Consider the following 113,523-nt stretch of genomic DNA (forward strand, 5'->3'; position numbering starts at 1 on the left):
TATTTATTTATTTATTTATTAATAACCAGATTCTACTTCAACGCTGTTTACAAAAAATTCCACTTCAACTTTTACAACTTTTGAAGTTGAAGATTTATATTCCCTTTGCTTAATCCCCCATGGTAACATACTACAGATTCAATATCTAAATTTAAATACTTCTTCAAAGACTGCTGTGCTTCCTTAATATTTATAGTTGTTGGGGCGTGAATTCCTCCTAACATCCCATTCACGCTATACATAGAGTCTCCTGCAATAAGAATTTTACTTTGTTTCAAATATAAACTGATATGACCCGGAGTATGCCCTGGAGTATGAAGAATTAGTATTCCACCGCAATACGGAAGTTCTTGCCCGTCAATCACAGTATCACTCACGTTTCCTTTTGGTGGGTTCTCTATATTTCCATCTTTCAATAAAGGTAAATCCCCTTCAATATATGGCTTATCTAGTTCGTGCGCATAAACTTTAATATTATTTCCACAGCGATGCAACAACTCCGGAAGACTACCTATATGATCTATATCCTGATGCGTCAAAATCACAACTTTTAACTTATCAAATGATACTCCAACCTTTTCCATCTCTACTTGTATATCTTCAATTTGTCCTGGGAAACCCGTATCTATTAATACTGCCATTTCATCATCCCATAAAAGAATGGGGTGAATAACAAATTCTTGAAATTCAAGTTGTAACATGTCTACCCCTTTAGCAATCTCCATACAGCTATTCTCCTTTATACTGAAGTTTGAAAATATGTGAGAGTAAACTGAAAATATAAAGCATCGCTATCTTATACTATGTTTTGTCATCCCAATAGAGAATGCCTCAAACCCTATAGATTCATAGTAAGATTGCAATTTTTCCACACACATAAGTTGTGGAATAACCTTCTTTTGTTCACAGTGCTGGATTAATCGTTCTACTATTTCTTTCCCAATACCAATGGACTGATATTCTGGTAATACACACACGCCACAAATAATGCCTGTTATTACTCCATCGGATATAACACGCCCCATACCAATTAATTGTTGCTCTTTAAATGCATATATTGCATACCAACTTTGTTTACACATTTGTTCCAATTCATTAACCGTTAATTTCAGAGAATTCCATCCTAAAGATTCGTACAAGGCTACTAATCCATTAAAATCTGTAGGATGTTCACTTGTGTAGCGTATACTATTTTCCATGTAAATACTCCCTATTCTCTGGCTTGTTTATATTTCATAAAATTCCCTTTACACAAATCTGATCGACGTAAAAATAACTAGAACAAACTTCAATAAGAAAGATAGAATTCCTTCTTTTATCAGACTGTAGACAAACTATTTTCGGAGAGTTCAGATGCTAAAAAATAGTTTGTCTCTTGCTTTATAGCAAATTTATCCAACAACATTTATACGTAGTGCTTTCTATGCTACAATTTACTATAAGTGAGAAAGGAAGGTGTCTTATGAAAATATTCGTTTATGTTGCAAGTGCATTTAGCAAAGATCATAAAGGCGGAAATAAGGCAGGAGTGGTATTTATTGAGAATACATTGACCACTACTCAAAAAATGGCAATAGCCAAACAACTAGGCTATGCGGAAACCGCATTTATATCAGAATCTGAAATTGCTGATTATAAATTTGAGTATTTTACACCAAAAGAAGAAGTTGATTTATGTGGTCATGCCACAATTGGCTCTTTCACGATACTGATGCATTTAAATAAACTTTTCAGGAATCGCTATACGATTGAAACGAACAGCGGCGTTCTTACTATTACCATAAAAGATGACATCATATTCATGGAACAAAACAAACCGATATTCTATGATGTTGTATCTCCAAACGAGTTCATCGACTGTTTTGACATTAAAGCTATAGACAATACATACCCAATTCAAATTGTCTCCACGGGCTTAAAAGATATTTTAATTCCTATAAAAAGCGAAACACAATTACATACACTGCAACCTAATTTTGAAAAAATTAAAGAAATTAGCAAGTATTATAATGTTGTCGGGATGCATCTATATACTTTTAATGACAATCGAATTATATGCAGAAATTTTGCTCCACTATACGACATCAATGAAGAAGCAGCGACTGGAACTTCAAATGGTGCATTAGCTTGCTATCTCTATGAACAGCACAACTTGCAAAAAGAAGTCTATGTATTTGAACAAGGTTATTCTTTACACTCGCCTTCCGAAATATTAGTTAAATTAGCAATCAATAGCAAGAATGAAATAGAAAAAGTTTATGTTGGCGGCAAAGGCTATTACTGTGAAACTAAGTGTTTAAATGTAGAAAATATTGAGTGAAAATAAAAAAACACCGAATAAAAAGGTTGAGAAAATAAATTCATAAAAAAGGTTATCTCAAGTGAGATAACCTTTTTTATATAAGACTCTCATTATATTATTAACCAAAAATTATACAACTACATACGATAAGCACAAACAAAACTAATAAGCCATTTGAGAAATAACCAGGAGAATACTACCCCTTTATTAAATTATGTAAAAAGATTTTATCATAAAATTATTTACAACATAATAACTGAAAAAGACATTGTATTCATTAGTTATATATGTTTAGTAATATTTTATTTTCGGTCATATTCTCCTTATCTAAAACCACTTCTCGTCCCCCTCATAATTCAGTTCACATCACTTCGAAAAATCGATTATTAGTAAATATTTATTTACTATAATAAGTAATTTAAATTGATTTATAGTTAATTTAGTAATAAAATAATGACTAAACTCATAAAGGAATCAAAAACAATGACCCAAAATGAATTATTAAACGAATACATGAATTTATTATTAAATATGTCAGGTACTTTTAAATTACTATCGGAGAAATCCTCTGAATTTACACATTTAGAGCAACACGTAGTAGAGTATATCGCCCAGCAAAAGGTGCCTGTAAATTTAAAAATGATTGCTAGTTATTTAAACATCCCTAAACAACAATTAAGTGTAACAGTACGTAACTTAGAACAAAACGGATACATTGTAAAAAAGCAAGATACGGTAGACAAAAGAGCTATATTAATCTCTCTGACAGAAAAAGCTGAAAAGGTACATTATGAGAGATGGAAACAAATATATAATAATTTCACTCATAATCTTGAAAAACTAAGTGAAGAAGATCAACGAGATTTAACTTACGGACTATATAAAACAAATACAATGCTCTCAAAAATGTTAAATAACGACTAAATATATTGTTTATGATTAAACGGAGGATATTTCATGGTTAAAGAATTAGATTTACAATCCGTACAAGGTACGATGCTTATTCCACTATGGGGAAGAGCATATGGCAGTGAGAAAAATAAGGGTATTTTAGATGATACAGAAGCAATTCGGATTATTAAAGAATGTGATTTTGACTTCTCAACAATAGCCAATACATTTGGTGAATACGGCTGTATTACTTACATTACCCGTGCACGAAAAATTGACGATACGATAAAACAATTTATAACAAAACACCCGAATGCTACTATTGTAAATATCGGTTCCGGACTAGACACTACGTTTTCAAGAATCGATAACGGTACAATACATTGGTACAACCTTGATTTGCCCGATGCAATCTCTTTTCGCAAAACTTTAATTGAAGATACACCTAGAAATATTAGCATCGCTAAATCATTTTTTGATACTTCTTGGTTTGACGATATAAAATATGATCCAAACGACGGTATTCTTTTTATATCAGCAGGTGTGTTTTATTACTTTAAAGAAGAAAATTTAAAAGAGATTATAGTCGCTATATCAAAGCGCTTCCCTGGAGGAGAGCTATATTTTGATGCGGAATCAAAGTTCGCACTGAATCTTTCGAATGCTACTGTAAAGAAATCCGGTAATAACGGTGCTATGATGTATTTTTACGTAAACAATCCAAAATCAATAGAAAAATGGTCTTCTAACATAAAAGTATTGAGCTGTTCCCCTTTCTTTAAAGATATACCTACAAATAAGGATTGGGATGGTAGTACGCGTATTATGATGCGAATTGTAAACTTAATAAGGATGTTGAAGTTTGTTCATTTGCAATTTGATAAGTAAAATATCAAAAACATATATATTCATCCTATCAAAAAAAGACCTCAATTTTATGAGGTCTTCTATACTTTACTTCCAACTGCACGAATTACTTACTATTCAATTGTATCCAATAGTTCTACATCAATATCTTCACAATCTTTCCAACTATAGAATTTCTCAATATGCCATTTACCTTTCAACCTTTTATATCCTTTATATTCAATCCATTCATGTAAACTTGAATACACGTTCGTTATTTTATAATTTGGTCCTTTATAATTCAAAGCTGCATACTTTTGTGATGGTACTATCAAAGTTGACATATCACTAGGAATATCTTCAAACTCTTTAGCCTCAACACATATCCAATATTCATCATCTTCTTCTCGGCTTTCTACAAAGAATGCACCAATTTGTTGCGATGGATTTGTCATTTGTTTAATTTCACCTTGACGCTCACTTAAAAGTAATGATGCTTTTGAATTTCATTTGCGTATTGATCCCCTTCACATTGAACGTGAAATCCAACTAACTTTAATTCATCCAGATTTTTAACTATTACATTTAGCAGCGTTTTTTTGTCAAGTTTTTTCTCCCCTTACTATTTGAATTTTGTGTTCACTTCCAAATTAATATTATTAAATTCCTATAGATTAATAATAAGAAATAATCTACGCTATTTTAACATTTTTATTTTTCATAACAAACTTCGTAAATAAGAAACGCACAAGCGGTCCCATAATAATTAATTGCAATGGATACGCCATCATGAAGTTTTTAATGAAAACTGAGAAATAAATTGAAACAAATGAATCTCCTTGTAGTCCACCATGTAAATACATCATAGCCATACCGAAAAATGACATAAAGAACACCATTCCGATTACCATAGCTGTTGCCATCGCAATGATAATATTTATTTTCTTCGATTTATCAAACGGTAACAAGAATACAATTTTTTTCGCACAAGGTCCAACGATACATATTTCAATTAATAGCGCAATAATAAAGCCAATTAATAGTTCTAATGCAATCTCTTTAATATAAATTGGTCCTCCTGTTTCATTCATTAGTAAATTGTAAAACGTCATTACGATAACCATTCCAAGGCACATCATCATGCCAAATTGGAGGTTTTCCTTTCTTGTGGTTGACAAATTTCATCATCCTTTCTCTTTGAGTCTTTGTCATTATATCGACATTGGAAACCCCTTCGTAAGTGAACATTTTGTGAACAAATTTAAAACGTTTTCATGTATTTTCTTTACTTTCAACTCAAATTCTCACTTTTATTTATAAAGGTTTTATATATTTCAATGTTGAATTACTAAATTTAACATTGCATTACATTATTACTAGGAGGATAACCATGAATGAAGCAGAATTTTACGCATATCACATCGTTACAAGGAAAAAAATGAAGATCGGACAAATCATTCATTTTGATAAAAATCAGACTAATACTTTATATAGCTTCTTTTTTGAAAGAGAACAATTAAATGCTAGTGGTGAAGATGGGATACAAATTTTAAATAATCACTATAAAAATGACGAATTACATATAAATAATGAAAATGCTAAAGTAGTTATGAGTTATATGGATCAAACAGTTAGAGCAGTTAGAGAAACAATTGTAGAAATGGTTAGACTACAAGAATTCCCTGAATACCCTTCCAGATTATCTTGTTTATACGCTGCTAAAAGCTATGAAGATGCTTTAAAATGGAAAGCATTATTTGATTCTTACAATCGAGAAGTTTTACAGATTGTTAAACTACGAATAATCGGAAGCTCTTTTGAAGGTGACGGGAATCTTTTACCGAAAGAAGATGGTATTCCTTTTTCTCAAAAAATTGAACAAGCTAGAGAATATTGGAAAGGATCTATTAGAAATGAACTTCCTGAGCTACTGATTAATGGAGAAATTGAAGTGGTGGAAATTATTGATGACTTTTCCTCCATTCATATTTAATTTCTAACTAAATCATATAGGATGGAGATTACAATGAAGAAAAAAGTGTACTTCAATCATGATGGCGGCGTAGATGATTTAATTTCACTATTTTTATTACTTCAAATGGAAAACATTGAACTTACTGGTGTATCTGTTATCCCAGCAGATTGCTATTTAGAACCAGCAATATCTGCAAGTCGTAAAATTATCGATCGCTTCGGCAAAGATAATATTGCAGTAGCAGCGTCAAACTCTCGTGGGAAAAATCCGTTTCCGAAAGATTGGCGGATGCATGCATTTTATGTAGATGCTTTACCAATTTTAAATGAGTCTGGAAAAGTTGTAACACCCATGGCGGCAAAGCCTGCACATCACCATTTAATAGAAACGCTTCTACAAACGGAAGGAAAAACAACTTTATTATTTACCGGGCCCCTAACTGACCTTGCTCGTGCATTATATGAAGCTCCCATCATCGAAGATAAAATTGAACGTCTCGTTTGGATGGGTGGTACATTTCTTACAGCAGGCAATGTGCATGAACCAGAGCATGATGGAACAGCTGAGTGGAATTCGTTTTGGGACCCTGAAGCAGTAGCTCGTGTATGGGATGCAAAAATTAAAATCGACTTAGTGACACTAGAAAGTACAAACCAAGTTCCGTTAACTATAAACATACGTGAACAGTGGGCAAAAGAACGAAAGTATATTGGTATGGATTTCCTTGGTCAATGCTATGCAATGGTTCCCCCTCTCGTTCACTTCTCAACGAACTCTACTTACTATTTATGGGATGTACTAACTACTGCGTTTGTCGGAAACGCTAACCTTGCAAAAACTCAAACGATTAATAGTATCGTTCATACATATGGACCAAACCAAGGACGGACAGAGAAAACTGCTGATGGACGACCTGTAAATGTAGTATATGATGTAAACCGCAATGGATTTTTTAACTATATAACTGAATTAGCAAAGAAAGCTTCTATTTGAACCACTATCTATACGAAAAATAAATAGCATGAAATCACGTCAGACGATGAACCCCATATTTAGAATTTGATTGAAACTATATATTTAACTATTGAAAAGAGTATTGAATTAAATTTCAATACTCTTTTTGTGCAATTTAATTATATTTGATTAATGTATTTGTCTTACAGATTATTCATTTCATAACCATTTACAAAAAACGTTATTGTTTCTATTTCATCTTCATTTAATTCTCTATTTACGTCTCGTTTATACGCTGCCTTTATGTTCTCTTCATCACCTTTATGAATTTCTGTATAAGTTCCTACTGTTTTTAACAAATGCATTTCTTGTAAAAACTCATCCCTACTTATAGCTGTCCCATGAGAAAGAATATAAGTTTCAGCATCAAATGCCTCCAACTCTTCTATTAATTTAAACATTCGTTTCGTCGTATAGTTCCACTTCGAAGAAAAGATATCTGCATATATACAGTCTCCTAAAAATAATATCTTTTCTTCTTTCACGTAAATAACAACTGAATCATGTGCATGATCCCCGCCGACATGTTTTAATACGCATGTCACTTCCCCAAGGTCTAATTCAATTTGATCCTGGAACGTTAAGGTGGGAGGAATAATTTTAATATTTCGCGCTTTTTCTTCAAACTCTTTCTTGATGCAATCCGCACAAAATTCAATTTCTGTACCCTCTTTTACACGTGTGTCCAAAGCTTCATCTGTCCATTCATAAGAAACAAGTGTACTCATCTCTTTTTTCGTTTCAGAATGTGCAATAGACAATGCATCTTGTAGTACAGGCAATCCAAAAATATGATCCCAATGCCAATGGGTTAGTGCTACGAAATCAGGATTTGATACATTTTGTTCTTTTAACATTTCTAAAAATAATTGTGCATGTTCTTCTGAATTCCCTGCATCGATCATTAAAGTTTTTTCTTTTCCAACAACCATTCCTAATATAGGTCTATCTGTTTCAGAAACTGGTGTCATATACCAAAATGAGTTTCCTATTTTTTTAATTTGTTGCATAACCAATTCCCCTTTTCATTTTCTCACTTAAATTTAATATATAAATTATAACGAATCACTACTTTTTTCTCTATACTCAAACACAATTACTTGGACTAATCTAACTTTCCTTTTCGTAAGCTAAAAATAAGGGAATAGAATCGGAGTGTGATACTATGGAACGTTTATGGATCCCAATGATTGTAACATTTTTTTCGTTCGGTGGATTACTATTAGGAGGTGCTGTTGGAGTAGCAACACGCCAACTCATTGAAGAAAAGATGCATCGTTTATACGCATTATGTGGCGGAATTTTACTTGGGCTTTTATCACTTGAAATTATTCCTGAAACATTTTCAAGCTACGAAATGATTGGGCCTATACTTGGTATAGCCATCGGTATTTTAGTTATGAGCTTATTAGATAACTATTGTCATCATCCAATGATACATAAAAAAGATCAACAAGCATGGCAAACCTTCCTTTTTCTCTCTTTCGCTATATTTATTCATAATATACCAAGTGGATTTGCGTTAGGTACAGCTTTTATAAATCATAATGACTCTGCCATTCCGTTTTTAATAGCAATTGTCGTTCACCATATTCCAGAAGGATTAGCTTTAATTATTCCATTTCTTTTTACAAAACATAAATATATTTCCTTTTTATTAACGACTTTATTACTTTCTCTTATTCTCGGTACTGGCACAGTTTTTGGCATTTTGATGGAAGGAAAAGCTCTTCACCTGCAAGGACTCATTATGGGAAGTGCTATTGGTTCACTTGGATATGTCACAATTCATGAAATGCTTTGGAAAGCTAAGAAACAGCTCTCTTTCCTTACATTTCTAATGTGGGCAACTAGTGGTTTTTTACTAATAACATTGTTCACTTTATTCGCTGGTCATCATTAAAGTTGCTAAAGTGAAAATTTTGTGCCTCCCACACTGATTCTTAGATCACAAATAACCAGATAAATTTTCTTATTTGTATATTTTTCCTTTTTATCCAAAACATAATGTTATCTACCTATTATAAGGAGGAACAATTATGTTTGGAAAAACAGCCGGTGAAGCATTAGTTGATTTATTAATTGACTGGGGAGTAGAACACATATATGGTATGCCTGGAGATTCCATCAATTCTATCATTGAAGCTTTAAGAAAAAAACAAGATAAAATTAAATTCATTCAAGTTCGCCACGAAGAAGCTGGTGCATTAGCAGCGGCTGCCTATGCGAAATTAACAGGAAAACTTGGCGTTTGTATGGCAATTGCAGGACCTGGTGCCATTCATTTATTAAATGGTTTATATGATGCAAAACTCGATAAAGCCCCTGTTCTAGCAATTTCAGGTCAAGTAGAAACCGATTTACTTGGAACGGACTTTTTCCAAGAAGTAAATTTAGAAAGAATGTTTGATGATGTTGCGGTTTATAACCAACGTATTATGTCAGCAGAGCAACTACCTGCTGTAGTGAATCAAGCGATTCGAATGGCATATACGAAAAAAGGGGTCTCTGTTCTTACTATTCCAGATGATGTCCCAAAATTCGAAGTAAAAAATGGTGCCCGTGTTACAAACACTTCTTTTACTTTGCCTGAGTTATTTCCACAAAAAGAAGACTTAGAGACGGCGAAACTCGCAATAAATGAAGCGAAAAAGCCTGTGATTTTAGCTGGAAAAGGAACAAAACATGCGAGAGAATCTTTACTTGCATTGGCAGAACATATTGGTGCTCCAATCGTACTTACATTACCTGCTAAAGGAATTATTCCTGATGAGCATCCTCTTTGTATCGGTGGATTAGGATTAATCGGAACGAAACCTTCTTATGAAGCAATGAAACATGCAGATACTTTAATTATGGTTGGTACTTCTTATCCGTTCACTGGTTTCTTACCTGAAAAAGCAAAAACAATTCATATCGATACAGATCCTGCCCAAATCGGGAAACGTTATGCGACAGATATTGGTTTAGCTGGTGATGCTGATAAAACATTACGATGGTTAATTGAAAATGTTGAAACACACACAGACCATTCCTTCTTAGAACATTATCAAGAAATGATGAAAAAGTGGGAAGAAAAATTACACGATCAAGAAGAAGATTCTTCTATTCCAATTAAACCACAACGTGTTATGCACGCTCTGCAGCAAGTAGCACATGATGACGCAATTTTATCAGTCGATGTCGGAAATGTAACAGTATGGACTGCAAGGCACTTCCGTATGACAAACCAGCAATTTGTCATTTCTAGCTGGCTCGCAACACTTGGTTGCGGTTTACCTGGTGCTCTTGCTGGAAAAATTGCATTCCCCGATAAACAAGTATTTGCGGTTTGTGGTGATGGCGGATTCGGAATGACAATGAATGATTTCGTAACAGCTGTAAAATATAAACTACCAATCGTTGTCGTTGTATTAAACAATAATAAAATTGCGATGATTAAATTTGAACAAGAAGTTATGGGTAATATCGAATTCGAAACAGATTTAACGAACCCAGATTTCGCAAAATATGCAGAGGCGTGTGGCGGTATTGGATACCGTGTTGAGAATTTAGACGAACTACTTCCCGCTTTCGAAAATGCAGTAAAACAAAATAAACCATGTATTATTGATGTAGTTGTAGATGCTAACGAAGCACCAATGCCAGCAAAAATCACATTTGGTCAAGCCGCTGGTTATACGAAGCATATGATAAAAGAATTATTTGAAGAAGGTAAGATTGATTTACCACCACTTTAAGCGAAAAAAGATAGCTGAAAACGATTTGTCTTCAGCTATCTTTCTTTATTTTTGTATCTCCCTATAAAAAGAAAAGTCATTCATAGTTGGTTGTACTTGTTTCTCTACTTGTAATTCTTTGCTCTCCCTCTCTGTCCTTCTCGCATTTCCTAGCTTAATCGCATCTTGCATACTATTACTAATAAGATTTCCCGCTAAAATTGTCATACTATAAAAAGCAATCGGTATAAGTACAATCCATGTATGAGTAGTTAAGTGCCGGAAGTTTTGACCAATTAGGCCGGTCCATTCTTTTGTTACACTATCTGGATCCATTCCACTGAAGGTTATTGTTCCACCAAAGAATAACTGCAACAAACCAAGATGTAAAAGAAGTAATAAAGTGCTCACAAATTGTTGAGCTACTAATAAAAGAAATGATGGTAACATATGAGGCCATATATGGCGCTTCAACCTCTGCCACTTACTCCCGCCAAGCACAGTGGCTGCCAACATAAATTCTTCTTTCTTAATTCGTTTAACTTCTTGCGCTACATACAACATAACTGTTGGTACAGCAAGACATGTAAGAACTATAATTTGAAATGTCACCCGCAAATACAACGGCACAACTTCCGCTCCACTATCAAACGTTAAAACTTCATTTAACATAAAATAAGAAATCATAACCATTGGTACGATACTGAATGGATCAAAAAAGGATGAGATAACTGGGAATGATCGTTTACCATACATACCAAAAAGTAAACCAATCCCCCCTCCAACTATAACTCGTAAAGTCGCTATAATTATACTCGCTCCAACTGTCCATTTCGCACCTTCTATTATTAATTGAACAAGGTCGCGGCCTTTCGTATCACTTCCGAACCAAAATTTACTTGATGGCGAAAATGGAGCTGCCTCTAGTTCTCCTTTCTCGTTATACATCATCGTGAGTTCACGAATATTCCCATCAAAAAACACCGTATATCCAATACTAACAATCATTAATACACTCAAAAAAGTAATACCTATCCAAAATCTCACATCTCTTTTTACAACTTGCCACATGTTACACACGCTCCCTTATAACATTTTGTAAAAGCGTATGTAATATACGAAATAGTATAAAAAGCGGAACGTATAATATAACTAGACTCACTGTAAATATTTCTAATTTAGAATTTTCTTTTACAAAAACAAACATTCCATATGTATTAAAAATCCATTCGATAATATATAAATTGGATAGCATAAATAAAATATTTGTTTTCGCATAATAAATTGTCGTCAATAAAACATTCCTTGAAACGTGATGTGTCAAAATATGCCGTAAGCTTAGCCCCTTACTTTTAGCAAACAAACTATAATCTTTTTCTAATTCCTCTTTAAACCGTAATAACAAAAGCTTAATAAACAATAATGTTGTTGGTATTGTAAGACATATAATCGGTAACAAACGTACCCTTTCTTCCCCTAATCCAGCCAGTTTGACCGGCATAAATCCTGTTTTTTGAAAAATAATTACGACAAGAAGTTGTGATAATAAGATAAGTAGTATATCTGGTATACTCTCAAGCGTAAGAAAAATCCCGTTCCACATTTTCTGTTTCATATGAGAACGCTGCAATACCCAAACAACAAGTACATACGCTATAAGCAAAGATAGTAAAAAAGCTGATAGAAATACAATCATCGTTTCACTATAATGAATCCATATTTGTGGAAATAATTTCCTCGAGTCTCGAAATCCAAATGTAATTTCCCATGGTCGGAGTAACTTTCCTCCAATAAACACAATCGTGTTCCAAAAACCGATTAAATCAATTTGCAATCCCTTAAATAATCGAGGGAGCGCACCTAAACAGATTATACATAAAATTGCAGCTAATAATTGTAAACAAGTAATCCAACACCACTTAGCAGTTCGCATGAACATAACTATTACCCCTTACCATTCGATAGAATATCTAGAAACAAAAAGAGCTAAATATGTCACATCTCTTTAGCTACAACATGTACTCGCTTTTGCCCACTAGGTAAAATAGCTTGGTATAAACACGTAACAAAAAATAATAAACCAAATAAAATAATATACAAAGTATCCGCCTCAATCCATTTCGGGAATAACATAGCTATCGCTCCAAGAGATAACAATTGAAACCCTGTCGTTAATGGACTTAGCAAACTTTGAACACGCCCCATAAACGATTCTTCTACGATCTCATACATCCATCCTGATATTGCAACATTAATAAACGGTAAAAAGAATGTCGCTAAAGCGATACATACATAAAAAGACCATACGTAATTTACAAAGTAACACATACCAAAGAAGACTCCTGAGCCTGCCATACCAAAAACTATAATAGATTTTGGCGCATATTTCTTACCTATACTCGTTGCTACTATGCTTCCAATTAGTAATGAAATCCCTCCAACTACACCGCCCACCATTGCTAAACTTTCATACGTTTCTGGAGCTAGTTTGTATTTTAATATGTAAGTAGTGGATACACTTAAAACACCATTTAATAATCCAAATACGATAAATCCTAAAAGTAATTTTTTTAAAGTTTCATTTTGGTATATATACCTAATCCCTTCTTTAAACTCTGTTATTAACATCTTCAAATTAACTTCTTTCCATTTTGTTCTACCATTTGGTAAACGAACTTTTTCTGGAATGGAGATTGTTTGAATCAAAATACCACTCATAATAAAAGTGAGCGTATTTACTAAAATGCTCCCGTAAATTCCAAAAGTCCAGTACACCATCGTTGCAATTCCTACACCAAACAAAGCATACAAACTATTTACCATTTGATTAATACCCGCTGCTGCGCCGTATTGGTCTGATTCAACTACTCCCTGTATCATCGATTGTTCTGCTGGAGAGAAAAATTGTATACACGCATTTTCCAAAAATAAAAATATAAAGACAAGTATAATCATCCCGTAATAAAGCGAAATTAGGATTCCAATATTACAAAGCGAACAACATATATTACTTACTGTACATATACGCTGTCTATCAAACCGATCCACTACTGTCCCTACCAATAGAAAAAAGATTAGTGCAGGTAACGCAATCATAATTTGCGTCGTTGTTGCGTAAACTGGTTGTTTTCCGTATTGATCTAACAAGTAAAACATTAAAGAAATTCCAGCAATCATAGAACCGAGTCGCTCTAAAATATTTGCTAGAAAAAAACGTGCATACACTTTGTTGCGAAATAACTGTAGCATTGCTTTCATACTTCGTATCCTTTCTCTCGACAAAATAGTATTATTTTAGTCATTTCTTGGAAGTTATATTATATTTTTCGACCATTATCCAATCTTTTCCTTCTTTATAAAAAACATAAAAAAAGAGCCCTTATTCTCAACACAAGGACTCTTTTCATAAACTATTTAGCTACCTCTTCTTTCGGCATTACCATACCTTTATAAAGTTGAACAGTTATCCAGTAATAAATGAAATAAATGACTAAGAAAATTCCTATTGGCACCCACACTTTCACAAACGGGTCAACTAATATAAAGCTAAATAAGTTAAGCCCTACTAAAACGTGAGAAATGCCAATGATCGCTGGGAAGATAAATAAATATGAAATTTCTTTATATATACTTTTCGTTAACATACTGCGTCTCACACCAATTTTTCGTAACATTTCATAACGGCGTACGTCGCGAGAAGCACCTGTTAATATTTTGAACATAAGTGAACTTGCCATCATTGCTAAAAAGGCAATTCCGAGGAAAAATCCCATAAACATTGTTCCGCTCATGAAGCTGTTCATAAACTGATAAATTGTCATTTTCGTAAATAAGTCTACCTTTTCACCTGTTGCTTTTTCAATTTGTGCTTTTTGTCTCTTGTCTATTTCGATCAATAACGGTTTATATTTTTTCATATCATCTACTTTTGCTAATGTTACAGTGTGTTCTGTTCCTTGAATTCCTTTATAATGCTCTTCGTCTGCAATTCTTACTGGTTTTCCGCTAAATTGATTATGCGTAATTTGTATCTCTCTTACAACTGCGTCTTCCCAATCCTTTGGCATACGAGGGAATTTTGCTAATTCAGGAGCCTCTAAAGCTGAATATACAGGTTCAGTTAAAGGTTCAGTCACACGTTTACGAACAGGCTCTTTTAACGTTTTTGTATCAAAATGGTCTGAAACAAGTGGTGGTTTCGCAGTTAAGTCGTTACGTAAATAATAAACCGCTTCTCCATCTACTTTATATTTGTACTTGCTTTCTTCAACAATTTCCATTTCTTTTAAGGCAGCTTTGTCTTGATCATTCGGATCATGAATTACAACATCATATACACGAGAAAAGTCTGTCATAATACCTACATTTTTTTGGAACGCCATACCTGCCGTCATCGCACCTGCGCCTAATGCAATTAACATAGCTACAGTACCTAATACTCTCGATAAACTATTTACTCGAAAGCGTAGCTGTGCATATGTAAAACTATTTAAGCCCGTTTCATTTCGTTTTTTATTCCCCTTAATTTTCATCACAAAAAATGGGAGTAATGAACTAAAGATAAAATATGTTCCAAGTGTTGTAACGATGGTTGCTATAATAAAACCTAATTCAGCATATATTTTTACATTGATCATAAAATAGTACCCTGTACTTACTAGTAATACACCAAGTACTGTCATTATAATAATGCGAGTTTTACTTTTCTTTACTTCATCTAGTGTTTCATCTTCACGAATTAACTCTAGTTCAGTTTTACGTAACAATCGGACACTGTTCATTAAGCCAGTAATGAAAAATAGTATTAAGAAGAAAATAGCTGTAACTAAAATTGCTGGTGTGTATACAGATGCATAACTACCTTTTGCTGAAATTTCCATTCCATTCATTAAAAAGTTTCCTGCTACACTTGCAAGTAACATCCCTACTAAAATACCGATAATAATACTGACAATACCCATACCGAATGTTTCAATAAATAATAACTGTGCTACTTTTTTCTTTTTTGCACCAAGCATCATGTACATACCGAGTTCTTTTCTTCTTAACGTGAGTAAGAAAGAGTTGGCATATATAATATAAAATACAGTAATGAAAGATAATAGTATTGCACCTACCCAAAAGACGAGTCTAATACTACTAATTAGGCTATTATCTTTCGTAAATTCACTATTCATCGCCATTGTTTGGAACATGTAGAAAATACTAATACTAATAACGAGACCAATAAGTAAAACCATATAATCTTTTAACATCTTTTTCATACTATGACGTGATAATTTAAATAACATAGTTTCGCCCCCTATTTAGACTCAGCAGCTGAGCCCATATGAGCGAGCACACCTAAAATGTCTTGATAGAAATTCTCTCTAGTGCCTTGACGATTTAATTCTTTATAAAGAAGACCATCTTGAATAAATAAAATACGTTCACAATAACTGGCACTAAATGCATCGTGTGTAACCATTAAAATACTTACATTGTGATTTTCATGTAAATCTTGCATCGCTTCTAATAAGCTTTTTGCATTTTTACTATCAAGCGCTCCTGTCGGTTCATCCGCTAATACGATTGCTGGATTATGTACTAAAGCTCGAGCTGCCGCTGTTCTTTGCTTTTGTCCTCCAGAAACAGCAGTTGGATATTTTGTTAAAATTTCAGTAATCCCTAATTTCTTCGCAACCTCATTCACCTTTCCAGTAATCTCACTTGAAGGTACGCCTTGCAAAGAAAGTGGTAAAGCGATATTTTCATAAATTGATAAGTTTTCTAGTAAGTTAAAATCTTGAAAAATGAACCCTAATTTTTGAGATCGAAAATCTGATAAGGCATTCCCCTTCATTGAAGTAATATTTGTGCCAGCTATTGTCACACTGCCACCTGTCGCTTGATCCAGTGTACTAATCACATTAAGTAGTGTCGTTTTTCCAGACCCAGAAGGACCCATGATCCCGACAAATTCTCCTTCTTTAATACTTAACGATACGCCTCTTAATGCTTTTGACTGATTCTCATTTCTTTTCCCATACGTTTTTTCTACACTTTCTACAGTAACTACATTTGTTGACATCTCTTTCACTCCATCCCTTTTGTATAAAATTAATTTCTCACATATTTCTTATTATTTTGTCATGTAAATTCTTAAGAATTTTTTAATTATTCATCCAATAAGAGTTACACCCTTAACATGAACCTATTTCCTACTTCATATTCTCATTTTTCTACAACTCGTTCCCTCGATTTCGCTTACATTTACCTTACATTTTTGTAAGATAAAAAAGAAAACACACTAATTTCTAATAGTGTGTTTTCTTTACAATCAATATTTTCTATTCTTTATTTCTTCTTCAATACTTGCCACAAATACATCTAGCGCAACAACTTCTGACTTCTCTTCTCCATATTTACGTACATTTACAGCTCCGTTTTCCATTTCCTTATCCCCAATAACAAGAACATACGGTACTTTTTGCATTTGTGCTTCTCTTATTTTATATCCTAATTTTTCATCTCGTGCATCCTCTTCAACACGAACTCCAGCTTGTGCTAATTTATGTGCAATCTCATTGGCATATTGTTCATGTACTGCATTTGAAACTGGAATTACTTTCACTTGAACTGGTGCCACCCATGCTGGGAACGCACCTCCAAAGTGCTCAATTAATATTGCTAAGAAACGATCTAAAGATCCTAAAACTGCTCTATGAATGACAACTGGTCTTTTCTTTTCATTCTTCTCATCTATATAATTCAAATCAAATTTCTCTGGCATTTGGAAATCAAGCTGGATTGTTCCGCACTGATGACTTCTATTTAAAGCATCTTTAATATGGAAATCAATTTTCGGTCCGTAAAATGCACCGTCACCTTCATTTAGTCTATATTTATAATTTAGCGATTGTAATACATTTTCTAATGCTGCTTCTGCTTGCTCCCATAATTTATCGTCACCCATTGAATCTTCTGGACGAGTAGAAAGCTCTACTTCATATTCGAATCCAAAAGTTTTATATACGTAATCAATTTGCTCCATTACGGATTTGATTTCATCTTCAATTTGTTTTGGAGTTACAAATAAATGTGCATCATCTTGGCAGAAAGTACGTACTCTTAATAATCCGTTTAACGCACCACTAAATTCATGGCGATGTACTTGACCAAATTCACACATACGAATCGGTAATTCGCGATAAGAATGCAATTTATTTTTAAACATAAGCATGTGCCCTGGGCAGTTCATCGGTTTTAATGCAAAACTTTTATTATCTACTTCTGAGAAATACATATTATCTTTATAATGTCCCCAGTGCCCTGATCTCTCCCATACTTCTTGGTTCATCATGAATGGAGTGCGTACTTCTTGGTAATTGTACTCTTTTTGAATTTCTCTTAAAAATGCTTCTAATTCATTACGAATCATTTGTCCTTTCGGTAAATAAAACGGCATTCCCGGAGCCTCTTCAGAAAACATAAATAACTCAAGCTCACTGCCTAACTTACGATGATTTCTTTTTGCTGCTTCTTCAACGAAATGTAAATACTCTTCTAATTCTTTCTGAGAAGAGTATGCAACACCATATATGCGCTGAAGCACTTGGTTATTACTATCACCTCGCCAATATGCACCAGAAACGTGAGTTAATTGAAATGCTTTCAAATAACCTGTAGATGGTAAATGTGGCCCTCTGCATAAATCTACAAATTCACCTTGCTTATATAGTGTTACACTTTCCGCATCAGGAATCGCTTCTAAAAGTTCTAATTTCAAACTATCATCTATTTCTTGAAACAGTTTAGCTGCTTCTTCTCGAGAAACCTCAACTCGTTCTATCTTTATATTTTCATTTATAATCTTTTTCATTTCTTTCTCGATTTTTCGCAAGTCTTCTACGTTTACACTACTTGGAAGATCCATATCATAATAAAATCCATTTTCAATAACAGGCCCTACCCCAAGATTTATATCACCATACAACCTTTTTACAGCTTGCGCTAAAATATGTGCCGCGGAATGTCTTGCAATTTCTACACCTTCATTTGAATCTATAGTAATGATTTCAACTTCCGCATTTTCTTCTATATTTCGGCGTAAATCATATAACTGATGATTTACTTTCCCCGCGACCGCTTTCTTTTTCAAACTACTGCTAATGGATGCCGCAATTTCTTCTAAAGTAACTCCATTTACAAATTCTTTCACGCTATCATCTGGAAATTTAATTTCAATCATTTGTTCTTTCATTTTTCATCTCTCCATTTCATAATAAAAAGCACACTCATCCCTAATATAGGGACGAGCGTGCTTTTACCCGTGGTTCCACCCAGATTCCCATCACAATATGCAATGGCTTCTTTTACGGTAACGTCGTTTACACGGCACTAGATACTTGATTTCCCCAGTGCAGCTCTAAGGTGGTAAGTTATTTTTCTGCGTTAGGAAGTTCTCAGCTTTCCTTCCTTCTCTGTATAACCGGGTAAAATAACTCGTGTCCTTTTCTTCGCTTATTATGAAATTGCATGCAAAAAAGCATATTCATCCCTAAAATAGGGACGAATATGCTTATATCCGTGGTTCCACCCAGATTCCCATCACAAAAAAACATAATGGCTTCTTTTGCGATAACGTCGCATACACGGCACTAGATACTTCATTTCCCTAGTGCAGCTCTAAGGTGGTAAGTTATTCTTCTGCGTTAGGAAGTTCTCAGCTTTCCTTCCTTCTCTGTATAACCGGGTAAAATAACTCGTGTCCTTTTCTTTGCTTTTGTAAAACATCCATTTATTGTTATTTACTATATCTTATTCATTTTACTATTGCAAGTGTTTAAAAAAGTTTTTTTATTAAATAAAAAAAGAAACCAAAAATAGATTTTTGGTTTCTCCCTTCTCAATTTTACCAATCTTGTGGTTCGTAATTTAAGTCTGAAAATAGACGTCGTTTCTCTTTCTTCGATAAATCTCTCCACTGTCCAACAGGTAAATTATTCAATTCGATATTCATAATTCTCGTACGTTTTAACGTGTATACTTGATAACCTAAAGCTTCACACATACGGCGAATTTGGCGATTTAACCCTTGTGTTAAAATAATTTTAAATTCATATTTTGATAACTGTGTAATCTCACATGGAAGCGTTTTTGTTCCTAAAATTTTAACACCTGCTGCCATTTGCTCTAGAAAATCAGGCGTAATCGGCTTATCTACTGAAACGATATATTCTTTCTCATGTTTGTTTTCAGCACGTAAAATTTCATTAACGATATCACCATCATTCGTTAACAAAATTAAACCGTCTGAGTCTTTATCTAGACGTCCTATGTGACTAATTCGTAAAGGATGATTCACTAAATCGATAATATTACCTTTTACAGCTTTTTCACTCGTACATGTAATACCTACTGGTTTATTTAAAGCGATATATACGTGATCTCGAGCAATTCGCAGCTGCTCTCCATTTACTCGTACATCATCACCTGGATTGACTTGGTCACCAATTTTTGCAACCTTACCGTTAATAATTACTCTTCTCTCATTAATTAGTTTATCCGCTCCACGTCGAGACGCTTTTCCAGCTTCACTAATAAATTTATTGATACGCAAATTAGGCACATCCTTTTCTAAACAAAATTTCAAGCTCACACTGCTTCTACCGTACAATACAAAAGGGTAAGCCTTCTATTATAACTTAAATATATTAACATGAAAGGGTATATAACGTCTTCTATTAATTTCTTGTTTATAAGAAAACATCTAGAATATACATTCATTTATGCACTTTTTCCGTACTTAATATACAAACCATTCTTTCTTACATACAGCTTGTTTTCCTCTTACCTCTTCTATATCTTCATGAATATTAGCTAATTTATATAAATCTGGGAAAATCTCTTCCACATAATGTTGATGCGCTATTTCATCTTTCCAATACGTTAACACTATGTAACGATTTTCATTTTTTAAAGACTTCCCAACTACTCCACCTAACATTCCTTTTGCTTTTTCCATACCTTTATTCCAAATTGTTTCTTGCTTATGTAAAAAATGCTTTTCCTTTTCCACCTTTACATCACATACAGCAACTCTTACGAATGCCCCCTCTATTACAACGTCTTTCAAATGCGAATCAGTTATATCATACAACGTTTGAAATAATTCAATTTCACATGAAAGAAACGTATCCTCTTGATTACTATTTAAATAAATTGTATCGTGAGCACCATTCATAAATGATTGATATGCACTTCTATCTTCCCATAAAGTAAATACACAAGCCTCATCTTCATTCCATCCACCAAATTGTCCATGAAAACCATCTAGATGCTGTATATCACGCCATTTTTCTTGCGCACTGGAAAACAATTCTTTTTTCTCTTCTTCCACCTTACAGTAGATTGTTTTTAGTAACATTTTTAATTCCCCCTTATGATTCGATCCATTTCCCACTCGCCATACTTTCTATTTTTCCATATACACAAACGTTAATTTTTTTGTTATCAACTCCATTACTTACTCGAAATTTGATGACCTCCGTAAATGTTGCAAGTTGATTACCGGAATACTTACCGGGTAAAAATACATCTAAAATATAAAAATTAAAATCTCTTGCTTTCTTATCCTGCTTATAGTTTGCATAATATAATTATGTATTACCGGTTATCTATATCATCAAAAACATACTATTTTATTCTATACGCATAATAATTTTAATTCAAACAATTCAGAATTAAAAACTAAAAAAGATAGGAAGTAAACAATCCTACAATATCATCTACTCCCTATCTTTTTTATCATCAATTATTTTTCAAATATAGAATACGTAATTTCTCCTGGATAATGTAATACAGTTACCTTCCGCTCCCCTTTTTTAAAACTAACAGTATGCCCGTTTTCCCCTAAGTTCTCCCATCCATTTGCTTTTGTAATAGGTATTACACTTATATATTGATAATCCTCTTCCTTATCATCGTTAATATGTAGTGCTGACATTGGCACTGGAAAATCTTTAATTTTAGATTCTTTATTCATAAATATGAATGCAATTAAGCCAACTAATAACATAGCCATTGAAATATTTGAAACTAGTTTTCTTCTATTCATTTTCACTAAAAACCCTCTTTTCTCACATATAACTTTCATCATTTTACTAATTTTAATTATTTGTGTATAGAAAATATACAATTCAAATCATTTCTAACCTATTTTCTCTACTTAAAACAACATTATTGTTATATATTATAATTATAAGTTTTTAAATTTTGGAGGCGTTACACATTGCAAAAATTACTTTTTACTAAATGGACAGTTGTTATTTCTATTTTCATCATTTTCGGTACAATTTTCTACGTTACTAATGTTAAAAATAACAACGAAAAAGCAACTGTAGAAACAGTGGATACAAAAATTTTCAAAACTAAATTACAACCTAAAATCAATGAATTAACTACTAATTATAATGACATCATCGAAAAAGATTGGTTGCCTGCCTGGGAAGAGATTAACACGAATGGAGATTCGGTCGATAGAAACAAACTATTAGTTACAATGAATGCTGTTTCCAAGCAGTATGAAACAATTATGAACGAAATAGACACGCTAAAAATTGAAGAAAACATAACAGATATACATATACAAAAACAACTAATCCAATTCACAACCCAGTTTAAATCTGCATCAAATTTCATGAAAAATGCAGCAAATTTGATTATAGATGGAGCAAATAACTCTACTCCAACCAATGAAACTATTGAAAAAATAAAACATGCTTTAGGACTTGCGGATCAACATATTGTCATCGCTTTATCTACTTTAGATGAAGTTGAAGATAAATTAGGACTTGTAAAAAAATAAAACTGTTTACTATTTTAAAATAAAAAATGATTGCAATTCACAATTTGTATGTCTATAATGTTTTTATTGATTTACAAACAATATGTTTATAAATTTTATAATTCGGATGAACCATTCAGGAGAAGGTCTATTGATCTACCGACGGGGCAAAAAGTTGTTATACCAACTTTGAAACTCTCAGGTCTTGGTTACAAGTAGAACTGCATGGGGACGAATCTCTGGAGAGACTCCCTCTCGCTTTTATATAGCGCGGAGGAAAACGAGCACCGAAGGAGCAAATCCGCTACTTTAGCGGATAATCTCTCAGGTAAAAGGACAGAGACAAGCGAAAGAAAAAGCCGATTTGTATCGGTTTATTTTTCTATCCCTTGTTTCTCCAGAGACCATTTCATTTACTTGAAGTGGTTTTTATTTTTTCTAAAAAAGGAGAATAAAGATGGAGACAGTAAGTAAAGTATTAGAACAAATGAATCAATACGTGTGGGGATTACCAACTTTGTTGCTACTCGTTGGAACTGGTATCATTCTCACAGTGCGTTTAAAAGGTTTACAGTTTAGTAAACTATTATACGCTCACAAACTAGCATTTAAAAAATCAGAAGATAACTCTTCTTCTGGAGATATTAGTCACTTCCAAGCACTCATGACAGCTATGGCCGCAACGATCGGTATGGGAAATATCGCGGGTGTTGCAACCGCTGTTACTATAGGTGGCCCTGGTGCAATTTTTTGGATGTGGATTACCGCATTGTTCGGTATGGCAACAAAGTATGCCGAGGCAATACTTGCAGTGAAATACCGTGTTAGTAATGAAAATGGTGAATATTCAGGTGGGCCAATGTATTATTTAGAACGTGGTTTAGGTAAGAAATGGCTTGCAGTATTATTCGCTATATTCGGTACAACTGCTTCTTTCGGTATTGGTAACATGGTGCAATCTAACTCAGTTGCAGAGGCAATGCGAATTAATTTTTCTTTCCCCCCTGCTTTAACTGGTATACTAATGTCATTTTTAATCGCAATTGTTATATTAGGCGGTGTAAAAAAAATCGGGAAAGTGACAGGATATATCGTTCCTATTAAAGCTTTCTTTTATATAATTGCTGGCCTTATTATTATTTTCTATCACTATGATCAAATTCCAGCGGCATTTTCACTTATTTTTTCTGGTGCATTTAATGGTACGGCAGCTGCTGGTGGTTTTATTGGTGCAACAGTTGCATCAGCTATTCAAATTGGAATGGCGCGTGGTGTATTTGCGAACGAAGCTGGTTTAGGGAGTGCTCCTATCGCTGCCGCTGCAGCAAAAACAGATTCACCTGCAAAACAAGCACTAGTATCTATGACTGGTACTTTCCTAGATACATTTATCGTATGTACAATTACAGGACTTGTATTAATTACAACAGGTGCATGGAAATCAGGAAAGACTGGTGTTGAAGCTACTACACTAGCATTTCAATCAGTATTCGGTACTGCTGGTAGTATGATTCTTGGTATCGCTATAATTTTATTTGCCTACTCTACTATTTTAGGCTGGTCGTATTATGGCGAGAAATGTGTAGCTTATTTGTTTGGGCAAGGTGCCGTACGTTATTATAAAGCAATCTTTATCGCCATGATTGCAATTGGTGCCAATTTAAAACTCGGTATCGTATGGACATTCGCTGATATTGCAAATGGACTTATGGCGATTCCAAACTTAATCGGTCTAATCGGATTAAGTAGTATCGTTGTCGCTGAAACAAATCGTTTTTTACAGGCAGAGAAATTGAAAGAAAGTAATAAAAATCAAGCAAGTTAATCTATCAAAAAAGGAATGACTCATACATGATGAGCATTCCTTTTTTCATCCTCTCTTTTACTCAGTTACTATCATTAAAATTATATTTATATCAATGTTTACTCCTTTTTATTCCTCCAAAAGTTTTTCACATAAATGTCATAAATCGTATGGTCTAACTATATAGTTGAAAAGGAATGCGACATTAAAGTGTCGCTGAAAAACTCATCCAAGAAAAGGGAGGAAAAATCTTTTGAAAAACAAAATCATTGTTTTCCTATCAGTTTTATCATTTATCATTGGTGGTTTCTTCTTTAACACGAATACTTCAAGCGCTGAAACATCATCTACTGATTACGTTCCTAACCAATTAATCGTTAAGTTCAAGCAAAATGCATCTTTAAGTAATGTGCAATCTTTTCATAAATCTGTCGGAGCTAATGTCTTATCTAAAGATGATAAATTAGGTTTTGAAGTCGTTCAATTTTCAAAAGGTACTGTAAAAGAAAAAATAAAGAGTTATAAAAATAATCCAGATGTAGAATATGCAGAACCGAATTATTACGTTCACGCCTTTTGGACTCCAAACGACCCATATTTTAACAATCAATACGGATTACAAAAAATTCAAGCCCCGCAAGCTTGGGATAGTCAAAGAAGCGACTCTGGTGTAAAAGTGGCTATTATTGATACAGGAGTTCAAGGGTCACATCCTGATTTAGCTTCTAAAGTTATTTACGGACATGATTATGTTGATAATGACAATATCTCTGATGATGGCAATGGACACGGTACGCACTGTGCTGGAATTACTGGGGCACTTACGAATAATGGTGTCGGAATAGCTGGTGTTGCACCACAAGCATCGATTTATGCTGTTCGTGTATTAGATAGTCAAGGAAGTGGTACTCTTGATGCTGTTGCCCAAGGCATTAGAGAAGCTGCAGATTCAGGCGCAAAAGTAATTAGTTTAAGTTTAGGTGCCCCAAATGGTGGTACTGCATTACAACAAGCTGTACAATATGCTTGGAATAAAGGCTCTGTTATTGTTGCAGCTGCTGGAAATGCTGGAAATACAAAAGCTAATTACCCTGCCTATTACAACGAAGTGATTGCAGTCGCTTCTACAGATCAATCAGATAAGAAATCTTCATTTTCTACTTATGGTAGCTGGGTAGATGTTGCGGCTCCAGGCTCAAATATATATTCCACTTATAAAGGAAGCACGTATCAATCATTAAGTGGTACATCTATGGCAACACCTCACGTTGCAGGAGTTGCTGCGCTTTTAGCAAATCAAGGTTATAGCAATACACAAATCCGCCAAATTATCGAGTCAACTTCTGATAAAATTAGCGGTACAGGTACGTACTGGAAAAACGGTAGAGTCAACGCATATAAGGCTGTACAATACGCTAAGCAATTACAAGAAAATAAAGCTTCTTAAGAAAACTTTAATCAGTCGATCTACCATGAATGCGGGATAAAATAGAAGGAGAGACTTCTATAATTAAAGCCTCTCCTTCTTACAAACTATATTACTCTCCCTGCTTTTTAACCATATGTAAATACAGTACAAAATCCATCATTGTCGACGAATGACCAAGTTGACGGATCATCGCTGTTATATTTCCTCTATGATATGTACCATGATTTACGACATGTTGTACTAACTCTAAAATTGAAGTTTCTAATGCCTCTGCATATGGGTTCTCAATAACAAATACAGCATTCACGTCTTGTATTGTAATTAAAAAGTCTTTATATTGATTTGCCATGTTTTCAAACATTTTTTCTAATTCATGTAACGATTTAGTTTCAATTTGTTTTCGTAAATTTTCTCGGTCTTGTATTGCTTCATTCATACTTTTACCATGCAATATGTGTAACCACACTTGATCTGTAATATAAATATGCACAAAAGTATCCTTAATGGATGGGAATACACTCTGTATCTGCTCATTAAAAATTGTCTCATAGTTTGGTAACTCTTTTAATCGATTGAATAATCTAGTATTAGCCCAAGCATGGTAATCAAACTGTTTTAATATATAATCTTTCAATTTATATTACCTCCCTATTGTATGAAACGAATAATTTGTTTCTTCGTTTCCGATTCTCTATCAACCTTTGCAATCCCTTTTTCTTTCATTTCATGTTTATTTATCGTTTTATATTTTACATACGTATGAAATTCCGTTTGAAATGGAAATGGTGTAATCCGAATTGTTTCCTCGTCCACCCATTCAGCTTGAATAAGTTTCTCATCCTTACTATTAAACATTTCTGTTCCTTCAAAACCATCTTTAAATAAATCAATTTCATCTTTCTTTTTTACACCAGGCTTATTCATACATACGTATAAAGAAAGTTCATCACAAAACTTTAATAATCTATAATGTTTATCAAACATCGCAAACTGTTCCTTTGTTAACGTTTTCAAAATTCTTTTTTGTCGTTCTAATTCATGTTTATAAAATGACATCATCTCTTCATCTTCCTCGTTTAGTGGAAATGATAAAAAATGTTTACTGCAAAGTAATGCCCCATATGGATTAGAATCTTCAATTTCATTCAAACCAATCGTGTAAAAAACAAAACGTAATGAGCTTGGACAATCCATAAATGTATATGGAATATTTTTAGCATCATTTAAAATTGGTACTTTATCAAGCTCTATCCACCCTCTGTCATGCTCGTATATTGCATCAATTGTCTCTTTTAAGTATGTTTTATCTTCAAAAAAGTCTTCTTTTATATGCTTTGCAATCTCTCCAGCTAAAAAACCATGATCATGTTGACGAATTAATATACTTTCCTTCTCATTTTTTTCACGATAAATCATTCGTATACTCCCCCTCATCCTCATACTAAAGCTTTTTATATGCATCGATTCTTAATTAATCCCTAAATAATAGAAGGGATTCAGTCTCTTGCAACGAAATTAACATAACTATATAGCATTCTTTCTAATCAGAGTGATAGCTTTATCTTTACTATCCATTATACTAAAACATTCATTCCAAAAACTTATTTATGAGGTGAAAACATGAACAAAACGGAATTAATTAAAAACGTGGCACAAACAGCTGATATTTCTCAAAAAGACGCTTCTGCAGCTGTACAATCCGTATTTGACACAATTGCTAATGCATTACAATCTGGAGATAAAGTTCAACTAATCGGCTTTGGAACTTTTGAAGTGCGTGAAAGATCTGCTCGTACAGGTCGTAACCCACAAACTGGAGAAGAAATTCAGATTGCGGCTGGTAAAGTTCCTGCATTTAAAGCAGGTAAAGAATTAAAAGAAGCTGTTAAATAAACAAGAAACCAGCCATTGTATAGGCTGGTTTTTGTTTATTTGTTATTTAAGCAATTCCTTTATATTCTCTGCATGATACACTTCACAAATATAAAATATACATTTGCAATCTCTTACAATTTGATATTTTCTAGTTGGATACACATTCGCTGTAACAGAACATCCATCAAACAATTCGATAATATTTCCAGATGGCTGATATCCTTCATATAATACGTTTCTTCTTACTTCCATCTTTTCTATAAGCTTTTCAACAGGAATATTTCCACTCTCTAATTCACCATTTATTGTGTCCGGTAAAAACGAAGTGTCCGCAAAAATTAGATTTTCAGATAACACCTTACCTTTATAACTAACATTAGATATACGGTAAAGAAATGTTCCATTTTTATCAAAGAAATTCTTTGCTTCTTTTGGAATGTACTGTCTATCAAGTACCTCTTGTTCGAGAACATCAAACTGAACTGTATCATTCAAAAGTTTTTCTAAAGCAAGAATAGATGATGTATTTCCAGAAAATAAAATATTTTTAATTGCTTGTACATTATAAGTTAATTCGCTTTTTCTATTTTCCGCCACTAACATGAGGAACACCTCTTCTATAAAATTTTTTATTTAAGATGTAAAAGTGCCATCGCGTCTAATTGCGTAATTTCAGTCACTTCCTTACTGAATATTGCAACAGAAGCCATATAATCTAAGGTAGGCCTTACATCTTCCATCATTGTATTATCTACTAACTCTTTCCTATCCTTAAAAACTAACAATCTTGGAGCATTATTTGGAGCTGATACTGTAATATTCACCGGTGGAATCAATAGCCCTTCACCTGTCGCTTTCAGCACCGCTTCTTTTCGAGTCCAATATGTCAAAAATCCTTCTATTTTATATTCATCGGGTAATTTCATAACTTGTGCTATTTCAATGTCTGTTAATACGCCCTCTGCCATTTTCATAACGTCTACATTTGGATTCATTTGTTCTACATCTATGCCAACAGGTGCAGATTTTGTAAATGCAACGACAACCCACTCACCTGAATGTGAAACGGATAATTGTGGCATACCTTCTGGTAATTGTGGTCTACCGTGTTGCAATTTACATACTGAGCACATTCGATCGATCGGTACTAGAACTGGTGACATAGAAAGTATCTTGCTGAGAACTAATCTACTAATTACGCAGCCTATTATAAAACGAGCACGATCTGCCGAATGATGATACGAATTTGCTTTCTCTCGCTCTATATCATTTAGTAAATTGTAATGCCATGATTGTAAATCTGAAATTCTTGCCCACCATATTTGACAATCATTCTCATTCAAAGTTGGAATAGAATCTACAACTTTACTTTCTATCATGTAAACTCTCCTTTATTCAACGAATATCAATTTCCATTTAAAAAGCATACGTATATTGTTATTCATTGACGAGTGCTTTCTCTTTTTTTGATACAGATAATGTTTTTGCTTTCTTCTTTGACATTACCTCTTTATCGGAAATACGTAAAGAAAATAGTAGTGCTATGAGTAAAAATATTGCTGATCCAATTAATGCTGCTTGATATGGTAAAAACTCAGATTGAGCATGATTACTTCCAAAACCAGCCAGTATACTAGCTAAAACAGCTACTCCTATTGCTGAACCTAATCGGTTTTGCACATTGAATATAGTAGTTGCTCTCCCCATAGAAGGCGGCGTAATATTGTTAAATGCAGAAAATTGAACCGCTCCAACTGATTGACCTAAGAAAATCCCTATGCCAAATAATAATGCCCGAATTTGCCATGGATTCGTATCATGATTTACAAAACTTAATAAAACAAAGATAACCGCCGTACAAATTAATCCAATAGAAATTACCTTTCGAGCTCCTAATTTCTTATATGACCATGGCACAATTTGTGAAGAAATCATTAATCCAATCGCCTCTGGAAATGTCGTAAGACCTGATTCCAGCGCGGAAACTCCTATCACATTTTGATACATAAGTGGAAAAACAAATAACATTCCTAGTAAACCAGCTGATGAAAATAATGAAATAAGGCTCATTTTTCTAAAGACTGGTTCTTTTAATAAGCGTAAATCTAACATCGGTTGCTTTACTTTCAGTTCTACGATTATGAACAATGTAATGAATACAACCCCAGCTATCCCAGTACTCATAATTTCTGGAGAAATCCATCCTTTTGACGGTCCCTGACTGAGTGCATATATGAGCATCGCAAATCCTGGTGCTGATAAAATAAAGCCAAGAGAATCAAAGCGACCCGCTGATTTTTCAACATGCTCTGCTAAAAATAGAAGTCCAAATAGCAATGCCACGATACCAAACGGTAGATTAATATAAAATGCCCAACGCCAAGACATTTGATCTACAAAGAAGCCACCGATGATAGGACCAATTGCTGGTGCAACAGCTATTGGAAGTACAATAAACCGAGAAATTTTCGGTCTTTCCTCTGGTGAAAATGTTCGGAATAACATCGCCATTCCGACCGGTGTTAACAGTCCTCCACCAGCACCTTGAATGATACGAAAAATATTCAATGAAGTAATATCGTTAGCCATTCCGCATAAAGCAGAGGCAATTGTAAATACGAAAAGAGCAATTAAAAATACTCTTTTCGTACCAAATCGATCTCCTAACCAACCAGAAATCGGAAGGAAAACAGCTAAGCTAACTAAATACCCAACATTAACCGTCCCCATTGCAGATGAATGTACTTGTAGTTCTTTACTTATCGTTTGCAGTGCTACATTCACAATCGTTGCATCCATCGCAGCCATAAACATCGCTGTTATATAAACGATACTTACAACTACTTTTGGATTTAGTTTTGCTTTCATTATCGTTTTCCTGCTAATGTTTTTTCGCGAACTTGATTACTTTTTGGATTCAAATCTTTCCAGTTATATTCAACATATTCTAAGCAGCTCTTCCTACTAGCTTCTTCATATACGACATTCCAGCCAATAGGTACATCGAGAAAAGCAGGCCAGAGAGAATACTGGCCCTCCTCATTTATTAATACTTTATATTTGTAATTATCATTTTCGAACGGATTCGTCATACTCTACTTACCCCTTTCTTATTCTGCAAATATTTCGCTAGCACTTGTCCAATTTCCGTAAGTGGACCTGGCTGGCATAAATCTTTATGTCTACAATCAATGTCATGCTGTACGATTTCCCCGTCTAAATAATGCAGCCACGTATTTGGAGAAATAGGATCAAACCAGTCTGGTATAACAGTAGACCTAAAGAATAAAATATCTCCGTTATAAACTTTCGGTACATATTTTCCTAACAACCCTACTGAATTTACATATGTTTCTTTCAAGTTCAATATAGTCTCTTCTTCAAGACTTGCTAATGCACTTCCATCTTTACGAAGGATTTCAACTGCACTTTCCATAGTAAGTGGTTTTCCATCCATGTTATCTGGATCATACCCACCTAAAGCGAGTAATGCGATTAACGCTTCCTCTTCAGTAGGCGCTTCCGTATTTGGTAAGAAGTGTCCAGGATAAGAATCAAGCATAACGAGTAATTCTACTTCTTCCCCTTCATTTTGTAGTTGCGCCGCCATTGCATGCACAACATTTCCTCCAAGCGACCAACCGAGTAAACGATATGGTCCGTAAGGCTGTACTTCACGAACGTGTTTCAAGTAATCCGCCGCCATCTCCTCTAAGCTTTTTGGAAGTTCTTCATTTTTAGCGATACCACGCGCCTGTACACCGTAGATTGGATAATCTGTGCCTAAAGATTTCATAAGTCCTGCATAGCACCAACTTAATCCACCTGCTGGATGTACACAAAATAGTGGTAATTGGTCTCCGCTTGCTCGTAATGGAAGCAACACATCCAGTGCACTTTGGCCATTCCCCATTTCAAGTCTTTCAGCTAATCCCGCAACAGTAGGTGCTGCAAATAAAGTACCAATATTTAGTTCCACTCCAAGCGCATCTTTAATGCGGCTCATAAGCTGCACTGCAAGAAGTGAATGGCCACCAAGATCAAAGAATCCGTCATCAATTCCAATTTGAGGCACACTTAACACTTCTGTAAACAAGTCACATAACATTTCTTCTTGCGGTGTTCTTGGACCACGACTAGAAGATGATGCGATAAATTCTGGAGCTGGCAATGCCTTTCTATCTAATTTTCCGTTTGGAGTTAAAGGCAACTCATTTACTACTACAAAAGCGTATGGAACCATATAATCTGGTAAACTACCACTAGCAAACTGACGCATTTCATTCGTATCAATCACTTCATTATTTGATGCAACAATATAAGAAACTAACCGTTTATCCCCTGGCTGATCTTCCCGTACAATAACAGCTACTTGCTCAACTTCAGGGTGCTTCATTATTACCGCTTCTATTTCTCCTAATTCAATTCGGAATCCACGAATTTTTATTTGGTGATCTGCACGCCCTATATAATCTAGCGTCCCATCTTTACGCCAGCGAGCTAAGTCTCCTGTACGATACATTCTTGTACCTGGCTTACCAAATGGATCTGCTATAAACCGTTCTGCAGTTAAGCCTGCTCTTCCTAAATACCCACGCGCAAGCCCTGCACCTGCAACATACATTTCTCCAACTACTCCAGGTGGCACTGGTTGTAAATAGTTGTCTAATACGTATACTTTAAGATCCGGTATACTGCACCCAATTAAACTATTTGCTCGTAAAGAGACGATAGTTTCATCTAATTCAATATAACTAACATGTACTGTCGTCTCGGTAATACCGTACATATTAATAAGCTTTGGTGCGTTATGAGGATGTCGACTATACCAATCTTCTAAGCGACTTAGCTCAAGTGCTTCTCCTCCAAAAACAACATATCGTAAAGATAATTTTTGACCAATCTCTTCATTTTCACGATCTGCTTGCATCAATTGATAGAAAGCTGATGGAGTTTGGTTTAAAACCGTAACCTTTTCTTTAACAAGAAGCTGTAAAAATTCTTTGGGCGAGCGACTTACAGTATGTGGTACTACGACTAAACGCCCTCCATATAATAAAGGTCCCCAAATTTCCCAAACCGAGAAATCAAAAGCATATGAATGGAACATCGTCCAAACATCGTTCCCATCAAACTGGAACCAATGATCAGTTGCTCCTAAAAGTCTTACTACATTTTGATGAGGTATCATAACGCCTTTCGGTCTACCAGTTGAGCCTGACGTATAAATAACATACGCAATATGTGAAGGCAACAACTGCTTCATTCGCTCCATTTCATCAATATTATCTTCACTATATTTCTCTAGTTCTTTTATTACTTTCACATCATCAACTAAAATTTTCAGTTCCTCATCGCATTCAATTTCCACATTTGAATTTGTTAAAACATATGATGGTTTCGCATCGTGGAGCATAAATAAAATACGATCTGACGGATAATCTGGATCTAACGGAAGATAACCTGCTCCCGCTTTAAGAACCGCAAGTAAACTTACAACCATATTTAAAGATCTTGGCATTGCTAAAGCAACGAGTTGATCAGGACCTACTCCTTTTGCTATTAGCAATCGAGCTATTTTATTCGCTTTTTTATTCAACTCTTCATAAGTTAACTTTTCATCTTCAAAGACGACAGCAATAGAATTTGGATTTATATGAGCCTGCTTTTCAAATAATTGTGGTAATGTCATTTCTGGTACAATTTGAAAACCACCGTTCCACTTTTCTAACACTGTATTTTTCTCTGCCAAAGTTAATATTTCTAATCTGCCAATTGATTGATCCGGATTTGTCGTTGCATCATCCAATAACAAAATGAATCGTTCTATTAGTTTTTGAACCGTTTCGCGTTTATATAAATCGGTACTAAACTCTAGTAATCCATGTAAGCCGTTTGGAGTACCATCAACTCCATTACTTTCACTAATTTCAAATGTTAAATCAAATTTTGCAGAACCTACACTTTGAATTTCAAGGTTTGCTTCTAAATCCGGTACATGAAACGTTGCTTCTGGTGTATTTTGAAAAGCTAACATAACTTGAAACAACGGGTGACTGTTTCGAGTTCGTACTGGATTTAACACTTCGACAAGCCTTTCAAATGGAACATCTTGATTTTCATAAGCCGCAAGATTTACCTGCTTCACTCTGTTTAATAATTCTTTAAAACTTGGATCTCCTGAAGTATTTGTACGTAACACTAATGTATTTACAAATAAACCAACAATATCTGAAAGTACATCATCATTTCTTCCAGCAATCGGACTTCCAATTGGTATATCAGTACCTGCACCTAATCTTGTAAATAGTGCACTAAGTCCTGCTTGCAGCACCATAAACAAACTAACTCCATTTTTACGTGCAAGCTCTACTAACTTACTATGCATACCTTCATCTATATGAAAATGAATTGTTTCCCCCTGGTAACTCGTTTCAATTGGACGCTGGAAATCTGTAGGTAACTCTATTTGGTCTGGTAAACCTTTAAGTTCTTCCTTCCAAAAATCTAATTGTGTTGAAATAAGACTCTCTGGTGTCGTTTCATCACCTAGCAATTGCTGTTGCCACAGTGCATAATCTGCGTATTGAACTGGAAGTGTCTCCAGCTGAACTCTATCACCTTGACATCGTGCTTTATACGCTGCTGTAAAATCTCTCGTTAACGGTTGTAATGACCAACCATCTCCTACAATATGATGTAATAGAATTAGTAATACATGTTCGTTTTCACTCACTGTAAAAAGTTGCAAACGAACTGCCGGCTCAATATCGAGGTTAAAACTATATCTTACCGCCTCTGAAAGTACACTTTCTAATTCATCTTTACATGTTTTTGTTATAATCATTTCTAGATTTAAGTTTTCCTTATCTAAAATTTTCTGATAGGAACTACCTAATACGTTAGGGAAAATTGTTCTAAGTGTTTCATGCTTCTCAACTACATCATAAAAAGCACCTTGTAATGCTTCCTCATTCAATATTCCATTCATACGGATGACTAGCGGAATATTATAAGTAGGACTTGGACCTTCTAAACAATTTAAGAACCATAACCTGCGCTGTGCAAATGAAAGTGGAACTTCACTTGGTCTACTTGCTTTCTGAATAGCTGGTCTTGCGCTTCTTGCATGATCCAATTGTTTCGCTAATTCGGCAACTGTTGGTGATTCAAATAGTTTCCCGATTCCTAATTCCATACTTAATGTTTCACGAATTCTTGCCATTAAACGAGATGCAAGAAGTGAATGCCCACCCATTTCAAAGAAATTATCATCAATGTTAATTCGCGAAACACCCAGTACTTCTGCAAATAAATCACATAATATTTCTTCTTTCGGATTTCTAGCAACTCTCTCATTGTTCATTCCATTAAAATCAGGAGCAGGTAATTTCTTTCTATCAACTTTACCATTTGGCGTTAATGGTAATTCTTCTAACACAACAAATGCCGATGGTACCATATAATTCGCTAAACTTTCTGAAACATAAGAACGAATTTCTGAAAGATTAATCGGTTCCTTCTCTCCTGCAACGATATACGCAATGATGCGTTTATCATTTGGACGATCTTCTCGTACCATTACTACCGCTTGTTGAATGTTTTCATGTCGTTGTAATACCGTTTCAATTTCAGCTAATTCAATTCGGAATCCACGAATTTTAATTTGATGATCTGCGCGACTCACGTACTCTAACGCACCATCACTACGCCATTTCACAAGATCGCCTGTACGGTACATGCGCTTCCCTGATTCTCCATAAGGATTTGCAACAAACCGTTCAGCTGTTAACTCAGGTCTTCCTAAATATCCGCTTGCAAGTCCTTCCCCTGCAATATATAATTCACCAATAACTCCAGGTGGCACTGGTTGTAACCCCGCATCCAATACATACACTTCTGTATTGCAAATTGGCTTTCCAATAGGAGGTATACCATTTTCACCTTCATCAATATCCATGAAAGTAGACCAAATCGTCGTTTCAGTTGGTCCATATAAATTCGTTATTGAACAACCTAATTCTTTCAACTTACTTGCTAAATGTGCTGGAAGAGCTTCACCACCAACAAGTATGTTTAGCCCTTGTAGCCTCTCTGGATAATCCGTTACTAACGCCTGCCATAGCGTCGGTGTAGCTTGCATAATTGTTGCTCTTTCTTTTTGTAAAAGTGTCGTTAGCGCAGAAGGTTCTTGAATTACCTCTTTTTGTGCAATTGTTAAACTTGCACCACTAATAAGCGGTAAATAAATTTCCAGAGCAGAAATATCAAACGCAAACGTTGTAACTGCTAATAAATGATCGTTTTTATTTAACGAAAACTTTTGTTGCATAGCCATTAAAAAGTTACTTAAACCTCTCATAGGAACAATTACACCTTTTGGATTTCCTGTTGATCCTGAAGTATATATTGTATAGGCTGGGTTTAAAAGTGATACATCATCCTTAAACGCTATATTCATATGAGGATATGTATGTAACGCTACTTTCGTTTCTTCGTTATCTAACACAATTTTTTTCATATCATTTTCTATAACTAACTTAGATAAAACAGATGAATGTGTGATGATACAAACTGGTTTTGCATCATTTACTATATAATTAACTCTTTCTGCTGGGTATTCTGGATCTATCGGTACATACGCTGCACCTGCTTTTAAGACCGCTAGCATACCAACTACCATTTCTATTGATCTCGGAAATACTAAAGCTATAAACTGATTTGGTCGTATTCCTTCTTCTACTAAATGGTGTGCCAGTTCATTCGCTCGTTCATTCAGCTCTTTATACGTAAGTTTTTTCCCGTTAGAAGTAACCGCTATTTTATTTGGAGTTTTTTGTACTTGTCTTTCAAATAATAAAGGTAGACTGATTAACTCATCTTCTTCCTTCGTTTCATTCCATTCCAATAAAACTTTATGATTTTCTTCAGGAAGAGTGCTGTTTATTTTTCCAATCGACTCGTTTTTCCCGTAATTATTTACTACTAATTCTAATAGATTCATAAATCTTTCTTTATGCAATGCTAGTTCCGCGCCATTATACACTTCAGGATTCGCATCAAAATGAATCATTAGCTCATTTTGATCAAAACGTTTATATACATTTATCGATAAATCATCGACAGGTCCTGCTGATAAGTTATGCGTAATACCACGATTTCCAGCAAAATTAAGTCCGTAATCAAAAGGCATAACATTCACTAACGGTCCAAACAACCTTTGATTTTCCCCTAGTAACTTTAAGTCTCTTCTTAATTCCTCATGACGGTATTTATGATGGCGACGTACATCTCGGATTTCTTTAGAAACTTGCTGCAATAATTCCGCAAGAGTTATATTTGGAGTTACTGTAATACGAAGTGGAACTAAATTCATTACCATACTTGGTGTATGAATAGATACAGAACCTAGACGTCCCATCATCGGTAAACCTAAAACAATATCATTTTCACCTGTTAATTTATGCATATAAATACTTGTTACAGCGACAATGAATTCCGGCCAACTTGTTAACGAAATATTGATATCTTCTAGTAAAGTTTTCGTGCTAGAACTAGATAAATAAGCTGTTTCTCGTGAAAATCCATTTGATGTTCTCGGTGCTCGTTCTGCCAAACTTACAACTTCTGGGGCATCCGCAAACTTTTCTAACCAAAAAGTACGATTTTCCTGAAATTGTTTAGACTCACGATACTCAATATCTTCTTGCACGACTTTTGCAAGAGAACCAAATGGCTTTTGACTCTTGTTTGTTTCTTCTATAAGTGATGTATACTCATTCGCTACCTTTTGGCTAAGAAGTGAAAATCCATAGCCATCCATCACAATGTGATGGATGCGCTGATACCAAAAGAAACGATTATTTTCAACTTGAATAAGTGCTTCAGTAAATAATATATCTTTTTTCAAATTGACTGGTATAGATAAATCATTTTTCATCCATACTTTAGCAGCTTCTTCAGGGTTTTCTTCTTTACGAACGTCAATAAAATGCATATGAAACTGTGATTCTTCAACAACTTGCCATGGGCCAATTTCATCCTCTTCGAAGCGAACGTGAAGTGCCTCTGCTTCCATTACAACTTTACGTACAGCTAATTCAAAAATGTCTTGATGAATATTTCCATTTATTTCTACATATTCCCCAGTATTATATATCGGATTAAGCGGATCTAATTGTTGCGCAAACCACATACCAGACTGCGCAGATGATAACGAATGACGAATCTTTTGACTGTTAGGCATTCTTTACTACCCCTTTATTATGTAGTCTATTTGTTACAGCACATGTGCTGTTTGTGAAGATAGTAAACTGTACCAACCTGCAACAGTTGGACGTTCTGCTAAATCTGCAAAAGTGATTTCTTTCCCTTCACGACGCCACTTCTCTACTAAACTCATAATTCTGACCGAATCAAGCCCTCTATTTAATAAGTCCTCATCAATATCAATACTTTCTACTGGCTCACGAAGTAGTTGTGCAACTAGTTTATGCACTTCCTGTATAGTGATTCCTTCACTCTCATCACCTTTTACACTTTGTAAATCTTTTAACAGTAGGTTTGTTGATGTCGTTACTGCACATCTATTAGATGCATACTCCAATGCTTGTTTATGATGCTCTAATGAAAAATCAGCAACTGCATCTGCTACAAAGAACGGCTCTATACCATCCATAAATGCTTCACAAGCTGTTAAAAGGCAGCCAATATGCGCATAAATACCACAAATAATGAGTTGATCTCTTCCTTGTTCATTTAACATTTCTAATAGATTTGTCTTTTTAAATGCACTATATCTCCATTTCGTTAGGAATATATCATCTTCATCAGGAGTAAGTTCATCCACAATTCTCTTTTTATCTGGTCCAGCAGGAATACCGTCACCCCAAAAGTCTTGTAATAACCCTCGTTGTTCTAACGTTTGTCCACCAGGTTGCGCTGTATAAACAACTGGGATACCAAGTTCCTTACATTTTTCTCTTATCACCTTAATATTTGAAATAAGTTCTACTTTTGGTGATTCTTTATCGCTATATGCATCAAGAAAATATTCTTGCATGTCATGAATTAAAAGTACTGCACGTTTCGGATCTGGTGTCCAATTCACTTTATTTTTTGGTAGTTCTGATTCAATTGGCATTTTGTATACTGAAATAGATGGGATAGCCATCTAATCACTTCCTTCCGGTTTTTATTATTGTTTTACTGTAATAAGTTTTTCTGCAATGACTTTACGTAACTCTTTTTTGCTTACTTTTCCAACACCTGTTTGCGGGAATGATTCAATAAATTCAATTCGATCTGGAACTTTATAAGCCGCTATACCACGTTCTCTTAAAAACATTTTTAATTCACTTACAGTTGGAACTTGTCCGCGAGCTATAACAAAAGCACAAGTGCGTTCACCTAAATAATCGTCAGGCATAGATACAATTGCTACGTCATGGACCGCATCGTGTGCTAATAAATGATTTTCAACTTCTTCCGCAGCAACTTTCTCACCACCACGATTAATTTGATCTTTATCTCTTCCTTCTACAATGATGTATCCTTGTTCATTTACTTTTACAAGATCACCTGTGCGATAAAATCCATCCTTTGTAAATGACCGTTCATTATGCTCTTCTGCTTTATAATAACCACGAATTGTATATGGACCTCGTGTTAATAAACTACCTACTTCACCAGGTTTTACATCGTTATTATTTTCATCAACAACTCGTACTTCATCGAATGCAGACATTGGTCTACCTTGCGTATGAATAATTATTTCTTCCGGATCATCTAATCTTGTATAGTTCACTAATCCTTCTGCCATACCGAATACTTGCTGTAACGTACATCCAAATGTAGGGCGAATACGTTTTGCAACTTCAGCACTAAACTTAGCACCACCTACTTGAATAACTTCTAGGCTTGATAAATCGTCATTACGAGAAGATGCAGCATCAAGCCATATCATTGCTAATGGCGGAACGAGAGCGGTAATCGTAACTTTTTCTTTTTCTATAAGTGCAAATGCCTCATCTGGACTCCCTCCAGTTGCCAACACTACTTTTCCACCCGCATAGAAAGTTCCAAATGTACCTGGGGAACTCATCGGGTAATTGTGTGCTACTGGAAGAACTGCCATATAGACACTTTCTGTATTCAAATTACAAATTTCAGCGCTAACACGTAAACTATAAATATAGTCATCATGTGTTCTAGGAATTAATTTAGAAAGTCCTGTTGTTCCTCCTGATAATTGGAGAAACGCAACATCACTTGGCTGAACGTCTGGTAATGGAACGGGATCCATATAAAGTTCATTTATACTCACAAATTCTTCTTCTTCCCCCACTACGATTACATGTTGTAAAGTAGGCACCTTTTCTTTTACTTCTCTTGCTAGTTTTCTGTAATCAAAGCCTAGAGCCTTATCTGAAATAACGTAAGCGCTCGCCTCGCCAAACTCACAAAAATAACTAATTTCACTGCTTCGATGTGAAGGCAGTGCAAAAACAGGAAGCGCTCCAATTCGAAATAGTGCAAAGCATATTTCGAAAAACTCTATAACGTTAGGTAACTGAATTACAACTCGGGCCTCTTTCTTTATTCCTAAATTCAGTAAACCTGAAGCTAAACGATCTACCTTTTTATCAAGTTCACTATACGTTATATGCGTATCACCGCTTACAACAGCAATTTGATCTCCATGTTTTTCAGCACGCTCTCTTAACACTCCACCAAATGTTTCACCAAGCCAGCATCCTTCTTCTCGATAACGATCTGCAAATTCTTTTGGCCATTCCGTATAACCTACTAGCATTCTTTCTTCCCCCTATTTTTCATTAAGTGAAATATCTCTTAATCCTAAAGCTTTTAGCATTGTTTGGAACTTAGCTGATGTTTCTGCTAACTCATCTTCTGGTTTTGACTCAGCAACAACTCCAGCTCCTGCATATAAACGAAGTGTATTTTCTTGCACTTCAGCACAACGAATTGTAACAATCCATTCTCCATCTCCATTTAAATCGCTCCATCCTAGCATTCCTGTAAAGAATTCACGGTCAAATGGCTCAATTTTTTGAATAGCCTCTCTCGCTTCTTCCATCGGCGTTCCGCAAACTGCTGGCGTAGGATGAAGAGCAATCGCTAATTGTAAAGAAGAAGTATTTGGATCTTTAAGTTCACCTTTCACTTCTGTAGACAAATGCCACATTGCTTCACTATGAATAACTGATGGTTTTTCTGGTACATGTAACGTATGACAGTACGGACGGAGCGCAGCGGCAACCGCCTCCACTACTACTGCATGTTCATGTAAATCTTTTGGAGAAGAAAGTAATTCCTCTGCTCTTCTTTTATCTTCTACTGGATCCTCGCTACGTGGCCTTGAACCAGCCAACGGATTAGAAATTACTTGCATACCATTACGTGAAACAAGTAATTCAGGGCTTGCTCCAATTAACGTCTTACTTTTCTCATTTCCATCTTTCGGTAAATTTACAGCGAATGTATAACCATGCTTATTATGTTCTGCTAATTCTCGCAGAAGTTTTTGCTTATCAATCTTTTCGGAAGATTTAACATCTAACGATCTAGATAGAACGATTTTCTTTAAATCACCGTCCTGTATTTTTTTAATTCCTTGCTTCACACCATTCATATAAACTTCAGGGTCTGGTACTGGCGTCATTTCAAATGTTACGTTCTCATTTGTTTCAAGCTGATTTGTTGTATCCAATTGTAAACGCTCAGAAATTCTACTATATTCTGGTACCATAAGTTGAACTTCTTTTCTACGATCAAATGGCAAAGCACCCACAACGATAGGATTTGGATTTCCAGCTTGTTTCGCATTACTTAATGTCGCTTGCACAAGCTCTGGGAAATTTTCAATTTCACGATGCTTTACTGTAGTAAACTCTCCTTCTGCTAATATAGTTCGAGTTGGTGAAGCAAAAAAGAATGAAGATTCAGTCTTATAATCTTCTAAAAGTTTTTCTGACAATTCCTTTACAGCTATATGTTCATTCATAATATAATAACCTCCTGAATTTTTATTAAACTCCTAACGTAGCACCGCCATCGACACATAAATTGTGCATTGTAATATGACTTGCTCTATCTGAGGCTAAAAATAACACTGCTTCAGCAACTTCTGAAGGTTGTGCAATTTTTTGTAATGGAATTCCGAGTCTATATGTATGTTGAGAACCAGCAATTATATTTTTAGCTCCATTCTCATCAGCCCATAGTAATCTTTGCATCTCAGTTTCAGTAGAACCTGGAGAAACTAAGTTGCAGCGTATATTGTATGCCGCAAGCTCTAGTCCTAAACATTTCATAAACATCGTCGTTGCAGCCTTTGACGCAGCATACGCAGCCATCTCCATTCTCGGCGTATTTGCCGCATTTGAACCGACTGTCACAATTGCCCCTGATTTTCTTAACATCATATTTTTACTTACCGCTCGGGACATATTGAAAACCCCTGTAGTATTTACAGAGAATGTTTTATTCCAATCTTCATCACTTAACGAATGAATTGCTCCCATACGTAAAACCCCTGCAACGTTTACTAAAATATCTATTGGCGCTATTTCATTTACAATATGATTTACCATGTCTTCAACAGCAGCACTATCACTCACATCTAAACGAAACATTTTCATACGTGTTTTATTTAATTCATTTTGATTTAAAAGTACGTTTAATCCCTCTTCATTTTGATCAACCGCAATAACTGTGGCTCCTCTTTCTAAAAACATTTTGGCAACAACACTGCCTATCCCTTGTGCTGCACCTGTTACTAAAACTATTTTCCCATCAAATTCCCCTAAGCTCATTTTCCCTATCCTTTCACATAAACATGAATTTTATTAAGTGTCACAAGTGATATTGATATTCATTATCACTTGTGTTGTAAAAAATAATACACTTACTAAACTAATTGGTCAAGTGTGTATTACTTTAAAATCCATTTTATTGATAATATTTTTCATTTACTACCTTACACCGAAATGATAATGTTTCTCAATAAACTTGTCAATCTTTTTTTATTTTTCAGATAAAGTAATTAAATTCTTCTTAATAAAATCATATCTAAACACACTAAAAGTACTTATATTATAAATAAAATTCAAACTCCTCTTTTAAAAATTGAAGAAGCTAAACTATTGATACGTTCATTTACAATGCTTTATGAAAAATTCAATTATATATTTTCTCAATATTTTTCTGAAAATATATCTTACAAATACTAATGAATGTCTTCTTTATTATTTAAGATTTAATATATATTTCGAATACGATGTATCAATTTATTATATTCCAATATAATCCAAATAGGTATTCCACTCACTTTTACATCTATAAAAATCCAATAAGAAATGTAACCTCGTTACAATAGCTCATAAAAAAAAGCACCCTATTTAATAGAATAGGATGCTTTTTCGTAATCATAGTGTTATAGAAGATTTATATACTTATGCTACACTGTGATACTCTTCTTCTTGTTCTTTTTTCTGTTTAGGTGCTTGAATTAAAATTGCGATAATGAATGACACGACACATAATACACCGATCACCATGAACGTTGGTTTGAATCCACCTAGAAGTGCACCGATAAAGGAACCTGCAAGCGCCCCAAATCCAAATCCTTGATACACAATTCCGTAGTTCTTACTATGGTTTTTCATACCGAAGAAATCACCAACAATAGCTGGGAAAATAGTGATATTTCCACCAAAGCAAAACGCTACACTTGCTACACATACAAAGTAAATACCATAATTTAAATCTACAAAACTTAGAACTAAGACTGAACTCGCCATAACAACAAAAGTACCAGTAACGATTTTTAAACGACCAATTTTATCCGATAACGGTCCTAAAATAATACGACCTAATGTATTGAAGATTGCAACCATAGCCACCGCATTAGCTGCTGTTGCTGCGCTAAGTCCTACAAGTTGAACACCAATGTCTTTTACCATACCAATTAAGTATAAGCCACTCATACATGATGTAAATAACATTATAAATAATAAGTATACTTGTTTTGTGCCTAACATTTCTTTCGTTGTGTATTCCTTAGTTTTTGTTTCATGAACTGCTCCTTGATCTGCAGCTTGATGGATTAAACAAGCACCAATTACAATCATAGCTGTAACAATTAAACCCCAGTATATAAATGCTTGCGATACACCAACTGATTCAATCAACTGTGCATTAACGTATTTAAAGATTAAGCTACCTGAACCATATGCAGAGACAGAAATACCAGCAATTAAACCTTTACGCTCTGGAAACCACTTTATTAAATTTGATAGTGAAGTGATATATGCTGTACCATCTGCATACCCTACAACAATTCCTGCTAGTACATAAAGCAATATTAATGAGGACGCTTGTGAACTAAGTATTAATCCTAGTCCTAATGCTAATCCAGCTATCATAATAAGTTTACGAAGTCCCCATTTTTCTTGCAATTTACTCGCAAATAAAGTTGAAAATGCTAAAGAAAGACTAGTAATTGAGAAAGTTATCGCAACAGCGTTAAGACTCCAACCGTATTTACTAACTAAAGGCTGATTGAATAAACTCCATGTATATATTGTCCCAAGCCCCATTTGTACTATAACTGTGCCTAGGACAACCAACCATGGATTAACAGTTGATTTTTTCATACCTTTCCGCCTCCTCTTTCTATTTCAATGCTATTCGCTAAATTTACTTTTTTTATGTTCATTTTGGTCACCTCTTTTGATTTAACACCTTCATTGTATAAGATGATTCCGCTTATGTAAGCACTTACAAGACAGAGCGTCAAAAACATGGAATCAGTTACAGAAAACGAGGGACGAAATACAAAAAACTACTGATTAAATACATAAATAGCTTTTATAATGTTTAGCTTCAATACAACTTACAACTGTTTTATCATCTTCTTTTATAAAAATTATGTCTCTTGTTATACAATTGCTAAATTGCTAAATTTTAATTTCCCTATACAAACAGAAAAAATTTTATACTTCGATGCACCGTATTTTTTATACAATCACAAATTTTTAAAAAATAAATAAAACTAAATATTCACTAATATATCTATCCGTGGTTTAATATATATAATAAAAAAATATTTTTGTCTTTAATGAGGAGGTACTATGAAAGCAAACGTAGGGGATACTATACTTTTTCAACGAAATAATTTAAAGATTACAGGTTCTGTACTAAAACTTTATACTGAATCGGTCTTAGTTGAAATTACAAATGTAAGCGGTGGTACTTTTGAATTTGATCGAACAATTGTAAATCATAAAAACTATAAAGTTTTAAATACAAATACATAAAACAACACAAAATAGCCCCTGCTTAACAGCAGGGGCTATTTTATATAAAAATACTTCACTAGTTTATATACCCTAAAACATTAACAATCTTACTCGCTTTTAAATTGTTAATATGATAATAAATTTCTAAACCTCTTCTCTCTGCTCGTAACACTTTACCCTTCATCTTTGATAAATGTTGTGAAACAGTCGATTGTGGTATATTCAGTAATTGAGTTAATTGTGTTACATTACAAGTTTTTCTCGTACTTAATTCATTTACAATTTGCAGGCGGATTGGATGCGCCATAATTTTTAAAATATCTACATCTTCTTCTGAAACTAAAGTTTTTTTCATTTCACTCGTATATGTTGTCATAAGACATTCCCCTTTTATATAAATTCCATTTTCATAAGATCTATTTCCAAAATTTTTAAAACCCTCGTTTAAGACTTTCATATAGAAATAAAAGGATTTTAAATTTTTGAAAACAGAACCTACATTCACTTTATTTATTTGGTACATATACATAATACAATGTTAATATGTGCTCTATGTGAAGTTCGCATAAATTTGTGATGAAGATTTATTTAGCCACTTGCTGCCTATTCATCTAATTACCCACTGCATAAAACCATCAGTTATTTTAACACATTTTAGTCGTTTGTATATACTATTTATAAAACAACTTTTATAAAGGGGAATTCATATGCCTACAGCGTTACAAGAAGAAGTTGAAGAAGCACGGGAAACATATGTCAGTCGTATCATCTTAGTTGGAGGATCCGCTTTATTTTTAGTAGGTGGGGTTATATCGGCAATTTCAGCTTTTAAAGCTTATAATCGTTTGGAGAATACGCCGCCTTCTACAGATAATTCATAGATATGTAATACAACAAAACGTNNACGTTTTGTTGTATTACATACGATACTAAAAGTATCGGTAGATTCCTTACTCCATTCTCTAAGCTTACTTCACCACAAACCTAGTCTGACTACACCCATCCTTCTGCTTCGTTACTTCTAATACAGCTGGCATTGCATTTTTCAGCTCTTGAACGTGTGAAATGACACCGATAAATCGGCCTGATTTTTGTAAGTCAATTAAAGCGTCAACTGCTTTCGTTAATGATTCTTCATCTAATGAACCGAACCCTTCATCGATGAACATCGTTTCGATGGAAATACCACCTTCATATGCTTGAATGACGTCTGCCATTCCAAGCGCTAGGCAAAGTGATGCGTTAAATTTCTCTCCGCCGGATAATGTTTTTACATCACGTGTTTGGCCAGTGTATGCATCATATACATCTAAGCCTAATCCACTTTGGCGGTTTCTTTTTTCAACTCGTTCACTTCGTTTTAAATAAAATTGTCCATTTGATAATTTACGTAGTCGTTCGTTTGCAATTTGAACAATTTGTTCTAAATACTCAATTAAGATGTAACGTTCAAATGATATACGACTTTCGTTATCACCTTTCATTACTTCATATAAATCAACAAGTTCTTGGAAGGCTTTTTCTTCCTCGTGAATTTGTTCGTCAATACGTCTAATGTTTTCATGTAAATCAGAAATATATGTTACCGCATTTTGCGCCCGTTGACGTTTCTCTTTAATTATATCGAGATTAATTTCTAGTTCTTTTATGTGTTCACCTAGCGATGTAATATCCATATATTCTTTATCTTTTAATTCTGAGTTTAGCTCTTCAATTTGTTTTGCAAGCACTTCAAGCGATGAATAATAACCTTGAATTTCTTTCTGTAACATCTCCATCTGGGCATCGCTTAATTTAGCTTCTTTATACGTGAATTGATCTGTAAATCCGCTTTGTTCTAGTTCTTTCATAAAGCGTGCGAAAGTCTCTTCTTTCTTCAATTTTGCACTTTCAAATTGATTAGAAGCACCTTTCTGCTCTGCTTGAATACGTATATTTTCATTTTGCCAATGCTGATACGCTTCCTGCACTTTCTTCCATTCGTCCTCCATTAACTTGAGTTCCTGCATAGCTTGGTCAAATTGTACTTTCCAAGCTTGTACTGTTTGTAAGTTTTCTGGAATATTTCGCTTATCATGTTCATATGACGTACGAAGCTGCATGCACTCCATTTCTGTACGGTGCTGCATTGTTTCTACTTCCCGTTTTTGTTTCTGAAGTTCTTCTATTTTTTCTTCTACGCTTTTCATGTTCGCAGCAATCTGCTTACGTGTTTCTTCACTTGCTTTTAACGTATTAACGTCTGCTGCTAATTGTTTTCCTTTTTGAACAAGCGCACTATATGTTTCAACTAATTTTTCCGAGTTGTAACCGCGCTTTACAACTTCTTCTATCACCTGTTCATATTGTAGTCGATAGAAATTCCATTTCTCCTCTACTTGCACATGTAATTTTTCAGCAATGTTCTTCTTATCTCTTAAATCGTTTAACTCTTTTTCATCGATCGCATTACTTTGCTCTGTAGCTTTTTGTGGGTGTTCCACACTACCACATACCGGGCAAGATTCACCATCATGTAAATGAAGAGCTAAAATACCAGCTTGTTCACTTAACCAGCGGCGTTCCATATTTTCATATGCACGAACTGCCACTTGCATTTTATTATTTGCCGCTTCTTTTTCTTGCTCAAATTTTTGTTTTTCTTGCCAAACATCATATGCTTGCTTTAAAACTTTTGCATCTTCTCGCATATTCGTTAGTTCTTCTACTTTAGCTACATATTGCTCAAGTGCTCGTTCTAATTGCTGTAATTCACCAGACATTCTTTGTTTTTGGTTTGTATGCTCTTCTAGTTGTTGATCCAGCTTTTGCATACTTCCTTTTAATTTCCCTATTTGAATTTCGGCATTTTGCAAATTCAACTTTCTCTCAGCTAATGATTCAATGATTGATTGTAACTCTTCTAATCTTTGAACAAGTTTTTTAGCCTCTTCTCGTTCAGCTTCTTTATTCTTTACTACTTCATATTTCTCCTGAGCAAGTTCAAAACTATTCATTATATGTTCTTGTTTGACGATTATCTGTTTTAACAAACTTTCAGCTTTCTGCTCATTTTGCAGTGCTTCTTCATACCATTGTTCAAATGGTAATAAGCGCTTTGCTTGTTCTGCACGTTTAAAAGATTTTTCTTTCATTTCAATTACTGCACGGTTCTCTTGTAAAGTGTTATATTTTTCATTCTTTTGTTGTAAATCTGTAAATTTCTCATTTACAGATTTTGCTGCATGAAAACGTGTTTCTGCATCCTTTAATTGCTTCGTTTGAACATCTTGTTCTACTTGTAATTGCTCAACCTCTGCCTTATACACTGTTGTTTCTTGTTCTAACGCTTCTACTACTTGATGCGTATTTACATGTTCTTGTGCCACTAATGTCTCTAATAATGCTCCATCACGGATTGGTAATTTAAAAACATTACGGAAATAGAGCTCTCTCTCTTTTTGTTTTTCTTGTAAAACGTCTTTCCATTGTTTTCTCTTTTGATCAAGTAACTCACGCATTAATTTATAACGATCCGTTTTAAAAATACGACGTAAAATCTCTTCTTTATTTTCTGTCTCAGATGTTAATAGTTTTCGGAATTCCCCCTGTGGTAACATAACAATTTGGCTAAATTGATGTTTACTTAACCCAATTAAATCTTCCACTTTTTTGTTTACGTCTGTTACATGAAAACGATCAACGGCTGGAACGTTTTCTCCATCAATCACTTCATATAATTCTACCGCATGTCCTGTAATGGTCTTATTCCCTTGTTTTTTATGTCCAAGTTGTCGTTTTATTTCATAGCGTTTCCCTTTTAACTGAAAGGTTAATTCTACACTTGTATAAACATCATCATCAGCAAATTGACTTCGAAGCATGCTCGTATCACTACGTTCTTCTCCACTAGCCTCACCATATAACACATAACAAATCGCATCAAAAATCGTTGTTTTTCCAGCTCCCGTATTCCCAGAAATAGCGAAAATACGATGTTCTCCAAGATCTTCAAAATCGATTACTTCTTTCTGTTTATATGGCCCAAACGCTGTCATAATAAGCTGAATCGGTCTCATCCTCGTTCACCTTCCCGTTCTTGCACTGTTTGTAATACATCTATAAATAGGCGTTCTTTCTCTTCTGATAAATCTAACCCTTTCATTTCTTTATAAAAAGCCTTTAAAAGAGATAAATCATCCGTTTTATGTCTTGAAACAGTTACTTCATTTGTATCTGTAAGCTCTCGCCTTTGTATCGCTCTTTCAACGTGCATTGCATTTGGATATACAGATCGTATTTTCTCCATTGGCTGTAAGACAGGGTTTTCGTCTAATAATTTTACAAATACGTAATCTTCACTTACTGCGTGCTGTAATAAATCATCTATTTTCGCTTCTACTGTTCGCATTTTACGAAGTGGTGAAAGTAACCTTTTTTCAATTGCTACTTCACCAGTTTCATTCAGTTCTACAATGTAATAACCTTTTTTATGTTTCTCTTCAGAAATCGAATAGGCAAGTGGTGAACCTGAATATCGAATCGTCTCATTACGTACGAAATGCGCTTGATGTAAATGTCCAAGCGCTGTGTAATGAAACTTATCGAAATAATGACTATTTACATATTCAGCACCACCAATTGAAAGTGGTCGTTCTGCATCACTTGTATTCTCCTCCGCTTCTCCTGAAGAAGTTACAAATGCATGTCCAACAAATACATGTCTAGCTTCTTTATCCATCGTTTCAGAGAGTTCATTCATAAAAATACGCATCGCATCATCATGGGAACGTACGTCTTCATTTTTCAACACGTGTCTAACTATGCTTGGGTCTGCATACGGTATTAGATGGAAGTGAACCTCTCCATATTCATCATTTAGTACCACAGGTTCATATGGGAATTGAAATTGCCCTACAATATGTAATCCCTGTTTTTTCATTAAACTACTTCCAAAATGGATACGATCCGGACTATCATGATTGCCAGCTACCGCAATAACTGGTGTTTGTAAATCAATAACTATTTTTTGTAATACATCATTTAATAAGTCTACTGCTTCTGTAGGTGGAATTGCTCGGTCATATAAATCTCCTGCAATAATTACAGCATCTGGTTTTTCTTCTTCAACAGCTTGTACAAACTGATCTAATACAATCTTTTGATCTTCAGTCATATATACGCCATGAACAAGCTTACCTAAATGCCAATCCGCTGTATGAAATAACTTCATATTTTTCTGCTCCTTTTAATTTACTGATTTTAGTGAAACGAGTTGATAGTTTATTGTAGTTTTTCCGTTCTCCCACTCTAGCTTCAATACTGTTGCACTACCAATTCTTTCTTCATTTGATTTATATAAAGGTAATATTTCTTGAACTGTAAATAAGTGATAACCATCCAATATTAATTGAAATATATTTTCTTCAATATGTAATCTTACTTCTTTTTCATTTGAAATAATTTTTGTGTGCATCTCAAATTTCATGATAGATACAACCCCTTTTTATAATCTCTACATTTTAATAGTATAGTGGCTATGCAAGATTGACAAGTACATACACAGCAAAGTACACACTTTTCTATTGTTATATGTTTTGTTTATTTATATATAAAATTCGGTATGTGAAATTTTATATTTTTTCAAAATAAAAATGCCTATTATGACATCTTCATTTTTGTATAAAGTCTTTCATTACATAATATAAAACGGTAATTAAAACGATTGCGACAAAAAATGCGAACACTGCGACAATGTACCCATCTTTATTTAATAAAATACAGAATGAAATAGATATTATAAAAATCGGAAATACGAGACGTACTTTATCCTTCACTTCTTCTGTCGTATCTGTTTGATGAAAATACTGCGTTATCCCTATCATTAAAAAAGACAAAATAATAACCGACAATAGTAAAGGTCCTGGCATTCCGATTTCTCCTTTCCCTATTTCTAATTCAGTGTAGAATTTCTTATTACAATTGTACGATTCATTTTTTCTTCAAACGCTTTTTTGGAATTAATAATTAATAATGAACAATTTACACATATATAATAGCGCTTTTATCATCATAACTTCAAATAATTACACTTACAGTAATGTTGTAATATTCCCCCTCAGTCTCTGAAATCCTGCAAAGATAACTCGTCAAAATATGCGGTGACCAAATTAATATTTACCGTCAACTTTTGACAAAATTTATAAAGGACATTTCAGTACATATCAAGAATTAAGAATAAGAAGATATGTAAGGGAGGATGTATTATGACTGAACACGTTTTATTTTCTGTTAGCGAAAACGGCGTTGCAACAATTACTTTAAACCGTCCAAAAGCACTTAATTCTTTATCTTATGATATGTTACAACCTATCGGACAAAAACTTAAAGAGTGGGAACACGATGAGCGTATTGCACTTATCATATTAAAAGGAGCTGGCACAAAAGGTTTTTGTGCAGGCGGCGACATTAAAACTCTTTATGAAGCGCGTTCCAATGAAGTGGCATTACAGCATGCTGAACGTTTTTTTGAAGAAGAGTATGAAATTGATACATATATTTATCAATATACAAAACCGATTATTGCTTGTTTAGATGGAATTGTAATGGGCGGTGGTGTCGGTCTTACAAATGGTGCAAAGTATCGCATTGTGACAGAACGTACAAAATGGGCAATGCCTGAGATGAACATAGGCTTCTTCCCTGACGTCGGCGCTGCATATTTCTTAAATAAAGCACCCGGTTATACCGGTCATTATGTTGCTTTAACAGCATCTATTTTAAAAGCTTCTGACGTATTATTTATTAATGCTGCTGATTACTTTATGACATCTGATTCATTACCAGCGTTTCTTACTGAACTTGAAAGTGTAAATTGGCATAAAGAAGATGATGTACATACTAATTTAAAAGAAGTCATTCGTACATTTGCAACTGCACCAAACTTAGAAAGCGAGCTTGCTCTTTCATTAGAAGTAATCAATTCACATTTCGCATTCGATACAATTGAAGAAATCATCCAATCATTAGAGAAAGATCAAAGTTCCTTTGCTCTAAAAACGAAAGAAACACTATTATCAAAATCCCCTATTTCACTAAAAGTAACATTAAAACAGTTTATTGATGGACAAGATAAATCCGTTGAAGAATGTTTTGCTACGGACCTTATACTAGCTAAAAATTTCATGAGACATGAAGATTTCTTCGAAGGAGTACGCTCTGTTGTCGTTGACAAGGATCAAAATCCAAATTATAAATATAAACAGTTAAGTGACGTTTCAGAAGAAGATGTGAATCGTTTCTTTAACTTACTTAATGCATAAAGTGAAACTTTAATGAGTGGGGTTTTGTACATCCCCCCACTCATTATCAGCTCTCACCAATCGAACAGTTCATCTCCTACCTAACTTCTTTTCTCTAAGCTTTATTTTGTGAGGTGGGAGTCTTACTCCCCGCAAATAGCGGGATAAAATCAAGGCCATATAGTAGCTGTAATTACACTACTATATGGCCTTTTTTATTTAATAATTTTTAATAAAATTTAATTTTATTAAACTCATTTTTGTGCTACACTTATTTTAATTAAATATTCTAAAAATAAAAAGGAGGGGCGGATATGATAGAAAATTATATTCTTTTCATCATTATGTCTATTTGTCTTATCATTTTACCTGGTCCGGATACAGCAATGGCTACGAAAAACACATTGGTTGCTGGTAAAGTCGGTGGAGTAAAAACAGTGTTCGGTACATGTATCGCACTATTAATTCATACTTTAGCTGCTGTAATTGGTCTTTCTGCACTTATTGTAAAGTCAGCTCTTTTATTTTCTATTTTCAAGTACGTTGGGGCTCTCTATTTAATATATATCGGTATTAAAGCCCTTTTAGCAGTAAGAAATAAAGAAGGCGTAGATACAAATGATATATCTTTAAATAATGAAAACGAACATACTTCTTGCTTTCGCCAAGGGTTTCTTACGAATTTATTAAATCCTAAGATAGCAGTCTTCTTTTTAACTTTTTTACCACAATTTTTAAATCCAAATCATAATACATTTATTCAACTTCTTGTAATGGGCCTTACTTACCTCGTTTTAACCGCCATTTGGTTTGCGTTTTATATATTTTTAATTGATAAAATTAGTGCTTTTATGAAAAAACCGAGGACGCAACGTTATATTCAAGGACTAACAGGAATCGTCCTAATTGGATTTGGTATTAAACTAGCTTTTGAAAAAAGTAATTAACAAGACGAAAACCACCACTGTTAATAGTGGTGGTTTTCATTTAATAACTGAATTGTCTGTTTACTCTATATTAAAACCAGCGCTCAGTTACAACTTTTTTACGTGTATAGAATTGAACGCCATCTGTACCATTTGTACCTAAATCACCAAAGAATGAAGCTTTATTTCCTGCAAATGCGAAGAATGCCATTGGTGCTGGAACGTTTACGTTTACACCAATCATACCAGCATCGATGTTATCACGGAACGTTTGTGCATGTTTACCATTTGACGTATAAATAACTGCACCATTTGCAAATTTAGATTGATTTGTTAGTTTAATACCTTCTTCTAGATCTTTAACACGTACAATGCTTAATACTGGAGCAAAAATCTCATCTTGCCAAATTTTCATTTCTTGATTCACACCATCAAAAATTGTCGCACCTACAAAGTAACCTTCTCCAACTTCTTCATTAATTTTACGGCCATCTACTAATAAAGTTGCTCCATCTGCTACACCGCTATTAATATAGCCTAAAACGCGCTCTTTATGAGATTCACGGATTAATGGTCCAACATAATTATCTTCGTTGAAGCCGTCACCTACTTTTAATTTTTTCGTTTCTGCTACTAATACATCAATGAATTCATCAGCAATTTCATCCACTACCGCTACTACTGAACATGCCATGCAGCGCTCTCCGCTACTTGCAAATGCAGATCCAATTACACCTTGTACTGTTTTCTCAAGATTGCAATCTGGCATTACAATTGCGTGATTTTTCGCACCAGCTAACGCTTGTACACGTTTACCATGTTTCGTACCTGTTTCATATACGTAACGAGCTACCGGCTCAGAACCAACGAACGAAACAGCTTGAATATCTTTATTTTCTAAAATACTATTTACAACATCTTTTCCGCCTTGTACTAAATTTAATACGCCTTTTGGGAAGCCAGCTTCGTAGAATAACTCTACAAGTCGCTCTGCTAAAAGTGGCGTTCTTTCCGATGTTTTTAATACGAATGTATTACCGCAAGCAATTGCAAGTGGGAACATCCATAACGGAATCATCATCGGGAAGTTGAACGGTGTAATACCAGCAACAACTCCGATTGGGTAGCGCCAAATTGATCCATCAATTCCACTAGCAATATTCGGTAGCGCTTGACCCATCATTAAATTAGGTGCCGATGTTGCAAGTTCTACTGCCTCAATACCACGCTGTACTTCACCCGTTGCATCTGTTAGCGTCTTACCATTTTCTAACGTAATGATTTTTGCAAGCTCATCCTTATTTTCTTGTAATAGCTGTAAATATTTATATAAATTTCTTGAACGATTCGGAACTGGTACTTTAGACCACGTTTCGAATGCCGCTTTTGCCGCTGCAACAGCTTTTTCAACATCTTCTTTTGGAGATAGTGGAACGTAAGCAATAATTTTTCCAGTCGCTGGATTTGGCACTGCTTCTACTTCCGTACCTGTCGATTCAACCCACTCACCGTTAATATGATTTTTTACTCGTTTAATTTCAGTTGTAATCATTGTATTCTCTCCTTTGTATAATTTATTTTTGATTTGAAATTAATTGCTCGCTAACTTTTTTATATAGAGCAGCCATATCATTTTCACCATACCCAGCTTGACTCGCTTCTTCATATACGTTTAACAACATTTCACTAACCGGTAAATGAAGTTCACTTTCCTTAGCTAAATCAACTGCAAATCCTAAATCTTTCTTCAATAGATTTACAGTAAAGCCTGGCTCGTAGTTTTCTGATGCAATGAAACTTTTATAATTGCGCTCATAAATTCTACTTTGACCATAACTTACATTTAAAATATCAAACATTTTATCTAAATCCATATTGTTCTTTTTCGCTAATGTTAATGCTTCACTTACACCAGCTGTATAGAAACCAATTAATAGATTGTTAATTAATTTAACAGTCGTACCGCTATCAATCTGTTCACTAACGTGGAAAATATTTGCGCCTAGCACTTCCATGATAGATTCAGTTTTATCATATACATCTTTCGATCCCCCAACCATAAACGTTAATGTACGGTTTTCGGCTCCGATTACACCACCACTAACAGGTGCTGCTAAAAATTCTACTTTCTTTTCCTTTGCAGCTTCCTCTAACTGTTTGTTTAACTGCGGAGATACAGTACTCGTATCAATGAAAACTACATTCGAGTGACCATTTTCAAATAATCCTTCTGATCCAAAATATACCGCTTCAACAGCGCGAGGTGAAGGTAAACTTGTAAAAACTACATCACATGTTTCTGCTAGTTTTGAGATTGATAGACCGATAATTCCGCCTTCTTTTTCAAAGGACGCTTCAGCCTCTTTATTTAAGTCCACGCCATATACTGTGTAACCTGATTTAACTAAATTTTTCGACATCGGAAGACCCATGTTACCTAAACCGATAAAACCAATCTTTTTCATATCGCTTTCCTCCTATTTACACAATATATTTCCCACGATTTATAATAGCTTTCGCAATTTCTCTCTTCTTCGTAAATACGTTCGTGTATAAAGGAACTAATAACTGACGGATTTCAGCTAAAATCACATGTCTATCTTTTTCTTCTGTGACAGCCGCTGAAAGTACAGAAATCGCCGCTTCTTCTACTTTACGGTATCCTTCTTCACAAATAACATCCGTTATGAGTTGCTTCGTACGTTCTTTTTCCTCACCATTTTTACTAACCGCTTTTCTCGTACGTAAAAACGCTGATTCCATGACGTACACGTCCGTCAACATATTTGATAATACGCGTGAATATTCTTGCTCTTGATCAATTTTTAATCCTGGAGTTTTAGAGAGCGTTTTCAAAGATTGTTTCAACAATTTTTTCGATAATAAAATGTAACGATAGTTTCTTTCTACATTTGCTACATCCATTTCTATTTCAGTATCTTCTATTTGTTCGATTTGCTTCATTAACATTTTGGCAACTGTTAATCTATTAATTTCATTTGTTCCTTCAAAAATACGACTAATTCTAGCATCACGATATAATCGTTCTACTTCGTATTCTTGCATATAACCGTAACCGCCATGAATTTGTACAGCTTCATCTACGATATAAGCAAGTGTTTCAGAAGCGTTCACTTTATTCAGTGCACATTCAATTGCAAATTGGGACATTTTTTTCATAAGATCTTCATCACTCTCATGAATTGCGTCATCAATTACACCTGCTGTACGGTAAGCTGCACTTTCTGCTCCATATGTAGCAATAATCATATTTGCAATTTTCTCTTGAATCATCGTAAAGTCTACTAATTCCGTTTGGAACTGTTTTCGCTCTTTTCCATATTGAACCGACAAACCAATTGCTTGTTTTGCTGTCCCAATATTTCCAAAAGCTAGTTTAAGTCTAGCAAAATTAAGTATATTAAGGGCTACGTGATGCCCTTTCCCAACTTCTCCTAACACATTTTCAGCAGGGATAACTACATCTTCTAAAATAAGCGTCGCTGTTGAAGAACCTTTAATACCCATTTTCTTTTCTTCTAATCCAATGGATACACCTTCACATGTTCTTTCGACAATAAACGCTGTCATTCCTTTATTTGTCTTCGCAAAAACAACATATACATCTGCCATATGAGCATTTGTAATCCACTGCTTCTCACCATTTAAATTCCAAGCTGTACCATCTTCATTTAATACGGCACTCGTTTTTGCACTTAATGCATCAGAACCAGCATTTGGCTCAGTTAGAGCATAAGCCCCAATCCATTCTCCCGATGCGATTTTCGGTAAATATTTTTCTTTCTGTTCTTTTGTTCCATAATATATGTAAGGCAATGTACCGACACCAGCGTGTATATTAAAAGAAACACTAAATGCACCAGCGTAACCCATTTTCTCTGCTACAAGACCTGAGACAGCCTTTCCTAACTCGAACCCGCCATAATCTTCTGGTACCTCAATGCCTAATAATCCAAGTTCCCCAGCTTTCTCAAATAATTGACGAGAAACTTTATAGTTATGTTTTTCAATGTTTTCAATTTGTGGGACAATTTCTTGTTTAACGAATTGTTCTGTCGTTTTTGCAATTAAATCTTCATCACCTGAAAAATCTTCTGGTGTAAAGTAAGTATGATTTATATCTTTATTGAGTGAAAAAAATTCATCCCATGGTAACTTCGTTTTTTCCATATGTATCCCCCTATCATTCGGCTTTCATAGCTTTTTTGCTTATGCTCGTCTACGATGAGTGGAATATCTTTTTTGAAAATAGAAGGCGATGATTTTTCACATCGAGCATTTTATTTTGCCAAAGATGTATTTTCATCGCCTTCGCTGTTTTATCTATTGATCTTCTGATAATACTGTTTTTGCAATTCCAGTATCTAACTCTTCAAAGTCATGATATGAAATTGTTTCATATAACTCACTTCTCGTTTGCATATTTGAAAGTGCATCTTTTTGAGAACCAGTCTCTTTAATTAGCGTGAATACATTCTCATATGCTTTTGCAGCAACGCGAAGTGAAGTTACAGGATAAATAACCATTTGGAAGCCCATATTCGCAAATTCCTCTGCACTATAATATGGAGTTTTCCCGAATTCAGTCATATTCGCAAGTAAAGGTGCATTTACCTTACTATTAAATAGACGGAACTCCTCTTCTGATTGAAGCGCTTCAGGGAATATAGCATCTGCACCAGCTTTCACATATGCATTTGCTCTTTCAATCGCAGCATCTAGTCCTTCTACACCGCGAGCATCTGTGCGTGCTACAATGTATAAGCTTGGCACAACTTCTTTAATCGCTTTAATTTTTTGAACTAATTCTTCTGTAGTAACAAGTTTCTTACCATTTAAATGTCCACATTTCTTTGGTAATTGTTGATCTTCAATTTGAACAGCCGCTACTTTTGCTTCTACCATTTCTACAGCTGTTCTCGCTACGTTAAGCACTCCACCAAATCCTGTATCAATGTCAACAAGAACTGGTAAATCTGTAGCTCTAACTAAATCTCTTGCTCTTTCAGCTACTTCAGTAGATGTCACGATACCTAAATCTGGTAGACCTTTACTTGCAGTATAAGCAGCTCCCGATAAATAAAGAGCTGAAAAACCTGTATTTTTCGCAACAAGAGCCGCCATTGCATCATGAGCACCTGGAATTTGCAAAATTTCATTTGCTTCTACTAAAGCTCGGAAGCCATTCGCAAGCTCCTCTTGTGTTGACTGCTTATTCACAACCCAAGCCATTCTAAATTCCCCCTATTATTAAATTAAGAATAGATCTACAAATTCGTTTACATTCATATTTTCTAGTTTTTCTTCATTTAAACAAACTTCATGAATTTGTTCTTGTTGCTTACTAGAATAATGACCTGCCATATTTGCAGTGAATTTTTGAACAACTTTTGGAATCGCTTCGTCTCTACGGAAACGGTGACCAAGTGGGTATTCACATTCCACGTTTTCTGTTACAGTACCATCTTTAAAATGAACTTGAACAGCGTTGGCGATTGAGCGCTTGTTCGGGTCAAGATAATCTAAACTGTACTGTTTGTTTTCAACAACAACCATCTTATTACGTAATTCATCTACACGTGGATCATTTGCTACTACATCCTCATAATCGTCCGCTACGATATCGCCTTTTAATAAACCAATTGCCGTAATGTATTGTAAACAATGATCACGATCAGCTGGGTTATTTAATGGACCTTCTTTATCGATAATACGAATTGCTGATTCATGAGTTGTAATTGTAATACGATCAATTTCATCTAATCTCTCTTTAATTTCCGGATGTAATTTCACTGCACATTCTGCAGCTGTTTGTGCATGGAATTCCGCTGGATATGATACTTTAAATAATACATTTTCCATTACATAAGACTCTAGTGGTCTAGCTAATTTTAATTCTTGTTTGTTAAATAATACATCTTGGAATCCCCATCCTGGCGCAGATAATGCTGTTGGATAACCCATTTCACCTTTTAGAGCAGTCATTGCAAGATGAACACCGCGGCTTGTTGCGTCACCTGCTGCCCATGATTTACGTGAGCCAGTATTCGGAGCATGACGATATGTACGAAGACTAGAATTATCAATCCACGCATGTGATAATGCATTAAAGATTTCTTCACGTGTTCCGCCAAGCATTTTCGCAACTACTGCAGTTGTTGCTACTTTTACATATAATACATGGTCAAGACCAACGCGGTTTAAGCTGTTTTCTAAAGCAAGAACGCCTTGAATTTCATGTGCTTTGATCATCATTTCTAGTACTTCACGTACTTTTAAAGCTTCTTTTCCTTCTGAAATACGAACGCGACTAATATAATCTGCGACCGCTAAAATTCCGCCTAAGTTATCAGATGGATGTCCCCACTCTGCTGCAAGCCAAGTATCGTTATAGTCTAACCAACGGATCATACATCCGATATTAAATGCACCTTTTACTGGATCTAGTACATAAGACGTACCTGGTACACGTGTACCATTTGGCACGATTGTTCCTGGCACAACTGGTCCTAGTAATTTCGTACATTCTGGATATTGCAGTGCTAAAATTCCACATCCAAGTGTATCAATTAATACGTAACGAGCTGTACTGAATGCTTCTGCACTAGTAACCTCTTTATTTAATACATAATCCGTAATCTCTTCTAATAATGCATCTTTTTGCTTAATTTCATTTGTTTTAATCATGCTAACCTTCCCTTTCTGTCGAAAATTCGTTATTATTAATGATGGGTGTCGGTCAAACACCCATCTGGCGGGCGGCGCTAACAACTCCCCAGTTGTTCTTATTTACTAAGTACATGTCGCTCGCCAATATAATTCACACGTGGACGGAACAAACGATTATTTGCATGTTGTTCAATAACGTGCGCACATAATCCTACTGTTCTAGAGCTAAAGAAGATTGGTGTGTAAAGTTGAATTGGAATACCTAGCATCCAATATACTGGAGCTGCATAATAATCAAGATTTGGATAAATTCCTTTTTCCTTCTCCATAATCTTTTCTCCAGCTTCACACATTTCATATAGTGTATAATCACCTTTTACATCACATAACTGTTTTAAAGCTTCCTTCATCATAAGTGCTCTTGGATCCATTTTCTTCATATAAACACGGTGTCCAAAGCCCATAATTTTTTCTTTGTTATACAATTTCTTTTGCAATAACTCCTCAAACTTTTCAACGTTTCCAGCCTCTAATAACATGTACATAACCGCTTCATTTGCACCGCCATGCAAACTTCCTTTTAGAGATGCAACTGCCCCTGTTAAAGCACCGTATAAATCTGATTGTGTCGATGCAATAACGCGAGCTGTAAATGTTGAGTTTGGCATTTCATGTTCACTATATAAAACAAGGGAACGATCAAAGATCTTTTCCTCAAGTTCAGTTGGTTTTTTGCCAGTTAACATATAGAAGAAATTCGCACTATAAGATAATTCTTTAAGAGGTTCAATTGGCTCCTCATTATTTAAAATATGATAGCTATTCGCTACAATGTTTGGCACTTTACTTAACAGCTTGTACCCTCGGCTTTTATTCACTTCTAACGAGCGGTTTTCGATATCATTATCGTAACCAGCTAATGCCGACACACCTGTACGTAATCCATCCATAGGATGCGTCTCTTTAGGCAATGCCTTTAGTACGTTAAATACACCTTCTGGTACTGCATATTCTTCTTTTAATTTCTTTTCAAGTGTTACTTTTTCATCCTCATTCGGTAGGTGTTCCTCCAATAAAAGGTGCACAATGTCTAAATACTCTTTTGTTTTTGAGAGTTCGATTAAGTCATACCCTTGAATTACAATTTCACCTTTTACTGTGTCAAGAAACGAGATCTTCGTCTCTGCTGCCACTATACCATCTAATCCCGGGGAAAATTTTTCTTCAGCTTTCATCATTATTTCCTCCAATCCTAATAGATCTTCGTGCACATAACTGTAAGCCTTTACAATACTGTGGAACTACATTTCTATTTCAATGTATCAGAGTTTTTAGAAGATTTCAATTTATTTTATAATGATAAGTTTCCTACACTTTTCTTACTGTAACAATACAATTTTTTGAAAATAATTCTTATGTTTTATAAAGAAAGGACAGACTTCTTTACATATTTCCAAAAACAAAATATAAAGATTTCCCATATAACACCGCCAAATGTACATTATTCTAATTTTATTTACGAAATAGAAAAAACGAGCTGTACACAAACACAGCTCGTTACTATATGATATTTATTTCACTATCTTTTAAATATAATTTTTATATAAAATTTATTCATTTTTAATAAAGTTATTATTTTACATAATTAAATTGAATTTCTTCCATTTCCTCCTGATAACTTACAACTAAATCATAGTTTTGAAAATACCAAAGGTCATCAGAATTTACAAAGAATACAATACCTTCCCTCTCAACTGACACTATTTCCCCATCTGGTTTTTCAGCAACTATCCCTAAAGAATATCCGGGCTGAATTGAGCTATCCCCTCTGTACCTTACAGTAAAGCGTACAGATTCACCGTGCTTTATACGTAATTCTTCCTGGAACCATTGTAGAGCTTCATAATCAATTGAAATTTTCATCTTTGTTCCTCCAGTTTACGCAAATTCTTTTTTTCCTAATCGCTGTTTTACAAAAAAGACGAAAATAATTAAGGCTATTAAGGCTGAAATTGCACTACCTGAAAATAAAATACGATAACCAAACATTTGTGAAACAACTCCAAGTAAAATAGCACCCAATCCAATTCCTAAATCAAACGCGGTAAAAAATGAAGCGTTAGCAACTCCTCTTTTACTTGGATCAACAATTGTAAGCATCGCTGCTTGCAAAGCTGGCTGCGCTGAACCAAATCCAATACCGTATAATGCTGCTGCGATAATTACACCTATCAAACCATTTGAAATAGTTAACACAACTATAGCCAAAATAGTAATACATAATGCTGGGAGTATAATGAATACTTCTCCATATTTATCTAATAGTTTCCCTGAAATTGGTCTTACAATTGTTAATGCAATTGCATATACAAGAAAGAAAGTTCCAGGATTCACATCAATTGATGATGCAAATAACGGTAAAAATGTTGTTATTCCACCATATGCAAATGATAAAAAGAACACTACAATCGTGATTGATAATACGGATTTCTCAAACAGCTGAATTTTCCCTTTTTCTTTTTGTGATGTAAATGGCATCTTCGTTATTAATGATAATGCGACTGCTATAAAAGATAACAGAGTTGCGATTAAAAATAGACCATGAAATGAATAATTTTGTACAACCCATAATCCAATCATAGGTCCGATGGCCATTGCAATTGTCATAGCCATCCCGTACCAGCCCATGCCTTCACCACGGCGTGAATCTGGAATAATATCAGTTATTGCTGTTCCAACAGCTGTTGTAGAAACAGCCCATGTTACTCCATGAATAACACGTAATATCGCTAATAATATAATAGTTGATGCTAAATTATAAGAAAACATTGTTAGTCCAAAAAAGATAAGCCCCCAAATAATAAAAGATTTCCTACCATATTTATCTAACATTCCTCCAATAATCGGCCGTATTACTACGGCAGCTATTGTAAACATTCCCATCATGAGTCCAACTTGTGATTCATTGCCACCTATCTCTTTAATAAAGAGCGGAAGCGTTGGAACAAGTAAATAAAATCCTGTAAATAAAAATAACATCGCGAAAGTCATTTGAATAAATGATTTCGTCCATAAGCGTTCCATAAAAATACCTCCATACACTCGTATAATATTACGATTAACACCCTCATTGTACATTTTATTAATCTCTTTTCCCTCCGCAAATAGACGTATCTTTTCATATTAAATAGTCCACCATCTGCTTACATTAGTCTTAAGACTTTGTACGTATGTTTTAAACGAAAGTCCTATATATGTACCTTTATACGTGTTAAAAGAATATACTACTTTATTATCACAACTTAGGAGTGATTATTTTATGTGGGTATTATCATCAAGAGTAACTGTCGCGGTTCCTTCGATACCCGAAATACATGCCCCCGCCGTTCATACAGCAAGTTCCGATGTTGGTATTGAACTTCCTGCAACTTGGCAACAATACCAATTACCCGGTCAAACTATCCCTTCATTTTGGCATCATGGCACCCATCCAAGTAGCACTACCTTTTATCACCCTAGTTACGCTCCACTACCTCAGGCTCAAGTCTTTTATCATTTTCCATCAATTTATTTTCAAAATTTCTATGGTACGTTTAACATTTAATAACCATCACTGTATTACTCCTACATTGCAATAAAGATTAACTTCAATCCAGTTTCAACATAAAAAAGTCGAATTCCTTAAATAAGAAATTCGACTTTTTCAATTGGCTTCCCAACTAAAATAACCGTTAAAGAAAGACATTTATTAAAGATTTGAATATATTTTTTACTTATTTAATGCTTTATGTGATCCATCACAGTTCGTCCCTTTTTTTGATAACCCACATGTACAATCATTTAATCCTTTTCCATCAAAAATCTGTTTCATATATTTTTCTATTCTAGATACTCGAGTTTTAGATTGTTTAGCTTGAGAAAAATAAAGAATGTATGCTCTTTTTCGTCCTGGTGTAAGTGACTCAAAAGCGGTTTTAAAAGTAGGCATTTCATCAAATTTATGTTGAAGCTCTTCAAAAATTACAATTTCTTTACGCTCTTTCACTTCCAGTTTCAAACCTTTTTTTTCAACCTCAATCGCTTCAGTAATATATTTTTTCAAAATGGCTTCCATTTCAATTATTTCTTGAATATTAGTGAATCGAATCTGTCGTGCCGTCTGTGTATTTTCCGTTTGTTGAACTAAAATCTCATTTGTATCCTGTAACAATGCACCTTTATGAAACTGTAGCGCACAATATTCTTTAAAACCATGAATTAATACTATATTCTTTCCCTCAAAAGTATAACAAGGATGCATCCATTTAAAATCTTCAGTTAGGTCACAGTCAAGAATGATACTTCTCAACTTTTCATATTCTTCTCTCCATTTTTTTGCTCCATTTAAAAACTCATCAACTTTAGGATTCATTCTGCTGCTTGTCAATATGAAACACCTCTCTACATTTTCCAATCATGCAACGCGTTGCACTCTTACTTAATCAACTACATAGAAGTAGACTTTTCTCTCTTTACGTTAAAATTCACATAACCAAGTGTAAAAGAATAGATAAAACTCGTCAACTAATAGAATGACAACTATTTAGAATCCTTTTCACAAGAAAAACACGTTGCAATTTCAAATAAACTACATTCACTCTTTTTCTTCTATCCAGCCCTTAAAATAAAATTTTCTGTAGCAAAATGAAAAAAGCACTTAAGATTGTAATTTTCACAAATCTTAAGTGCTTTTTAATATTTTTTATAAAATTTTCTTATTGCCCATTATTAGCAGGGGCCTCTCCTGCATTACCGCCAGTCTCTGGTTGTGTGGTCGCTGGTGGAGTTGTATTTCCTTGACCTCCTCCATTATTTGCTGGAGGTGTCGGATTTCCTTGGCCTCCTCCGTTATTTGTTGGAGGTGTCGGATTTCCTTGACCCCCTCCGTTATTTGCTGGAGGTGTCGGATTTCCTTGGCCTCCTCCGTTATTTGCTGGAGGTGTCGGATTTCCTTGGCCTCCTCCATTATTTGCTGGAGGTGTTGTTCCTTGGCCATTTCCATTATTTTGTTCATTTTGTTTCTTTTCTTCTTCTTGTTTCTTTTGCTCTTCTAGTTTCTTTTGTTCTTCTTGCTTCTTAAGATCCTCTTGTTTCTTTTGTTCTTCTTGTTTTTTCAGTTCTTCTTGTTTCTTTAATTCTTCTTGATTTTTCTCTTCTTCAGTTTTTTGCTGTTGATCTTGCTTTGGTTGCTCCGTTGTATCCGGTACGCTAGTATTTGGAGATGAATCACGTTTTTCACCCTTTATACGTAATTCATTACCTTCTTGAATAACACTACTTGGCATTTTAAAGCGTGATTTATCTGTAGCCATTTCGCTCATCATTTCTTTAAAGATCAATTGTGCAATTTTCGTATTTTTACTACTAATATACTCGTCTTTGCCATCTTTCATATATCCAGTCCATACTGCCATCGTATATTGCGGCGTATATCCTGCAAACCAACTATCACGAGTTGCACTTTCTGGAATTTTATATTGAGCTAATTGTTTTGATGAGTAGTTTGTCGTACCCGTTTTACCGGCTACATCTAAAGATGCTACATTTGCAGATGTACCAGTACCTGATGTAACTACAGAACGGAGCATATCTGTAATCATATATGCTGTAGAATCTGTCATAACTTGTTTTGGTTTTTGTCCAAAACTTTGTGACTTACCGTCTGGATAAACGACTTTCTTAACAAAATGCGGTTTCGTATATTTACCATCATTACCAAATGCCGCATAAGCGCCCGCCATTTCAGTTGGCGATACTTCATTTGTACCAATCGCTGTTGACTCAGTCGGTGCTGTATTAAATGTAATACCTAGTTTCTCAGAGAAGTCTTTCGATTTACTAATTCCTACTTCTTTTGCAGTCTTAATTGCCGGAATGTTTCGTGACTTTTCTAATGCTACACGCATTGTAATTGGGCCCATATGACTTCTATCTGAATTTCGTACCTCTTGCCCCGTTGAATACTTAAATGGAGAGTCATCAATTTGATGGTACGTAGCCCATTTTAAATATTCAATTGCAGGAGCATAGTCGAAAATCGGCTTCATCGTTGAACCAGCTGCACGATCTAATTCAATTGCCATATTATGCCCTTTAAATACAGCTTTATTTTCTCCACGGCCACTACCTATAGCACGAACTTCTCCTGTTTTCGTATCCATAAATGTGAATGCACCTTGGAATTTATCGTTCGGATAATCAATGATATTATTATTTAAAATATTATCAGCAAGTTTCTGTGCTTTCGGATCTAACGTTGTATAAATTTCTAAACCGTCAGAACCGATATTAGCATCTGGCAATTCTTTTTCTACTTCTTTCACAACTGCATCCATAAATGCAGGATATGGCATTGTTTGTAGTTGAGTTGCAGGTTTGAGTCCCTTTTCTACGTCAACTTTTGATGCTTCTTCCATTTCTGCCTTCGTAATATAACCATGTCGATTCATTAAGCTTAGAACAACATTTCTTCTTTCTGTTGCTTTTTGAACATTTTCTTTTTTCGTTGGATCATAGTTATTTGGTGCTTTCGGTAAACCTGCAAGCATCGCAACTTCTGGTAATGTTAAGTCCTTCAATTCTTTACCATAGTAGTTTTGTGCTGCTGTCGCGATCCCATATGAACGGTTTCCTAAGTTAATTTTATTTAAGTACATCTCTAATATTTCATGTTTTGAATACTGTTGTTCTAGCTTATAAGCTAAATATACTTCTTGCGCCTTACGCTTTGGTGTTTTATCCATAGATAAGAAGTAGTTTTTAATAACTTGCTGCGTTATCGTACTTCCACCTTGAGAGCCATAATCTCCTTTAAGACTCACTAAAACAGCACGGGCAGTACCTTTAAAATCTACTCCGCTATGCTCATAAAAACGTGAATCTTCTGTCGCTAAAAATGCGTTTTCTACTAATTTAGGTATTTGCTCATACGTAACATTCGTCCTTTTTTCTTTTCCATATTCATATACCAAATCCCCGTTTTTATCATAAATTTTTGAGGATAACGGATTAACAAGTTTTGCTTTCTCAAGTTTTGGTGCATCCTTAATCATTACGAAAAAGGTAGCAACCCCTGCCACTAAACCAACAATACCAAGTAACAAACAAGTAATTAAAAACTTGCGAAAGAATGATGTTTTACCTTTTGGTTTTTGTGTTTTAGAAGCTGGCTGTTTTTTCTTTTTAACTTGTCGTCGTTCCTCTCGAGAACGATAATTTTCTGACATGTTACTTTCTCCTACCTTTCAATTCTCCCGTTGATTTACTTAAAAATATTGAGGTCACTTTCTAAAATGAATTTAATTAAGAAAGTATATTGACCTGAAGCATTCAATATTTTCCCAATTCACAGATTATAAATTTTAGAATACTTCTTATACAAACTATTTTCACTTCTATTTTTCCTAATAACGCTGCCCCTTTAAGCATAGAATGTAAAAAGTGAATTTTTAATACCTCGTATAAATAATATACCTTTTTTTCAAATGGTCAATATTTTCTTATTTATAAATCAAAGGTGAAATAAAAATAGCACAACGATATGTACTTCGTGTGAACTTCCTTATAATTACGTATAACAAACATTTAATATATTGCATATAAGTATAATACCTCTTAAATTATAAGGATTTCAACATCACAACCTCAACATCTACAAGAAATTATTAAAAATGAAAAGTGAGGAGTTGCGTAATGATGAAGCTATCTCCCGTGATTTCAAAAAATATAGTCGCTGTTGGCTATAATCCTTTTTCTATGATTTTGCGAATCCAATTAAAGAATGGTATGTACGATTTCTTTAATGTACCAGAAAGTATTTATACTGGCCTATTACATGCACAATCTAAAAGTTATTATCATAAAACTTACATTAAAAATTCTTTCCGCCACACAAAAATTTAAACTTAACACCCACTAAAAAAGAAAGGAGGTTAATCCTCCTTTCTTTTTAAAATGTTTCACAGATGAATTATCTTTGATTCCTCTTATTAATTTCATCATATGCTTGAATTTGTTTTTTCAAACGTCGATCAGCTTTTTTATCATGCACTACAAGAATTGCATGTATAACTCCTGGAACCCAAAATATTAATGTTAATATGAAATTTATTATTGCCTGAAATGGTTTTCCACAAAATAATACAGCTACAGGTGGAAGAAAAATTGCTAATAAATACATCATCCCTTGAAAACTCCTTATTTTGTATTTTATATATCACTTTTCAAAATATACGAAAAGAAATCTTATGATGTTGGCGTTACACAAATTTTCATTAAGTATTTATAACATCTCTTCCTTTATATATTCTATCTATAGGCAAAAAAACCTACTACTATTTCAATCTTAACATGCCTATAACATGAAAATGTATCTCCTTCTATTTATATAAGCATTTCAACTTTTTCATTGTTTTCTAACCTATTTTCTTCCTCTATTGCAGTTACTCCAATTGCAGAAATTACCGTTCCTATCGCTTGTATCCAAATACCAATGAGTGCAATTATTCTCTCATTCTTCTTATCAAAAATACTATCTTCATTATCCCTCTCTTCTTTCAATACATTTGAAACACCTTGATAGGCTTGTAATCCAGCTCCTAAACTTTGCATGGAATTACCTAGTATAATAATTTTCTGTAATACATTTATATCCATCAAAGCTGCTTCTACTCCTAAAAAAGCTCCAATCGATTGTAAACTGTTCCCTACAATGATAAGATAATCATTTTCTTTCAATTGTTCATTTATATTAAAATATGTTCCTATTACATTTGATATATTCCCTAATGCTAATAACTCAATTCCTATTTTATCAATTAATTTGCTTCGATTCTCTAAGCCTATATTTTGATTTTCTGTTTTTCCTTCCCCGTCATCATACTTGCTCGCAATAATTTGTAATATATACCCGAGGGCTTGTAATGAGCTCCCTACAATAACAAGATCCGATTCAACTTTCTCTTCTCCAATAAATCCTCTTGTCGTTCCAATAGCAGCTGTAAGGTTCCCTCCCACCTGAAACCATGCCCCTGTCACTTTTAAACCGCTTGGATTCATTTTTATCACCTATTTAAATATTTTCTAAAGCTTTCAAAGCAAACAAATCTCACCCTTAATCTTTTATTTTATTTTTCATATGTAATTTTGTGAATGATATAATGTACTACTAATATAAAAAGCACCTTTAAGGTGCTTTTTATATGCATGCTGGGCATGTCAATGAATCTCCATTTTTATCTATTGTTATATTCAATATATATTGAATTGCTTTATGTGACCAAGTTTCAAGTGTGGGTGATTCATTTATATATTGTGGTGCACATGACTTCAGCATTGGAGTACGAATGCTCCCTCCTGGATCTAGAGCAACTACAGCCATGCCATAGGGCAATTCCAGCGCCATAGATTTCGTGATACCTTCAATTGCAAATTTCGAGGCACAATATGGCGCAAGCTCAGCCTCACCTTCTCTCCCCCAACTAGAACTCATATTAATAATAATTCCTTCTTTCCTAGCTACCATCGCTGGAACAAATGCTCTTATTACATTTACTACACCGTTCACGTTTATATTCATTACATTTTCGAATTCTTGAGCCGTAATTTTCCAAAGTTGTGCATTTTGATTTACAATCGATGCATTATTTATTAAAAAATCGGGAGCTTTATGTCTATTAAGTATATCATTTGCCCAATTGTTAACTTGCTGAGAATCTGAAACATCAATTACTTGAAAATCATGTATCTTACTGTACCGTTTTCTTAGTTCTTCAATTTTATCTTTTGAGCGTCCACAACCATATATGTTCCACCCTAACTCATGAAATCGATCAACCATAGCACGTCCCAAACCTTGCGTCACACCTGTAATAATTACAGATTTTCCAATGTCTTTTCGCTTCATTTCTCTCATCCTCCTTACTCCTATCTTACTCTCTTCATTTTTATTCAGCTATTTACTAAAGTATCAACTCACCTCATACTTTAGTAATGTTTTTGATATTACATACATAAACAAAAAAGTAACCATTATGGTTACTTTTTGCTATATATCTAAAAATTCATTGTTTATTTCATTATTGTTCTTAAATTTCAACTTCTCTTTTCCACATTTCTCACACTGGTACATATAAACTACACCTAATGTACCTTTTTTAAAATCCTCATTATCCTGCATCTTAATAAAAATATATTTATGTTTACAATGTGATTCACCCAAATAATTTTCAAACCACTTTTTCAACACAATACATTCCACCTTTATGATAAAATCTTTATTTAGCAGCCTTATTACATACTTTTATTTAAACGTTCAATCTCATATTGCAATTTTTTAAATTGCTCAAAATGCATGGTAATAGATTGGCTACTACCATAATCAACATTTTGTTTCACTAATATAACACCCGTATCATGAAAAAGCGCTTCAAGTTCTTTCCTAATAGCCACTTTCGCAATATGAGCTGTTTTAATTGCAGATAAAATTGCAATTTCATTAAACTTTAATTTTATTTCATTTGGACAAAATGCGTCTTCAACTAATATAACTTCATTACTATAAATTAGCGCAACAAGATTACTTGATTTGGCATCTGTTAAATCAACTTTTTTCATAATATTATTCATTACATTTTGCCTCCTTTATGTCCATATATATCAATTATACAAATCTACTTTTAAAATTACTCAGCTTTATATTAATCTTAACACACTTTTATTGAAAACCATGCTTCAAACGTTTTACTATTCCACACTTTTTATTGTATGAACCATCTGGACTATAACTCCATATAGTAATGTTAACAACTTATTATAAAGCAGGTGAAAATTATGCCATCAGTTGTAGGAAATTTAGTTGTACAAAATAGTAATGGTTCATTTAACTTAGGTGATTTCTACAACGTTTCTCCGAAAGAAAATACGAAAGCTTATAATGGTTCTGGCGCATCAAACGTTGGTTTTGTTGTGAATACTTTTAGCGGTGTTAGCGCGACCAATACATTTGATTCTGACCTTGCAGATCAAAACCAAGTGGGTACAGCCTAATCTTATGTTCATCTTTTTGTATAGAAAATTTTAATTTGTCTATACTATAATCAGGCTGTTTGACAGCTATTGTTGATTTTTGGAGTACCCTATCTTTTTCTCCCTTTCCCTGGGGCTCAGCAGCTAGCATGAAGCTAGCTGCTTTTTCTTGTATTATTTTTCTTTTTCATCTCATAAACCATAAATAAAAGAAGCTGACATTTAATATTGAGCTTCTTTTACGTTATTTCAATAATATCCATAGCGTTAAATACGTAAGTTTTATAAAAGGCGTCTGTACACATTACAATGTGGTTTACCGGATTTATATGTACAACTGTCATGTAGCTTGTTAGTATGTAGCCATCTTCAAAATATGTTACCAACATTTCTTTCTCAGACAGTAATGAAGTTAATAATTTATCAGAAATTCTCTCTTTTGCTTCGTTTGTTAAAAGTGGTTTTTTTACTTTTAATTTCTCCCCAATAATCTTTCGCATATTTAAAAGTTGCTCGGACATTATTGTAAACGGAACCCACTCTCTTTTTTCTTTTTGTATCTTTACATCGTTCATTTTTTATCTCCTTGATCATTTATACATTTATTTAGTCATACTATCTCTTAGTTATTTTTAATACTTACTAAACTCGTATTTACTTCTAAACTATAATTAGGTTACCTCTTAAAAGAACATTAGTTCTTATTATACACGAACTTACGTTCTTTTGAGAAGAGCCATACTTATTATTTTTAACAAAAACACAATTTTATTTATATGCATACTTTCTTTTTTCCTTTATCAAATAAACTTCTCATTCCTTATGTGAAATGAAATACATGTAACAACTAAAAGGCGACTTCACACAAAGTGAACTCGCCTTTTTCTAAAAAATATTTCCAAGTCTATTTTTCTATCCTAACTAATGTTCTTTCCGGAATACATAATTCATCTATATTAAAATGATTTATTTTTAATTTCAATTCTCCTACTCGTTCCTGATCTTCATCACCAACCCAACAACTAAATAATTCAAAATAGTCTCCATCTTTCAAATACCCTTCCATAATCTTGCATAAAGTTAAAAGTTTTTCTTTCGCGGCTTTCTTTTCCTTTAAGTTTTGCCACTCGACAAGTTCAATTCCCCAATTAGTTGAAATCTCATATGTATAGGTTGTTTGGAATTGATACTCTTGTACAATTTCAAGCATACTTTCATCTGAAAAACACGGTCCAAAAACAATTACATCATTAGATTCTGGATCCGTTAATGGAATTTCTACGTTACAGCCTATATAACTTGCTAAACTCATTTTATATTCCTCCAATATTCGTATAAAAAATACTTCATAGTATATTTGTTTACTCAAATATAAAATCCCTGCCTAAATTAAAAACTTTTAAATTTTTTAGTTTATTAACCATCTATAACTAAAAACATATACTATGATGAACGAACTCACAAAACGCAAGAAAAGAGAGCATTTATAATGCTCTCTTTTCTTACATACACTATGAAACTTAACCAAGCTGAATCAATGGTTTTTATTACATATACTTAGGTTGTACTATTATATGTAACTCTCTCTCTGTATCCGCTTTTTTCGGATGACGAAAATAATTAAGTTCGTACTTTAACACTTTATACTCAACCATCCCGATTTTAATTCCTTTCGTTTCTTTTAATATAGCTAATAAATCACTTACATTTTCATCATATAACTCGAAAATTTTCGCGCCGCCCTCTCCCTGAAAGATTACTTTCATATATTCTCCCCACCTTAATTTATTGATGTGGTAAATGACACATTTAAAGCGATTTATTCTTTATCCTAAAATTTTCACAACAAAAAGAACATCCTTTCCAATCGAATGCTCAGCTTTTTACTAACTATCCATTTTAAATATTTATTCAAAGACATTCTATGTATTATTTTTCAAATTATGTTCGATATCCATTATAAAAGAGTAAATATATTTAATAAACTTGCATAATGAAAACAGTATAATATCAACTTTCATTGAAATAATTATAACCCTCTTTAAATTCCGCCTATAATTTTCCATTGTAATTCTTAATATTTAAATGTAATATTGTATTGTCTTACTATCTATTTATAACTCACACACTAATTAGAAACGGGAACTCTATATGAGTTCCCGTTTCTAATTATGATTACAGTCATTATTTCTTTTCTAGAAATTCAAATGTACCTTTAAATTCTTTATCGTTAACCTTGATATCAGCATCTTTCAATAAATCATTGACTACTTGTTGTTTCCATTTACCTGTTGTATCTTGTAGTCTTTGCTGTTCTAAATCTTTACGAATTTTATCCTTTACTTCATCAAATGGTTTCAATTCTTTTTTATCAGTCACTTTAATAATATGGTAACCATAAGATGTTTTTACTGGCTCACTCACTTGTCCTGCATCTAATTTATATGCAGCTTCCTCAAATTCTTTCACTGTCTGCCCAGGAGCAAAACCAGATATTTCCCCGCCCTGTTCCTTTGAACCAGTATCTTCTGAATACTGTTTTGCTAAGGCAGCAAAATCTTCACCATTATTAACTTTCTCTTTTACTTCTTTAGCAGTTTTTTCATCTTTTACTAAAATGTGACTTACCTTTATTTCTGGTTTATAGTTATCTTTCACATCTTTCTCTGTAACAGTCGCTTTAATCGCTTTCTCAAATGCAATTTCTGGTTTCATTTTCTCTTTTAATTCATCTTCGTTTTTCAATCCAACTTGCTCTAAAGTCGATTTAAAATTGTCACCCATTTTATCTTTTGCTTCTTTTACTTGTTTTTGCGCTTCCTCATCTGAAACTTTATATTTATCTAGTAATGCCTTATTTAACATCATTTGATATAAAGTACTTTCTCCATATTTTTGTCGCAATTCTTTACTTAACTCTTTCTCTGAAACATTTCCGATTTTTGATGTTACTACATTGTCTGAGGAACCACATGCAGATAATACTAGCATCACGCATGAAATAATCGTTCCAATAAATATCTTTTTCTTTTTCAATTCAAATACCTCACTTTTATCATTATGCAAAATTAACTATACACAGTCATTGTGAAAACAGTGTGTTTTCTGCATGTAATTCATTTCATATAAGTTGACTATGTATCATGTATTTTCATTTTTAAACATAAAGAGTCTTCTTACTATACATAGTAAGAAGACTCTTTACATACTCCTCAAAAACAATATAGCAGCTATATAATTACTTAATTATTACATGTTCTTCAGGTATCCAACTATTTTGCCCGATATCTACCGCATTCCCCACTCTACCCCATACTCGAAAAGGTGTCGATCCATCTATATTTCCTTTATAATTTATACATTCGGGCTCTTCATAATAATTTACTCCATAGCCGACAGGATATTTCGCAGTTGCATAAAACCATTTCACATCAAAATGTTTTAAATATGCCCACTGCTTATCGTTCCCTAAACAAATCATATCTTGCTCACCGCCCCCCCAATAACCTGCCAAAATTAAATATGGGATTTTCTGAGTGAGTGCACCTGTAAATTGAGGATTCGTAGGATTTTCATATAAATTTATTCCGTATCCATCAGGATATTTCGAAGCTGCAATACCAATGCCATTCGGTTGCTGTGTAAACACTATGTTAGATTGATTTTCTTGGTTCGAATCTATAAACCAAGAAAGTGACTTATTTCCTACTAATCGATTCAGATCACATTTCCCAATCCCAGGAACATTCCCTGAATCCGTATATTGCCAAATATCACATGGATATGCTGGTTTATTCCCTCCATAACGAGGGATCCATACGAAATCAGCTTCAATATTACGTGCTCCAAATGATAAATACGTGTGATGCCCTACATATAACCCTACTTTTTCCGCACCTAAACGGTGTAATTCATCAATAAATGCCTGTGTCCCACCTTGCATATCTACCATTGTCTGAACCTCTACGTCCGCCACCCAAAACTTAGCAGATTTATCACCACGATTCCAAAAATCTTGTGCCTCTTTCTTTGCATCAGCAATAGATATAAAACGGCAAAAGGCATAATTACCAAAGGGGATACTATGATTTTTCATTTCACTAACATAATTTTGATACATAAAATCCACCGTATTCGAGCCATCTTGAACTCTAGCTATCACTAAATCTAGCTGAGATGCCGCAATATCCCAATTGATAGTTCCATTCCATTTTGAAATATCTACAATATAACCCATACATTCCAGCTCCTTTTTAATGCCCTATTCATAGCTTGTTTTATTGTAAGCCTCATCTCCCTAAAACTAGCTATCTATAATATAAATAAAGAGAATCTTTACTGTTTTTCAAAATATATTCTCTTTCAGAAATATTTCTATTAACTTTAACATGTATGCCGCATAAAACATTCGAAATACACCTTACTATTCATTTGTTATGTAGCCTCATCATATCAGTTAAGGTATCGATTATTTTTTACGGATAGTAGAAAAAATTGCCCTACATTATTAAATTAAAACTTCCAGTATCAATTCCCTTTCAACTAAAAAAAATTCATCCCTCATTTTCTATATATTCTTAAGTCAAAATTACTATCTTTACATGCTGATTTTTAGAAAAACTTTAATTAGCGGGCGATTTGTTCATCACCTACTAATCGCTAACTTACAATTAGCTAGAAAAAATGACTTTGGTGCATATAAAAAGACATTTTCTATTAATGAAAATGTCTTTTTGCAGTTTAATAAAATAACTTTGGTGCTAAATCTGCGTTTTGTAATTTTTGGTTTTCACTGCTCATAACGCAATTTGTGGAAAATAAAATTGGGATACCACAAATCTCATCCTGCATGACATCATGAAATACATTTGCAGCAACACCTGTAAACGTTTGACATAGATTTGAAATATCGTCATTAAAAAATTGAATCACTTCCGCTTTAAAAACTGGAAAGACAACGTTCGATCCACCAGGGAACTGAGGCTGTACCACAACTTGATCAAAATACGGATTACTTTCTAGTGCTACTAAAAATAAATGTGCAATTTCAAATGCATCTAGTGGACAAGGAGTTGGATTTACAATTTGATTTTCATTATTCGTTACAATAACTGTCACACTTACATTCCCAAATTCTACAAAAGATTTTAGAAGCGTTGCTAATGCTATCGCTTTTTCATTACTTAACGCATGCACTAAAATAATAAAATTCCCGCCAACTGGAATAAGTGGACCAACTGTAACAGTTGGATCAGCACCTATTGAGTTTACTAATTCATTAAAATATGTGATCCACGGCGGTGAAAGTTGAGGTTGAGCTTGTACATTTTCTTGCATTCTTTTCTTACCTCCTCATACAATTCTCACTACCATAATATGTATGAAGGCAAAAAATGCATTAGATAAACAACTCATTTTTCATATTATATTAATGAAACATTTCATATAGTATTCTCAGCTTTTTTCATATATTTAAGTACTTATATGGTCATGAGGCTCTATATTATAATCAACTTAACTAAGATTTCATATTATATAAATACACCTTAATAATCATTTAAATAAAAAGGTGACGCATATATATTGTGAAATATTAGGAGCTGATTTCGTGAAAAAAAAACCTATCGTATTTAAAGTTCCACCGAATTCAAAACTAAAAATCACATTTTTCGGTCCTTGTAACGAAGTAATTACAAATAGATCTATAATTAATCAACTATGCACCCCTAAATGTCAAACTATCACGCAATATCCAGACTTTAAGAAATATATAACGGAAGTACGATCATTATCCCGTTGTTAGTCCGCATAATGCACGATTTTCACAACTTTGTTACCTAAAATAACTAAGAAAGAAAATAATTACATTCCTAGACTAAAATTACTCATTTCATGATATTCCATTGATAATTTATTGATTCTTTACACGTTTTCATTAAATGAGCATATATTATCGTATGGAGATTATCCACTCATAAAACCTATCTTTCTTTGGAGCATACTTTTTATGTATGCTCTTTTTTTATATATTCGTCATCCATCTCATAAATTTCCCTTCTAAATAAGCCAACAATATATTAAAATTCTTTATATACTCAAGGAGGTCAAATATGTTCAAGTTACATCCAATACTACTCATCTTAGGATTGATTTTGTTTTTATATAGTGTAATCGCCTTTATGTTATTCTTTTCAGTGTATTAGCATTACCTACTCAAACCTATTTTCAAATATGTAATTTCTATATAGTAAAGAAAAAAAGTGATTATACGAGCTTTCACAACCATGTTACTTATTTCGTATGATTCTGTTTATTACCCGAAGAAGGCCGAAGCTCCTACAAATTAAACTATACTTAACCTATTTACTTATATATTTTAGAAAAACAATAACAATCCCCCCACCATCTGGTAAGGGGATTAACTAAACCTACTAAAAAACATTTAATGATCTGTTTTATTTAATTGGCGAAGGAAATCTTGCTGCTTCAAAGTGAACCGTATTTAAACCATTAACATTTTGTACAATTACGCCTGCAATACTACTTTCCGCAAAAATTTCAACTAAATCTCCTGCTTCTAATTGAAGAATAGAAGTTACTGAAACATCATTATTAAAAAATACTCCTGCCCCAAAGAAATCATTATCTATCGCTATTGCTGGATTTCCATTTATACGAATTTCTACTCTAGCTCTGTAATTCACATTAAAATCATTTGGAGAAAATGTTATATTTCCTAATACACTATATACCCCTCTAGTCTTCGGCGTAAAAGTGGATGTTACTGGATTATATTCATTTGCTAAATCAAATTGTTCATTTTGAAATAATACTTTAACAGACGTATTTGCTAGAACAGGTTGATTAACTGTATTCACAGCCCTAAATGCAGACGCCCTTACAAGCTCCTCTTTCTTATCATCACAACACTTCACCTTTACATATTCCCTATCACATTGACTACTTTTCCTACAACAACTATGATTTTTCTTTGTTGAATCTTTACAATACTTAGACGTAGTAAGTCCCCCTTTTCATTTATTATTACATTCTATGTAAGACTGATTAGAAAAGCGTGGACGAGCTTTTACTATTATTAATAAAAAAATCCCCACCTTTTTGGTGAGGTTTTTTAAACTGCTATTAACTTTTTGTTTACCTACTTTATTTAATAGGAGAAGGAAATCTTGCACCTTCAAAATGTGCACCATCTTCTGTCGCACTTAAAACTCCATCTATGCTGCTTTGTGCATAAACCTCAACTTGATCTCCTTCATTCAATTGAATTATAGTCGAAACACTTACTGCATTTCCAAAACCTATTGGACCAAAAAAGTCATTATCTATAGCTATTGCCGCATTACCGTTCACACGAATTTCTACCCGTGCTCTATAATTTAAAGTCGGATCGTTAGGAAAGAAACCAATCGTTCCAATAATAGAATATACTCCTTTAGTCTTCGGCGTAAAAATAGATGTTGCTGGATTATACTCATTCGCTAAATCAAATTGTTCATTTTGGAATAACACTTTCACAAAAGTATTCGCAGGAACATTTTGATCCACAGTACTTCTAGCTCTAAATGCTGATGCTCTAACAAGATTGTCCTTGTTATCATGACACTTACCAGTGTTCTTACGACAATCGTGATGCTTCTTTTTATACTCCTTACAATACTTACAGTAGTAATAGCAAGACATACTAGTTCCCCTTTCAAACTTATTACTACATATTATGTAAGGCTGATTTATAACGTTTGGACTAGCTATTTTTATTGCTCATAAGGGTGCTCTTTGCACCCTTATTTATATACACAAATTGTTTCCTTTCTATTTATAAACTGTATACAGTCCCATACGGAATAGTAAGAAAAGAACTTCCGTATGGTGTAACATGATGTACTGGGTAAAAATACTCTACGGATGAATAATATGGTGGTACACCTTGCTGCTGCATTTGTTGTTGCATCTGCAATGCTTGTTGAATAGCTTGGATTGTACTTTGTGCTCCACTATACGTTATAGATGTACCATAAGCTGGTCGTAAGCCAGCTTGAGAATTAAAATATGAATAAAACATGGTTTTCAACTCACTTCCGTATAAATTATTTTATGATTCGTTATTGCAGTGGGTACTATAAATCTAGTCCGCTCGCTTATATTCAAATAACAAAATAAAAAAGTAGCTGCTAGACTACTTTGAATTCTTCTTATCACCAAATGAAATGATATACATATTCTCCCCTTACACGCTCATCAATCCCAGCGACCCTAACGAACCTCAGTAAATCCGCCCCTTGAAGAAAATATACCGAAATCGTAACCGGTACTTGTGACCACATGAATTGATAAAGCTCATTTACTCTCTGATTCGTCGTAACAATTAAATCATTTACAGGTCCATGATTCCATGCAGAGGTTTGAACTGAAGTGAAAGAAAGGTCTTTCCCATTAACCACTATTCTTGCCACGCTTTGAGTTATGTCCACAATAATCCCCTCCACCATTCCAAAAATTGGACCTGTTTTTTTGTTCATATTATTATAAATATTCTTGACTGTAATAAATGTTTAAGGCAAACCCCTAATAAAGTGAAACTTTATTAGGGGTTTTGTTCATCCCCCACTGATTATAAGCCCTCACCAATCGGGCTTTTACGAGCAGCCCGCCCCCACCTAACTTCTTTGCTTCCGCTGAATTTTGAGGTGGGGGTCTGACTGCCCGTTAATGCGGGATAAAATTTTTTTATTAATATCCCTTAATTTCCATTACAATCATATAATTTCTATCTAACCTTATTCAATTTTTTTAATTAAAATAAAAAGACATCCTAATTAGATGTCCTTTACTCATCTTTTACTACATTTCTACTATTAAAATAGCAACGCCAAATCCGATACATACCAATCCTATCAATATGAATAGCAATCGGAATCCCCATAAATCACTAATTATATCTACAATGCGCACCAGCACTAAAATTATAAAATCTTTAATTCCACTGAAACCATGTTCCTTTGTCTCTCTGATTCCATCAATTACAGTTAGGCAAACAATAAAAATACCTAAACCAATTAACATAAAACCTAATACAAGCATTCATATATCCTCTATTTTCTTTTATCTCGCATTAACGAACACTTCCACATTAAAATTCAGTACATACGAGAAAGTTAGGTGAAAAATTAACTAACTGTAAAACCTGATTAGTGTGCGCTAATAATTAGAGGGAGGTGGTCCACTCTTCACTTTATATTATCATGAAAGGATATGGAGCTTCGGGGTTATTTCTTTGTAAAATAAAAAAGCACCCAACTTAGATGCCCTTTACTTATCTTTCTCCATATATTCTTTAATCTTTCGTTCTTCCCATTCTTTTCCGAATATCCCAATTGGAAAAGTTGTCAAGCCGTGTATAACAATACCTATTCCCCAACCTCCAAGTGGATATAAAAACCATAATTTACTTGAATCCGAGGTTACATTTATAAAAAAAAGCATCAGATTGATTAGTATGTAGATGGTTAAATGAATGTAAAATGCTTTTAAATTCTCCACCCTTTTTTTAGCTCGTAAGTAATTATCATCTCGCTCCATCTTTAAACACCACTTTCATTATATAGATACTTTCTCGAAAGCTTAGTGATAACGCCAAAATACAGCGATATCACGGAATCTTTCTTAATCATTCTATGCTTGATATTACTTAATATGTTTAACATGGATTTTCTATACAACGACGAAAAAGCACCTATTATGGATGCTTTAGCCCACGTACTCTTCGATTTCATTCCGTTCCTCCCCTCCAATTTATTTATCTTCACAATCACATTCGTGTAGATCACCACTGCATTCATTACAAATGCATTCACAAAATCCACTTTCTTAATAACACTGCACGGAATATTCGATTGATGAGTTTGTCATTTCGTTACCTCCCAATTAGCGCCTTTGTTCAATTTAGTTATTTTCTTGTATAATAAAAGTTAATTAATCTAGAAGGGACTGAATTATGCACAGATATCAATATTTTTAATCTACCTATCACTACAACATAACGGAGGTAAAAGTATTGATTACAGAACTACACACACAGAGATTATATTTAAGGCAAATGCATGAATCTGATTCATTAAGTATGTTTAAAATATGGTCTGATCCTGATGTTATTAAATTCATGAATATAAGTAACTTCACTGATGAAAATCAAGCAAAAGATATGATTCATTTCCTTAACGAACTCGCTCAAAATAATAAAGCTATACGTTTTACTATTATTGAAAAAGAATCTAATCAAATTATCGGTTCATGTGGTTATAATTCCTTAGATTTTGAAAACATTTTGGGGTAAAGGATATGCACCTGAAGCAATATCCTCTTTATTAGATTATGCTTTTACACATCTGAAACTATATCGTGTTGAAGCAAAAATTGAGCCTGAAAATGTGAATTCCATAAAAGTATTAGAAAAATTAAACTTTACTTTTGAAGGGACGCTGAGAAAGAGTGAAAAATCAGCTGGGAATCTTATCGATTTAAATATCTATTCGAAATTAATAACCGATTAATTTTAGTCCCTCTGCCCATACTCTATCAAAGTGTGGTCTTCTTTAGTTTCTGTATAAAATTCAAAAATTTGACACAATCCTAGAAAAAGCTTATAAAGAAAAGTGAGGTTCCGTTATTTTCATACTTAGTAGCGTAGTCATGTTACATACAATTTAAAATACATTTTTATAAGTGTGAACGAACCACAAAACTAAAAAACAAATAATAAGTTTGCAACATATTTGCAAATACGAATTTTGTATATAAATTCGTGTGATATTGAAAGGAGTTTTACTTATGAAAGAAATTAAAACAGAACAAGAATTCAAAGACATCATCGCAAGTGAGGAGCCAGTAATTGTTAAGTTCTTTACTACATGGTGTCCAGATTGTGTTCGCATGGACAACTTTATCGGAGATGTAATGGAAGAGTTCAATAAATTTGAATGGTATTCTATTAATAAAGATGAGTTTCCAAGTATCGCTGAAGAGTATCAAGTAATGGGTATTCCAAGTTTACTTGTATACCAAAATGGTGAGAAACTAGGCCACTTACATAGTGCTAACGCAAAAACTGAAGAGCAAGTTACTGAGTTTTTAGAAGCATACTAAAATGAAAACCCTCTGAAACATATTTTTCAGAGGGTTTTCATCATTTTTCACAAGTATCTTTCGAATTTGTTTCGCCACTTCCCTTTTGTTTTTCCATTTTATTTAACGGATTATGAATCCCATTGATTATTTATTTGTCATCTATGTTCATAAAAAAACCCTCATTTAATCCATCGTATCCTTTAAAAGTCAATATTAATAATTTAGAAATAGGATAATCCTTCATATTTTCATCGTTTAATGAATTGCATCCAGTGATTATAAGAATAATACATAGTAAGAAACGTATTCATTTCTTCATCCATCTACTCTCCTATCTCTTTCATAGTAAATAAACTCCAATTAAGTTCACACCCTCACTTTGTACTTTTCAACATATTTTTCCTTCACGAAACTTTGTTATCCCCTTCTTAAAAAGCTATAAAACGTCAACAATGTTTGTATAGACCCACACGACTTTCGTTTGATACTCTATATATAGAAAGAAATTCCTTTAAAGAAAGGTGAGTGATTAAAATGGATACTCTTTCTCATAAAGAAGCTGATAAAGGTGCTATTGTCAGCATCCTGGCCTACATATTTTTATCCTCTATGAAAATCATCATCAGTTATATTACCCTCTCTAGCGCATTACGTGCGGACGGTTTAAATAACTTAACGGATATCGGTGCTTCTTTGGCCATATTAATTGGACTAAAAATATCTCGTAAACCTCGTGACCCAGATCATCCATATGGGCATTCACGTGCAGAACAAATCGCATCACTTGTTGCTTCTTTTATTATGGCAACAGTCGGATTAGAAGTTGTTATTAGTGCCATTCAATCTTTCTTCAATCCGAAACAAACAGCGCCTAACGTACTCGCTGCATGGGTCGCTTTATTTTCGGCTGTCGTTATGTACTTTGTGTATTTGTATACGAAAAAAATTGCAGCGCGAACAAACAGTAAATCATTAGAAGCTGCTGCAAAGGATAATTTATCAGATGCACTCGTAAGTATTGGTACTGTAGTAGGTATTGTCGGTTCTCAGTTCCAAATGCCTATTTTAGATCCGATTGCCGCTTTAATTGTCGGCCTTATTATTTGTAAAACTGCGTGGGATATTTTCGTAGAAGCTTCTCATATGCTAACTGATGGAATTGATCCTGATAAAATGGAAGAATATGCTGATGCTATTGAGCATATTGGCGGTGTGGAAAACATTGTAGATATTAGAGCTCGTATGTATGGGAATCAAACGTACGTTGATATTACAATTGAGGTAGATGCTCATATGGATGTTGGAGAAAGTCACTGTATTACTGATAATATCGAAGCTATGCTCCGCAAAAAGTTTGGAATTTACCATGCACACATTCATGTTGAACCAATGAAAAAAGAACCTATTTTGACATAGGTTCTTTTTTTATGAACGTTTTATGAAATATAACACATAAAACGAGCCAGCTACCGCCAGCTGCCCACCCTGCTAATATGTCAGATGGATAGTGCACGCCAAGATATATTCGGCTAACTGAAATAGATAATACAACAAAGCTTGCTATAAGAATAATTAATAACTTTTTATGCAACGAAATACGCTCTTCAGTAATTGTGACGTATGCAATAAATCCTAAAAAAGCAGTAGCATTCATCGTATGACCGCTCGGAAAACTATATCCAGTTGCAGTAACCAGCTGCGTGACATCAGGTCTTGCTCGTTCGTACCATAGTTTAAGCATACTGTTTAAATAACGAGATCCGTAGTAATTAATTGTTAGAAGTAACGCACTAAGCAACTTTTTTCTAACGAGAAAATACATTACAAGAATAATGAGTAACGGAAAATATATTCTTTTGGAACCGATAAAAGACACCCAAGTAAAATAGGTCGTCAAATAATCGTTTCGAAAGCCTTGAATAAAATGTGCGACTATATTGTCAAATTTCTCAATACAAGCGGTATGATACGAAAGTGATAATACGACAAAACAAATGAGTAACGTAAAACTTAACAAGTATAAATGTCGATATCGTTTCACATACATAACCTCACTATGCAAAAAAATGGAGCGGTTGTTTTAGTTTTCCTCTCCATTTCTTTTTTATGCATAGTTTATTAAAAAATATAATTGTTAATTTTTTGCTTCATCTCAGGGATATCTTCTCTTGTTACAGTAAAACGAATAACCTTCTCATCAAGATCAAGCGCTTCAGCGAATAAACCAGCTAATCCACGTGATTTTCTATCTACTTCCATAATAATTTCTAATCGGTCGTAAGCGCGTGGCAAGATTAATAATTCTAATTCATCTAATTTCCCATAGTACTCTTCAGAAACAGGAATAAATTCAAATTCTTGCGCAAATGGAACTTGCTTACGTAATCGATGCGGTAATTCTTCACATTCTATATGACGCGCTTTAAAACCTAATTGATGTACACTATCTAATACACTATTCAATAGTGCATTTGGCAACACTTGAACGTAGTCACGGTCACTTGGGTCTATACTACGTTTAATATCAAGACCTGTATGAATCCAAACCGTTTTCATACCAAGAGTAAGCGGTGCTTCAATTGGCATTGGAAACGAAAATGGAATTTCAACTTTTTCATTTGGTTCTACAGAAAAAGGTTCTGTTAAACGAACTCGCTCTAAATCATACGTTGCTGTTACTTTTTTATCATCCACTTCTCGTACGTACGATGTCGATAATGTTAAGTAAATGCTTTCAATTTGTTGGCTAACTGAACCTCCAGTTATATGAACCTTTCCAACTATTTCTTCCCCAACAATATACTCATCTTTTTCAAGAACAGTATCTACTTTTGCACTACCGATACCAACGCTTGCTAAAAACTTTTGAAACATGGAGTCTCCATCCTTTCTAAAGCAGAAGCTACATCTTGTTTTAAATCTTGTACATTCTCATAGTACGGCGTTTTTATTTGTAACATTCGCATAAGTATTTCGCGATTATAATTTTCCAAAGTTAACTCTTCATACCATGGTTTTTCTTGTTTTTCAATAGATTCATATCCTGCATATAATAAAAATAATGAGAAATGACCGAGCGCATAAAAGTCGCTACGAAAGTGAACCTCTCGCATCAAAGCTTGTTCACCTTCGTAAGTTGTAGCTCGCTCATCACCCTCACCTTTCAATTTAGCCAATCCAAAATCAATAATACTAATTTGATTTTCTTTCATTAATATGTTTGGAATGCGTAAATCTCGGTGAATAATGCCTTTACTATGGAACACCGATACAATTTCTAATATTTCATATAAAATTTCAAACACTTCACGTTCTGTATATACATACCCATCTATGAAAATATAATCTTCGAAATTTTCACCAGGCATGTACTCCATCACAAAAAAGCTCTTTTTCTCCCATATGAAATGGTCATATAGACTAGGAATTGCATGATGATTTAATGTTTGTAACATCATTTTCTCTTGTTCAAATGATTTTCTACCAGACGCATATCTTTGTTTACTTTGTCTTAATTGTTTTAAGACTTTATATCTATTTATTTGTAAATCATTAACGACATATGTGACCCCATAACTGCCCATTCCAATTACTGATTCAATTTTATAACGTTCTGCAACGATTGTATTTTTTCGTAGTGGTCTATCAAATAAAGCTAGTACACGACGCCATTTCATCAGCTACTTGAAAAGAAGCTACGGCTTTTACGTTTTCTTTTATAATGTTGATGTCCATAACCAGATGAACGTCGTTTATAATCGCTACTTGAATACGAGCGCCCTTTACGACGATAATCACTACTTGAATACGAACGATATTTTTTCTTTCCTAATAAAGAATCAATAATTTTTTTGAACATCCCTTCACCTCTTGAGTAAAATTTTCTTTTAATTATACCAATAATTATCGTCTATATTTGTGACAGGTTTGTAAATAGTAAAAAACGACGAGTTAAGCCCGTCGTTACTTTCATTCATCCTCTTCATCAAAAACTTCATCAATCATGCATTTCTCTAGTAAATACTCGAATGTAATATCTGCGAGATCTTCAATTTCTTCTCGTTTCGGGACGTACCCTCTTTCAATTAGTTGCTCATAAAAAAACTCCGCAATCTCTTCCGTATCAATTACGACTTCAATTTCCTTCATGAGCATCACTCCTTTATTTCTGTTTTATGAAAAAATCTCAAAATTATGTATATGAGATTAGAAAAATAGTTTTTATTTTTTATAGGTCATATCATTTGGACAAGGTGCATACGATTGTAGTACAAGCTATTCAAAGGGGGAAATAATAATGGAAAATCAATATGAAGTAGGACAAACAAAAGAAGAGTTCATGCATGAAGATCAATGGGCAGACTCTCTTATAAAGTGGCTTTTTATTTTTTTAATAGTTGTAGGCATACCTTATACTGCATATGTTGTTGTTCAATTTATTCTCTCTTTCTAGTTAACTATTTTTTCTCTGTCAATTTAACTAAATAATTATGAACAACATCCATTACAATTTTATATTCTTCATCTTTAAATGTATCGAACAATAATTGATAATCGTTATAAATATCAAGTAACCCATCAATGATTTCTTGACGATTCGTCTTAACACTCACTTTTTTCGAGTTGTTAATTGACTTTAACTTTCCTAAATCTAATTTATTCATACCTGCTTTATCTTGTTTCATTTTCTTCAAAATTGCATTTGCCGTTTGAGCATTGGCAAGTAACGTTAAATCTGATTCATCCGCTTCTAACCATTCACCATCCGTAATCCGTGACAATTCATATATTGTATCTTCCCATGCGTCATTCTTATATCTCCATACTTCTGTACGAAAACCAACAATACGGAAAACATCTTTATCATACCCAGTTACTTGCACGAGATCACCAAACGTGAAATTATAATTTAATTCAATCCACTCCGTATCGCCCTTTTTCATATCTTGCTCAGTAACGTGCTGCAATGTTTGCTCTACATAAAATCCATCGTGATTATTGACTTCGTATACATAAACTCCATCTAAAACCTTCATATTTGTGATTTTCCCAACGGTTCCATATAGCGTAATCACGACTATGTCCCCTACGTTGTATTTAGGTTGTTTTTTTCTTGCCATCTCTATCTCTCCTTTTTTTGACGTCGTGATTTTGATAACAGTATATGCAACCTACATAAAAACGCTTATCACAGAAGCATATATTCATAAATTTTTTCAATAAAAAATATCATTTCATAAAAATTTATGTGAAACTCAAAAAAACGCTAGTAACTAGACTAGCTTCCAATCAATCAATTTCGTATAAAAAAACATACAGAATACTTCACTTTAAAAAAGTAATGTATTCTGTATGCTTTTAAATAGCTTTTATCTATCTTGTATGTATAAATCCCAGGCTTCATCAAATATAGACATACTTTCTAGCATTCCGCTCAACTCTAAGTATGAACTAATTTCATCATAGTCTTCAGATTGCTTCGGAAAACTTAAATCATCATACATCGCCTCTGCTAAATCTGAAATTTCATTTCTAAATAAAGCTGCACGATGCTTCATCATATAATGGTAAAATGTCTTTTTCAAAAATATTCCCTACCTTTCTAACTTGGGTACATTATACAAGGCAAAAAAGAAAAAAACCAGCATAAAAGCTGGTTAAAAGTCGAAATAATTTCTTTTTAATAGTCTTGGTCTTCCCATTAATTCTTCATATGTTAGTTGTTTTGGCAAGTCTTTCGTATAAATTAAAAACAACTGATCTTCAATTTCTTTTACAGTATGGTCTGATTGATAGTCCATTCCGCACGAGGAACAAGAAATACATGGTGTCTTTTGGATTTCAATGGCTTTCGTACCATCTGGTAGTTCCCAATACACAGTATTCAAGCTTTCTTTCGCTTCTGTACTGTCACACCACATACAATTCATACTGCATCACCCTCAGTTTTTTTGTCGTTTTCTTCTAATTTAGCCATTTGCGATTGATATTTTTTATCTTTTAATTGATCTCGCTTATCACGTTTATCTTTTAAAGATGCATGCGTTTCATTATCTTCATAGTCTTTACGACGGTTCATACGCTGTAAATCGTCTGGAACGAGGTTAAATTTCTTATCGCTCATAAGACCTGCAATACCCACATCTGAACGTTTTTCTTCGTAGTTCGGATAAATCTCTTTAAAGTATCCTTCCGCTCTTCCTGGGATGTAGCTCTCTGGCTCTGGATACGTCGTAATAACACCTTCAAAGTTACGAAGTACAACTTTATCTGCACTTTGTGAGATTAAATAGTTTGGTTGAAGTGCAATTTTACCGCCTCCACCTGGCGCATCAACAACGAATGTCGGAACAGCATAACCAGATGTGTGTCCACGTAAACCTTCAATAATTTCAAGACCTTTAGATACTGGTGCACGGAAGTGACCGATACCTTCAGATAAGTCACATTGATAAATGTAATATGGACGTACACGGATTTTTACTAAGTCATGCATAAGTTTTTTCATAATTGGAACGCTGTCGTTAATACCAGCTAAAATTACTGCTTGGTTTCCGACTGGAACACCAGCATTCGCTAACATTTCACATGCCTTTTTCGATTCCTCTGTAATTTCAATAGAAGTGTTGAAATGTGTATTTAACCATACTGGATGGTACTTTTTAATAATGTTACATAAATTTTCTGTAATACGTTGCGGGAATACTACCGGTGCTCTCGTTCCGATACGAATAATTTCAACATGCGGAATCTCTCGTAAATTTTTTAATACGTATTCTAAAATTTTATCGTTAATTAGAAGACCGTCACCACCAGAGATTAAAACGTCACGTACTTGTGGTGTTTCACTAATATAAGCAATCGCATCGTCTAATTGTTTCTTCGGTACGCCCATTCCAATTTGTCCACTAAAACGACGGCGTGTACAGTAACGACAATACATAGAACATTGATTCGTTACTAAGAATAATACGCGGTCAGGATAACGATGCGTTAACCCTGGAACTGGTGAATCTTCATCTTCATGAAGCGGATCTTCTAAATCATATTTTGTTTTATATAACTCTTCCGAAATCGGTACTGATTGCATCCGAATCGGACAGCGTGGATCATCAGGATTCATTAGCCAAGCATAGTACGGTGTAATGTTTAACGGGATCGTTTTCGTTGAAATTTTAACGCCCTCTTCTTCTTCAGGTGTTAAGTTAATCACTTTCCTTAAGTCATCTAACGTTTTGATCGTATTCGTTAATTGCCAAACCCAATCATTCCATTGCTCTTCAGTAACAGCTTTCCATAATTCGATATCCTTCCAGTGACGATTTGGTTTGTATACATCATGTAACATTGCTATTCCCCCTTTTTATACGCTCATCCTTTATATAAGCAATAGTTATGCCAACTTTACATTATTGATAAGTAAATGTGCGGAGAACCCTATTACATAAGCGAAAAAATAATTTTAAGCGTTGTATGAAATCAATACTTAACATCATATTCATTACTTTTTATATATGTAAACGCTCTTTTATTCGTGCAAACACACAAAAACCGCCGATTATTCGGCGGTTTTGTCGTACTTGCTCAGTTTATATTGAAGCGTTTGACGAGGAATACCTAACATTTTCGCGGCTTGTAATATATTCCCTTCCGTTTCAATCAACGCTTGATCTATTAATTCTTTTTCTGTTTGATGAAGTGCTTCTCTAAGTGGCATTATCCCCTTCTTCTTCGAAAACTTCTCTTTCCTAAATGTACGCGGTAAACAATTGGCTGTTAATGTATTCCCCTCTGCAATAATAACAGCATGTTCAATCGTATGTTTTAACTCCCGGACATTTCCAGGCCACTGATAAGCTTGTAGTCTATCTTTCGATTCCTCATCAATTTGAAGTACACCTTTTTTATAACTTTTATTATATTCTTTCAAAAAATAAGATGCTAATAATAATACATCCTCAGTTCTTTCACGGAGCGGCGGAATATATAATGAAAATACATTTAAGCGATAATATAAATCAGTGCGAATTTTATTCTCTCGTAAACATACTTCTGGCGGCTGGTTCATTGCGGTAATAACACGAACATCTACTTTTCTCGTCTTATTATCACCAATTCTTCTAATGACTCCATCTTCTAACACTCGTAACATTTTCGCCTGCAGATCAAGAGGCATTGAATTCAGTTCATCTAAAAATAATGTACCACCATCAACAAGTTCAAATAGACCTGCTCTTTCAATCGCCCCTGTATAGCTTCCTTTCGTCGTTCCAAACAATAAACTTTCTAATAATGACTCAGGTAAAGCTGCACAGTTTTGTGCAATAAATGGCTTGTTTTTTCTTTTAGAAGCTTCATGAATTGCTTGTACGAACAGTTCTTTTCCTGTTCCTGTTTCACCATATATTAAAACATTCGCGTCTGTTGGTGCTACTTTTTGTGCTAACTCTTTCGTCTGTTTAAACCGCGTATCATTTGTCACTATCGTCTCAAATGCAGCATGCTTTTTAATCATTTTTTTTCTAGATGATCGCTTTATTTTCGACTGCAAATCAACAATTGTGTCAGTAAGCTTTTGAATTGTAGAGTAATCCTTTGCAATTTCAACAGCTCCAGCTATATTCCCATCTATAAAAATAGGTAACGTCGTATTTACTGTACAAACATCTTCACCATTTAAATTTTGATAATGCTGCACTTGATGTACGATAGGTTTTTTTGTATCTAATACTTTCATCAATGTACTCGTTTCCCTTGATAAAGATGGGAACACTTCTAACAAATGCTTTCCTAACACTTTTTCAATCTTGGATCCATCGTGTTTTGCAGCTACAGAATTATAAAATATTGTAATACCGTTTTCATCTACAGCGTGTATAGCCTCATCAATACTGCCCAAAATCGCTTCAATGACTTCTTGTGTCGAAACTGCTAGCAATGTCATCCCCCCTCTTGCCGAAAATTCAGCAATTACATGCCGGATTTTCGGCATACCTATGTGCGATTGTAAGCATGACGATTCCGTTCTATAATTTTGATGAATTTTATTTTTTAATTCGATAAAGCAAAACTCTAATCAGTGTGGCTTTTTCGAACACCCGTCTCCCACCTAACTTCTTTGCTTTACAGCCGAATTTTGAGGCTGGAGTTTTACTGCTTTCGAATAGCTAGATAAATCTTTCACCCATATATTCATATCTTCCAACTTATCGAAAATGTAGCAATTATTCGCCAGTCTTCCTGTATACGTATAGCCTAACTGATGAAAGGCAGCATTCATTCCGAAAGAAAGCGATCGAGCAATTGTATAGGAGCAGAAAATAGATCTTTCTCGAAGCTCTTCCTCTAATTTAATTAGTAAACTTTTCATAAATCCATGTTTACGATATTCCGGTAAGGTAGCACAATTTGTTAATTCTGCATTCCCTTCTTTTATGTTCATTTCTGCAGATGCTGTACTAATAATTTTCCCCTCAAATTCATACACGTAGTAAATTGTATCGTCTTCTTTCATCGTCTGTAATACATAACTCGCTTCATTTAAAGGTGTCGGATATACTTCAAATACTTTTCCGAAGACAGTTGCTAATTCTTCTGCATCTTCTTCAGTCGCTTTTCTCAGCAGAAATTTCTCTGGAACTGCTTTTTCTTTTATTTCTTTTCCTTTTACACCGCTTAATATAGTATCTTCCTCAGTCCAATGCATACTATTGCGTCTTTCATCATGATTATATTTCACAAAAAAGTATGCATCGTGTCCTTGAAAATAATGAGGTATCGTTGCTTCCAGCAAAAAACCGAAAGAGAGCCATGTTGAAACATGCTCTCCCTTTCCTTTAATAATACATTTAGTGAAAGAATGTTTCTCTGCTAGCTTGTCAATTGTTTGTATAATACTTTCAACATTTCCTGTATAGTGGTCTACTCGGATACGTTTATTAAAATAATCTAAAACGCCTTCTACTGTATAACAGTTCGTCTGTTCTCTAAAAGATTCATAGTATTTCATTTTTTCACCTCACACCAATCTAGTAATGTACATGCAATAATTTTTGCGGCAGCTATCATTTTATCAACTTCTATATATTCGTTTGGATAGTGTGCTACTTTCGTCTCCCCTGGACCAAATACTATAGTTGGTACGCCTGAGATTTGTGTAAATAAACCTCCATCAGTCCCCCATGGTGATGCTTCAATAATTGGTTCGTTCCCTTCGATTTCAACAAAGTTATGCTGAAGTGTTGTTATGAGTTCATGATTTTCTTCTAATTCACCAGGAACCCATCTCGCTCCAAACCATTCTACTTCTACTGGATTTTCAACAAACCAATTGTCCACATCATTTAATTCAGCAATCCAATTCTCAAACTCCTCTTTTGCCGCCTCTATAGTCTCATTCGGCGCAACACCACATCTTCCTTCTAAAATTAATTCATCGGGAACAGAACTTGGCCAACTCCCTCCTTCAATTTTCCCAATGTTAATTGGAATTGGAATCGGAATCCCTTTAAATAACGGATCTGTGATTCGACTATTTCTTTTCTCCTCTAGCTTTCTTACATGTTCTATAACAAACATACTTTTTTCAATTGCACTAACCCCTTCATAACGCGTTCCACCGTGTGCTGCTTTCCCTTTTACACGTAGACGAAACCACATAGAGCCTTGTTGTTTTGGGAAAAACTTCATATTAGTTGGCTCTGGAATAATGACTCCATCTGCCTTATATCCTCGTAATATAGTCGCTAATGTTCCTGCTCCGCCACTTTCCTCTTCTATTACACTTTGAAAATAGATGTCTCCTTTTAATTCAATGCTAGATTCAATGATGGCTTCCATCGCAAGCATAAGTGCGACATTTCCGCCTTTCATATCCGTCGTTCCACGGCCATATATACGATTCCCTATTTTCTCACCGCTATAAGGATGGTGTTCCCACTGATTCACATCCCCTTCTGGAACTACATCAATATGCCCATTTAATATCATAGATTTCCCGTCGCCACTTCCTTTTAAAGTTGCTACAATATTTGGGCTATCTGAAAAACTTGTACGGGGTGATACAAAATAAGGATGGTCTTTCATTTTAGAAAAAGAAGGCTCCCAAATATCGAGGTCTAAACCTAATTCACGTAATTTTTCAATCACAATTGCCTGCGCACCACTTTCATCACCAGATACGCTCTTTTCTTGAATTAATCGCTTTAAAAATTTCACACTTTCCTCTTCATGGCTTTCAATGTAATCACAAACTTGCTTTTTTAGTTGCTCCATATATTACATCTCCCTTCATTCAATTACTAGTAAGTTAGAACTAATTTGAAAATCAGCTTCTGTATGTCGTTTTATATCTTCTACTGTGTATGGGCTCATTAATTCCTGTAATATAAGTCCACTCGGAGTTACCTCCATGACTGCCATTTCAGTAATAATTACATCTACACATTTCTTTGAAGTTAATGGCAATGTACACTCTGAAACAATTTTTGCATTTCCGTATTTATCAACATGATTCATCACAACAACGACCCGCTTCGCTTTTTGTGCTAAATCCATTGCTCCACCGATGCCTGGAACACGTTTTCCAGGTACAATCCAGTTCGCTAAATCACCATTTTCACTTACCTGTAATGAACCAAGAATCGTTATATCTAGCAAACCTTTTCGAATCATTCCAAACGCTGTGCAGCTATCGAAATAACTCGCTCCTGTTATAAGAGAAGTTGGTAAACCTGCTGCGTTACACAAATTTTCGTCTTCATTCCCTTTACTTGGCGTCGGTCCCATACCGACAATTCCATTTTCCGCATGAAACATAACATTTATATCGTCAGGCAAATGATTCGGTACAAGCGATGGTATGCCAATACCTAAATTCACAATCATACCATTTTGTATTTCTTTCGCCGCACGCCTAGCAATCTTATCTCTCACTTCTATGCCCATACCCATTTCCAGTTCACTCCTTCCGACGGTACAATATAATTTACGAAAACACCTGGAACGACAATTTCCTCTGGATCTAAACTTCCTAGCGGGACTATTTCTTCTGCTTCTACAATTGTTATATCACCAGCCATAGCTACGTGAGGATTCATATTTCGTGCACTTTTGTCAAATACAAGGTTACCAAACGGATCTGCCTTTTTCGCATATACAATCGAAACTTCAGCAGTTAATGCCGGTTCAACTAAATATGTCTTTCCATTCATTTCAACTGTTCGTTTTCCCTCTTCCACAATCGTATCAATACCAACATCAACTAAAACACCACCAAGACCAACGCCCCCGGCACGAATACGCTCTGCTAATGTTCCTTGCGGAGAAAACTCAATTTGTAATCTTCCCTCGTTTAGTTGTCTTCCTGCATTTGGATTGGAGCCAATGTGAGAAGTAATTAATGATTTAACTCTTTCATTTGTAACAAGACGACCGATACCTACATCAGGAAATCCAGTGTCATTTCCAATCAAATTTAAATTTGTAACGCCTTTTTCTAAAATTGCCTGTATTAAAGATGGAGGGGATCCAATCCCCCCAAATCCCCCAAACATTAATGTCATATCATCATGGAACAAAGAAATTACTTCCTCAATTTCTTTTAATTTACCGAATGTATTTGTAATAGTTGTCATGCGATACTATGCCCTCCTTTTTGCATCATCTCTTCCACACTTTTAGAAAAAATTGAAAGTAATTCATCTAACTCGGAATATGTAGTTGTCATTGGCGGTGCTACAAGCAGTGCACTATCTTCTTTTCCTGCTTGCCCTGAAACAGCTTGGTATAAAAGCAGGCCATTTTTAGCTGCAACTGAAATAAGTTCTGATGCTTTTGTAAACGGTTGCAATTCTACTCCGATCAGCAACCCTTTTCCGCGCACATCAGCAATGATCGTCGATTGTTGTTGAACTTTCTGTAAGCCTTTTATTAAATACTCTCCTTTTTCTGCTGTTTTTTCAGGTAGATTATGTTTCTCCATATATTCAATAACAGCTAAAGCCGTTGCTGCAGACAATGGATTTGCACTTAACGTATGACCGCTCATTACTGAACGTGATCCGCGTAATATTGGTTCCATAACACGATCACTTACAACTGTCGCTGCCATCGGTGTATATCCCGCTCCTAATCCTTTACCAAGTGTCATAATATCCGGTTCTACCCCCCAATGCTCCATCGCAAACCATGCTCCAGTACGACCAAGCCCAGTCATTACTTCATCCGCAATAAATAAAATATCGTAATGATTACAAATATCTTTAATGACTTTATAATAGTCTTTCGGCGGAACAACCGCTCCTCCAGCTGCTCCAATAATCGGCTCAGCAATAAAAGCAGCAATATGCTCTGCACCAATTCTTTCAATTGATCTTTCTAGTTCAGTCGCACATGCCAGCTGACAAGTTGGATATACCTTTTGAACAGGACATCTGAAACAATATGGAGCTGGGATAGTCGGATAATCTTCCAAAATAGATACGAAACGTTGTCTACGTAGTGGATGCCCAGACATCGATAAAGCACCCATCGTAATACCGTGATAACTCATCCATCTTGATAAAATTTTATGTTTCCCTTGAATACCTCGCTCTTGAAAATGCTGAATTGCAATTTTCATTGCTGTTTCATTCGCTTCCGTACCGCTATTTACAAAAAAACTCCAGTTCAAATCTCCTACACTTAAATCACTTAACTTCTTCGCTAATTTTTCAGCTGGTTCACTCGTAAACTGTGATCTATAAACGAAAGCAATCTCCTCAGCTTGCTTTTTAATAACGTCTGCAATCTCCTGTACGCCATGCCCAATACCTGCCGTAATTGCTCCTGACGAACCATCAAAATATTTATTACCGTTTTGATCATACAAATACACACCTTTTCCATGTGAAATCATTGGATACGGCTGACCAACAAGTGGTTTAATTAAGTAATCGCGCATAGCGCTCCCCCATTTCTCCAATTTGTATATATATATGAAGAAAATTGACGTTTCTTTCATAAAAAAGAATCCTCTGCAAAAGCAGTGAATTTATCAAAAAACTATTATAAAATATACAAATGAGTGCTAAAAAATATTTATAAAACAGAAAATTCAGAACTTAAAATGAAGACCAACCCTTTTCTATACGCCCAAATAACCCTCCCTTTATATGAAATGACTACATCAACAAATGTTTTTATAGCATAATGCCAGCTTCCCTCAAATGCCGACATTCTGTAAACTTCGACGGAGCTCCCGTGAAACTCCTTCCCATCACCCTACTTTACTTTGCATATTTTAAAACAAATTTCGACAACTCCACCTTACTAATGAGTTCAGATCCATATTCAATATGTAAACTTTTCAATTTTAAACTATAAAAAAAGAACCGATTAACCACACTAATCAGTTCGTCATGACGCTCACTTATGGGTTAATACTGTCAATTGCTAAAACAAATAGAAAAATCAAATGTACAAATTCATCCTACAACCTATCACACAAAACCTCTTCATAACTTCATCCACAATTACTATCAGGATATTCCTATCCCGAAGTGACACCCCTTTCCTCAGATTCAAACTACCTTTCCTTTATAATTTATGTAGGACAATTATCACTTTGTATGTGTATTTGCCTATAATTTAAAAAATCCCTAGTTTTCTAGCGATTTTTGGACATGTATACAATATGTTAATTGAAATGCACTTACAATTTGGCATTTATATGTTTTTACTTTCGTGCAGTCATACGTACTACTTTACTCAGCGAAATACTTGTAAGCACCAGCACCTCTTTATGACAACATATTTGTTATCAATTTTTAATTTTTCCCTTTATAAAATCAACTTTTTTCGCATAACCTCTTTCTTGCTCCGCATATAGTTTTAATGATGACAAAGGAGGAATGTTCATGTCTCAATCTGAAATCGAAAAATATGGACAAGAAGTTACGCAATACGAACAGCTCGCACGTTACTATCAGTTTCGTAATCCTAAAAAGTATATAGAATTATATATGAAATATTACGATGCACTTACAAAACTTGTACAGGCATATGAAACAAGAGATTCACAAGAAGCTGCTTTACCGTCACATATAAGAGTTTTTCATGCCAATCCAAATACACCGGCGGTTGATATTTTAGTAAACGGACAAAAGGTTATTAAAAATATTTCATTTAAGCAATTCAGTCCCTATTTATCATTAGTGCAAGGTAAATATCGTATAGATATTATCCCTGTTGGAAATGAAACTCCAATCTTTTCAGCTTTAGTACCAATAATGGGCAATCATACGTATACTCTTGCTGCAATAAATAGTGATAATCACCTACAATTACAGCCTATACTTGATAATACACATTTACCCGCTGGTCAAGCCAAAATACGCTTTGCACATTTCTCTCCAGATACCCCTGTTGTAAATGTAGATTTAAAAGATGGGGATCATTTATTTGAAAATGTACTCTTTAAACAAATAACAGATTTTTTGCAAGTTAGTCCCGGTACAGCAGATATTGAAATTTCACTCGCAGATAATAAAAACGTTTTATTGACTATACCAAAATTCAATGTTGAACCGAATGTTATTTATACAATTTCAATAGTAGGTTATTCAACTAAAGATCCTAAATTAGAAGCCGTTATACTCACGAATTAAAACAGTCTACACCATTTATTTGGTGTAGACTGTTTATTTTTGAAATGCAATTTGAAATTCTGTCCAATCGTTATCTGATCGACACATAATGGACCCATTATGTTTTTCTACAATTTGTTTACATACAAATAAGCCAATACCAGTTCCTAACTTTTTAGTAGTTACAAACGGCTCAAAAATCGTTTCTACATTTTCAGCTGGAATCATTGGTCCATTATTTTTTATCACAATTCGAATAGCTTGATCTTCTTCAAATACATCAATGATAATTTTTCGTTCTTCTTTCATTGATTCAAGAGCATCAATTGAATTCATTAATATGTTTAAAAATACTTGTCTCACTTCACTTCGATAGCCAACAAGCGGAATTGGATACGGTAAATTCTTTTCAATTGAAACATTCGCATTGACCAAACTCGGATATAAAAATTGTATAATGTCTTGAAACAAGTCATTAAGCCAAAACCGTTCCGATTCATTCCACATTTCTTTTTTTGATACGAGTAAAAATTGCGAAATACGAAAATTTAATTGATCTAATTCATGCGAAATAATATCTAAATACGATAAACTCGGATGATCTGCCTTTAATAATTTGACAAATCCCATAATGGAAGTAAGTGGATTACGAAATTCATGTACAAAACTAGCTGACATTTGCCCTAAAATTGTCAGCCTTTCTTTATGTGTCTCGTTAATATATTGCTGTTTTTCCTCTAAATTCTTCGATATAATTTCCGAGTATTTTAAAACGGTATAATAAATTAATTTGTCAAAACAAGTATGTATTTTTGCCATAATTGGTTTCAATTCACGAGCGCTAACTTCTAATTCACACATCGCTTCGAAAAGTTCATTTCTTCCCACGTTTGCGTTATAAACAAAATCTCCAATATTCGCATCTGCCCCAGCACGTTCAATAGCAATTTTCTCGCATAACGGTTGAAGATAATTTATATCTTTATCTTCCATAGTAAGTTCGATAATTAACTCTAGTAAATCCTCTCCATTTTGAACTGCCTCTAGTTTAAATGGATCTTTATCGGAAATTATCATTTTGTTTTTCCAGTTCTCTACGAATTGGTGCCTATTGTTTTTCAAGTGTGAACAAAATATTTCTTTAATATCCTTATCGATTGGAAAAACCTCCATTCCCTCCATTTCCATACGACGAATACCCTTTATATTTTGAATATTAACACAAAAAATACGATTCGTTAATAGATTATTGTCACATTTTGTTAATTTCTGTTGATAAAATTAATTTTTTCTTTCTTATTTAATTATTTGTATTCAAATCCCCTTTTTCCTTCACATATTTTCATTATTTCCGTAGTCAAAATGACTTTTTTTTGCATCATTTTTAATTCTTGCGTACAATAGAAAATGAAAGGTGTGAAAAATATGGTAAATAAAAATGTGGAAGATTATCTCCAAGAAGGCATTTATGGCCAAAAGCAAAACAAACCAGAAGAACGTAATATGTATTTAACTACATTACGGGAGCGTGTAGAAGTCGCTTTAACAATCGGTCAAGTAATGCAAAGTAATGTATACTCTGAAGTGGCGGGTAGCATGCGCTCTTCTCAATCATTACAACTCCTCCTAAATGGTGGCATTGCTTACCCACATTTATCAAAATACATTAAATTAGCAAACGAAAAAAATGTTCCTTTTACAATTGTTCAAAATAAAGATACAGAAACACCAATCGGTTTAGTATTAACTCATACTACCGCTGTAGATAAAGAACAAATTTATGTAGAAGATAATATTTTCAAACAAGAAATGAAGTAAAAGTTACACTTAATTAAATAGTTACTACCAGCGTAAAAAAGCACGAAAAATCGAGTATGGAATCGTAAACATTTCCTACTCGTTTTTTCGTGCAAAGTTTAAGTTCTTTCTACTTTATTTTTTAATACATACTAATTTCATTTCTGTCATTTCTTCTATTGCATATTTAATTCCTTCACGCCCCGTACCACTTTCTTTCACACCGCCATATGGCATATGATCTACTCTAAATGTTGGGATATCATTAATCATGACACCACCAACCTCTAACTCATCAATTGCGCGCATCGCCTTAAATAAATTATTTGTAAATACTCCTGCCTGTAAGCCGTAACGTGAATTATTTACTTGTTCAATCGCTTCTTCAAATTCTTTAAATGTATTTACTGTCATTAGTGGACCGAATACCTCTTGGCACTGTACAGATACATACTCTGGAACATTTGTTAATACAGTCGGTTCAAAAATTCTTGCATCCCGCTTCTTACCACCATGTAAAACAGTTGCTCCTTCCGTGATTGCTTCTTGAACCCACTTATCAATTCGCTCTACATCTTTTTTCGAAATTAAAGCTGATACATCCGTTTCCTCAAGCAGTGGATCACCAACAACAACTGATTCCATCGCTTTCTTTAACTTCGAAAGAAATTCATGCATTTTCTTTTCATGTACAAAAACACGTTGTACTGAAATACAAACTTGCCCATTATTAACAAATGCTCCCCATTTTACACGTTCAATTAGTTCATCTGTTAACTCTATATCTTCATCAATAATAACAGCAGCATTTGATCCTAGTTCTAACGTAACTCGTTTCAACCCAGCCTTTTGCTTTATTCCAATTCCAACTTTCGGACTTCCAGTAAAAGTAACAGAAGCAACATTATCATTTTTAACAATTGCCTCACCGACAGTTGAGCCTGGACCAGATATAATATTTAAAGCTCCTTTTGGCAATCCTGCCTCTTCAAATAACTCAACTAATGCATAAGACGATAATGGCGTTTGATCAGCCGGCTTTAACACAACTGTATTTCCAGCAGCAATGGCAGGGCCAACTTTATGCGCTACTAAATTTAATGGGAAATTAAATGGTGTAATAGCCCCTATAACTCCAATCGATTTTCGTATTGTATATGCAATACGTCCATCGGCACCAGGTGCGGCGTCTAATGGCAATGTCTCACCATATATACGCTTCGCTTCTTCAGCTGCAAATTTGTATGTTTGAACGGTACGATCTACTTCTCCCCTTGCAGCACGTATTGGCTTTGCAGCCTCTTTTGCAATAATCTCTGCAAATTCCTCTCTTTTTTCATCCATCTTTTGCGCAACCTTTTCTAAAATAGTTGCTCGATCATATGCAGTTAATTTATTCATTTCTTTCATTGCATTTTTTGCTGAATTGACAGCCTCTTGAACATCCTCTTCCGTTCCTTGTGCAATTTCCGCTAACGTTTCTTCAGAATATGGTGCATATAATGGTTTATACGTGTTTACTGATTTCCAATCTCCATTTATATATAAATGTTTTTTCATACTTCTTCCCCTTCCAAATATATGTATGCAAAATACTTCACCTAGTGAAAGGTCTGACTTATTTCATTGTAACATAGCCCCTATCCCTCAAAAAACATTATGCTCAAAAAAACTCTGCCATATAGCAGAGTCTACGAACTAATTTGCTCTTGTAACGAAATTTGTTTTTCATCTTCTAAAATAATAATTGATTCTACTGCCTTTGTAACTTCTAATCTTTTAATATAGCGTCCGTCTAATTCTTTCACACAAAACTTATAATTGTCAATTTCAATGGAATCCTCTTCAGCAATCTCTATATTCTTCGTTAAAATCCAACCACCAATTGTATCAACACCATCATCATCAATCGCTAAGCCAAACAACGTATTCACTTCACTAACAAGTACTTTCCCCTCTAGTATCGTCTTCGTTTCACTAACTTGTTGAATTTCTGGCTGTTCATCCGTATCAAACTCATCTTGAATATCTCCAACAATTTCTTCTAAAATATCTTCAACAGTAACAAGTCCAGATGTACCACCATATTCATCTATCAATATAGCAATATGTGTTCTTTCTTTTTGCATTTTTAAAAACAAATCATGAATTGGAATAGAGTCAATAACTAAAATAATTGGTCTCATATATTGCTCTACTTTCTTTTTACTAACGGCTTTATGCTGCACAAAATCTGTGAAAATGTCTTTAAAGTTTACAAAACCTATTACGTGATCTTTGTCACCATCAACAACTGGATATCTCGTATATTTTTCCTGAGACATTTTTTGAAGAGCTTCTTCCGCAGGCATTTCTTTACTTATAATGTGCATCTCCGTTCGAGGTACCATTATTTCTTTTGCAATCCGATCATCAAATTCAAAAATTTTATTTACATATTTATATTCAGATTGATTAATCTCACCATTTTTATAACTTTCTGAAACTAACAACCGTAATTCTTCTTCTGAATGAACCTCATCATGCCCTTTCGGCGGTTTCAGCCCTAGCAACTTCGTAATAATTCGAGCTGAACCATTTAATAGCCAAATGAATGGGAATGCAATACGATAAAAGAAAATTAACGGCTTAGAAACAACCAAACTCACTTGTTCAGATTTTTGAATTGCAAATGTTTTTGGAGCTAGTTCCCCTATTACAACGTGTAAAAAAGTAATTAACAAAAATACTAAAATTACAGCAAAAATGTCTCCTAGTTGAGTAGAGATATTCCAATTTGCAAAAAACGTATCAAACATTTGCTTTAATGCAGGTTTACCGAACCACCCAATTCCTAGAGCTGTAACAGTAATTCCTAGCTGACAAGCAGATAAATATTCGTCTAAGTTTGTAATGACTGTTTTGACCGATGTTGCACGATTATTTCCTTCTGCAATTAAATAGTCAATTCGTGAACTTCTCACTTTAACAATTGCAAATTCTGCTGCAACGAAAAATGCCGTTAAGGCAATTAAAACAATCACTATACTTATACTATATATGTCCAAATACTTTTCCTTACTTACATTGTAAGCAAGGAAGCCACCTCCTACTTAATTTTATTCAAGTGAAGTAAGCATTCTAATACTCTCACATAATTCTACATTAGCAACCACCTTTTTATATATTATATGCATACATAAAAAAGATATTTATCATTATGATAATCTAATTCATTTACACTCGTCAAATTATTCTAAATGTTACGATAAAACACGTTTATTTACACGCACTATTCTTCTCAACTTAATCTCGTGAAAAAACACTTTCTTTGCCGATTCCACACTTCTTTTGTCACACTAGAAGGGAACTTACTTCATAGATCGAAATCATTCAACAGGATATATATAGGAGGGATTATTTTGGAATATAAAACACCATTTATCGCAAAAAAATTAGGTGTTAGCCCAAAGGCAGTTGTCCGGATCGCGCAACAATTAAATCTTACGATAGGAAAAAATAAATATGGCCACTTTATTTTCACACAAGATGATGTCGATCAAATGTTAGAACACCATCGTTTTCAAATAGAGCAGTCTCAAAATTCTCAATCTACTCAAAAGACTTCCTCAAATGATGTTGAAGAATTAAAAACTCAAGTTCATACAATTGTTCAAAACATATCATCGAATGATTTTGAGCAATTAGCTGATCAATTAAACACTATTACGAGAAGACTAGATCGAATGGAAGAACAAATGCAAGATAAGGCAAACGATGTCGTCACGTACCAACTTTTACAACACCGTCGTGAAATGGAGGAAATGTTAGAGCGAATTCAAAAGTTAGAAGCTGCCCTCAAGAAAGAAGAACCAATTTATATTACTCCTGATTCAAAACCAACATATGAACGAGAAAAGAAACCGAAGCGCCGTAAAATGATTTTTAGTATATTTGGATTATAATTTTTAGACCCTTATTAAAATAATAAGGGTCGTTTTTAATGAAGCATTATATCCTATAAAAATATTATTCTCTTTATTATACATATTCACTTCTCTTTATTTCGTTAACATAATATTTTTACTGTATTCTGCAATTAAAGCCTGTGCATGTGCATTCCCTTGAATCACATCACGAAATTCTTTTAAAGAATACAAATGTGTAGCCCCTTTTCGAGCATGAATTCGCACTGGTACACCTTGTAAAGTATCATGAAACTCAAATGGACGATCAATCGGTTCAATTGGAAAACCGAGTGTCAGTAAATACATATACATTCTTTTTGTAACTGCTGCAATGTACCATTCAGCTTTTGTTTCTAACGCATGTATAAATAAAATAGCTGTTAGCCTTTTGAAATGTCCTCTCCCACGAGACGTTTTCGCAATACTTAACTTGCCTATTTCATACACATTTTTTAAATCTTTTACTAAATCATTTTTAGAAAACGGATAGAAAAACTCAGAATTCGATTGCTCGGGTACCGTATACTTAATACATTCTACTGTACCAATAGGATTTTCATCTTCTATTAATAAAAATCGTGATGGATTTAAATTGCGTTCTACGAACATTAAGTTTCTTTCTTCACAAAAATCTCCCCATAGTTGCTCGAATCCAAAATGTTCTTCCTTTGTTTGAACACGCTGGAACATATTTAACCGCCTTTCCCATCGCCGCTCTGTTTTTGATAACGCTTTCACTATCTATCATATAAGAACAAATCTTCGTATGCAACTAAAAATATTTATGACTTATTATATTCTGCAAACTGAATTAGATTCCAATTTAATCAACTTTTATCCCGCGCACACATTCCTTTTAAATAACACATTTGTATCACTTTTTAAATCTACATCACATTATGTTTCTTTCCATACAGCATATAATTCTTCTTAATCTAAAAAAATCCTTTATGAAAAAGGATTTCTTTTACTTCTTAACGCTTTTTAACCACTTTTCAAAAATTTGTACCATCCCATGTTTTCCAGCTAATTTCTCTTCCCCTTGTTTCGTCTTATATGGATATAACTGCAAGAAAACACCGCATCCAGACTCAATTTTTTTACTATGCATATGGCTTCCTGGATATACACAAATGACTTCATGAATTGACCTTCGATAATAGACTCGCTTTCCATCCTGTTCTTCTACATACTTTATAGACCAGTACTTATACATTTGTTCAGTTGCTTTCGTATTTCCGACGTGCTGAAAAATATTGTACATTGGGCTATACTTCACTTCAATAATAATAGATGATTTATATACGTATTTCCCGTCTTCCTTTACATAACAGTCTATGCGAATATCCGGCTTCTTCGTATCCTCACCATTGTAAAAATTACTCCCTTTACTTAATGCAATAAGAGGATGTGTTTCAATTAAGTCATTAAATGCGACATGCATCTTTATATCATCTCGTTGTAACACTACTGTCGTTCCATCTTGTAATCCATCTACATAAAAATGTTCTTGTATTTGTTCACGAATGGAATTGCAAGCCTCAAAACCAATTTGCTCTAACATTGAAATAACGATAAAAAAAGCGTAATATTCATACACTAAAAACGTTGGCTTATAAACAAATAATAGCGATGGAGATTGATCCGTATATTGCGGGAGTACTTCTAAATGATGTAGTAATTGTTGATGTGGTATCGGTAAATCATGTAAGTTCATGTTACTTGTTTCAGTAACTTCCCTCCAAAACGAAGAGTGCATTAAAATTTGAAAGTATTGTACATTTTCATGCACAATATGCGCCAATATTTTATATTCTTGTATTTTCATTGAGCTCTTTCGTAAATCAGCTTCTTTTAGCAAATGTATATTTTTATATTTTTGCTTCTCTCTATCGGTTACTGATCCATTACGCTCAATTGTTTGTATAATCGTTTTTACGGCTTGAAACTCTTCTGATTTTTTCTTTTTTTCTCTTTCTAATATTTCAATTGTTTGACGTAAAAAACTTTGTGCTTCAAGTAAATAATGATAAAATTGCATCGCTTTATATTTAAGAAATGCATTTTCTTTACTATTTTTTTGTTCCATAAACTTACGATTATAATGTTTTGCATAAGGTTTTCTTTCTGCCACTATGGTTCCTTTTCTTGTTGGCTTTCGCTCTTTTCCTTCCCATTTATATTCATTTATAAATTTTGAGCTTGATTCTATTTTCTTAAAGATTTGCTTTATCATTTTCATTTTTTGGGGTAACTTTCTAAGCAACACTAAATAAGAAGAATCCTCAATATCGCTAAGTGCAGAGAAAGTCTTTTTATAATAACCTCTATCCAAAATCAACTCATTTAAAATTGACTTCACATAGTTTTGAATCATTTCAAATTGATCATCAAAAAAGTTTTTCGGTACGATTTGAAAAGCGCCATAATACGTTGTATCTTCTATACGCACCTCAAAATGATATAAACCACAGCGCCACGGATAAAAGAATTCCGTTTTCCCATGTTCGTATATTAATACTCTTTGTTTTTTTTCATTTATTTCATATTGGGCCTCTTTTATGTTCTTCTGCCCCTCATATACTTTATTCCATATAAAAGTAATATTCATTGGAATTTCATAATTGTACTGCAATCTAATTGGTTTTAATTCTTGTACTTTATAAATACATTGGACTAATGCTGTAGTAGATGTACAAAGACGATTTAATAAAATATAATCTCCTTTCCCCTCATTTCCAATGATTAACTTTAATACAAAAGGGAGCGTTTCATTCGTATCAACGATTTTTGTTTCGTAACGCCCCTCATTTTGCATATCCATACAACTCCAGTTCCCTACGTTTTTCTCGTATATATGCTAAAGAGTGTTCAAATGTAGATACTCTGTTTGCAAGTGCAGATTGCAAAAGAGGTACTAAGGTCGCTCCCCTTTTTGCTTCTTCAGAAAGTAAAGACCCAACCATCATTTCAGTCCCTCTAATTTTCGTCAATACACGCTGCTTTATTTGTAAGTCAAACCCCTCTTCTCTACTAATCATATAGGTATGGTTATTTTGAAACGGGATATTTTGCAAATAAGTCGCAATTGCATTTGCACATCGGAAAGAAATTCCCTTAGACGCATCATGTGATGACAATACGACATGCAACTTATCTAATAGCTCTAATTCTTCTTCAGAAAACACTTCAATCATCGCTTTATTTCTAATCCAATTTATCCGAAATTCTCCCGCTGTTACTTTCAAAGGTGGGTGTAATACAACTTTCTCCTGTTCCATGGCCATCTCACAAAAAGGGATTTTTTGTAAAGTTATTAAATTCGTTCGGTCTAATAATCGATCGGAGAGCTCTTTCGTTGTTTCATCAAAATTCACAGTACCTACAAATATAATATTTTCTCCAATTTCAATTGTTGATGGAATTGAATTCTCTGTTTCCTGAGCACCCTCATATAAGTTTAAAATACGATTTTTTGTTTCAAGTTGAAGAACAGATAGAAATGGAGTAAACCAATGCTCAATATGAGACATGTTCATTTCATCAAAAACGATTATATACAGTTGATTTTGATTTTCTTTCGCCTTCATTAACGTCCTAACTAACTTCGTTTCACTTTCAATAAAAGTACCATTTGGATGAAGGTAACCAAGTAAATCATGTGGTTCTTGGTATGATGGCGAAATTGGAATCCAAACCAACTCTTCTCCATACTGTAATCCTAATGCTTCTGCATAAGTTTGCACAAAACGTGACTTCCCAACGCCCGGTATACCACCAAGAATCGTTAACATATTTGTTTTTACACTTATATGGAAATTATAAATATCCGTTTCATCCAAATATAGCCCTTTATTACGCACCATACTTTGTACATACTGTAAAAAAGACGATTCACGCTCATCCCATTCCCATTCATCTTTTTGCACTTTTATATCCTCTACTTCAACTAACTTACCTTCTTCATGCATTCGCTTTTTTAATTGTTCATACACATGATCACTTACAAAATACAATTGATCTTCTACCGCTATTTCTACATACTTCGTCCAGTCACTACAGTTTATATATTTACATTCTCTATTCTGTTCAAAATATGCGATCGAACTAATGGATGACTTTAAGGATATATTTCCATATAACCTTCCATCGTGCCACAAAAATTCAGGAGGCTCAAAGTCCTTCGGAAATTTAGGCATTAGGAATGATAAATAACCGTTGCTAAGTTTTCGTTCTAACGATTCTCTTTTTTTATGATTTGTAACTTTAGGTGCTGGGATCATTTTATAGCTGCTTGCTATTTCTTTCGGTTCTTCTGTACATATTAACTCCACGTATATATTTCCTCTTTCATAATAAAGACGAAACATCACTAATTGTTTTTCTAATTTCCTCTTCTTTAATTCCGAAAAAATTTTTTCATTCTTTTTATTGCTACATAACCCTTCAAATACATACGGCTCATTTGCAAATTGTTCTTGTAAAGTGAATGGTATTGGCGATAAGCATTGTACAAAGAAATTCTCTCCACTCTTCTCTTTCTCAGCTTTTGTAAATCTCCCTAAAAATCTCATATAGTACATTCGTTTTATAAAACTTGGCTGAAGAGCTTTATGTAATTTCACCTTAGTCACCTTCTTTTTTCATACTATTCTTAGTGTATGAAAGAAACGAAAAACTAGAAATAAAAAACCTGACGTTATCCGCCAGGTTACAAATAAAGTGAAACTTTAATTAGAGAGGATTTTGTCCATCCCCTTTTAACTAGTATCCCATAACAATCAAACTTTTATTGGATACAGCGTATTTTAATGAGAAGGAAATGCTTTTTTCTCTTGTAAAATAGCATTATGAGCAATTTTCATTTTAGCTAACACATATCGTAATCGATCTTCAGCGTTTTCATCTTTACTTGTTTGTAATTCTGCCAAATTTTCAACAGAACTCGCTAAATTTTCAATTACTCCTCTCAGTTCAGGATGATGATTAAAAAAAGATTCTTGCACTAGTACTTTCCTTAACTCACTAGCTAAATCAATTATTCTAGACAACTGTTCTTTTTCTTCCATTTTCATCCCTCCTGAATATCTTATGTATTAAATATTCTCTAAACAAAGAAAAAAGCCCTTTAAATGAAAAGGACTTTTTACATTTTTATATTTCCAGTTAATAACATATAAAGTGATATACAAGCCGCAAGAACAATGAACCACATCACATATCTCTCTGCACCTGCAAAACAACGGTTCCCTTTTTCTTTTCTTGCAAACGTGTAAACAATAATCCCGATTCCATACACAATTGAAACGAGTAGTAAATTCTTTAAACCAGCTGCATAAAGAAGCCATACAGAGTAAATAGAGGCAATTAAAGCCAGCGAGCCGTTTTTGAATTTAGCGTCTTTTAGTTCGTTTGTAAGGACTAATTTAAATTGGAATAACGCTGATAATAAATATGGTATTAAAATTGATGTTGATGCAATGAAATACATAATTTGATATGTTGATTCTGAAAACAGAACGATGATAAATATAATTTGGGCAACACAATTTGAAATCCATAATGCCATATGCGGTGTTTGCTTTTTATTTGTTTTCGTAAAGACTTTCGGAAATACGCCATCTTTTCCTGCTACATGAGAAATTTCAGAAACAAGTAAAAACCAGCCAATTAATGTACCAACAAGTGAAGCAACTAACCCGATGTTAATCGCAATTGCACCCCATGGACCAACAACATGTTCTAATACATGTCCCATTGATGGAGTTTCTAACACAGAGAGTTCGCCTCTTGTCATCGCTCCCATTGACAGGACAGAAATTAAAATATAAATGGACATTACTAAGATAAGCCCCATTACTGTTGCCTTACCAACGTCTCGGCTATTTTTCGCTCTTCCAGATAATACAACCGCTCCTTCAACTCCAATGAAAACCCAAAGTGTTACAAGCATTGTATTTTTCACTTGACCAAGTATAGCGGAAACTGAGATTGTTCCTTCTCCCCAAAAATCATGTGTAAATGTGTCCCAGCGAAAGGCTGTTACCATTACAACGATAAATAGTACGATTGGAACTAACTTCCCTATTGTTGCAATAACATTCATAATAGAAGCTTCACGAATTCCAAATAAAATTAGAAAATGAAGTGTCCATAATAAAAGTGACGCCCCAACGATTGACGCAACATTATTTCCTCCTTTGAAAATTGGAAAGAAATAACCTAATGTACTAAACAGTAACATAATTGTTGCGACATTACCTAAGATTCCTGCTAGCCAATATCCCCAAGCACTATTAAATCCAATATATTCACCGAAACCAGCACGTGCATAACTATAAATTCCACCTTCAAGTTCCGGTTTTTGCCTTGCTAACGTTTGATATACGAGCGCAAGTGGAATCATTCCCATCGCTGTAATACACCAGCCAATTATTATTGCGCCACTGTTTGCTCCTACTGCTAAATCATGCGGTAAACTAAAAACACCGCCACCAACCATCGTTCCAACTACTAATGCGATTAATGGAAAGAATCCTAATTTCTTTTCTATTTGTACCACCCCATCTGTCATTCTAGGTGTTATGTTCGTTCAACTATTAAAGTCACCTTTTTCTCTAATAGACGTTTCTCTTATATTTTTTCAGGAAAACATTACTTATTCTAAAAGAAAATGAACAAAAATGGAATACTTTTTTGAAAAAATGTATAAGTATGCACAAAAAAACCGTTCATTTTGTAATGAACGGTCATTTCAAACATATAAATTTGTATATTTCTTGTAAATTTAACGAAGTAATTTCTCTTTTTGTAAAAATTGTTTTGCGACTTCTTCACTGCTTTTACCATTTACGTTAACTTCATAATTCATTTTTCGCATTTCTTCATCTGTAATCTTTCCAGATAATTTATTTAATACCTTTTCAAGTTCAGGATATTTCTGTAACGTTTCTTTTCTTAATAATGGTGCTCCTTGATAAGGTGGGAATAACCCTTTATCATCTTTTAGCACTTTTAGTCCGTATTGCTCCAATTCACTATCTGTTGAATATGCATCGATTACATTAACATCTCCAGATTGAATTGCGCTATAACGCAGCTTCGGCTCCATCGTTTTAACATTCGAGAACTTATAGTTATATAATTTTTGCATTCCTTTATAACCGTCTTCACGATCAGCAAACTCTAATGTAAATCCTACTTTAGCATTTTGTGCAATATTTCCTAAATCAGAAATTGTATTTATATTATTTTGATCTGCTATTTTTTTCGGCATAGCTAGTGCATATGTATTGTTATACTCCATTGGCTTCAACATAACCATATTATATTTTTTTTCCATTCCAACGCGAGCCTGCTCATATACTTCATCACGATTTGTACTCTTTGGTTCTTCTTTCACAAAAGTAGATAATGCTGTTCCTGAAAATTCTGGGTATATATCTACTTCCCCCGATTTCAACGCTTCAAATACAAAAGGTGTTTTTCCAAGGCCTGGTTTTAATTCTACTTGTAAATCTGTATCCTGTTCAATAAGTTGCTTGTACATTTGAATTAAAATTTCTGGCTCTGCTCCAAGTTTGCCAGCAATAACTATGTCTTTCTTTTGTGTATTCCAAAGAAATGGCGCAGCACTCATTATTACAATTATGCATATCGTCAATATAACACGCTTAGAAGAGCGTTTCGGTCGTTCAAGTATGCGAAGTACTATATCAAAGAATAAAGCGAGTAACGCGGCTGGTACGGCTCCTAAAATGATAAGTGCATGATCATTTCGATCTATACCTAATAATATAAGCTTACCGAGCCCACCAGCACCAATGAGCGCCGCTAATGTAGCCGTTCCAACAATTAATACCATCGCTGTACGAATGCCGGCCATAATGATAGGCAAGGCAAGAGGAAGCTCTACCTTCCATAACCTTCTCCAGCTATTCATCCCCATAGCTCTCGCTGCTTCTATTAGAGATTCATCTAATTCCCTTATTCCTGTATATGTATTTCGTAAAATAGGTAATAGTGCATACACAACTAATGCGATAATCGCTGGAAGTTTTCCGATTCCTACTAACGGAATTAATAGTCCGAGTAATGCAAGTGATGGCACTGTCTGCATAACTGCAGAAGTTCCTATTATAAATTCAGCCATTCGCTCTTTTCTCGTTAATAAAATGCCAAGTGGCACCGCTATAATTACTGCAAAAAATAATGAAATAAGCGATATTTGTAAATGCTCACTTAATGCAGTTAGTAATTCTATTTTTCGCTCTTGGAACGTTTGTATAAAATCAGTCACTGTTTAGCCTCTTTCCTTCATTTGTTCAACAATGTAATTGACAATATGACGACTTGTTAACGCTCCAATATATTGACCGTTTTCTTCAACTGGAACGACCTCCTCAGCACGCACACGAACTAGCGCTTCTTGTAAAGAAGAATGTAATGATAGTGCCTGCCCTTCTACTTGCATACTTTCGTCAAGCGGCAATACATCTGCTACACTTTTCCCCTCATACCAAGTTCGTCCACGATTTCCAATGAACTCCTCTACAAATTCATTTTTCGGATTATGTATAATTCCTTCTGGTGTATCGAGTTGAACAACTTTTCCTTCTTTCATAATACAAATGCGATCTCCAAGTGATAATGCTTCTTGCATATCATGTGTTACGAACACGATTGTTTTTTGAATCTTTTTTTGCAACTGTACAATATCCTTCTGAAGCTGTTCCCTACTTAACGGATCTAACGCACTAAATGGTTCATCCATAAGAACGATTTTCGGGTTTGCGGCTAATGCTCGCACGACACCGACACGTTGTTTTTGCCCTCCTGACAACTCATCAGGCATACGATCTCGATATATATCCGGATCTAATCCAACCATATGTAACAAGTCATCGACACGTGCTTTTATTTCCTTTTTACTCCAGTTTCTCATTTCAGGAACAACTGCAATATTTTCAGCGATTGTCATATGAGGAAACAACGCAATCTGTTGCAATACGTATCCTATATCCCAACGTAATTCGTTTATATTATATTGTTGAATATTTTTTCCATCGATTAAAATCGATCCTTCACTCGTTTCAATTAAACGATTAATCATCTTCATTGTCGTTGTTTTCCCGCAACCACTCGGACCGATGAGAACAAAAATTTCTCCCTTTTTAATTTCTAAATGCAATGAATCCACTGCTTTTGTGCCATCTTCATACGATTTTGACACATGATTAAACTGAATCACAAACACAACTCCTTTATTGTTGTTTCCTTTATTTTGATGGAAGATGGACTTCATTTCAAATGATACGCTTTTAAATTAAAAAAGAGCTCACATTTGAGCTCTAACGGTCGAACAATATTGTTTTCATAATAGCAGCATATTCGCGAACATACATTTTTCTCTTAGAACGAATTGGTGTTTCAGCAGCTAGTGCCTCCATCTTCATACCTAAACGCTTTGCAATTATTTTCGTTCGATATAAATGATACGTATTACTGACAACTACTGCATGTTTCACATTATATAAATCCATACTAAACTTTAAGTTTTCATACGTATTTGTAGATTGATCTTCTATTAAAATACGACTCTCATCTATACCGTGTACCATTAAATAGTTTCTCATGCTGTGAGCTTCCGGTATATCTTCATCTTCTCCTTGACCACCTGAAACAATTACTTTCGCTTCAGGATGGGAAAATACATACTCCAACGCTACATCCAAACGATTTTGAAGAGATAAAGACGGTCTATCTCCAAATAACTTTGCACCCAGTATAAGAACGTACGGAGAGTGATAGCTCAACTTTTCACGAGTAACTTTGTTCATTCGAAAGGTCATATAAAGGATGTATAGCGGAGGTAATAATACGATTATAAGTAAGATCCATTTGTTCATATATACGTTTGCACTCCCTTTCTTTTTATTATATGAACACTCCCCCACTTAGCAAAGCTTGAAGTGGGGTTTCTAACGTTTCGACCTAACGGACGATTAACGTCAGGGGAGTTAACGCATTAGCGAGCTGTTTCACG

At 34.1% G+C, this 113,523-nt stretch carries 109 protein-coding genes, 1 pseudogene, 1 riboswitch and 2 other annotated features; of the genes and pseudogenes, 26 read left to right on the forward strand and 84 right to left on the reverse strand.

Going from position 1 to position 113,523, the window contains the following annotated elements:
• Window positions 1-71: 71 nt before the first annotated feature.
• Both COK05_RS06115 and COK05_RS06120 read right to left on the reverse strand, forming a co-directional pair.
• The gene (locus tag COK05_RS06115; RefSeq protein WP_098611865.1) at window positions 72-725 is read right to left on the reverse strand and encodes an MBL fold metallo-hydrolase; all 654 of its coding nucleotides are present in this window, start codon (window positions 723-725) and stop codon (window positions 72-74) included.
• Window positions 726-791: 66 nt separating this feature from the next.
• Window positions 792-1,199, reverse strand: a complete 408-nt coding sequence (locus tag COK05_RS06120) for a GNAT family N-acetyltransferase (RefSeq protein WP_098611866.1) — start codon at window positions 1,197-1,199, stop codon at window positions 792-794.
• A gap of 263 nt (window positions 1,200-1,462) precedes the next feature.
• Here COK05_RS06120 and COK05_RS06125 point away from each other — a divergent pair, with 263 nt between their 5' ends.
• From COK05_RS06125 to COK05_RS06135, 3 genes are all read left to right on the forward strand, one after another.
• Complete coding sequence (locus tag COK05_RS06125) at window positions 1,463-2,320, forward strand: PhzF family phenazine biosynthesis protein (RefSeq protein WP_098611867.1); 858 nt, start codon at window positions 1,463-1,465, stop codon at window positions 2,318-2,320.
• Between the two features lie 465 nt (window positions 2,321-2,785).
• Entirely contained in the window at window positions 2,786-3,226 is a 441-nt protein-coding gene (locus COK05_RS06130) for a MarR family winged helix-turn-helix transcriptional regulator (protein WP_098611868.1), read from the forward strand.
• Window positions 3,227-3,259: 33 nt separating this feature from the next.
• Entirely contained in the window at window positions 3,260-4,081 is an 822-nt protein-coding gene (locus tag COK05_RS06135) for a class I SAM-dependent methyltransferase (RefSeq protein WP_098611869.1), read from the forward strand.
• A gap of 92 nt (window positions 4,082-4,173) precedes the next feature.
• Here COK05_RS06135 and COK05_RS06140 read toward each other — a convergent pair whose 3' ends face one another.
• Together COK05_RS06140 and COK05_RS06145 are read right to left on the reverse strand one after the other, a co-directional pair.
• Window positions 4,174-4,494, reverse strand: coding sequence for a GyrI-like domain-containing protein (locus tag COK05_RS06140; protein ID WP_255290306.1), 321 nt, complete (start codon window positions 4,492-4,494; stop codon window positions 4,174-4,176).
• A gap of 237 nt (window positions 4,495-4,731) precedes the next feature.
• The gene (locus tag COK05_RS06145; protein ID WP_098611870.1) at window positions 4,732-5,217 is read right to left on the reverse strand and encodes a DUF2798 domain-containing protein; all 486 of its coding nucleotides are present in this window, start codon (window positions 5,215-5,217) and stop codon (window positions 4,732-4,734) included.
• A gap of 212 nt (window positions 5,218-5,429) precedes the next feature.
• On the opposite strand from COK05_RS06145, the gene COK05_RS06150 reads away from it, so the two are divergent.
• Window positions 5,430-6,032 carry a DUF2441 domain-containing protein gene (locus COK05_RS06150; RefSeq protein ID WP_098611871.1) on the forward strand — a complete coding sequence of 201 codons (603 nt, stop codon included), beginning with the start codon at window positions 5,430-5,432 and terminating at the stop codon, window positions 6,030-6,032.
• Between the two features lie 21 nt (window positions 6,033-6,053).
• Window positions 6,054-7,007, forward strand: a complete 954-nt coding sequence (locus COK05_RS06155) for a nucleoside hydrolase (RefSeq protein ID WP_141538911.1) — start codon at window positions 6,054-6,056, stop codon at window positions 7,005-7,007.
• 164 nt (window positions 7,008-7,171) lie between these two features.
• Here the strand turns inward: COK05_RS06155 and COK05_RS06160 are convergent, their stop codons facing one another.
• Window positions 7,172-8,038 (reverse strand): MBL fold metallo-hydrolase, encoded by an 867-nt coding sequence (locus COK05_RS06160; protein ID WP_098611873.1) that lies wholly within the window; start codon window positions 8,036-8,038, stop codon window positions 7,172-7,174.
• A 155-nt stretch (window positions 8,039-8,193) separates the two neighbouring features.
• Here COK05_RS06160 and COK05_RS06165 point away from each other — a divergent pair, with 155 nt between their 5' ends.
• Both COK05_RS06165 and COK05_RS06170 read left to right on the forward strand, forming a co-directional pair.
• Window positions 8,194-8,931, forward strand: a complete 738-nt coding sequence (locus COK05_RS06165) for a ZIP family metal transporter (RefSeq protein ID WP_098611874.1) — start codon at window positions 8,194-8,196, stop codon at window positions 8,929-8,931.
• Window positions 8,932-9,067: 136 nt separating this feature from the next.
• Window positions 9,068-10,768: a pyruvate oxidase gene (locus tag COK05_RS06170; protein WP_098611875.1), complete on the forward strand. Its 1,701-nt coding sequence runs from the start codon at window positions 9,068-9,070 to the stop codon at window positions 10,766-10,768.
• Between the two features lie 45 nt (window positions 10,769-10,813).
• Here the strand turns inward: COK05_RS06170 and COK05_RS06175 are convergent, their stop codons facing one another.
• The 9 genes from COK05_RS06175 to COK05_RS06215 form a co-directional block, all read right to left on the reverse strand.
• On the reverse strand, window positions 10,814-11,818 hold the full coding sequence (locus COK05_RS06175) for an ABC transporter permease (RefSeq protein WP_098611876.1): 1,005 nt from the start codon (window positions 11,816-11,818) through the stop codon (window positions 10,814-10,816).
• Between the two features lies 1 nt (window position 11,819).
• Complete coding sequence (locus COK05_RS06180; protein ID WP_141538912.1) at window positions 11,820-12,686, reverse strand: ABC transporter permease subunit; 867 nt, start codon at window positions 12,684-12,686, stop codon at window positions 11,820-11,822.
• 56 nt (window positions 12,687-12,742) lie between these two features.
• A complete protein-coding gene (locus COK05_RS06185) occupies window positions 12,743-14,014 on the reverse strand; it encodes an MFS transporter (protein WP_255290307.1) in 1,272 nt (423 codons plus the stop codon).
• Window positions 14,015-14,157: 143 nt separating this feature from the next.
• Window positions 14,158-16,038 (reverse strand): FtsX-like permease family protein, encoded by a 1,881-nt coding sequence (locus COK05_RS06190; RefSeq protein ID WP_048564091.1) that lies wholly within the window; start codon window positions 16,036-16,038, stop codon window positions 14,158-14,160.
• 11 nt (window positions 16,039-16,049) lie between these two features.
• The gene (locus COK05_RS06195) at window positions 16,050-16,817 is read right to left on the reverse strand and encodes an ABC transporter ATP-binding protein (RefSeq protein ID WP_088055989.1); all 768 of its coding nucleotides are present in this window, start codon (window positions 16,815-16,817) and stop codon (window positions 16,050-16,052) included.
• A gap of 249 nt (window positions 16,818-17,066) precedes the next feature.
• Complete coding sequence (thrS, locus tag COK05_RS06200; protein WP_098611878.1) at window positions 17,067-18,989, reverse strand: threonine--tRNA ligase; 1,923 nt, start codon at window positions 18,987-18,989, stop codon at window positions 17,067-17,069.
• A 44-nt stretch (window positions 18,990-19,033) separates the two neighbouring features.
• Window positions 19,034-19,255, reverse strand: a binding site (T-box leader).
• Between the two features lie 35 nt (window positions 19,256-19,290).
• Window positions 19,291-19,515, reverse strand: a binding site (T-box leader).
• Between the two features lie 125 nt (window positions 19,516-19,640).
• Entirely contained in the window at window positions 19,641-20,348 is a 708-nt protein-coding gene (locus COK05_RS06205; protein ID WP_141538913.1) for a pseudouridine synthase, read from the reverse strand.
• Between the two features lie 186 nt (window positions 20,349-20,534).
• Window positions 20,535-21,155: a YdbC family protein gene (locus COK05_RS06210; RefSeq protein ID WP_098611879.1), complete on the reverse strand. Its 621-nt coding sequence runs from the start codon at window positions 21,153-21,155 to the stop codon at window positions 20,535-20,537.
• A gap of 387 nt (window positions 21,156-21,542) precedes the next feature.
• Window positions 21,543-21,887: a hypothetical protein gene (locus COK05_RS06215; protein ID WP_141538914.1), complete on the reverse strand. Its 345-nt coding sequence runs from the start codon at window positions 21,885-21,887 to the stop codon at window positions 21,543-21,545.
• Window positions 21,888-22,019: 132 nt separating this feature from the next.
• Here COK05_RS06215 and COK05_RS06220 point away from each other — a divergent pair, with 132 nt between their 5' ends.
• The 3 genes from COK05_RS06220 to COK05_RS06230 all read left to right on the forward strand — a co-directional run bounded on the left by COK05_RS06220 (window position 22,020) and on the right by COK05_RS06230 (window position 25,825).
• The gene (locus COK05_RS06220; RefSeq protein ID WP_098611881.1) at window positions 22,020-22,595 is read left to right on the forward strand and encodes a hypothetical protein; all 576 of its coding nucleotides are present in this window, start codon (window positions 22,020-22,022) and stop codon (window positions 22,593-22,595) included.
• A gap of 208 nt (window positions 22,596-22,803) precedes the next feature.
• Window positions 22,804-22,924: riboswitch (glycine riboswitch) on the forward strand.
• Between the two features lie 107 nt (window positions 22,925-23,031).
• A complete protein-coding gene (locus COK05_RS06225) occupies window positions 23,032-24,399 on the forward strand; it encodes an alanine/glycine:cation symporter family protein (protein WP_098611882.1) in 1,368 nt (455 codons plus the stop codon).
• 232 nt (window positions 24,400-24,631) lie between these two features.
• On the forward strand, window positions 24,632-25,825 hold the full coding sequence (locus COK05_RS06230) for a S8 family peptidase (RefSeq protein ID WP_098611883.1): 1,194 nt from the start codon (window positions 24,632-24,634) through the stop codon (window positions 25,823-25,825).
• 91 nt (window positions 25,826-25,916) lie between these two features.
• On the opposite strand, the gene COK05_RS06235 is transcribed toward COK05_RS06230, so the two are convergent.
• Complete coding sequence (locus COK05_RS06235) at window positions 25,917-26,441, reverse strand: DinB family protein (protein ID WP_043938679.1); 525 nt, start codon at window positions 26,439-26,441, stop codon at window positions 25,917-25,919.
• Window positions 26,442-26,455: 14 nt separating this feature from the next.
• Window positions 26,456-27,223, reverse strand: coding sequence for a DUF3891 family protein (locus COK05_RS06240; protein ID WP_098611884.1), 768 nt, complete (start codon window positions 27,221-27,223; stop codon window positions 26,456-26,458).
• A gap of 204 nt (window positions 27,224-27,427) precedes the next feature.
• On the opposite strand from COK05_RS06240, the gene COK05_RS06245 reads away from it, so the two are divergent.
• Complete coding sequence (locus COK05_RS06245; RefSeq protein ID WP_001043908.1) at window positions 27,428-27,700, forward strand: HU family DNA-binding protein; 273 nt, start codon at window positions 27,428-27,430, stop codon at window positions 27,698-27,700.
• A 42-nt stretch (window positions 27,701-27,742) separates the two neighbouring features.
• Here the strand turns inward: COK05_RS06245 and COK05_RS06250 are convergent, their stop codons facing one another.
• From COK05_RS06250 to COK05_RS06300, 10 genes are all read right to left on the reverse strand, one after another.
• Window positions 27,743-28,285 (reverse strand): cold-shock protein, encoded by a 543-nt coding sequence (locus COK05_RS06250; RefSeq protein ID WP_098611885.1) that lies wholly within the window; start codon window positions 28,283-28,285, stop codon window positions 27,743-27,745.
• Between the two features lie 26 nt (window positions 28,286-28,311).
• Window positions 28,312-29,061, reverse strand: coding sequence for a 4'-phosphopantetheinyl transferase Sfp (sfp, locus tag COK05_RS06255; RefSeq protein ID WP_098611886.1), 750 nt, complete (start codon window positions 29,059-29,061; stop codon window positions 28,312-28,314).
• A 58-nt stretch (window positions 29,062-29,119) separates the two neighbouring features.
• Window positions 29,120-30,550, reverse strand: a complete 1,431-nt coding sequence (locus tag COK05_RS06260; protein ID WP_098611887.1) for an MDR family MFS transporter — start codon at window positions 30,548-30,550, stop codon at window positions 29,120-29,122.
• Entirely contained in the window at window positions 30,550-30,774 is a 225-nt protein-coding gene (locus COK05_RS06265) for an MbtH family protein (protein ID WP_098611888.1), read from the reverse strand. The genes COK05_RS06260 and COK05_RS06265 overlap by 1 nt, the downstream gene beginning before the upstream one ends.
• On the reverse strand, window positions 30,771-37,928 hold the full coding sequence (locus COK05_RS06270; protein ID WP_098611889.1) for an amino acid adenylation domain-containing protein: 7,158 nt from the start codon (window positions 37,926-37,928) through the stop codon (window positions 30,771-30,773). The genes COK05_RS06265 and COK05_RS06270 overlap by 4 nt, the downstream gene beginning before the upstream one ends.
• Window positions 37,929-37,961: 33 nt before the next feature.
• Window positions 37,962-38,855 carry an isochorismatase family protein gene (locus tag COK05_RS06275; protein ID WP_098611890.1) on the reverse strand — a complete coding sequence of 298 codons (894 nt, stop codon included), beginning with the start codon at window positions 38,853-38,855 and terminating at the stop codon, window positions 37,962-37,964.
• A 24-nt stretch (window positions 38,856-38,879) separates the two neighbouring features.
• Window positions 38,880-40,496: a (2,3-dihydroxybenzoyl)adenylate synthase gene (locus COK05_RS06280; protein ID WP_098611891.1), complete on the reverse strand. Its 1,617-nt coding sequence runs from the start codon at window positions 40,494-40,496 to the stop codon at window positions 38,880-38,882.
• A gap of 12 nt (window positions 40,497-40,508) precedes the next feature.
• Complete coding sequence (gene dhbC / locus COK05_RS06285) at window positions 40,509-41,708, reverse strand: isochorismate synthase DhbC (protein WP_098611892.1); 1,200 nt, start codon at window positions 41,706-41,708, stop codon at window positions 40,509-40,511.
• Window positions 41,709-41,733: 25 nt separating this feature from the next.
• Window positions 41,734-42,519 carry a 2,3-dihydro-2,3-dihydroxybenzoate dehydrogenase gene (dhbA, locus tag COK05_RS06290; protein ID WP_098611893.1) on the reverse strand — a complete coding sequence of 262 codons (786 nt, stop codon included), beginning with the start codon at window positions 42,517-42,519 and terminating at the stop codon, window positions 41,734-41,736.
• A gap of 639 nt (window positions 42,520-43,158) precedes the next feature.
• Window positions 43,159-44,361: an L-lactate MFS transporter gene (locus tag COK05_RS06300; RefSeq protein ID WP_098611894.1), complete on the reverse strand. Its 1,203-nt coding sequence runs from the start codon at window positions 44,359-44,361 to the stop codon at window positions 43,159-43,161.
• A gap of 477 nt (window positions 44,362-44,838) precedes the next feature.
• On the opposite strand from COK05_RS06300, the gene COK05_RS06310 reads away from it, so the two are divergent.
• A complete protein-coding gene (locus COK05_RS06310) occupies window positions 44,839-45,024 on the forward strand; it encodes a YkvS family protein (protein WP_000646793.1) in 186 nt (61 codons plus the stop codon).
• Between the two features lie 58 nt (window positions 45,025-45,082).
• On the opposite strand, the gene COK05_RS06315 is transcribed toward COK05_RS06310, so the two are convergent.
• On the reverse strand, window positions 45,083-45,382 hold the full coding sequence (locus COK05_RS06315) for an ArsR/SmtB family transcription factor (RefSeq protein WP_098611896.1): 300 nt from the start codon (window positions 45,380-45,382) through the stop codon (window positions 45,083-45,085).
• Window positions 45,383-45,713: 331 nt separating this feature from the next.
• Here COK05_RS06315 and COK05_RS31265 point away from each other — a divergent pair, with 331 nt between their 5' ends.
• A complete protein-coding gene (locus COK05_RS31265) occupies window positions 45,714-45,887 on the forward strand; it encodes a hypothetical protein (protein WP_016081721.1) in 174 nt (57 codons plus the stop codon).
• Window positions 45,888-45,974: 87 nt separating this feature from the next.
• Here COK05_RS31265 and COK05_RS06325 read toward each other — a convergent pair whose 3' ends face one another.
• The 4 genes from COK05_RS06325 to COK05_RS06340 form a co-directional block, all read right to left on the reverse strand.
• Window positions 45,975-49,064 carry an AAA family ATPase gene (locus tag COK05_RS06325; protein ID WP_098611897.1) on the reverse strand — a complete coding sequence of 1,030 codons (3,090 nt, stop codon included), beginning with the start codon at window positions 49,062-49,064 and terminating at the stop codon, window positions 45,975-45,977.
• Complete coding sequence (locus COK05_RS06330) at window positions 49,061-50,218, reverse strand: exonuclease SbcCD subunit D (RefSeq protein WP_098611898.1); 1,158 nt, start codon at window positions 50,216-50,218, stop codon at window positions 49,061-49,063. The genes COK05_RS06325 and COK05_RS06330 overlap by 4 nt, the downstream gene beginning before the upstream one ends.
• A gap of 15 nt (window positions 50,219-50,233) precedes the next feature.
• Complete coding sequence (locus COK05_RS06335; protein ID WP_098611899.1) at window positions 50,234-50,473, reverse strand: DUF2584 family protein; 240 nt, start codon at window positions 50,471-50,473, stop codon at window positions 50,234-50,236.
• 184 nt (window positions 50,474-50,657) lie between these two features.
• Window positions 50,658-50,915, reverse strand: a complete 258-nt coding sequence (locus tag COK05_RS06340; protein WP_098611900.1) for a hypothetical protein — start codon at window positions 50,913-50,915, stop codon at window positions 50,658-50,660.
• 336 nt (window positions 50,916-51,251) lie between these two features.
• On the opposite strand from COK05_RS06340, the gene COK05_RS06345 reads away from it, so the two are divergent.
• Together COK05_RS06345 and COK05_RS06350 are read left to right on the forward strand one after the other, a co-directional pair.
• A complete protein-coding gene (locus tag COK05_RS06345; RefSeq protein ID WP_098611901.1) occupies window positions 51,252-52,307 on the forward strand; it encodes an enoyl-CoA hydratase/isomerase family protein in 1,056 nt (351 codons plus the stop codon).
• Between the two features lie 293 nt (window positions 52,308-52,600).
• Window positions 52,601-53,233, forward strand: a complete 633-nt coding sequence (locus COK05_RS06350) for a LysE family translocator (protein ID WP_098611902.1) — start codon at window positions 52,601-52,603, stop codon at window positions 53,231-53,233.
• 70 nt (window positions 53,234-53,303) lie between these two features.
• On the opposite strand, the gene COK05_RS06355 is transcribed toward COK05_RS06350, so the two are convergent.
• The 8 genes from COK05_RS06355 to COK05_RS06390 form a co-directional block, all read right to left on the reverse strand.
• Window positions 53,304-54,764, reverse strand: coding sequence for a CoA-acylating methylmalonate-semialdehyde dehydrogenase (locus COK05_RS06355; protein WP_098611903.1), 1,461 nt, complete (start codon window positions 54,762-54,764; stop codon window positions 53,304-53,306).
• Between the two features lie 22 nt (window positions 54,765-54,786).
• A complete protein-coding gene (locus tag COK05_RS06360) occupies window positions 54,787-55,677 on the reverse strand; it encodes an NAD(P)-dependent oxidoreductase (RefSeq protein WP_098611904.1) in 891 nt (296 codons plus the stop codon).
• A gap of 16 nt (window positions 55,678-55,693) precedes the next feature.
• Entirely contained in the window at window positions 55,694-57,403 is a 1,710-nt protein-coding gene (locus COK05_RS06365) for an acyl-CoA dehydrogenase family protein (RefSeq protein WP_098611905.1), read from the reverse strand.
• Window positions 57,404-57,556: 153 nt separating this feature from the next.
• Window positions 57,557-58,465 carry a methylisocitrate lyase gene (gene prpB, locus COK05_RS06370; RefSeq protein ID WP_098611906.1) on the reverse strand — a complete coding sequence of 303 codons (909 nt, stop codon included), beginning with the start codon at window positions 58,463-58,465 and terminating at the stop codon, window positions 57,557-57,559.
• Window positions 58,466-58,483: 18 nt separating this feature from the next.
• On the reverse strand, window positions 58,484-59,920 hold the full coding sequence (prpD, locus tag COK05_RS06375; protein ID WP_098611907.1) for a 2-methylcitrate dehydratase: 1,437 nt from the start codon (window positions 59,918-59,920) through the stop codon (window positions 58,484-58,486).
• Between the two features lie 98 nt (window positions 59,921-60,018).
• A complete protein-coding gene (gene mmgD, locus COK05_RS06380) occupies window positions 60,019-61,140 on the reverse strand; it encodes a citrate synthase (protein WP_002041090.1) in 1,122 nt (373 codons plus the stop codon).
• A 394-nt stretch (window positions 61,141-61,534) separates the two neighbouring features.
• Window positions 61,535-61,825: a HesB/YadR/YfhF family protein gene (locus COK05_RS06385; protein ID WP_098611908.1), complete on the reverse strand. Its 291-nt coding sequence runs from the start codon at window positions 61,823-61,825 to the stop codon at window positions 61,535-61,537.
• Window positions 61,826-61,840: 15 nt separating this feature from the next.
• Entirely contained in the window at window positions 61,841-62,986 is a 1,146-nt protein-coding gene (locus COK05_RS06390; protein ID WP_098611909.1) for an MFS transporter, read from the reverse strand.
• A gap of 235 nt (window positions 62,987-63,221) precedes the next feature.
• Between COK05_RS06390 and COK05_RS06395 the strand changes: the two genes are divergently transcribed.
• Entirely contained in the window at window positions 63,222-63,506 is a 285-nt protein-coding gene (locus tag COK05_RS06395) for a hypothetical protein (protein WP_098611910.1), read from the forward strand.
• A 165-nt stretch (window positions 63,507-63,671) separates the two neighbouring features.
• Here COK05_RS06395 and COK05_RS06400 read toward each other — a convergent pair whose 3' ends face one another.
• A complete protein-coding gene (locus tag COK05_RS06400) occupies window positions 63,672-64,328 on the reverse strand; it encodes a DUF1801 domain-containing protein (RefSeq protein ID WP_098611911.1) in 657 nt (218 codons plus the stop codon).
• Between the two features lie 328 nt (window positions 64,329-64,656).
• Window positions 64,657-67,167 (reverse strand): transglycosylase domain-containing protein, encoded by a 2,511-nt coding sequence (locus tag COK05_RS06405; RefSeq protein WP_098611912.1) that lies wholly within the window; start codon window positions 67,165-67,167, stop codon window positions 64,657-64,659.
• 466 nt (window positions 67,168-67,633) lie between these two features.
• On the opposite strand from COK05_RS06405, the gene COK05_RS06410 reads away from it, so the two are divergent.
• Window positions 67,634-67,843 (forward strand): KTSC domain-containing protein, encoded by a 210-nt coding sequence (locus COK05_RS06410; protein WP_000977080.1) that lies wholly within the window; start codon window positions 67,634-67,636, stop codon window positions 67,841-67,843.
• Between the two features lie 67 nt (window positions 67,844-67,910).
• Here the strand turns inward: COK05_RS06410 and COK05_RS06415 are convergent, their stop codons facing one another.
• The 5 genes from COK05_RS06415 to COK05_RS06435 all read right to left on the reverse strand — a co-directional run bounded on the left by COK05_RS06415 (window position 67,911) and on the right by COK05_RS06435 (window position 70,567).
• Entirely contained in the window at window positions 67,911-68,123 is a 213-nt protein-coding gene (locus tag COK05_RS06415) for a YqaE/Pmp3 family membrane protein (protein ID WP_098611913.1), read from the reverse strand.
• Window positions 68,124-68,323: 200 nt separating this feature from the next.
• Window positions 68,324-68,998, reverse strand: coding sequence for a DUF6944 family repetitive protein (locus COK05_RS06420; RefSeq protein WP_098611914.1), 675 nt, complete (start codon window positions 68,996-68,998; stop codon window positions 68,324-68,326).
• 139 nt (window positions 68,999-69,137) lie between these two features.
• Window positions 69,138-69,845: an SDR family oxidoreductase gene (locus tag COK05_RS06425; protein WP_098611915.1), complete on the reverse strand. Its 708-nt coding sequence runs from the start codon at window positions 69,843-69,845 to the stop codon at window positions 69,138-69,140.
• Window positions 69,846-69,986: 141 nt separating this feature from the next.
• Entirely contained in the window at window positions 69,987-70,187 is a 201-nt protein-coding gene (locus COK05_RS06430) for a hypothetical protein (protein WP_098611916.1), read from the reverse strand.
• Between the two features lie 44 nt (window positions 70,188-70,231).
• Window positions 70,232-70,567 carry a hypothetical protein gene (locus COK05_RS06435; protein WP_098611917.1) on the reverse strand — a complete coding sequence of 112 codons (336 nt, stop codon included), beginning with the start codon at window positions 70,565-70,567 and terminating at the stop codon, window positions 70,232-70,234.
• 204 nt (window positions 70,568-70,771) lie between these two features.
• Here COK05_RS06435 and gerPF point away from each other — a divergent pair, with 204 nt between their 5' ends.
• Window positions 70,772-70,987, forward strand: a complete 216-nt coding sequence (gerPF, locus tag COK05_RS06440; protein ID WP_001141569.1) for a spore germination protein GerPF — start codon at window positions 70,772-70,774, stop codon at window positions 70,985-70,987.
• Between the two features lie 218 nt (window positions 70,988-71,205).
• On the opposite strand, the gene COK05_RS06445 is transcribed toward gerPF, so the two are convergent.
• From COK05_RS06445 to COK05_RS06470, 6 genes are all read right to left on the reverse strand, one after another.
• Window positions 71,206-71,541, reverse strand: a complete 336-nt coding sequence (locus COK05_RS06445; protein WP_098611918.1) for a YolD-like family protein — start codon at window positions 71,539-71,541, stop codon at window positions 71,206-71,208.
• Window positions 71,542-71,870: 329 nt separating this feature from the next.
• Window positions 71,871-72,278, reverse strand: coding sequence for a hypothetical protein (locus COK05_RS06450; RefSeq protein WP_098611919.1), 408 nt, complete (start codon window positions 72,276-72,278; stop codon window positions 71,871-71,873).
• A gap of 235 nt (window positions 72,279-72,513) precedes the next feature.
• Complete coding sequence (locus COK05_RS06455; protein WP_098611920.1) at window positions 72,514-72,732, reverse strand: hypothetical protein; 219 nt, start codon at window positions 72,730-72,732, stop codon at window positions 72,514-72,516.
• A gap of 418 nt (window positions 72,733-73,150) precedes the next feature.
• On the reverse strand, window positions 73,151-74,002 hold the full coding sequence (locus COK05_RS06460) for a peptidylprolyl isomerase PrsA (protein WP_098611921.1): 852 nt from the start codon (window positions 74,000-74,002) through the stop codon (window positions 73,151-73,153).
• 202 nt (window positions 74,003-74,204) lie between these two features.
• Window positions 74,205-75,203: a glycoside hydrolase family 25 protein gene (locus COK05_RS06465; protein ID WP_098611922.1), complete on the reverse strand. Its 999-nt coding sequence runs from the start codon at window positions 75,201-75,203 to the stop codon at window positions 74,205-74,207.
• A 503-nt stretch (window positions 75,204-75,706) separates the two neighbouring features.
• On the reverse strand, window positions 75,707-76,303 hold the full coding sequence (locus COK05_RS06470) for a hypothetical protein (RefSeq protein WP_098611923.1): 597 nt from the start codon (window positions 76,301-76,303) through the stop codon (window positions 75,707-75,709).
• A gap of 271 nt (window positions 76,304-76,574) precedes the next feature.
• Here COK05_RS06470 and COK05_RS06475 point away from each other — a divergent pair, with 271 nt between their 5' ends.
• A complete protein-coding gene (locus COK05_RS06475; protein ID WP_098611924.1) occupies window positions 76,575-76,769 on the forward strand; it encodes a hypothetical protein in 195 nt (64 codons plus the stop codon).
• Window positions 76,770-77,421: 652 nt separating this feature from the next.
• Here the strand turns inward: COK05_RS06475 and COK05_RS06480 are convergent.
• The 6 genes from COK05_RS06480 to COK05_RS06505 all read right to left on the reverse strand — a co-directional run bounded on the left by COK05_RS06480 (window position 77,422) and on the right by COK05_RS06505 (window position 80,563).
• Entirely contained in the window at window positions 77,422-77,901 is a 480-nt protein-coding gene (locus COK05_RS06480; protein WP_098611925.1) for an ABC transporter permease, read from the reverse strand.
• A 229-nt stretch (window positions 77,902-78,130) separates the two neighbouring features.
• Complete coding sequence (locus COK05_RS06485) at window positions 78,131-78,667, reverse strand: C1q-like domain-containing protein (protein ID WP_098611926.1); 537 nt, start codon at window positions 78,665-78,667, stop codon at window positions 78,131-78,133.
• Between the two features lie 133 nt (window positions 78,668-78,800).
• Window positions 78,801-79,046, reverse strand: a complete 246-nt coding sequence (locus COK05_RS06490; RefSeq protein ID WP_098611927.1) for a DUF3947 family protein — start codon at window positions 79,044-79,046, stop codon at window positions 78,801-78,803.
• A 133-nt stretch (window positions 79,047-79,179) separates the two neighbouring features.
• Window positions 79,180-79,455 carry a hypothetical protein gene (locus tag COK05_RS06495; protein WP_142346085.1) on the reverse strand — a complete coding sequence of 92 codons (276 nt, stop codon included), beginning with the start codon at window positions 79,453-79,455 and terminating at the stop codon, window positions 79,180-79,182.
• Between the two features lie 370 nt (window positions 79,456-79,825).
• Window positions 79,826-80,065 (reverse strand): hypothetical protein, encoded by a 240-nt coding sequence (locus COK05_RS06500; RefSeq protein WP_098611928.1) that lies wholly within the window; start codon window positions 80,063-80,065, stop codon window positions 79,826-79,828.
• A 228-nt stretch (window positions 80,066-80,293) separates the two neighbouring features.
• Window positions 80,294-80,563, reverse strand: coding sequence for a 2TM domain-containing protein (locus tag COK05_RS06505; RefSeq protein WP_098611929.1), 270 nt, complete (start codon window positions 80,561-80,563; stop codon window positions 80,294-80,296).
• 475 nt (window positions 80,564-81,038) lie between these two features.
• Here COK05_RS06505 and COK05_RS06515 point away from each other — a divergent pair.
• The 3 genes and pseudogenes from COK05_RS06515 (at window position 81,039) to COK05_RS06525 (ending at window position 83,524) form a co-directional block, all read left to right on the forward strand.
• Window positions 81,039-81,534 (forward strand): annotated as a pseudogene (locus COK05_RS06515) (GNAT family N-acetyltransferase).
• 277 nt (window positions 81,535-81,811) lie between these two features.
• Entirely contained in the window at window positions 81,812-82,126 is a 315-nt protein-coding gene (locus COK05_RS06520) for a thioredoxin family protein (protein ID WP_098611931.1), read from the forward strand.
• A 516-nt stretch (window positions 82,127-82,642) separates the two neighbouring features.
• Window positions 82,643-83,524, forward strand: a complete 882-nt coding sequence (locus COK05_RS06525; RefSeq protein ID WP_141538915.1) for a cation diffusion facilitator family transporter — start codon at window positions 82,643-82,645, stop codon at window positions 83,522-83,524.
• Here COK05_RS06525 and COK05_RS06530 read toward each other — a convergent pair.
• The 5 genes from COK05_RS06530 to COK05_RS06550 form a co-directional block, all read right to left on the reverse strand.
• Entirely contained in the window at window positions 83,511-84,149 is a 639-nt protein-coding gene (locus tag COK05_RS06530; RefSeq protein WP_141538917.1) for a phosphatase PAP2 family protein, read from the reverse strand. The genes COK05_RS06525 and COK05_RS06530 overlap by 14 nt on opposite strands.
• 77 nt (window positions 84,150-84,226) lie before the next feature.
• The gene (locus COK05_RS06535) at window positions 84,227-84,982 is read right to left on the reverse strand and encodes a sporulation protein (RefSeq protein ID WP_098611933.1); all 756 of its coding nucleotides are present in this window, start codon (window positions 84,980-84,982) and stop codon (window positions 84,227-84,229) included.
• Window positions 84,964-85,785, reverse strand: a complete 822-nt coding sequence (locus COK05_RS06540) for a serine/threonine protein kinase (protein ID WP_098611934.1) — start codon at window positions 85,783-85,785, stop codon at window positions 84,964-84,966. Before COK05_RS06540 ends, COK05_RS06535 begins: the two co-directional genes overlap by 19 nt.
• Window positions 85,785-85,967, reverse strand: coding sequence for a hypothetical protein (locus COK05_RS06545; RefSeq protein ID WP_141538918.1), 183 nt, complete (start codon window positions 85,965-85,967; stop codon window positions 85,785-85,787). Before COK05_RS06545 ends, COK05_RS06540 begins: the two co-directional genes overlap by 1 nt.
• 110 nt (window positions 85,968-86,077) lie before the next feature.
• Window positions 86,078-86,257 carry a YozD family protein gene (locus tag COK05_RS06550; RefSeq protein WP_000658451.1) on the reverse strand — a complete coding sequence of 60 codons (180 nt, stop codon included), beginning with the start codon at window positions 86,255-86,257 and terminating at the stop codon, window positions 86,078-86,080.
• Window positions 86,258-86,405: 148 nt separating this feature from the next.
• Between COK05_RS06550 and COK05_RS06555 the strand changes: the two genes are divergently transcribed.
• Window positions 86,406-86,561 carry a DUF3930 family protein gene (locus COK05_RS06555; protein ID WP_000431486.1) on the forward strand — a complete coding sequence of 52 codons (156 nt, stop codon included), beginning with the start codon at window positions 86,406-86,408 and terminating at the stop codon, window positions 86,559-86,561.
• A gap of 4 nt (window positions 86,562-86,565) precedes the next feature.
• Here COK05_RS06555 and COK05_RS06560 read toward each other — a convergent pair whose 3' ends face one another.
• The 10 genes from COK05_RS06560 to COK05_RS06605 all read right to left on the reverse strand — a co-directional run bounded on the left by COK05_RS06560 (window position 86,566) and on the right by COK05_RS06605 (window position 96,050).
• The gene (locus COK05_RS06560) at window positions 86,566-87,228 is read right to left on the reverse strand and encodes a hypothetical protein (RefSeq protein ID WP_000101499.1); all 663 of its coding nucleotides are present in this window, start codon (window positions 87,226-87,228) and stop codon (window positions 86,566-86,568) included.
• Between the two features lie 249 nt (window positions 87,229-87,477).
• The gene (locus COK05_RS06565) at window positions 87,478-87,693 is read right to left on the reverse strand and encodes a YozE family protein (RefSeq protein ID WP_000750717.1); all 216 of its coding nucleotides are present in this window, start codon (window positions 87,691-87,693) and stop codon (window positions 87,478-87,480) included.
• A 72-nt stretch (window positions 87,694-87,765) separates the two neighbouring features.
• Window positions 87,766-88,038: a YokU family protein gene (locus COK05_RS06570; protein ID WP_000995766.1), complete on the reverse strand. Its 273-nt coding sequence runs from the start codon at window positions 88,036-88,038 to the stop codon at window positions 87,766-87,768.
• On the reverse strand, window positions 88,035-89,456 hold the full coding sequence (gene ablA / locus COK05_RS06575; RefSeq protein WP_098611936.1) for a lysine 2,3-aminomutase: 1,422 nt from the start codon (window positions 89,454-89,456) through the stop codon (window positions 88,035-88,037). The genes COK05_RS06570 and ablA overlap by 4 nt, the downstream gene beginning before the upstream one ends.
• Before the next feature lie 210 nt (window positions 89,457-89,666).
• Window positions 89,667-91,052, reverse strand: coding sequence for an arginine utilization transcriptional regulator RocR (rocR, locus tag COK05_RS06580; protein ID WP_098611937.1), 1,386 nt, complete (start codon window positions 91,050-91,052; stop codon window positions 89,667-89,669).
• Window positions 91,053-91,217: 165 nt separating this feature from the next.
• Window positions 91,218-92,117, reverse strand: coding sequence for a putative beta-lysine N-acetyltransferase (ablB, locus tag COK05_RS06585; protein ID WP_098611938.1), 900 nt, complete (start codon window positions 92,115-92,117; stop codon window positions 91,218-91,220).
• Window positions 92,114-93,382 carry a peptidase gene (locus COK05_RS06590; RefSeq protein ID WP_098611939.1) on the reverse strand — a complete coding sequence of 423 codons (1,269 nt, stop codon included), beginning with the start codon at window positions 93,380-93,382 and terminating at the stop codon, window positions 92,114-92,116. Before COK05_RS06590 ends, ablB begins: the two co-directional genes overlap by 4 nt.
• 15 nt (window positions 93,383-93,397) lie before the next feature.
• A complete protein-coding gene (locus COK05_RS06595; protein ID WP_098611940.1) occupies window positions 93,398-94,060 on the reverse strand; it encodes a CoA transferase subunit B in 663 nt (220 codons plus the stop codon).
• On the reverse strand, window positions 94,045-94,743 hold the full coding sequence (gene atoD / locus COK05_RS06600) for an acetate CoA-transferase subunit alpha (RefSeq protein WP_098611941.1): 699 nt from the start codon (window positions 94,741-94,743) through the stop codon (window positions 94,045-94,047). Before atoD ends, COK05_RS06595 begins: the two co-directional genes overlap by 16 nt.
• Entirely contained in the window at window positions 94,740-96,050 is a 1,311-nt protein-coding gene (locus COK05_RS06605) for an aspartate aminotransferase family protein (RefSeq protein ID WP_098611942.1), read from the reverse strand. The genes atoD and COK05_RS06605 overlap by 4 nt, the downstream gene beginning before the upstream one ends.
• A 955-nt stretch (window positions 96,051-97,005) precedes the next feature.
• On the opposite strand from COK05_RS06605, the gene COK05_RS06610 reads away from it, so the two are divergent.
• Window positions 97,006-97,755 (forward strand): DUF4397 domain-containing protein, encoded by a 750-nt coding sequence (locus tag COK05_RS06610; protein ID WP_098611943.1) that lies wholly within the window; start codon window positions 97,006-97,008, stop codon window positions 97,753-97,755.
• A 33-nt stretch (window positions 97,756-97,788) separates the two neighbouring features.
• Here COK05_RS06610 and COK05_RS06615 read toward each other — a convergent pair whose 3' ends face one another.
• Window positions 97,789-98,922: a BA2291 family sporulation histidine kinase gene (locus tag COK05_RS06615; protein WP_098611944.1), complete on the reverse strand. Its 1,134-nt coding sequence runs from the start codon at window positions 98,920-98,922 to the stop codon at window positions 97,789-97,791.
• Between the two features lie 237 nt (window positions 98,923-99,159).
• On the opposite strand from COK05_RS06615, the gene COK05_RS06620 reads away from it, so the two are divergent.
• Window positions 99,160-99,552, forward strand: a complete 393-nt coding sequence (locus COK05_RS06620; protein WP_098611945.1) for a YueI family protein — start codon at window positions 99,160-99,162, stop codon at window positions 99,550-99,552.
• 114 nt (window positions 99,553-99,666) lie between these two features.
• Here COK05_RS06620 and COK05_RS06625 read toward each other — a convergent pair whose 3' ends face one another.
• Window positions 99,667-101,091, reverse strand: coding sequence for an aldehyde dehydrogenase family protein (locus tag COK05_RS06625; RefSeq protein WP_098611946.1), 1,425 nt, complete (start codon window positions 101,089-101,091; stop codon window positions 99,667-99,669).
• Between the two features lie 131 nt (window positions 101,092-101,222).
• On the reverse strand, window positions 101,223-102,578 hold the full coding sequence (locus COK05_RS06630; RefSeq protein WP_098611947.1) for a hemolysin family protein: 1,356 nt from the start codon (window positions 102,576-102,578) through the stop codon (window positions 101,223-101,225).
• A 354-nt stretch (window positions 102,579-102,932) separates the two neighbouring features.
• On the opposite strand from COK05_RS06630, the gene racA reads away from it, so the two are divergent.
• Window positions 102,933-103,475 carry a chromosome-anchoring protein RacA gene (gene racA, locus COK05_RS06635; RefSeq protein WP_098611948.1) on the forward strand — a complete coding sequence of 181 codons (543 nt, stop codon included), beginning with the start codon at window positions 102,933-102,935 and terminating at the stop codon, window positions 103,473-103,475.
• Between the two features lie 96 nt (window positions 103,476-103,571).
• On the opposite strand, the gene COK05_RS06640 is transcribed toward racA, so the two are convergent.
• The 8 genes from COK05_RS06640 to COK05_RS06675 all read right to left on the reverse strand — a co-directional run bounded on the left by COK05_RS06640 (window position 103,572) and on the right by COK05_RS06675 (window position 113,386).
• The gene (locus COK05_RS06640) at window positions 103,572-104,168 is read right to left on the reverse strand and encodes a hypothetical protein (RefSeq protein ID WP_098611949.1); all 597 of its coding nucleotides are present in this window, start codon (window positions 104,166-104,168) and stop codon (window positions 103,572-103,574) included.
• A 277-nt stretch (window positions 104,169-104,445) separates the two neighbouring features.
• Window positions 104,446-106,296 carry a hypothetical protein gene (locus COK05_RS06645; RefSeq protein WP_098611959.1) on the reverse strand — a complete coding sequence of 617 codons (1,851 nt, stop codon included), beginning with the start codon at window positions 106,294-106,296 and terminating at the stop codon, window positions 104,446-104,448.
• Entirely contained in the window at window positions 106,286-108,103 is a 1,818-nt protein-coding gene (locus COK05_RS06650; RefSeq protein WP_141538920.1) for an AAA family ATPase, read from the reverse strand. The genes COK05_RS06645 and COK05_RS06650 overlap by 11 nt, the downstream gene beginning before the upstream one ends.
• Window positions 108,104-108,286: 183 nt before the next feature.
• Entirely contained in the window at window positions 108,287-108,547 is a 261-nt protein-coding gene (locus tag COK05_RS06655) for a hypothetical protein (protein WP_000391449.1), read from the reverse strand.
• 77 nt (window positions 108,548-108,624) lie between these two features.
• Window positions 108,625-110,052: a basic amino acid/polyamine antiporter gene (locus tag COK05_RS06660; protein ID WP_098611951.1), complete on the reverse strand. Its 1,428-nt coding sequence runs from the start codon at window positions 110,050-110,052 to the stop codon at window positions 108,625-108,627.
• Window positions 110,053-110,265: 213 nt separating this feature from the next.
• Window positions 110,266-111,777, reverse strand: a complete 1,512-nt coding sequence (locus COK05_RS06665; protein WP_098611952.1) for an ABC transporter permease/substrate-binding protein — start codon at window positions 111,775-111,777, stop codon at window positions 110,266-110,268.
• Between the two features lie 3 nt (window positions 111,778-111,780).
• Complete coding sequence (locus COK05_RS06670) at window positions 111,781-112,728, reverse strand: ABC transporter ATP-binding protein (RefSeq protein ID WP_098611953.1); 948 nt, start codon at window positions 112,726-112,728, stop codon at window positions 111,781-111,783.
• Between the two features lie 100 nt (window positions 112,729-112,828).
• Window positions 112,829-113,386 (reverse strand): YdcF family protein, encoded by a 558-nt coding sequence (locus tag COK05_RS06675; RefSeq protein WP_098611954.1) that lies wholly within the window; start codon window positions 113,384-113,386, stop codon window positions 112,829-112,831.
• Window positions 113,387-113,523 lie beyond the last annotated feature (137 nt).

It is taken from the genome of Bacillus cereus, assembly GCF_002567495.1.
Classification (GTDB): Bacteria; Bacillota; Bacilli; order Bacillales; family Bacillaceae_G; genus Bacillus_A; species Bacillus_A cereus_AQ.

Bases quoted from the DNA above. Each gene is read 5' to 3' on its own strand.
- COK05_RS06560 (WP_000101499.1), bottom strand. From the start codon at position 87,228: ATGGCAAGAAAAAAACAACCTAAATACAACGTAGGGGACATAGTCGTG.
- COK05_RS06645 (WP_098611959.1), bottom strand. From the start codon at position 106,296: ATGCAAAATGAGGGGCGTTACGAAACAAAAATCGTTGATACGAATGAA.
- COK05_RS06590 (WP_098611939.1), bottom strand. From the start codon at position 93,382: ATGGAGCAACTAAAAAAGCAAGTTTGTGATTACATTGAAAGCCATGAA.
- COK05_RS06275 (WP_098611890.1), bottom strand. From the start codon at position 38,855: ATGGCTATCCCATCTATTTCAGTATACAAAATGCCAATTGAATCAGAA.
- COK05_RS06165 (WP_098611874.1), top strand. From the start codon at position 8,194: ATGGAACGTTTATGGATCCCAATGATTGTAACATTTTTTTCGTTCGGT.
- COK05_RS06390 (WP_098611909.1), bottom strand. From the start codon at position 62,986: ATGGAACGCTTATGGACGAAATCATTTATTCAAATGACTTTCGCGATG.
- COK05_RS06215 (WP_141538914.1), bottom strand. From the start codon at position 21,887: ATGATGAAAGTTATATGTGAGAAAAGAGGGTTTTTAGTGAAAATGAAT.
- COK05_RS06595 (WP_098611940.1), bottom strand. From the start codon at position 94,060: ATGGGTATGGGCATAGAAGTGAGAGATAAGATTGCTAGGCGTGCGGCG.
- COK05_RS06570 (WP_000995766.1), bottom strand. From the start codon at position 88,038: ATGAATTGTATGTGGTGTGACAGTACAGAAGCGAAAGAAAGCTTGAAT.
- mmgD (WP_002041090.1), bottom strand. From the start codon at position 61,140: ATGATGAAAGCTGAAGAAAAATTTTCCCCGGGATTAGATGGTATAGTG.
- COK05_RS06660 (WP_098611951.1), bottom strand. From the start codon at position 110,052: ATGACAGATGGGGTGGTACAAATAGAAAAGAAATTAGGATTCTTTCCA.
- COK05_RS06675 (WP_098611954.1), bottom strand. From the start codon at position 113,386: ATGAACAAATGGATCTTACTTATAATCGTATTATTACCTCCGCTATAC.
- COK05_RS06245 (WP_001043908.1), top strand. From the start codon at position 27,428: ATGAACAAAACGGAATTAATTAAAAACGTGGCACAAACAGCTGATATT.
- COK05_RS06435 (WP_098611917.1), bottom strand. From the start codon at position 70,567: ATGAATAATATTATGAAAAAAGTTGATTTAACAGATGCCAAATCAAGT.
- COK05_RS06135 (WP_098611869.1), top strand. From the start codon at position 3,260: ATGGTTAAAGAATTAGATTTACAATCCGTACAAGGTACGATGCTTATT.
- COK05_RS06455 (WP_098611920.1), bottom strand. From the start codon at position 72,732: ATGAAAGTAATCTTTCAGGGAGAGGGCGGCGCGAAAATTTTCGAGTTA.
- COK05_RS06420 (WP_098611914.1), bottom strand. From the start codon at position 68,998: ATGAATCCAAGCGGTTTAAAAGTGACAGGGGCATGGTTTCAGGTGGGA.
- COK05_RS06140 (WP_255290306.1), bottom strand. From the start codon at position 4,494: ATGACAAATCCATCGCAACAAATTGGTGCATTCTTTGTAGAAAGCCGA.
- COK05_RS06610 (WP_098611943.1), top strand. From the start codon at position 97,006: ATGTCTCAATCTGAAATCGAAAAATATGGACAAGAAGTTACGCAATAC.
- COK05_RS06395 (WP_098611910.1), top strand. From the start codon at position 63,222: ATGTGGGTATTATCATCAAGAGTAACTGTCGCGGTTCCTTCGATACCC.
- COK05_RS06405 (WP_098611912.1), bottom strand. From the start codon at position 67,167: ATGTCAGAAAATTATCGTTCTCGAGAGGAACGACGACAAGTTAAAAAG.
- COK05_RS06410 (WP_000977080.1), top strand. From the start codon at position 67,634: ATGATGAAGCTATCTCCCGTGATTTCAAAAAATATAGTCGCTGTTGGC.
- COK05_RS06500 (WP_098611928.1), bottom strand. From the start codon at position 80,065: ATGCTTGTATTAGGTTTTATGTTAATTGGTTTAGGTATTTTTATTGTT.
- COK05_RS06445 (WP_098611918.1), bottom strand. From the start codon at position 71,541: ATGAACGATGTAAAGATACAAAAAGAAAAAAGAGAGTGGGTTCCGTTT.
- COK05_RS06535 (WP_098611933.1), bottom strand. From the start codon at position 84,982: ATGTTTCAAAAGTTTTTAGCAAGCGTTGGTATCGGTAGTGCAAAAGTA.
- COK05_RS06225 (WP_098611882.1), top strand. From the start codon at position 23,032: ATGGAGACAGTAAGTAAAGTATTAGAACAAATGAATCAATACGTGTGG.
- COK05_RS06485 (WP_098611926.1), bottom strand. From the start codon at position 78,667: ATGTCTTGCTATTACTACTGTAAGTATTGTAAGGAGTATAAAAAGAAG.
- COK05_RS06615 (WP_098611944.1), bottom strand. From the start codon at position 98,922: ATGGAAATGGAGGGAATGGAGGTTTTTCCAATCGATAAGGATATTAAA.
- dhbA (WP_098611893.1), bottom strand. From the start codon at position 42,519: ATGAGCTTAGGGGAATTTGATGGGAAAATAGTTTTAGTAACAGGTGCA.
- COK05_RS06270 (WP_098611889.1), bottom strand. From the start codon at position 37,928: ATGCCTAACAGTCAAAAGATTCGTCATTCGTTATCATCTGCGCAGTCT.
- COK05_RS06655 (WP_000391449.1), bottom strand. From the start codon at position 108,547: ATGGAAGAAAAAGAACAGTTGTCTAGAATAATTGATTTAGCTAGTGAG.
- COK05_RS06550 (WP_000658451.1), bottom strand. From the start codon at position 86,257: ATGAAGGAAATTGAAGTCGTAATTGATACGGAAGAGATTGCGGAGTTT.
- COK05_RS06345 (WP_098611901.1), top strand. From the start codon at position 51,252: ATGACTGAACACGTTTTATTTTCTGTTAGCGAAAACGGCGTTGCAACA.
- COK05_RS06505 (WP_098611929.1), bottom strand. From the start codon at position 80,563: ATGGAGCGAGATGATAATTACTTACGAGCTAAAAAAAGGGTGGAGAAT.
- atoD (WP_098611941.1), bottom strand. From the start codon at position 94,743: ATGACAACTATTACAAATACATTCGGTAAATTAAAAGAAATTGAGGAA.
- COK05_RS06330 (WP_098611898.1), bottom strand. From the start codon at position 50,218: ATGAAGTTATTTCATACAGCGGATTGGCATTTAGGTAAGCTTGTTCAT.
- COK05_RS06240 (WP_098611884.1), bottom strand. From the start codon at position 27,223: ATGATTTATCGTGAAAAAAATGAGAAGGAAAGTATATTAATTCGTCAA.
- COK05_RS06260 (WP_098611887.1), bottom strand. From the start codon at position 30,550: ATGAAAGCAAAACTAAATCCAAAAGTAGTTGTAAGTATCGTTTATATA.
- COK05_RS06520 (WP_098611931.1), top strand. From the start codon at position 81,812: ATGAAAGAAATTAAAACAGAACAAGAATTCAAAGACATCATCGCAAGT.
- COK05_RS06130 (WP_098611868.1), top strand. From the start codon at position 2,786: ATGACCCAAAATGAATTATTAAACGAATACATGAATTTATTATTAAAT.
- COK05_RS31265 (WP_016081721.1), top strand. From the start codon at position 45,714: ATGCCTACAGCGTTACAAGAAGAAGTTGAAGAAGCACGGGAAACATAT.
- COK05_RS06160 (WP_098611873.1), bottom strand. From the start codon at position 8,038: ATGCAACAAATTAAAAAAATAGGAAACTCATTTTGGTATATGACACCA.
- COK05_RS06265 (WP_098611888.1), bottom strand. From the start codon at position 30,774: ATGACGAATCCGTTCGAAAATGATAATTACAAATATAAAGTATTAATA.
- prpB (WP_098611906.1), bottom strand. From the start codon at position 58,465: ATGGCTTGGGTTGTGAATAAGCAGTCAACACAAGAGGAGCTTGCGAAT.
- COK05_RS06350 (WP_098611902.1), top strand. From the start codon at position 52,601: ATGATAGAAAATTATATTCTTTTCATCATTATGTCTATTTGTCTTATC.
- COK05_RS06300 (WP_098611894.1), bottom strand. From the start codon at position 44,361: ATGAAAAAATCAACTGTTAATCCATGGTTGGTTGTCCTAGGCACAGTT.
- COK05_RS06180 (WP_141538912.1), bottom strand. From the start codon at position 12,686: ATGTTCATGCGAACTGCTAAGTGGTGTTGGATTACTTGTTTACAATTA.
- COK05_RS06640 (WP_098611949.1), bottom strand. From the start codon at position 104,168: ATGTTCCAGCGTGTTCAAACAAAGGAAGAACATTTTGGATTCGAGCAA.
- COK05_RS06125 (WP_098611867.1), top strand. From the start codon at position 1,463: ATGAAAATATTCGTTTATGTTGCAAGTGCATTTAGCAAAGATCATAAA.
- thrS (WP_098611878.1), bottom strand. From the start codon at position 18,989: ATGAAAGAACAAATGATTGAAATTAAATTTCCAGATGATAGCGTGAAA.
- COK05_RS06365 (WP_098611905.1), bottom strand. From the start codon at position 57,403: ATGGAAAAAACGAAGTTACCATGGGATGAATTTTTTTCACTCAATAAA.
- COK05_RS06195 (WP_088055989.1), bottom strand. From the start codon at position 16,817: ATGTCAACAAATGTAGTTACTGTAGAAAGTGTAGAAAAAACGTATGGG.
- COK05_RS06315 (WP_098611896.1), bottom strand. From the start codon at position 45,382: ATGACAACATATACGAGTGAAATGAAAAAAACTTTAGTTTCAGAAGAA.
- COK05_RS06385 (WP_098611908.1), bottom strand. From the start codon at position 61,825: ATGAAAATTTCAATTGATTATGAAGCTCTACAATGGTTCCAGGAAGAA.
- prpD (WP_098611907.1), bottom strand. From the start codon at position 59,920: ATGATTAAAACAAATGAAATTAAGCAAAAAGATGCATTATTAGAAGAG.
- ablB (WP_098611938.1), bottom strand. From the start codon at position 92,117: ATGAAATACTATGAATCTTTTAGAGAACAGACGAACTGTTATACAGTA.
- COK05_RS06325 (WP_098611897.1), bottom strand. From the start codon at position 49,064: ATGAGACCGATTCAGCTTATTATGACAGCGTTTGGGCCATATAAACAG.
- COK05_RS06250 (WP_098611885.1), bottom strand. From the start codon at position 28,285: ATGTTAGTGGCGGAAAATAGAAAAAGCGAATTAACTTATAATGTACAA.
- COK05_RS06620 (WP_098611945.1), top strand. From the start codon at position 99,160: ATGGTAAATAAAAATGTGGAAGATTATCTCCAAGAAGGCATTTATGGC.
- COK05_RS06120 (WP_098611866.1), bottom strand. From the start codon at position 1,199: ATGGAAAATAGTATACGCTACACAAGTGAACATCCTACAGATTTTAAT.
- COK05_RS06625 (WP_098611946.1), bottom strand. From the start codon at position 101,091: ATGAAAAAACATTTATATATAAATGGAGATTGGAAATCAGTAAACACG.
- COK05_RS06450 (WP_098611919.1), bottom strand. From the start codon at position 72,278: ATGAGTTTAGCAAGTTATATAGGCTGTAACGTAGAAATTCCATTAACG.
- COK05_RS06470 (WP_098611923.1), bottom strand. From the start codon at position 76,303: ATGCAAGAAAATGTACAAGCTCAACCTCAACTTTCACCGCCGTGGATC.
- ablA (WP_098611936.1), bottom strand. From the start codon at position 89,456: ATGTTACATGATGTATACAAACCAAATCGTCACTGGAAGGATATCGAA.
- COK05_RS06310 (WP_000646793.1), top strand. From the start codon at position 44,839: ATGAAAGCAAACGTAGGGGATACTATACTTTTTCAACGAAATAATTTA.
- sfp (WP_098611886.1), bottom strand. From the start codon at position 29,061: ATGATAGAAAGTAAAGTTGTAGATTCTATTCCAACTTTGAATGAGAAT.
- COK05_RS06150 (WP_098611871.1), top strand. From the start codon at position 5,430: ATGAATGAAGCAGAATTTTACGCATATCACATCGTTACAAGGAAAAAA.
- COK05_RS06190 (WP_048564091.1), bottom strand. From the start codon at position 16,038: ATGTTATTTAAATTATCACGTCATAGTATGAAAAAGATGTTAAAAGAT.
- dhbC (WP_098611892.1), bottom strand. From the start codon at position 41,708: ATGAATGAACATATAGCTGTAAAGGAATTGTCAGAAAAACTTTTAGAA.
- COK05_RS06340 (WP_098611900.1), bottom strand. From the start codon at position 50,915: ATGCCAGGACCTTTACTATTGTCGGTTATTATTTTGTCTTTTTTAATG.
- COK05_RS06425 (WP_098611915.1), bottom strand. From the start codon at position 69,845: ATGAAGCGAAAAGACATTGGAAAATCTGTAATTATTACAGGTGTGACG.
- COK05_RS06490 (WP_098611927.1), bottom strand. From the start codon at position 79,046: ATGTTTTATTCATATTTTAATTCTCAAGCTGGCTTACGACCAGCTTAT.
- COK05_RS06210 (WP_098611879.1), bottom strand. From the start codon at position 21,155: ATGTTACTAAAAACAATCTACTGTAAGGTGGAAGAAGAGAAAAAAGAA.
- COK05_RS06360 (WP_098611904.1), bottom strand. From the start codon at position 55,677: ATGAAAAAGATTGGTTTTATCGGTTTAGGTAACATGGGTCTTCCGATG.
- COK05_RS06605 (WP_098611942.1), bottom strand. From the start codon at position 96,050: ATGCGCGATTACTTAATTAAACCACTTGTTGGTCAGCCGTATCCAATG.
- rocR (WP_098611937.1), bottom strand. From the start codon at position 91,052: ATGACATTGCTAGCAGTTTCGACACAAGAAGTCATTGAAGCGATTTTG.
- COK05_RS06170 (WP_098611875.1), top strand. From the start codon at position 9,068: ATGTTTGGAAAAACAGCCGGTGAAGCATTAGTTGATTTATTAATTGAC.
- COK05_RS06415 (WP_098611913.1), bottom strand. From the start codon at position 68,123: ATGATGTATTTATTAGCAATTTTTCTTCCACCTGTAGCTGTATTATTT.
- COK05_RS06175 (WP_098611876.1), bottom strand. From the start codon at position 11,818: ATGTGGCAAGTTGTAAAAAGAGATGTGAGATTTTGGATAGGTATTACT.
- COK05_RS06545 (WP_141538918.1), bottom strand. From the start codon at position 85,967: ATGTTCAAAAAAATTATTGATTCTTTATTAGGAAAGAAAAAATATCGT.
- COK05_RS06465 (WP_098611922.1), bottom strand. From the start codon at position 75,203: ATGGGTTATATTGTAGATATTTCAAAATGGAATGGAACTATCAATTGG.
- COK05_RS06540 (WP_098611934.1), bottom strand. From the start codon at position 85,785: ATGAAATGGCGTCGTGTACTAGCTTTATTTGATAGACCACTACGAAAA.
- COK05_RS06115 (WP_098611865.1), bottom strand. From the start codon at position 725: ATGGAGATTGCTAAAGGGGTAGACATGTTACAACTTGAATTTCAAGAA.
- COK05_RS06555 (WP_000431486.1), top strand. From the start codon at position 86,406: ATGGAAAATCAATATGAAGTAGGACAAACAAAAGAAGAGTTCATGCAT.
- COK05_RS06355 (WP_098611903.1), bottom strand. From the start codon at position 54,764: ATGATTACAACTGAAATTAAACGAGTAAAAAATCATATTAACGGTGAG.
- gerPF (WP_001141569.1), top strand. From the start codon at position 70,772: ATGCCATCAGTTGTAGGAAATTTAGTTGTACAAAATAGTAATGGTTCA.
- COK05_RS06155 (WP_141538911.1), top strand. From the start codon at position 6,054: ATGGAGATTACAATGAAGAAAAAAGTGTACTTCAATCATGATGGCGGC.
- COK05_RS06525 (WP_141538915.1), top strand. From the start codon at position 82,643: ATGGATACTCTTTCTCATAAAGAAGCTGATAAAGGTGCTATTGTCAGC.
- COK05_RS06335 (WP_098611899.1), bottom strand. From the start codon at position 50,473: ATGAAATTTGAGATGCACACAAAAATTATTTCAAATGAAAAAGAAGTA.
- COK05_RS06280 (WP_098611891.1), bottom strand. From the start codon at position 40,496: ATGCTAGTAGGTTATACGGAATGGCCAAAAGAATTTGCAGATCGTTAT.